This window comes from Clostridium sp. AM29-11AC, assembly GCF_003480545.1.
Taxonomy (GTDB): Bacteria; Bacillota; Clostridia; order Lachnospirales; family Lachnospiraceae; genus Otoolea; species Otoolea saccharolyticum_A.
The window spans coordinates 1-115343 of record NZ_QUJI01000009.1 but is presented as its reverse complement, the minus strand read 5'-3'; the positions used below and the strand labels follow the sequence as shown (position 1 = coordinate 115343).

Below are 115343 nucleotides of genomic sequence, written 5' to 3'. Positions count from 1 at the left end.
TTTCGATGCCGAAGTATCACGTGCATCTGAATGCTCCGACCAGAAATTTATTTTAACACTCTTTCCGCTGCGGCAGCGTGCCAAACACTAATTCCTGTTCCTCGCAAACAATCTTAACAGATATAAAAACAGGTTGATGAAATCAAGGTAGAGCTGAAGGGCTGAGAATATCGACGCCTTGGCAAGCAGCTCGCTGTTGCTGGAAAAATACTCATAGTTTCTGCGGATCATCCCCACATCGTAAGCGGTGAGAGCCAGGAATATGATAATCCCCAGGTAGCAGATGCCTGTCTCCATAGCAGTCAAATTTAAAAACATGGAGAGCAGATTAAACACAATCAGAAACAGAAGACCTCCTATTAAAAGGGGGCGGATTCTGGACAGATCGATCTTTGCCACATAAGATACCGCAGCCATCAGTCCAAAAAATACCGACGTTGCTCCGAAAATAAAAATCAGCATTCCTGAGCCGATAAGCAGAAAATAGGCGGAAAATACGATCCCGTTTAACGCTGCGTAAAAGAGAAACATGGCTCTGGCCGCTGACACAGAAATCTTGTGAATTCTGGCAGACATACTGATAACCACAAAAAGCTCAATTCCCGTGATCACAAAAATACCATAGGGATTTGAGAATACCAGCATCGTAATCCCTGTTGCATATCCCGTGTATGCCATCGCAAAGGTGACGAGAAGCCCTGCAAACATCCACAGAAATGTTTTAGCCGTGTATGTAGAAAGACTTTCCCCGGCGAAACCTTCAGCCTGGCCGTACTGGTTCATAGAATTGTACTCCATATGCATCCTTCCTTTCTTAAAAAACGCTTCAGATACCCATAGATTAGCACAACAGCCGGAATGTGTCTACTGTTTTCTCACATTTTCGGCTGTTTTTCTGCAGCAGTCCAGCCCCTGCTCTCTGCCGGCAGCTTGAACTGTCCCGTTTTCCGGTATTTTACAGCGTCCCGGAAGAAACTGGGGAGCAGGATTCTATGCTCTCCTGCGGCGTTTTCTCCGCAGTCCAGGCAGCTTTACATTAAATTTTTTCAGTGAACTGAAACAATAAAAATAAATCAGGAACAGGATACTTGTAATGCTCCATGTCAGCGGATAGCTGAAAATTACCGTCATGATATTGGGGCTGATCGGGACTGCAATTAAAATCCAGATCACACGGAGAGCGCATACGCCGAGAGCCGTCATTATCATGGGAATCCAGCAGTCGCCCGTTCCGCGCAGGGAACCGGAGAGAATCTCAATACAGACATAGGTCACAAAGGTGGGGACCAGGAAATGGAGAATCTGCATTCCCTTTTCAATTACTGCCGCATCTGTCGTAAACATGAGATAAATGTAGCCGCCTCCCAGATAGAGGGAAACGCTCAGTAAAATTGTGATGAGGAAGCTGAGCCCCAGGCAGACATAAATTCCTCTCTTCACCCGATCCATCTTCCCTGCACCGTAATTCTGTCCTACGAATGTGGTGACGGAAATTCCCAGGGCGCTGATAATCATCCAGTAAACACTGTCGATTTTGCTGTAGGCTGTCCAGGCAGCCACGGTATCTGTACCCAGGGAATTCACGCTGCTCTGAATGATGATGTTGGATGCAGAGTACATGACAGACTGAAGGCCGGCAGGAAGACCGATCCGCACAATCCTCATTACCATATAGAGGTTCAGGCGTATCTTTTTGATGATCAGCTTGTATGTATCCTCAGTCTTCAGGAGCCGCCTTGTAATCAGCACCGCGCTGACAAGCTGGGATGCAATCGTGGCTATCGCCGCTCCTCTCACATCCATCTTAAGTCCGACTACCAGCGCCAGGTCGAGAACAATGTTTGTCAGACAGCTGGCCATCAGGTAATAGAGCGGACGTTTGGAATCTCCCACTGCACGCAGGATTCCTGCACCCATATTGTAGATCAGGTTGGGGATAATTCCCAAAAAGTAGATTCTGATATAGGACAGAGAATAACTCATAATGTCCTCTGGTGTCCCCATAGCACGCAGAGCAATCGGTGAACAGAAAATACCGATCAGCATCAGTCCCACACCGCAGGCCAGGGAAAAGGCAATGGCCGTGTGAACCGCCTCGCTGACACGCTTCGCCCTTCCGCCGCCGTAAAACTGCGCGATGATTACTGTAGCTCCTGATGAGAGTCCCACGAAAAAGCCGACCAGAAGGTTGATCAGCGTTCCCGTGCTGCCTCCAACTGCCGCCAGGGCCTCCTTGCCGACAAAGCGTCCCACTATAACAGCGTCCACGGTATTGTAAAGCTGCTGAAAAAATGTACCGAACAGAATGGGGAAGAAGAAAATAAGGAGCTGCTGCCAGATAACCCCCTCTGTTATCCCGTTGCCGCGCCCTGATTTTTTCTCCTCCATCCTCTGACTTTCTGCCGTAGCTCTCATACTCTTCTCCTCTTTCAGTCTCAGGATTTTTCTCTTGTTTTGAATCGTTTCTCAATTTAAGTTTTTAAACTTTTTCTCTCTTTGGATTTCAGGCCTCCTCAGCCCTGCTCTGATTTCCTCCATGGGAAATCTTTATAAAACAGCTTCCGCAACCGTTTCCGGCTCACGTCCATTGGTTTCTCTGCCATCCGTCAGTTCAGCTCAGCAATCCTTGTAACTGCCACATAAATATGTGAAATCTTATACCAGGTAGCAAAATCCACTACTCCCGTCTGCGGGAGTCCGAAAATAGACTGGAAGGTTCTCACGGCCTCCGCTGTAGCCGGGCCGTAAATTCCATCGGGCTGTATTCTCGGAATGGCTGTATAGATTGTGGCGATCGCATCGAGCTGCTCCTGCATCTGGCGCACCTTGCTGCCGCGTGAGCCGATGGTAAGATCGGTTCCGGGAAAAGATGCAGGAATTCCCGATATCTGCTCTGCTGTATTGATATACATATCATTTCCGTAGAAGCTTCTCAGAATTTCAATCGGGCTGTAGCCCTGCTCCCCGAGGGCACAGGACCCCCACTGTGTCATCCAGTTAGGGCAGCTTACTCTTACTCCGTCACAGTACTGTGTCAGGATTGGCTGCTTCACATCCGGTCTGGACAGATAGCTGTCAAAAATATCATCTACCACCACAGAGATCGTGTCGAAAATGTCTCTTCCGTAAATCCACTTGTGGTCAAAGGCTGTGGAGGAAGTAATGGTAAAATCGTAGCCCTGATTTCGATACCATTCTGTGTATACACGGTTCAGGGTAAAGGACATTATTGCCAGCACGTTGGCCACGATTGTGGCCTGCGGCCAGGTGGCGTAAATCTCGCTGCAGGCCACATTCTTTATGTAGTCGCGGTAAGGCACGTAATAATCCTTTGCGCTCCTGTCGGTAGGCACTCCGTCGTGAACAACGATAGTCTGTGGGACCACCACCCGGCTCAGGACAATCTCGCCGCTCTCGGTCACTGGCTTAATCTCTGCTTCCGCAATCTTGGGCGGATAGGTCTCATACAGCGTATGCCCCGGAATATTGATATTGGCCATCTGATCGGTATTCACCACAATCGGCCGCATCCGCACCGGCTGTATGGCCGTAATGCCGGGCAGAATCTCCGTGCCCGTAATGTCCACCGCTTCATATCCTGGAGCTGAAATGTGAAGATTATAAACGCTGTATGGGCGCACTGTATTCTCGCTTTCAAGGCTCAGAGCAAGAGGAGGAGTATCCAGTTCCACGCTCTCCGTCTGCCCGGAGTTGTCTGTGGCCAGCTCTTCAAGAACTCTGCCGTCCTCCTCCTGAACAGTCACCACCGCATCCTGTATGGGAAAATTGTTCTCCTCATTGACTACATCCACCTGTAAATACCCGCGTCCTCCGGCTGCCGCCTCGCAGGCCCTAACTCCTGTCATATATCCGCGCATCGCAATAACCTCTCTTAAATATTCTTCTCTGGTTACTATATGATATAATCCGGTCCGCGAACATATGACTTCGCCTGATTTTTTGTTTTCTGTCCTACTCTACCGGTCTGGTGGCAGCCTCAAGCCACTTTCTGTCATCCTCCTCAAGATGAGGTGCCATCACCTCGTATACCTGTCTGTGGTAAGTGTTCAAAAGTTCAATATCACGTTTTTCCATCCACTTTGTGTCAATGGCGTCCCGATCAATCGGAACCCAGGTGAGGTTTTCAAACTGCATGAACTGGCCGTACTCGTTTTTCTCTGCCTTTACGCAGAGCATCAGATTCTCCGTCCTGATTCCGAATTTTCCCTCAAAATACAGGCCGGGCTCGTCAGAGGTCACCATTCCCTCCTCAAAAACGGCGTTGTCCTGGCGTTCCGGAACGACCCTCCAGCGCACTCCGTTGGGACGCTCGTGCACATTCAGAAGGTATCCTACTCCGTGGCCCGTTCCGTGGTTGAAATCAAGTCCCTCTCTCCAGAGAAGCTCCCTGGCAGCCAGATCGAAGTTATACCCATGGCAGCCATAGGGGAATTTCACATTCAGAAGCCTCAGCATGCAGGCCGCAACCAGAGTAAAGTACTTCTTTTCTTCCTCCGTCACCGGTCCTAAGGCGATCGTTCTCGTAATGTCTGTGGTTCCCTCATAGTACTGACCGCCGGAATCTACCAGATAAAGCCCCCTTGGCTCCAGCTTTTTATTAGTCTCCGGTGTCGCGGAATAGTGGCAGAGAGCCGCATTTTCCCCGTATGCGGAGATGGTGTTAAAGCTCAGGCCCAGGCAGCCCTCGGTCTCCATTCTCAGGCGATCCAGATGCGCCTCAGCAGACATCTCGTCCATCTCGATCTTGCCCACATTTTCCTTCATCCAGCGCAGGTGGCAAATCATGGCCACAGCGTCCTTGATATGGGCCTTTCTTATATTCTCCATCTCTGTCGGATTCTTTACGGCCTTGGCGGCTGATGTGGGATTCATCTGATTCAGAATCTCATTTGTCCCGTCCAGGCTCTGGCAGATGGAAAAGTTCACATGACTCTTTTCCAGAAGAATTCTCTCGTTCCGGAAAGCCTTCACCAGTACATAGATATCATTGTACGGCATAATTCTGACTCCCAGGCCCTCCAGGTACTCCCGTACTGCCTGGTCCATCGTCTTCTCATTGATAAACAGGAACAGCTTTTCCTCCGTAATGACCATATAGGAGAGTACAACCGGATTGCAGGGAACGTCGTTTCCGCGGATATTGAGGAGCCATACAATGTCGTCCAGAGTTGTCAGGATATGGACTGTGGCCCTCTTTTTCCTCATCTCTTCCCTGAGCTCTGCAATCTTCTGTGCTGCTGTTTTACCGGCATATTTCACATCCAGGACCCACACCTTTTCTGCCGGAAGCTCCGGGCGTTCCTTCCACAGAAGGCCGATCAGATCCTCCTCGCTGGAAGCCGTTACGGCTTTCTTTTTCAGGCGGCTGAGCAGTCCCTCTCCCATCTCGTCATTCACTACGCGGCCGTCAAAGCCCAGCACACCGTTTTCCGGCATCTTATCTGACAGGTACTCTTCGATGGTGGGCACGCCCTCCTGTCCCATCCTGAAGAGCTTCACCTCGCTGCCGTCAAGCTGTTTGCCCGCCTGGACAAAATAGCGGCCGTCTGTCCAGAGCCCTGCCTCGCTGCGGGTAATCACGGCTGTTCCTGCTGAGCCTGTGAAACCTGTAATAAACTCTCTGCACTTAAAATGATCCCCCACATACTCAGACTCATGGAAATCTGCTGTGGGTACCAGGTAGGCATCGATTCCGCGCTCCTCCATCAGCCCGCGGAGAGCCTCAATTCTTTCATTCACTGTATTCATCTGCAAAACCTCCTGTTCCTTACTGTAATGATGGGCCGAAGTCCACACTCTGCCTCTGCATTTTCTGTCTTCCTGCCCAGAAAACTGACAGGTTCCCCCTGCTTTTCAGGCGGAAGAACAATTCCCGGTGTAAGTAAACCTTCCGTTTTAGAGCAGAAAAATATTGTGCTTCTCTGCCTCTGCCCGGATTCCATCGGGCCAGACGGAAGACTGCACCTCTCCGATGTGAGCCTTTCTCAGATAAAACATGCAGATTCTGGACTGGCCAATACCGCCTCCTACTGTGCAGGGAAGCTTGCCCTCCAAAAGTTCCTTCTGGAAAGTGAGCTCTGCCCTCTCCTCGCAGCCTGCCTTCTTTAACTGTTCTCTGAGCGTCTTCTCATCCACGCGGATTCCCATGGAGGAGAGCTCCAGCGCGATATCAAGAACAGGATAGTACACGATAATATCACCGTTCAGCTTCCAGTCATCATAGTCCGGGGCCCGGCCGTCATGTCTCTCGCCGGAACGGAGCTTGTCACCTATCTGCTCAATAAACACTGCCTTGTGGAGCTTTGCAATCTTATATTCCCTCTCCTTGGGCGTGCAGTCCGGATACATGTCCTCCAGCTGCTGTGTTGTAACAAATTCGATGTGATCGGGAAGATATCTTCCTATATATTCATATTCATACGCCATGTAGTCCTCTGTCACCTTGAGAGCCTTGTACACAGCCTTTACGATAAGCTCCAGGGTCTCCCTGGTGCGCTCCTCTCTGGCAATGATCTTTTCCCAGTCCCACTGATCCACATAGATCGAGTGGATATTGTCGGTGTCCTCATCGCGTCGGATCGCGCTCATATCTGTGTAGAGTCCCTCACCGACTCCAAACCCGTACTGCTTCAGCGCCATTCTCTTCCATTTGGCAAGGGAATGGACAATCTCAGCCGGTCTGTCGCTTTGTTCCTTGATTCCAAAGGAAACGGGGCGTTCCACACCATTCAGGTTGTCGTTGAGTCCCGACTCAGGCAGCACGAACAGCGGCGCAGACACGCGCGTTAAATTTAGCTGCTTCGCAAGCTCCCTCTGAAAAAAATCCTTGATAATCTTGATAGCCACCTGTGTTTCCCGAAGGCCGATGGCAGGTTCGTAGTTCTCTGGTACTATTAAGTGCTCCATGCTGCATTCCCCTTATGTCTTTTATTTTCCCAGACAGCTCTGCTGTATGGGGGTCAGCGCTCTCGGTGTCCTTCATGATGCCTGCTGATTCTCTTCTGAGCCGCATCCTGACCTCCGTAAGCCGGAAATCTGACCTGTTTGACAATCAATTATATCACTGGTCCTTTGTTTTGGGAATACACTACTTTTCCTAATTTTCTGCTGAAATCTTTCGTCTTTTTTACATCCCTGCAGCCCGTCCTCCGGCACCTGCCATCGGCCTTCTATTCCTCAAAAAGGCCAAGCCTGATGCATGCATTCCAGATTCCGTCCTGCTCAATTGGATCTGTCACCAGATCCGCACACTTCTTCAGCTCCTCTATGGCATTTCCCATGGCTACCCCTGTGCCGGCCTCCTGGATTACCTCCATATCATTCATGCTGTCGCCGAAAGCCACTGTATCCCTGAGATCTGTGTCCTCTCCGAAATATTCTGCCAGGCATCTGAGTCCGTCTGCTTTGGAGTATCCCTTTTCAATCACATCTGCCCCATGCTTTCCTGCAAACAGAGGAAGCCGAAGCTGATGAAATCTGTGTTCGATCTGGGCCGCCTGCTCTTCATTTCCAACAAAGGCCAGAGTCCTCACCTTCATCTCCAGAAGCTTCCAGGGATCACAGAATCTTCTTCCCGTGATTCCCCACAGTCTTCTGTCGCTCTCCTCCACTACCTCCGGATGAATATAGTAGTCCTCGTCGCCCACTGTCACTCCCACGGCAAATCCGCAGGCATCGCAGTAGGTGAGAAGCTCCCTCAAAAGTTCTTTGTCAAACTCATGCTCATAGAGGAGCTTTTCTCCCACTGTCACCTTTGTGCCGTTTAAATGTACGATCGCATCCGGCTTTACTATATCCCTGAATTTTGAGCTGTAGTAATTGTCCATGTCCCTGCCTGTGGCCAGCACTATTTTGTGTTTTTCCCTGAGCCGTCTGATCGCCTGCAGGGCGCTGGGTGTTATCTCCCCGGTCTTATGATCTAAAAGTGTCATGTCCAAATCGAAGCTAATCATACTGCGCCTTCCTCCTGAGGTAATTCTTATCTTTTGATACTTTCATTATAGCATAGACAGACTTTCCGGTATATTTTTATTTGCGCTGCATTTTGCCGGCTCTTTCACGGCGCCATCCCTCCTTCCTGAGGCGGAAAGGACAGGAATTGTTTAAATTTACCATGTTTTTCAAAAAAATTAAAATTAGGGCTTCCCTTTTTTTTATTTTGTGGTATAATGAATTAGGATTTCCAATCGGGGTATGGCGTAGCTTGGTAGCGCGCTCGGCTGGGGGCCGAGAGGTCGCAGGTTCAAATCCTGTTGCCCCGATTAATTATGAGGGAAGAGTTTCCAGCGGCTTTTGCCGCGGGAAGCTCTTTTTTTAACTGTATCCGTTGATTTCCGGCAGCGGCTGCTGTCTGGTACTGTTTTTCTGTACCTGTTCATTTTCCATACTTTCACGGTTTTAACTTTTTATAGCCAAGGCACTGTACTGTCTTATTTTAGAAATTATTTTATCAGCGAAAAAGGAGGAATTTGTTATGACTGAAAAAAGAACGGAGGAACTTGTGGAGAGGGCTGTCAGGCTCCACCGGATGGGCTATAACTGCGCCCAGTCCGTTGCCTGCGCTCTCAGCGAAGAGGTGGGAGTTGATGAAAATATCTGTTTCAGGCTGATGGAAGGCTTCGGTCTCGGCATGGGACAGATGCAGGAAACCTGCGGAGCCGTGTCAGGAGCAGTGGCTGCTCTGGGCTTTTCAAACAGCATCGGAACCCAGAGCCCTTCCACAAAGGCTTCCACCTACGGTCTTGTACGGCAGGTGAGGGAACAGTTTCTTCAGAAGAACGGTTCTACAGTCTGCAGTGAACTCAAGGGGCTGACAGGAGGCAGCATGCTGAGAAGCTGTCCCGGCTGCATTGAAGATGCCGTAAGAATCGCCTGCAGCCTGATGAAGGATGCAGACGGCCAGCCGTAAGATTCTCTTTAAAGCAGAAGGTTCTTTCTCATCACACCTTCAGAAACCGGCGAAGCACACACAGAAAGAGTCCCCAAACAGATACCTTTAAGATTGTCTCTGCTTCCGGAAGCATGATGTCAAGAAAGCGCTCCGTTCCTGCAAGCAGTGCCTGTCCTTCCAGAAACAGTTCTGCCCTGGGCGCTGCCCAGGAAATGGCAGCCAGCAAAAGGAAAGCGGTGAACCCTCTTCCCAGATCCGCGCTGACTACTTTATCTCCTGATGCAAAATGGCGTTTGGTCATAATCCAAAGTGCTGAAATGCAGGTAAAGAACAGATAGCCTCCCGACAGCGCCAGATAGCTTGCCAGACTGACATTCCTTTCTGTGATCAGCACTCTTATGGAGCCAAGCCCCTCTCTTCCTGTCCAGAACCCGGGGAGGGCATGGAAGGCAAGCCAGAGCATGAGCAGAGCGCAAAACAGCTGCGAAGCCCTGGAACAGAACTTAGCAAGCCCTCCCGGCAGATGAAGCCTTGGAAGTGAGAGGGAGGGCAGTTTCGCCTTCTTCTTTTTCGCCTTTTCAGACGCCTTCCCGGATTTTTTCAGGCTCTTATAGCTTTCACGCTTCTCCTGCGTGTCCGGTTCTTTTCTCGCCCTGCTCCTTCCTCTTTCCCGTCCGGCACTGCTCTCAGACTGCCGCTCTCTTTTCACCGAACGGCGGTATTCCCAATCCCGGCCGGAATGCCGGCTAAGCTCCCGGGCACTCTCCTCTCTCTGCTCCCTTTCCTTTTCAGTTATTTCAGCCCTCTCCTGTCTGCCGTGGAAGCTGTCATCTGCGAGGGCGCCGTCTCTCCAGCCGCTTTCTCTCTGCTTTGGTTCAGCTCTCCGGATTTCTTCTGTTCTTTCTCCTGAGACCAGGTATATTCTGCACTCGCTGCAGTAATTTCCCTTTATTTTTCTTCCGCACTTTGGACAAATCATACTCTTCTCCCGTATTTTTCTATCCTCTTCGGATTTCACTCGTCTTTTATCTGTCTGAAAATCCATTTGCCATATTTTTACAGTTTCTGCTTACAGGATTTTCAGTTATACCTTATCACAGAATTGTGAAAATTCAGAGTCCTTTCCCTTATTTTTTCCTTACAGCTCACCTACCGCTCATCCTGCAGCGGACTGTTCAGAATCTCCACCAGCTCTCCCGGCGTCATGTTTCTCTCCTCCATAATTTCCACAATCTGGCGAAGCTCCTCCTCTTTCTTCTGCCTCAAAAGCTCCTTTTCCTGCTGCCTCAGCTCCCTGAGCTGCGCCTCCTGAGAAGAGATGGCCGTCCTGAGCTCTTCCAGCTTTTCTGTACATGTTTTTTTTCTTCCTCTGGGCATGTTTCTTTCTCCTTTTCCATTACAATCTATTGACGGCAATATGCCTGTCGCCTGTCAGTCCCCTGTCCGTCTTATGCTTTTCTTTTCAGCAGTCATTTTGAACAGTGAAATGGCGGATCATGATTATGAATATAATTAATTTATATGTACAAGGAGGCTGGAATAGAACAAAGGACGGCTCTGAATACTCCCTGAAGCCTTTTCCAGGCTCTCTCAGCGCAGCACCGGTGCAGCATTGTAAAAAGCCTGGTTTTTCTCTCCGCCTGTGACCAGCTCCACGAAGCCCTTCATGGGGGCAGAAAGGTATCTTCCCCTGGGAATCGCCAGATGGTTTTCATTTCGCAGCTCAACTCCCTCTATTTCAAAGGTGACCAGGCTGCCGTTTTTCAAAAACTCCTCCGCCATTATATCCGGAAGGAAGGTAATCCCAAGACCCGATACAGCAGCACTGATAAGCGACTGGGAATTGACGCTGACCCAGGATGCCGGAAGCTCCAAATCCTGCTGGAGCATTGCACCGTCCAATACATCACGTATCGCGCTCCCCTTTTCCCGAAGAAGCAGGCTTTCCCCTGACAAGGCTTTCGCGGGCAGCACCAGCTTTCCCGCCATTTCCCCCGTCTTCTCCCTGTCTCCGTCTGCCCTTTCGGCTGCAGCCGGCCTTAACCGTTCCTCCATATATTTTCTGGAACAGAGAGGAATCACCCGGTAGGAAGAAAAGGGGATACTTTCAAACTTCTCCTGATAGGAAGCCCCCTCAATCAGAGCCAGATCGATTTCACTGTCCTCCAGGCACCTGGCAATAGAACGGGCGCTGTCTACCGTCACCCTGACCTGAATACTCCCAAAAGCATCCGTAAACTTCCGGATCAGCCCTGGCAGCCAGAAATTGGCGATGGTTATACTGGAACCAATCCGAAGAGCCAGGCGGTGTTCCAGATCCTTCATGCTCTTTTGCAGGTCCCCATACACCTCCAGCACAGTGCAGGCCTTTTCGTAGATCAGCTCTCCTCTCCTGTTCAGTCTGATTTTTCTGCCGACACGGTCAAAAAGCGGCGTGCCGGCCTCCCCTTCCAGCTCGGCAACCGCGTGAGATACAGCCGGCTGTGTCATAAACAGCTTTCCCGCTGCCCCTGTGATGCTTTCTTCCTCACAGACGGTCTTGAATATAAAGAGATGACGGATCGTCATGGAAATATCCTCCTTTTGCATTCCGGTCATATATTACTATTTAGTTATTAATATGATAAAATTATATAATTTTACTTATATATTTTCAAGCATTATAATAGGCAGGTCTGACAATGAGTCCCGAAACCGGACAAAAAACGGCTCCGGCAGACGGAATTTTCAATTTCTCTGAGACAGCACATGAGATATAGGAGGTGCTTTTGTGGCTGACGGAAAGCTGAAGCGGCTTGCATGGCTGTTTTTCATAAACCTGTTCATCAGTTCATTTACCTTTGGCGGCGGATATGTGGTGATTCCCATGATCCGCAAATATTTTGTCCAGAAAAAGAAATATCTCTCCGAGGAGGAGGTGATGGAGCTGGCCGCCATCTCTCAGTCCTCCCCCGGCGCGATTGCCGTAAATCTCTCCACCCTGGCCGGGTACAAGACAGCCGGAATGGCGGGAGCCGCAGTGAGCTGTATCGCCTCTGTCATTCCGGCCCTGCTCATCCTGTCTGTGATCTCCGCCTGGTATGCGGCATTTTCCCAAAATCAGCTGGTGGGGGCAGTGTTAAAGGGAATGGAAGCCGGGGTGGCCGCTCTGATTGTAGATTTGATTATCGACATGGTGCGGATGGTTATGCAGGAAAAGTCACTGCTTCTCACTGCCATGATTCCAGCTGCCTTCATCAGCAGCTTTTTTCTGAACATCAATGTGGCCGTTATTCTGATTTTCTGCTGTGTCATCTGCATCGGAACTGTATGGCTCAAAAACCACAGAAGCAGCAGACAGGAAAGCGGCACAGGGGCTTAATTTGGGAGGATGAAATGAATACTATTTTAGAACTTCTCACAGATTTTCTTCAGATAGGACTGTTCAGCATCGGCGGAGGATACGCAGTTATCCCTCTTATCCAGGAACATGTCGTCGATCTGAGAGGGTGGCTTTCCATTCAGGAATTCACAGACATTATCACGATTTCACAGATGACGCCCGGCCCTCTGGCTGTCAATACCTCCACCTTCGTGGGACTGCAGATAGGCGGCATCCCCGGAGCCGTCGCGGCGACTCTGGGATGCGTGTTTTCCGGCTTCGTGATATCTCTTATACTCTGCCGCGTCTTTGACCGCTATAAAAAATCAGAGTATGGGCTGAAACTGTTAAAGGGGCTGAAGGCGGCATCTGCGGGACTTATCGTCTCAGCCGCCATGACGATTATCGTTATGGCCTTTTCCTGGAGCGGTGAAAACATGGCGGGAAGCACAGACCCACTTGCTAAAATTTCAAATATGATGCAAAATCTGAACTGGATTGCAGCCGCCATTTTTTTATCTGCTCTGATTCTTGTCAGAAAAGTGCATCTGAATCCCATACTCGTCATGGGAATCTGCGGCCTTGTGGGCGCAGCGGTTTACCGGTAGGGTACTCCCCGGCACAGGCAGGATGCCGGCAGAAGCCAGGCGGCCGGTGCATTTACAGATACAGCCCGCCATCTAGTCTAAAAAGGTTCCGAGAAACTCTTCCCTGACGTTTGCCGGCACCAGACTTCCACCTGTCGCCCACACGATATGAACCGCGCTCTCTCTGTTTTTTCTGTACGCCCGAAGAAAGGCCGGAAGCTCCTTCTCCTGTTTTTCTCTGCAGGCCTCCAGCATGGCATCTAAAAGCTGAGGCCCCAGAAATCCTGCACAGGCGCTGGGTTCTGCAAAAATGCCCTCCGTCCTCATAAGTGCCCTCATGTAGTGATACAGTCTAAAATCTTTGACTGTAAAAATCCCATCCAGCATTGGCTCCATCACAGTTCCCACAAAGCCGGACGGGCGTCCCACAGCCAGCCCATCGGCGTGGGTTTTCCCCGTAAGTCCGATGTCCTGCACGCTTATTCTGCTGTGAAGTCCTGTGGCCATGCCTGCCAGCATACAGGGTGACTGCACTGGTTCTGCAAAAAAACAGTGCACAGAATCGCCGAAAATCATTTTCAGTCCAAAGGCAATTCCCCCCGGCGCGCCGCCTACTCCGCACGGAAGATAGACAAAAAGCGGTCTCTCCCTGTCCGGCTCCACTCCCTCGTCTAAGAGCTGGCGCTTCAGCCGGACAGCCGCGGCTGCGTACCCCAGGAACAGATTTCTGGAGTTTTCATCATCTACAAAGTAGCTGGACGGATCGAGAGCGGAAAGCCTCCTGCCCTCCCTGACAGCCCCGCTGTAGTCTGAACTGTATTCTCTTACTGTTACTCCATGTTTTCTCAAAAGCTCTTTTTTCCATTCCCTGGCATCGGATGACATATGAATTACTGTTTTATATCCCAGGGCAGCGCTCATAATCCCGATACTCAGCCCCAGATTTCCCGTTGAACCGGCCTGAACTGTGTGGCTGCCGAGAAACTCCCGGCACCTTTCTGACAGAAGTATCTCGCTGGAGTCCCCTTTTCTGAGAAGTCCTGCCTTCCCGGCAATTTCCTCCGTATGTTTCAGAATTTCATAGATGCCTCCCCGCGCTTTTACAGAACCTGCGATGGGAAGATGGCTGTCCTCCTTCAGAAAGAGCCTGCCCCCAAAGCCTCCAAAAGGCAGATCCATCTCCTCTTTTGGCAGAAAGCAGGAAAATCCATCTCCATCTTTCCTGTTATCCGACTTCAGGAACTGCTCCATCCCCCGAATGGGAACAAGGGGGGACTCAATGATCCCTCCCTCCTTCGCCGTTTCCGGAAAACAGCGGGCAATCAGCGGCCCAAAATAAGACAGCCTTCTCTCTGCGTCCTCTATATCTTCATATCCCAGTGTCCTTCCCTGTCCATCCTTAAATTCCCGGCCCATCTCATCTGCCGGCTTCTTTTTGGGATTTGCCCAGAAAAGTTCCCCAGCCTGCGACGCCCTGCGGATCACCGGAATTCTGAATGCGGTTGTCTCAAATGCTCTGTCCATATAGGTTCTCCTTTTTCCTTCTTTCCTGTGTATTGAATCCTTCGTTCCCTGCTGTATCTGTCCGAAGTCTCCGCTTCTTCCTGTACTCCGCCATTTTATCATACAGCCTACAGGGGTTCAACAGGAAAGACCTCTGAATACACCGGGAGGATTGGCCTTGGAGCTTTCCAGATTGTAATTCCGGAATGGGCTCGCAGCTTCTCTAATCTATTTTATCTGAGGAAAAAGGGAAAAGGACTTGAAATCTCTGCCGGAAGCGTATAAAAAACACATGAAGATCTTAAAGCGTCAGTGACAGTGCCGGCGGTAAAATGCCCTGAAATGAGGAGGAGCCGGGCAGCTATGGCCGCCCGGCTTATTATGAAAAAAATATTACTCTCTTGTCGAGATGTATCTGTTCTTTACAGTTATAGTATAGGTATCATTTATGTACCTGATTTGTAGAAAATGTAAACAAAATTTGAACGAATGGTAAGGAATCTATGAATAACTGTGAAGTCCGCCCCTTCATTTTTGTTCCCACCCTTTTTGTAAAAATTCTGTTTTGCGGGAGAGAAAAAAGTATTTTGCCCTCCCGCCAGAAAAAAATCAGCTGGAACTGTCCGCCCCTGAGTTTATAGAGGCGGGGCCGTGAGCGATGGCAGCCTCGACAGTGCAATTTTTTTGTTTCTCTGTTTTCATCTATTTTGTTTCTTTGATTTCAATTATTTCTGTATTTTTCCTCACATCTTTCTTCCGGCATTCTTTTCCTTCGTGGCTCACTCAGGATTTTCCTTCTGGAGCAGAGAAAAAACGGGTCGCCTAGTAAAAGCCGCCTGACGCGGAAGCGTCAAAAAAAGAGGAAGCGGTTGTGCCGGAGCTGCACCCGCAGCCGCCTGCAGAGGCGGAACCGCTAAGAGGCATCACGCAGTTGGCAATTCCTGCGTCAAAGCCGCTCTGGTAGCCTGCTGAAAAACCGTCATTGAAGCCATTTCTGTAATCAGAATTTCCGCAGCGGCAGGAGTTAGAGTTTCCGCAGCAGGTATTGGAATTTCCACAGCAGGAATTAGAGTTTCCGCCGTCATCGCAGCATACTGTACAGCAGCGGCAGCACCTTCTTCTGCATCCGGAATTGCATCCACAGTTATTACATCTTCTAAAACAACACATATTTAATATCTCCTTGATTAATTTCCATTTATAATATATGGTATGTACAGAGGGACAATAGGTTCCTTGATTTTGGAAATGCTTTAAGGAGGCTGTCCATGGGATTTAAAATAATTTCAGGTGATATTACAAAGTGCTGCACAGATGCCATTGTCAATGCGGCCAACACCTCTCTGCTCGGCGGCGGCGGGGTAGATGGAGCCATTCACCGGGCGGCAGGGCCTGAACTCCTCGCCGAGTGCCGGACGCTTCACGGCTGCCGGACGGGTATGGCCAAAATCACAAAGGGCTACCGGCTTCCTGCCAGGTATGTCATTCACACTCCGGGCCCCGTCTGGAACGGGGGCTCCCACGGAGAGGAAGAGCTTCTGGCTTCCTGCTACAGAAGCAGTCTTAAACTGGCTGTATCCTACGGCCTTTCTTCCATAGCTTTTCCTTCCATCAGCACCGGGATCTACCGTTTTCCCGTCGACCGGGCCGCGCGGATTGCCGTCTCCGTCATTCTGGGCTTTCTCGGGGAAAACCCATCTCTCAGAGAGGTCTTTATGGTCTGCTTTGATGCGCATACCCGCCAGGCATATGAACAGGCCCTGTGTGAACTGGAAAATTAAAATATCTAAGGAGAAAAATCTATGTTTAATACGGAAGCTATCATATGCTCTGAAAACGACGTCTGGACTGCCCGCGCCTGCTGTCCGACCGTTCAGAAAGCTGAATCTGTCCGTGCAGGCTTTATAGGTCCTGTGCGCCAGATCAATATGTTCGCCGATCTCTATCGGGAGGGAAAAGATCTCGTGATAGAAGGGCCTGACAGAGAAACAGTAGAAAAAATAGCAGATATCTTAAATCATGCTGCCTGGGATCAGAAAGATTAACAGACGAGATTTAAAAAGGGGCTGGAAGATTTCTTCCGCCCCTTTCCGGGAATTCTCCAGAAGTTTTGCGACAGCGGACTTGAGATGCGCACTTCCGGCCGTCCGGTTGTCTTCGGGTTTTCTTCCAATGGATAAACGGTATACAAATCTCAAAAAGAACATTGAAAAAAGAAAAATTGATTTAATTTGGAAAAGTTTTTATAAATTTCTTGCTTTTTTTGATATTAATGCTATAATAATAGACATGGAAGCATAGCTCAGCCGGGATGAGCGTTCGCCTCACACGCGAGAGGTCATGGGTTCGAGCCCCATTGCTTCCATTTTTTTGCGCCCTTTTATTGGCAGGTAAAATGGGAGTTTTGCTTGTAAATACAAGGGGATTGCTCATTTCTGGTGATTAATTCATATTATACTATGATGCTAAAATATCACACAAAACTTTCCGAAGATGATACAGTCCGGGCGGCTAACGGTCCTCTTTTCAATTACATCACAGTTCCCAGCAGCTCTCTTCCCTTGTTTTAATGATTTTCTTATATTCTGTCCATACTATTCCTGAATATGCAGCAGCATAGGGTTTCACAGACACAGAAAAACACACAGAAAAAGGAGAATATTTATGAGACAGGCTAGAAGTACAAAGGCTGTGAGGACCATTCCCAAAGGAGCCTATGAATGCGGAACCACCTCTGATGAGCTTATGAACGGAGATTACAGGGACAGCCTGCATCCGGGATTGGATTTGCAGGGCAACGGCTATTACAGCGGCAGTGAATCAGCAAGGACTGACTCTGCTGCCTTAAAAAATTCTGATTTTCCCGGCTGCGTGAAAGGAAAGCCTCAGGCTGGAGGCCCTGTTTAGGAACCGGCTCCCCGACTCAATCTGGCTGCCGCCCGCTTTTTAACCAGATGCTCTGCACTGACACGGAGAGCTGCATGGCCGGCGGCAGCCTTTTTGAATCCTTCCTGTTCCTTCTGGCCTCCTTTGCCTGATTCTTCTCTGTCACCGGCTTCCTGCCGTTTTCCTGTTTCTGCCCTGCTCTGTTGTATTACTAATTTTTGTCAAATTCAGGATTAAATGCGTAGAAGTTCTTGCTGTCCAGATGATCCTGCAGAATTCTCAGAGCTTCGCCGAAGCGCTGGAAGTGAACGATTTCCCTCTCTCTCAGGTAGCGGATGGGATCACATACCTCCGGGTCTCTTACCACCCGCAGGATATTGTCATAGGTGGTGCGGGCTTTCTGCTCTGCTGCCATATTCTCATGCAAATCTGTAATGGCGTCCCCTTTGCTCTGGAACTCACAGGCGTTAAACGGAATGCCTCCCGCAGCCTGAGGCCAGATTCCGGTTGTGTGATCGATGTAATACGGGCCAAAGCCGGACTCCTCAATCTGCTCTGGTGTCAGGTTCTTTGTGAGCTGATGGATAATCGCCGCCACAATTTCCATATGGGCCAGCTCCTCCGTACCGATATCCGTAAGAAGGCCCTTTGCCTCTGCATAGGGCATGGTGTAGCGCTGGGAGAGATAACGCATGGACGCGCCGATCTCGCCGTCCGGCCCGCCATACTGGCTCATAATAAACTGCGCCATCTTAGGATTCGTCTGAGTAATTTTTACAGGATACTGAAGTCTTTTCTCGTATCTCCACATACTCTACACCTCCCCTTCCCACGGCCATTTTTCTGCTATCCACGTCCAGCGGTCTGTACTCTGTACGGCATCTACCATCAGCGGTCCGTACTGACGCTGCCAGGCATCCATAGCCTCATCCCGGAGTCCGACTACATAATGGTAATAGCTGAGAGCCTCCTGATCCTCCGGGTGAGTGTCCAGGTATAAGAGCACGTCATCCATGGCAAAGCTGGCCTGGCAAAGCCTCTGTCTCAGGGCCTCTTTCGTCCACTCTCCCATATTTCTTTCCATTCCACTGTTTCCCACAGCCATTACCTGCACCTCCCCTTTAAAAATGGCAGATCGAGTTCAGGGAAAATCGTTCCTCTTGCAAATCCTGTCTCCATCTCATATGGTCTGCTCCATTTCTGCATTGGAACATAGGACATTCCCACTGGAAAATCAGCTGGGTTGAACGGAAGGCTGCATTCAGAGCGGTCTCTCATTCTTCCTGCCTCCTCCTTGCTTCCCGGCATGAATACCTGGACAGAAGCGGATGACCCGTCTCTTCCGTCTGACCTCATACTGCCGCCGCAGGGTGCCGCGTAAGAGGAGGACTGAAAGCTCTGAAACCCCCAGTTCATATCGTCATAGCCTCCCATGCCGCACAGCTCCTGATGCTGCATTTCCTGCTGCCCGGCAGCTCCGTTTATGGAAGCATCCGAGTCAAATACCACGCGCCCTGCCTGACGCCAGTCCGCCTGAACGCTGTCTTCAAGCTGACGGCGCACGGATCTTGGGCTTTCTTCCCGAAATCCGTCAGAATACTGCTGCTCATAGCAATTCATACTTTATATGCCCTTTCCTGATTCGCTTACAATTTTATGATATGCCAGACTGCCTGTTTGCTGTTCCCTGCAGGCCGGCTGAGATTTTTAGAGTCTCCATCCCGCCGTCCCCTTATCATTCTTTACCCTGCCCTTCTGATTTTCCCTATATTCCTTCTTTCTTAACTTCCTTTTCCTCTCCTACTTTGCTATAATAGCTTACGTGCAGCAGGCTTTTCTTAACTTGTTTTATCGCAGTAACTGTTTTCCTGGCTGCCCTGACAAAAGGGCCGGAGGCAGAGCCGCTGTATCTTCATTACTGCAGATAAATCTGACATACGAGGTGTATTATGAAAATTATCATTATCGGCTGCGGCAAGGTCGGGCGAACTCTGACGGAGCAGCTTGCCACTGAGGCGCATAACATCACAGTTATTGACACAAATCCCAAAAAAATTCAGGAAGTGACGGAGGATCTGGACGTTCTCGGCATCACGGGCAACGGTGCCAGCATCAGCACACTTCAGGAAGCAGGCGTAGAGCAGGCGGACATTCTGATCTCTGTCACCGGTTCTGATGAGCTGAACCTGCTCTGCTGCCTGATCGCCAAAAAGGCCAGCCGGTGCCAGACAGTGGCCAGAGTGAGAAACCCCATGTACAGCCAGGAGATCGATTTTATCAAAGCGCAGATGGGCGTTTCCATGATCATCAATCCCGAGCTTGCGACTGCCCTTGAAATTTCAAGGCTTCTGCGTTTCCCGGCCGCTATCAAGGTAGATAACTTTTCAGGCGGCAGAATCCAGCTCGTCAAGCTGAAGCTGGACAGACGCATTCCTGTAGGCGGGATGAAGGTAATGGATCTTCCAAAGCGCTCAGGAAGTGATATTCTGGTCTGTGCAGTGGAACGCGATGATACAGTCTATATTCCAGACGGCAGCTTCGTCCTCCGTGAAAACGACACCATCTCCTTTGTTGCGGCAGGGGACAATGTCGTTCGTTTTCTCAAGGCCTTCTCCCTTCCGGCAGCTCCTGTGAAAAGCGTTATCATTGTCGGCGGAGGCACCATCGGCTATTATCTGGCCAAACAGCTCTCCAAAACCGGCATGAGAATCCGCATCGTGGAAAACAATCTGGAGAGATGTGAATTTCTGAGCGAAATGCTTCCGGAGGATGTGACCGTTATCCACGGAGACGGAACCGATCGGCACCTTCTGATGGAGGAAGGCCTCGGCCAGGCGGAGGCTTTTGTGACGCTGACTAATCTGGACGAGGAGAATATCCTTTTAGCCCTGTTTGCAAAAAAGAATTCCGGCGCAAAGCTGATTTCCAAGGTGAACCGCCTGGCCTTTGATGATATTATTGAGGAGCTGGACATCGGAAGCGTGATCTATCCCAAGTATCTGACCGCCGACTATATTATCCAGCATATACGCACCATGCGCCATTCTGCAGCCAATACGATTGAAACCCTTTACCGGCTTCTGGACAACCGGGTGGAGGCCCTTGAATTTTCCATTCTGGAGTCCTGTCCCGTGACAAATATTCCGCTGTCTGAACTCAGACTGAAGCCGGGATACCTGATCTGCTGTATCCGCCGCGGGGAACAGGCCTTTATTCCTGGAGGCAGCGACTCCATCCAGGTAGGGGATTCCGTTATCGTGGTTACTCTCGAGAGAGGCCGCCACGATATTCTGGACATTCTGGAAGGCAGGAGGTGATGGTATGAATTATTCCATGATTTCCTATATTGTGGGATGGATTCTGAACTTCGAAGGGCTTTTTATGCTTCTGCCCTGCCTGACAGCTGTGATCTACGGGGAGAAAGCCGGTTTTGCTTTTGTTGTCACAATGGCTCTCTGCTTTGTGATTGGAGTTCCTCTCACCATCCGAAAGCCTAAAAACATGGTTTTCTACACAAAAGAGGGATTTATCTCTGTTTCTCTGAGCTGGATTGTGATGAGCGTGATGGGTTCTCTGCCTTTCCTGTTCAGCGGCGCAACATCCAATCCCGTTGATGCTCTGTTTGAAACAGTCTCCGGCTTTACCACCACGGGAGCCAGCATATTCAGCGATGTGGAGAGCCTGCCCTACTGCATTCTGTTCTGGCGAAGCTTTACTCACTGGATCGGCGGAATGGGCGTTCTCGTCTTTATCCTGAGCCTGCTTCCTCTTACAGGAGGCTATCACATGAATCTGATGAAGGCAGAAAGCCCGGGTCCCTCTGTGGAAAAGCTGGTTCCTAAGCTGCAGTCCACTGCCAAAATCCTGTATTCTATCTATATCGCGCTGACGCTGCTTGAGATCCTGCTTCTTCTGGCAGGAGGGATGCCTCTGTTTGACACTCTGACCCTCTCCTTCGGAACAGCAGGAACAGGAGGCTTCGGAATCAAAAACGACAGTATGGCAGGGTATTCGCCCTATCTTCAGAATGTCGTAACCGTGTTTATGATCCTGTTTGGCGTAAACTTCAGCTTTTATTTCCTTCTTCTGCTGCGAAAGCCCAAAAAAGCCTTCCGCATGGAAGAGGTTCGCTGCTACCTGGGAATTATCGCCGCCGCGATTGTTATTATCACCATTAATATTAAAGACTTTTATCCTTCCGTCGCACAGGCCTTCCAGCAGGCAGCCTTCCAGGTCGGTTCCATCATCACCACAACCGGATACGCCACTACCGATTTCAACACATGGCCTCAGGTGTCCAAGACCATCCTGGTGATGCTGATGTTTGTCGGTGCCTGCGCCGGAAGTACCGGCGGCGGAATCAAGGTTTCCCGCTTTGTTATCCTTCTTAAGACAATTAACAAGGAGCTTCACCATTTCCTCCATCCAAAGGCAGTGCGCAAAATTTCCATGGACGGGAAGGTTGTAGAGCACGAGGTGGTCCGCTCCATCAATGTTTTTATGATTGCCTATGTCCTCATATTTTCTTTTTCTGTCCTTCTTGTGGGCTTTGACAATCAGGATCTTGTGACAAATTTTACAGCTGTAGCGGCCACCCTGAACAATATCGGACCCGGCCTTGAGATGGTAGGCCCCGCCCAGAATTTCGGCCTGTTTTCTAACGGCGCAAAATGTGTACTGATATTTGATATGCTGGCCGGAAGGCTTGAAATTTTTCCTCTTCTGATTCTGTTTGTGAGGGATACCTGGAAAAAATTTTAACGTCAGAAATTTTCTGCTTTCTGACAGAGAGGGGCAGTCAGCTTTTATGCTGACTGCCCCTCTCTGTTTATTATTCCGTCTCCTCCGAATACATATCTCTCCGGGGGATGCACACTCGCCGCAGGAGTGTCTTGGCTCCCTTCGGCCCCCGTCAGGCTTTCAGGCCTCGGCTCTCTTTGACTGTCTGCTCAGATATTTGATAATCTCTTTTCTGGTGACAATGCCGATGAAATTTTTCTGATCGTCCAGTACAGGAACAAAGTTCTGATTCATTGCCTTGCCCAGCAAATCCTCCATGGCACATCCCGCCAGTACTGGCTGATTGTCCAGCCTTCTCGGTACCTCTGTCACCTGGACCCGATCCAGTCCCTTAAAAGTAAAGTCAAATTTATTTTTAATCCCCCACAGCAGATCCCCCTCTGTGATCGTTCCCACATATCTGCCCTGACGGGTGATAATCGGCATGGCCGCATACTGGTAACGCTCCATTTTATCAAGGGCCTCCTTCAGAGTTTCATCCTCGTAAATAAAAGCTACATCGCTCTTGGGTGTTAAAAAAAATAAAATATTCATTGTCTTATTCTCTCCTTGTTGTCTAATACCATGCAGTGCTTCCGAATACTTTCGTTTCCGCCTGCTCTCAGCTGTCTGATCTTCTAATATCCCAGAGGCTCATTGACAAATACCACCTCTGCCTCCATCCCATTAACCGGGCGCTCCAGAATTACCGTGGCGCGGCAAAGTCTTGAGGGGCTCAAACATTCATAGCAGCAGTCTCCCGCCGCGCAGGGCGTATCTGCCTGAAGGCGCTTCGCATTCAGAGGAGCCGCCACATTCCTGGCCCTCTGCCATGCACTGTTCAGGTCGGGAGTGATCTTGTTTGAACCCACCACAAAAAACACTTTTTTAGGGCCGAACAGTGTTTCTGACACCCGGTTTCCATTTCCGTCAATATTTACAAGTTCCCCTGTCTCCGAAACTCCATTCGCACTGGTTATGTAAATATCGGCAGCTCTCGCCCGCAGGAGTGTATCCATCCCCGGTGTCAGCCAGTGCCAGATCACCTCATTTTCCTCAGCCAGCACACGGTCAAGCCCCATCTCCTTAAGCGTCATGGAACCTCCAAAGGCAACACGGCATCCGCGGATCTCCCTCTTCAGATAATTGGCTGCCTCCTCTTTTGTCTGGAAAAAAGAAGTCTGAAACTCGTGTCTTTCAAAATTTTTCCTGAGAACTTCTATATTCATGTCTGTCTCCCCATATACAGGCCGCGGCCTCTCTGCTTTCTCCTTCTGCCCTGCTTCTGCAGACGCCCCAGCCTTATCCTCTCCTGTCGATTTTCAGGGCAGAACCTTCTCCTTTTATGATCTTAACTTTTTCCTGAGAATATGTCAACCGGATTTGACACGGAACTTATTACCCGGAGCCCTCTCGTTCATTCCAGTATCTCTGGATTTATGACGCAGAGCTTTGCAGCCTTTTTTCCTTCTCCTTTCACAGACTGAACAAACCTCTGTTTTCCTCCTTGACGTTCTTTTGTCCCAGAAAAAAACGCTCCGAGCGGAATCTGCAATTACTTCCGTTCAGAGCGCATTTTTTCTTTCACTCTGGCTAAGCCAGCTCACAGCCTGCCGCTTCCTACTCCAGGTAATCCAGGGCATCAACAGGCTGTCCGCCCTGCCTGAGCTCGAAGAATACATTATTCCCCTCAATGGAATAATATTTTGTGGGTTCCGCCACATATCCGATGGTATCGCCCTTATAGAGGTATTCCCCCTCCACAGCCTTCACATCCTTAAGCTGGCCGCAGATCGCAGTGTACTCGTTGCCCAGATCCATGACGACATAGTTGCCGATCTCCTCATTAGAGCCGCATTCTGTAACCCGGGCATTGGCGGGCGCCAGGACAGGGCTGCTCACATCGCTCTGGATAATCAGAGCCGGATTGCATTTGTACTGATCCAGAGTCGGAAAATAGATTGTCGTATCCATGCTGTAATCGAGGATAATATTTCCCATTACAGGCCAGGCCAGCTTGTCAGTCTCCTTGAAATCAAGGGTCAGTGCTTTGGCGCTGGTGCCTGAGGCTTCTGCTCCTGCATCGGCCTCTCTGTCTGCAGCTTCTCCACCGGTATCCTTTTTGTCTTCCTTTGAATACTCTGCATTGGAGCTTCCTGCCACCTTTGTGTCCTCGTCTGTAGCCTCGGCGGCATTTTCTGCTGATTTTTCCTCAGCCTGCGGCTGCGGGTTCTGCTCCACAATGTACCCGCCCGTTTCCGGGACCTCCAGATATGGATTTTCCTCCACTCTATCGCTTCCCTGTCTGAATTTCACTGTCCCTGCTGCGGCAACAATAGTCAGCAGGCCTAATACCATCATTCCCAGAAGAACTTTGTCCCTGAGCAGCTGGTTCATCTTTTTTTTCACGCTTATCACCTCGGTAATATTCTTACCAAACCGAGGCGACTTATTCAGAAATCAAAACAATATTTTTATAGTAAAATTTCAGCAGTTCCTCCGCCGTATACCCCTCCTTCGCCTTCTCATTTGCCCCCCACTGGTCAAAGCCGTAGCCGTGTCCACTTCCCTCAGTTACGCAGCGGATTCCCGATTCCATCTTTTCAAAGGAGAAGGCGCAGGATTTGAGGCCCAGAGCGTACTGGATCTCCTCCCCTGTGTACAGCTTCTCTCCCGCCTTCACCTGGCTGACGTACCCGGCGCCGTCCTTTTCCACAATCTGTATACTTTCAAAAGCAGTGTCCGCAGACAGCTCAGGCGAATTTTCCATCCCGTTTAATCGTTTACAGAACTCCTCCGGCGTAAACGTCTCCACTGTCAGATACCCCGGCGAATTCACATCCCCCGGACAGTCGACAGAGACCAGGTATGGATGCAGCTCATCCCCCTCTCTCGTCTTTCCCGCGCTGATCCCGTGGAATAGCGGATCAATAGGGCTGCCGTCAAAGGTAAGGATCTGCCCCTCTGTTTCTTTCGCCGCATCTGCAAACTTGTTGTAATACCGGAGGAAATAATCCTTTCCCCAGAGCTCCTGCATGCCGCTCTCAGTCAGAATATCCAGATCCAGAGCCGATTCCGGTATTGAATGCTCCTCCCCCATAACCCCGTACAGGTACGTCCTGGCAATGATCATCTGGGCCTTGATTGTCTCCAGCTCATACTCTGCCGGAATCTGCTCAGCAACAATGCCGATCAGATATTCCTCAAGAAGAACTGGCTGCTCTGCCCCTTCCCGATCCAGGACAATCACCCGCTCTCCCTCTCCTATCTGCGAGGATGACACAACACCTGCCATTGCCGTTCCCCCCTGACGGCCTGTCCACGCCATCGTTAGGACATAGGGAAAGATCAGTGACGCCACACACACTGCTGCGATACGCTTCATAGGAAAACCACTCCATTTCTGAAAATTATTTTCTGTACGTTTCAAATGTGTTCTGGACATTCTGAGGTAAATAAAAGATCTGGCGTGCATATCAGCTGAAGAAAAGAGGACAGAAAAAGGTTCCAGCTGTTTTTACAGTTTATGTGTCTCTGTGCAGATTTATGACTGGCTGACTTTCCATCATATCCTTCGGATATGCTATTCTCTCCGAGGGATGCACACTCGCCGCAGTTGTGTTTTGGCTCCCTTCGGGTGCCGGCGGCGAATGACGATCACAATTGAAATTTAGTAAAAATTATGGTAAAATCCAATTAAATTTCAGAACTGGAAAGGAGATTTTCATTATGGAAAAAGAATTGCTGAACTATGTAAGTGAAAAGTCCCACGAACTTATGAATTCTGCCAGCTGCTGCGCGGAGGCAAAGGCTGCGGCAAAGGCATGGCTGGAGGCAGCGGGAACTGACCGGGAGGCCGAGGCTACAAGACAGTACCTGAAAGAGCTGGAAGCCGATATTGTGACCGCCGAAGGGCTGGAAGCCTTTGCCGAGTCTGAGGCAGGAATCAAAGTGTTTGGCGACAAGGCTGGCCAGATAGCTGCCCACGCCAGAGAAATCAGGGCTGCCGGAGCGAAATACTGCGACTGCCCGGCCTGCACAGCCGTAGCGGCCATTCTCGAGAAAAAAGATGAGATGCTGAGATAAGGAAAAAGCTGGCAGAATCCCTGTCAGCTTTTTCCTTATCTGCTATGATTACAGCTCCACCTTCACCTTGTCAAGGTGCCAGATGTCCTTTACATACTCCTCAATGGTTCTGTCAGAGGAGAACTTGCCTGAGCAGGCAGTATTTAAGAGCGCCGCCTTTGCCCACCACTCCTGATTCTTGTAGGCCTCCTCCACGCGCTTCTGAGCCTCGGCGTAGGAGCGGAAGTCCTTGAGAATAAAGTAGGTGTCCGCCTTTGCGCTGTTCTTTGTATTTAACAGGGAGTTATAGATATCCCTGAACAGCTCCGGATCCTCCGGTGCATAGTAGCCGTTGATCAGCTGCATCAGCACCCGTCTGATCTCCTGGTCTGTGTTGAAGATTTCAACCGGATTGTAGCCGCCGTTGTTCTCGTAATTGATCACCTCGTCGGAGGAAAGTCCGAAGATGAATGCATTCTCCTTTCCAACCTCCTCCACAATCTCCACATTGGCTCCGTCCATGGTTCCAAGAGTCAGCGCTCCGTTCAGCATGAACTTCATATTTCCCGTGCCGGAAGCCTCCTTGCTGGCTGTGGAGATCTGCTCGCTCACATCGGCTGCCGCAAAGATGATCTCTGCGTTGGACACGCGGTAGTCTTCGATAAATACCACCTTGATCTTTCCGTTAATCGACTTATCGTGGTTGATCACATCTGCCACGGAATTGATGAGCTTGATGGTCTTTTTGGCAATCTGATAGCCTGCCGCTGCCTTTGCTCCGAAGATGAAGGTTCTCGGAACCATCTCCATATTCGGATTATCCTTCAGCTGATTGTACAGATACATTACATGGAGGATGTTTAACAGCTGCCTCTTGTACTCGTGAAGTCTCTTCACCTGCACGTCAAAAATCGATCTCGGATCTACATCAATGCCGTTGTGCTCCTTGATGTATTTTGCAAGGCGCAGCTTGTTGTGGTACTTGATATTCATAAATTCCTGCTGGCACTTCTTGTCGTCTGCATAGACCTTCAGCTTTGCAATCTGAGGCAGGTCTGTGATCCACTCGTCCCCGATCTTGTCTGTCACCCAGGCTGCCAGCTCCGGATTTCCGTGAAGCAGGAATCTTCTCTGGGTAATGCCGTTCGTCTTGTTGTTGAACTTCTCCGGCATCATCTCGTAGAAATCCTTTAATTCCTGATGCTTTAAGATCTCCGTGTGCAGCTTCGCAACGCCGTTTACAGAGAAGCCGGCTACAATGGCCAGATGCGCCATCTTCACCTGTCCGTCAAAGATAATGGCCATCTTTCTGACTTTCTCATAGTTGCCTGGATACTTCTTTTCCACCTCGATTAAGAAGCGGCGGTTGATCTCCTCCACGATCTGGTAAATACGCGGAAGCAGGCGGGAGAACAGCTCGATCGGCCATTTCTCGAGAGCCTCGGACATAATCGTGTGGTTTGTGTAGGCACAGCACTTGGTGGTGATGGCCCAGGCCTCATCCCACTCAAGTCCCTCCACATCCAGAAGGATTCTCATAAGCTCGGCGATAGCCACAGTCGGATGGGTATCATTTAACTGGAAAATCACCTTCTCTGGCAGCTTATGGATATCGCTGTGTGTTTCCTTGTACTTGGCAACGGCTCTCTGCACGCTGGCGGAGATGAAGAAGTACTGCTGCTTTAAGCGCAGCTCCTTGCCGGAATAGTGATTGTCGTTGGGATAGAGTACCTCTACCAGATTCTTGGCCAGATTTTCCTCTTCCACCGCCTTCTGGTAATCTCCCTTGTCGAAAGCCTGAAGGCTGAAGGAGTTGAGAGGCTGTGCGTCCCAGATACGCAGAGTGTTTACCACGTTGTTGCCGTAGCCCACAATCGGCATGTCGTAGGGGATGGCCATAACGGAGCGGTATCCCTCCTGCACAAAATGGTTTCTGCCGTTTTCCCAGACCGTCTTTACATAGCCGCCGAATTTAACCTCTGTGGCGTACTCTGCCCGGCGAAGCTCAAAGGGATAGCCGTTCTTCAGCCACTCGTCCGGCACCTCCAGCTGGTAACCGTTTTCAATCTTCTGTTTGAACATGCCGTAGTGGTAGCGGATGCCGCAGCCGTAGGCCGGATAACCCAGAGTCGCCAGGGAATCCAAAAAGCAGGCGGCGAGCCTTCCGAGGCCCCCGTTTCCAAGTGCCGGATCCGGCTCCTGATCCTCAATGGCATTTAAATCAAAGCCCAGCTCCTCGAGAGCCTCCTTGATTTCCTTCTGTGCTCCGATGTTGATAATGTTGTTTCCCAGCGCACGTCCCATTAAAAACTCCATGGACAGATAGTATACGATCTTCGCATCATCGCGGTCGTAGGCCTTGTGCGTTGCAATCCATTCGTCTATAATCACATCCTTAACGGCATAAGCGACAGCCTGATAAACCTGCTGCGGGGTAGCCTCGTCAATGGTTTTCCTGTACTGGTTCTTTACATTGTCAATTATGCTCTTTTTAAATGTTTCCTTGTCAAATGTCTGCATCTTCTATCCTCCTGATAAGCGGTTTTCACTCTCCGGCGTCCGGAAAGCCGCTGGCGGTTCCATACCGCCGCGGCCCTGCCTTCCGCCTGCCCGGAAGCTGCCCTCACTGCCTAAAAACTGCCCCCTGCCTGGTCTGCAACGCCGGATTTTGGCTGACGAAATCAGCCAATCTTTTCAACGCCGAGCATTACCTTTTCCCCGTTGATGTTCCACTCTTTTGCGTATCCGCCTGTCTGTCCCGGTAAAATCTCGTCTGCCAGCACTTCGCTTCTGATCTCTTCCCCGTGCTCTGCAAAGATCTCTGCAATCTTCTCATTGCCGTTTACAAAGACGCGGATGTGGTTCATCACCTCGAAGCCTGCTTCCTTCCTCATGGTCTGAATCTTGCTGATGATCTCTCTCACAAAGCCTTCCTCGAGAAGCTCCGGCGTCAGGTTGGTGTCAAGCACCACCATCACCGTATTGTCTCCCTCGGAGACATATCCCTCAACCTGGGCTGCGTCGATCAGCAGATCCTCCTTCGTGAGAACCACCTCTGCTCCGTCAAAGTCAAAGGTCAGTGCGCCCTTTTCATTCAGCGTATCCATGGCAGCATTGCCGTCGATCTCAGAGAGAGCCTTCCTGATATTGCCCAGCTGCTTTCCGTATTTCGGGCCTACTGTCTTAAGCTGCGGCTTGAAGCTGTAGGAGGTGAAGGCGCGCACATCGTCTGTAAACTCCACTGTCTTAACATTCAGCTCATCTTCGATGATCTCCTGATAGAACTCAGGAAGCGCTCTCTCTGCCTTCACAAACATCTTTCCAATCGGCTGACGGTTCTTGATATTTGCCGTATTTCTGGCAGCACGGCCAAAGACTACAATCTTTAAGACCTCATCCATGTAGGCCTCCAGCTCCTTGTCAATATGGCTCTCGTCGGCAGCCGGGAAGTCACACAGATGCACGCTCTCAGGAGCCGTCTTATCAATATTTCTGACCAGATTCTGGTAGATATCCTCGCACATGAACGGAATCATGGGAGCAGCCACCTTCGACACAGTCACGAGAGCTGTGTAAAGCGTCATGTAGGCATTGATTTTGTCCTGCTCCATTCCCTTGGCCCAGAAGCGCTCACGGCTTCTTCTCACGTACCAGTTGCTCATATCATCCACAAAGTCCTGAAGGGCTCTCGCAGCCTCCGGGATCCTGTAGTTTCCGAGATTGCTGTCCACTTCCTTGATCAGGGTGTTTAACTTGGACAGCAGCCACTTATCCATAACCGGCAGCTTATCGTACTCCAGTGTATATTTTGTGGCGTCAAAGTTATCTATATTCGCATAGAGCACGAAGAATGCATAGGTATTCCAGAGAGTGCCCATGAACTTTCTCTGTCCCTCCATCACGGCCTTTCCGTGGAAGCGGTTGGGCAGCCACGGCGCGCTGTTGATGTAGAAATACCAGCGGATGGCGTCTGCACCGTAGGTAGCCAGGGCGTCAAACGGATCCACCGCATTTCCCTTGGACTTACTCATCTTCTGTCCATTCTCATCCTGGACATGGCCGAGGACAATTACGTTTTTGTACGGAGCCTTGTTGAAGAGAAGCGTGGAGATGGCCAGCAGAGAATAGAACCAGCCTCTCGTCTGATCCACGGCCTCGGAGATAAAGTCGGCCGGGAACTGCTGCTCAAACAGCTCCTTGTTCTCAAAGGGATAATGGTGCTGAGCAAACGGCATGGAGCCAGAGTCAAACCAGCAGTCAATCACCTCCGGAACGCGGTGCATCTCCTTTCCGCACTTCGGGCAGCGGATGGTCACTGCGTCGATAAACGGACGGTGAAGCTCAATGTCGTCCGGACAGTTGTCGGACATGCTCTTTAACTCCTCGATGCTTCCCACAGAATGCTGGCATCCGCACTCACACTCCCAGATATTGAGAGGTGTTCCCCAGTAGCGGTTTCTGGATACGCCCCAGTCCTGTACGTTCTCCAGCCAGTCGCCGAAACGGCCCTTGCCGATGCTCTCAGGAATCCAGTTGATGGTATTGTTGTTGCGGATCAGGTCGTCCTTCACCGCTGTCATCTTGATAAACCAGGACTCTCTCGCATAGTAGATGAGAGGAGTATCACAGCGCCAGCAGTGGGGATAGCTGTGCTCAAAGTTCGGCGCGGAGAATAAAAGTCCTCTCTCCTCCAGATCCTTCAACACCAGCGGATCTGCCTTTTTGCAGAAGGTTCCTGCCCAGGGAGTTTCCTTTGTCATCTCACCCTTGGCATCCACCAGCTGCACAAACGGAAGATCATAGTTTCTTCCCACCTTGCTGTCGTCCTCACCGAAGGCAGGGGCAATGTGAACCACTCCGGTACCGTCTGTCAGCGTTACATACGTATCGCAGGTTACAAAGTATGCCTTCTTGTGCTGTTTTTCACAGATGCTGGAAGCGCAGTCAAACAGCGGCTCATATTCCTTGTACTCCAGATCCTTTCCCACGTAGGTCTCCTTCACCTCATAGCTTCCCTCTCCGAGAACGGTGTCGCAGAGTGCCTGAGCCAGGTAGTAGACGGTTCCGTCTTCCTTCATCTGGACCTTCACATAGGTTTCATCCGGGTTCACGCAGAGTGCCACGTTGGAGGGCAGTGTCCAGGGCGTTGTGGTCCAGGCCAGGATATAGGCATCCTCGCCCTTTACCTTAAATTTGGCGATAGCGGATTTCTCTTTTACATCCTTGTAGCCCTGAGCCACCTCATGGCTGGAAAGAGGTGTTCCGCAGCGCGGACAGTAAGGCACAATCTTGAATCCCTTATAGAGCAGCCCCTTCTCCCAGATCTGCTTTAAGGCCCACCACTCAGACTCGATGAAATCATTGTGATAAGTTACGTAAGGGTGATCCATGTCAGCCCAGAAGCCCACTGTGGCGGAGAAATCCTCCCACATCCCCTTATACTTCCAGACGCTCTCCTTGCAGTGGCCGATGAACGGCTCCAGGCCGTACTGCTCGATCTGCTCCTTGCCGTCAAGGCCCAGCATCTTCTCCACTTCCAGCTCTACCGGAAGTCCATGGGTATCCCATCCTGCCTTCCTGGGAACCATGTAGCCCTTCATGGTGCGGTATCTGGGGATCATATCCTTGATAACACGTGTCAGAACGTGGCCGATATGAGGCTTTCCGTTTGCCGTAGGCGGACCGTCGTAAAAGGTGTAGGTCGGGCCCTCCTTGCGGCTCTCGATACTTTTCTCGAAAATCTTGTTGTCAGCCCAGAATTTCTCTGTCTTTTTTTCTCTCTCCACGAAATTCATGTCGGTAGAGACCTTGTCATACATGCTTTTTTCCTCCTGTCTGGTGAAATTTCGTGTATGCAGAAGCAGTAAATATTAAAATAGAATCCTGCCCCGCAGGATTCTCCGCCTGCGGCGGATCCCATCAGCGGCATGTTCTTTTCCGCGCAGTGCGATCCTCGCGGAGCGTTTTTGTTTCATAGGAATGCAGTTTCCTATGAAATAAAAAAACCTTCGTCCTGTAAAAGGACGAAGGCATACACTTACCTCGTTTAACCACCTGTTACTGCATACTTCATATGCGCTCCCTCTAACGGCGGACACCGGCTCAGCTTAATGAGATGGGAAAACGCAGCTTCCTTCACTGAAATTCTGCCCTTCTCTTCTGTTCAGCCTGCAACTCAGGAGTGATCTTCACGCCTTCCTACTTGCGGCGGGCTCACACCGTCCCCGCCTCGCTGCGCCTTTCGGCAAAGCACTACTGTCTCCGTCACAGTTTTTATGGTCTGATTGTTGTTCCAGTATACATCTGACAGTATACCGCTATTATTGTAAACAGTTTCCATTAAAAAGTCAAGGCTTGCTTAAAAAGCGCTTAAAGACGGTGCAGAGCAGACAGGCGCTTGTCAGTCAAACAGAAACAGAATCTTCTGGTACTCATCCAGGAACATGTTTTCCCTCGTCACAAGGGTGGTTTCCGTGTCGAGCTTATCGCCCTCCACGCCTCTTCTGCTTAAAATTTCCCAGGCCTTCTCCACTCCCAGATAGCCCATGGCGTAGGGATTCTGCACGATCAGCGCATCCACCTCCCCCGTTTCAAGCATTCCCACAGAAACAGCATTGCTGTCAAAGGCCACCACGCTTATGTCATCCTTCTTATTCAGATCCCGGATAGCCCAGCCCACGCCAAGGCTTGTCCACTCGTTGAACGTGGTAATCACATTGATTTCCGGATGGGTCGAGAGCAGGCCCTTCGTGGCAGCCCTCGTGTCATCTATGGCAGAGGGCACATTGATCGTTACAATTTCTTTTACCCTGCTGTCCTTTTTTGCCTCCTCCCGGAAGCCCTGCTCCCGCTGCTGGCCGTTGGCCGTGTTCTCGTCAAAGTTTACAATCCCGATAAAAAGCTCCCCGTCCGTTCCGTCAAGGGCGGCCCGGGCGGCCATTCTCCCAGCCTCCTCATTGTCCGTTCCGATGCGGAACTTAACTGCGCTGCTGTTCACATCGCTGTCTATAACTACCACAGGAATCCCCTTGGCTGCAGCCCAGTCTACAGCCTCGGCATTTTTATTGAAATCGACGGCAGAAATCACCAGGGCGTCGGCTCCGTTTTCCACAGCCTTATAGATCATCTCGTTCTGTGTTGCGTAATCCTCCTCCGATTCCGGTCCCTCGGTAATAAGTGAAACATTGTATTCCGTTGCAGCCGCGCCTGCCCCCGCAAACACAGACTGAAAGAATGCGGACTCTGTGGATTTCACAATCATTGCCACCTGGTATCTCTCCTGCCTGCGGCTCATATGGGCGGCCGTTCCTCCAAGCAGAGCAATCACAGCCGCAAGCAGGAGAAGAAAGACTGTTTTTATCCTTCTAGCGTGTTTCATAAATCTCCTCCTTCACCTTCGGCATGCGGATGGAAACTTTGGTTCCCTCATCCAGCTCGCTCTCTATGGTTATTCCATACTGCTCGCCAAAGTATATTTTCACCCGGTCATTGACGTTTTTGATTCCGATGCCTCCCGTCTGTCCCTTTACCTCCCGGTGGAGAATCCTGTCGCACTGTTCCTTTGTCATGCCGACTCCATTGTCCTCCACAGTAAAGACCACATCATCCCCGTCCTCATAAATGCGGATTTCAATGAATCCTTCATCGATCATCCGGTTCAGACCGTGATAGATGGCATTTTCAATGATCGGCTGGAGAGTGATCTTATTGCAGTAATAGCACAGACAGCTCTCCTGTACATCAAAGCTGTACTGAAACTGGTTTTTATAGCGGAATTTCTGAATCTGCAGGTAGCTTTTGGCGTGTTCTACCTCCTTCTCCACCGGAATCAGCTCGTGCCCCTTGCTGATGCTGATGCGGAACAGCCTGGCCAGGGCGTTCACCATTTCCACAGCATCCCCGTTTCTCCCCTCCTCGCACATCCAGGCAATGGAATCCAGGGTATTGTACAGGAAATGAGGGTTAATCTGGGCCTGGAGCGCGCGAAGCTCTGTTTTTCTCAGAGCAATCTCCTCCTTCCTCACCTGGTTCATCAGCTCCTGAATCCGTATAACGAGATGGCCGAAGGCGTGTGAGAGAGACGTGACCTCTCTGCTTCCGTAGGCGGGCACATAGGAAAAGCCCTCCGCATTGGCCTCAAACTCTCCCATGGCTTTATTCAGGCTCAGAAGCGGCCTGGAAATATAGCGGGAGAGCACAATGCTGCTGATAATGGTGGCCGTCAGCACTGCCATGAGCAGGGCAGCCAGCAGAAGCACGCAGCTCTTTAGCCGCTCCTCTATCAGCTCATCCACGAAGCTGACTGCCACGATGCGCCAGTCGCTCCCTTCCTTTGTATGTATGGTGTAAATGACCCCGCTCTCCTCATAGGTACCGTCAGGACGCCGGGCCATGTCCGCCGTATTCTCCTCCTTCAGTCCGGCAAAGATAAGCTGCTGCTGAGGATGATAGACGATGTTTCCCTGCCTGTCTATGATAAAGCAGTATCCGTGGTTTCCTACTCCCACATTGTCCACGTAGCTGGCTATCTGGGAGAAGCGGGAGTCCAGAACTACAATCTGCTCCCCTTTATCCCTCGTTTCCACCAGGCTTGAGATAGAGACCACCCACGGATACTCATTGAGAAGAAGGCTTTCCACATGGGGCTTTGATATTACGATTTCCCCAGGTCCCGGTACTGTCTGAGGGTCAAAGGACAGATTTTTCAGCGGGTGATCCTTGAACGTTTTCCTCCCTGTCCACGCGCCTGTCAGCTCTCCTGCATCGGGATCATAGGTGGTGACTGCCGCCACGTCTGTGCGCATGTCAACCATGCTGTTTAAGCTCTCGTCCATCTTTACCCCGCCCTCTGCGAAGAGATTTTTGATCAGTTCCAGAGAGCTGTTGATGTCGTCCATATAATTGTCCACGATATTGACAACCTGAACAGCCGCCTGATCGCTGAATGTCTTCACATTCTGGATCATCGAGTGCCGGTAGGTGGTGACGAAGATGATCATTCCCGCCAGCAGGCACACAAACACCATGGACACCACCAGGGCGGCCATCATGCCGGCGCTGCTGAAACTGCTTCCGGCCCGCTTTTTCTTGCTTTTCTCCCCTTTTTTCATGCCTGCCTCTCCTCCTGGGTAAGCTGACGCCTCAGCATGTTCGGCGAAACTCCCTCATATTTTTTAAAGCAGTAGCTGAAATAGTGCTGGTCATTGTAGCCGCAGGCCTCCGACACCTCGCGGATTTTCATTGCCGTATTTAAGAGCAGGATTTTGGCCGTCTCCATCCTCTTTTTTGTCAGATAATCCACAAAGCTGTTTCCCGTACGCTTCTTTATCAGGGCGCTTAAATAATTGGGGCTCACGCCAATCTCCGTGCTGGCTGACATTAAAGACAGGTCTGCGTTAGAATAATTATCCTCAATATAGCGAATCGCCCTGTCGCATATATCCATGCTGCTCTTCGTCTTATGCTCAGCGATCCGATCCCTGGCCGCCATGCAGAAATGAACAAAATGTTCTGAAGCATCCTTCAGGGAGCTGTCGAGAAAGGCCATCTGCTGCATAAACGGATCTGCCTTCAGAGCCGCTGCATCAGATTCGGCTGACATGGAATACATGATCCGGCAGACGCAGGACAGAATTTCCACCAGCATAAAGTTGACCTTTTCCCTGGAATTGTTCTCGTCCTTCAGGCAGCCAAACACCTCCCACAGATAGCTTTCCAGCTCCTCCCTGGCTCCTCCCCTTATCTTCTCTTCGATGTTTGCTACCACCTTCATCACATAGTCCATGTCCACGCCGGAAAACGGCTCCTCATCTATAATGTACCTGACTCCGCCCTGGCCGCTCCTGCCTGCGTAGCGCATGGCATTGACCGCATCCCTGTAGGCCTCAGACAGATCCGTAAAACCCTGGACTACACGGCTGGCGCCCAGGCTGCACCTCAGATTCAGAATACGGGCAGAGCTCTGGACAATGTCGTCTGCCAGGATGTGCAGATACTTGTCAAAGGATGCCGGTGTGCTCCACAGCACGGATACAATCTTGTCCTCCAGAAAGAAGCTCTCATATTTGATATACTTTTTCAAAATGGTATCTACTGCATGAACATGGCTGTGCTCTGTGCAGTTGTTTCCATTTTCGTCGCGAAAAGTAACTGCCGTCACCAGATACCGGATACTCTCGCTCTCCGGCTTTATCATGCCGCAGGCCTGTGCCTGAGCTTTCAGCATCTGCTCCCTCTCCGGCGTGCTGGCCATCTGAAAGCTGTCTAACAGAAGTGGAAGAAGAAATTCCGAAATATTGATCTCATTTTTTCTGCGCTCGGCAAACTCGGAGAACAGCCGGTCGATCTTCTGCTTAATCTGAATGAGATTTTCTGTCAAATCCGCCATGGAGATCGGCTTGAGCATGTAGCTGATAATATTGTACTGAATCGCCTGCTGGGCATAAGAGAAATCGTCAAAACCGCTGAGGAATGCGATCTGTGTAGCTGGACGGATCTCTCTGACCTGCCTGGCCAGCTCCACGCCGGAAATAAACGGCATCCGTATATCCGTGAGAAGAAGATCCGGCTCCTTCTCCCCCACCAGCTCCAGGGCTTCAATCCCGTTTTCAGCCTCTCCCACCACCTGAAATCCAATTTCCTCCCAGTTAATCCTGCGGATAATGGCTCTCCTCAATTCCTCCTCATCATCTGCAACTACTACTGTATACATAAATCCCTGTGCCCTCCGTTGATTTTCTCTTTGCATTTTCCTGTTATTTTATCACAAAAGGCGGGGAATGTATAGAAAAATACCTGGAGCCGGCAAATAAGGAGAGCGGAGGCAGAGGAAGAAGGGCAAGCGTTCTGAGACTGACAAAGCCGCGTCTGCCTCTCTTCTTTTCTGTTTTGTTATTTTTTTGTCAATTCATTTTGCATTTTTTACATTTTATGATATACTTTTACGCAATTAACACATACTATTCTACAAATTTTTACAAGGAGAACGCTATGGAGCCACGAAACCTTACTTTATTGACAGACCTGTACGAGCTTACCATGATGCAGGGCTATTTTCACGAGAAGGATGCCAACGAGATGGTCATCTTTGACGCCTTCTACAGAAATAATCCCGACGGAAACGGATTTGCCATCTGTGCGGGACTGGAGCAGGTGATCGAATATATAAAAAATCTCCACTTTGAAAAGGAGGATGTGGACTACCTCAGAAGCACAGGCCTGTTCACGGAGGATTTTCTTGACTATCTGCGCAACTTTAAGTTTACAGGGGATATTTATGCCATCCCGGAGGGAACCGTGATCTTTCCCAGGGAGCCCCTTATCAAGGTAATCGCGCCGATTATGCAGGCCCAGCTTGTGGAAACGGCTATCCTGAATATTGTAAACCACCAGAGCCTGATCGCCACCAAGACTTCCCGCATCATCCATGCAGCCCGCGGGGACGGCATCATGGAATTTGGACTGCGCCGCGCCCAGGGGCCGGATGCCGGAATTTACGGAGCCAGAGCTGCCATGATTGCCGGCTGCATCGGAACCTCCAACGTGCTGGCCGGACAGATGTTTGACGTTCCGGTGAAGGGAACTCACGCTCACAGCTGGATCATGAGCTTCCCGGATGAGCTGACCGCCTTTCGCACCTACGCCAAGCTCTACCCCTCCGCCTGCATCCTCTTAGTCGACACCTACGATACGCTGAATTCCGGCGTGCCCAATGCGATCCGCGTGTTTACGGAGATGAGGGAGGCCGGCATTCCGTTAAAGGGATACGGCATCCGTCTGGACAGCGGCGATCTGGCCTATCTGTCCAAAAAGGCCAAGGCCATGCTGGACGCAGCAGGCTTTACCGATGCGATTATCTCCGCCTCCAATGATCTGGACGAGTATCTCATTGACAGCCTGAAAATGCAGGGAGCCACCATCAACTCCTGGGGCGTCGGGACAAACCTGATTACCTCCAAGGACTGCCCTTCCTTCGGCGGCGTCTACAAGCTGGCTGCTATCAGAGACAGAGACACCGGAAAGTTTATACCGAAGATCAAACTGTCGGAGAATACGGAGAAGGTGACAAATCCCGGCAATAAGGCAATCTACCGCATCTACGGAAAGAACGACGGCAAGATAATCGCCGACCTGATCTGTCTGGCAGATGAGGTTTACGACGAAAACAAGTCCCTGCTGCTGTTTGATCCCATCGAGACCTGGAAAAAGACTCACCTGGCTCCGGGCACCTATACGATGCGCGAGCTGCTTGTTCCTGTCTTCCAGTCCGGCGAATGCGTGTACCATTCACCGAAGGTCATGGAGATCCGCGATTACTGTCAGAGAGAGCTGAATACTCTCTGGGATGAGTCCAGACGTCTGATCAATCCTCATGAGGTTCATGTGGATCTGTCCAATGAGCTGTGGCACATGAAAAACCAGCTCCTTGACAGCTATCACTATAATGACTGATCAGCAAGCCGTATAAAATAGAATCCTGCTTCGCAGGATTCTCCGCCTGCGGCGGGTCGCGAAAGAGGCCGGATGCCCTCATTTTCCCCCGGGCATCCGGCCTCTTTTTTGAAGCAGTTTCGCCTCCCGTCTTCAGGTATCGGCCAAAACCACTTCCTTTTTCTGTTTTAGAGCATGGCTCCGCTGGCGTCAAACTGGTACATCTGCCCGTCAATCTCCTTCCAGCAGTCAGATACCATTCTGCCTCCATCCTCCGGATCGAGATAATACCAGACTCCGTTTGCCTGCACCCATCCGTCAGTCTTTGCATAATCCTTAAAATAGTACCAGCTTCCGTCAATTTTCTTAAAGCCCTCCGGCGAAATCACCTGGCTGTAGTCGGTAAATGCCAGCTCCAGACATACGGGGCCTTCAATCCCGTCTACTGTCCCGCTGTCCGTACACTGCCAGATGGTGCGGTTCGGATACGTATTGACAGTTCCGTATCTGGCATACCAGATATCATAGGGAATCTGGCTCGTATCCATCTTATTGACCAGCCAGTCATTATAGCCGAATACCACCGGATGGTAGCCGGCCTCCTCCACAGTCCGGCAGAAAGCGTTGACTATATCTGTCAGTTCCTGCCTGGAAAGGCCGGAGATATAGGCAGATTCCACATCCATGGCGATCGGATAGGATACCCTGTAGTCTTTTGCCGTCCGGACCGCAAACTGAGCCTCCTTCACTGCCCGGTCCACATCCAGGGCCTGGGAGTAGAGATACACTCCTGTCTGGATTCCGGATGCCGCCGCCTCCCTCATATTGGCGTCAAAGGTCGGATCCAGGCTGTCCAGATACCCCATGCGGATCATGGCAAAGCTCACATCATCTGCGGCAGCGGCTGCCCAGTCAATCTCTCCCTGATACTTTGAAACGCTGACTCCGCGGAAAAGCGCTCCCTCCACAGCGGTTCCCTCAGCATTTACATACTGGCCGTTTTCCTTCTCAAAGGCCGCCGCCTGGACTGTCATCGGCGCTGACGCACAAAAGACTGCCGCGGAAACGGCCGCCCACAGGGTGCGCATTCTCTTTCTGTACTGCATCTTTTCCTCTCCTCTCATCTGCCTTCCCCCAGGCAAAAAGCCTGTGTCCGGCTGCTTTTCAGACTGTTCTCATCTAAGTATAGCACATGCACTTGCGGAATCAATTCCCGTCTTTTTACAATTTTCTTACTTTTTTGCTGTTTTCAACGAGAGGCTTCCTCGTTTCGCCCTTTACTTCTATTGTTCTGTTTCAGCTCATTTCTCCTGCTGTTCCCACTGTTCTCTCCTCTGGAGGCTGTAGATCGACTGTCCCCCATTGCACAGCCGCGCTGCCGCACAGACAATGAAAAAGCAGGGAAGCAGCTCACAGCCAAAGACCTCTGCCCCGATGAATACCGGAGCCAGAAAGGTATTGGTAGCTCCGCCGAAGACAGCGGCATATCCCAGAGCCGCCAAAAGCGGAAGCGGCAGGGGGAGGATAAGGGAAAGAGCGGCTCCCAGGCTGGCTCCGATGGAAAACAGAGGGGTGACCTCTCCTCCCTGAAAGCCTGCTGCAATCGTAACTGCAGTAAAGAAAAATTTCAGTATCCAGTCGAACACCTTCACATCCTCTCCGCTCAGGCTTCCCTCGATCAGGTTTGTCCCAAGCCCGCAGTAGCGTCCGCCGTAAAATAAGAGAAGCAGAATGCTGAGTCCCGCGCTGCAGACCGCAATCCGCACAACAGGGTTTTTCACCGCTTCCCCCAGCCCTTTCTTAAGTCTCCCCAGCGTCCAGGCAAAGGCGCCCCCTACTGTGCCGAAAATCAGCCCTGCCCCGAGAAGCAGAAACACGGTGGAAAAGGAAAGGCCGCCGCCGTTAAGGCTCTCCACCGGAAAGACAAACTTTTCAAGTCCCAGAGCGCCAGACACGGCGCTGGCAGTAAACGAGGCTGTCAGCGCCGGAACAAGGGCCCTGTATTCCAGCCTGCCGGCCCACAGCACCTCGGCAGCAAAGAGGACGGCTGCGAGAGGTGTTCTGAACAGCCCTGCAAATCCGGCAGCCATCCCTGTTACCAGAAATATCCGCGAGCTGTTTTTAAAAGGAAGACGGCCAAACATCCCATGAGATACGGCAGCTCCTATCTGTACCGCCACTCCCTCCCGCCCGGCACTTCCTCCGAACAGATGGGTGAGCCAGGTGCTCCCTGTCACAAGGGGGATCAGCCGCAGCGGAATCTCCTTCTCCGTCCCGAAGCCCACCTCAAATACAAGCCCCATGCCCCTGGCGCATTTTTCTCCAAAGGTTCTGTAGAGATATACGCTCAGCACGCCCGCCAGGGCAAGAAGCGGAATGAGAATGGTCCCGTATTCCATCCTGCAGGCTGTAACTGCCAGCAGAACGCGGCCAAACAGAGCATCCAGAGCCCCTGTGACTGCTCCCACCAGGATTCCGAGCACAGCCGCCAGAATCAGAACGGCCATATCCCTTATCCCCCGATCCTTTGCCTCCTTCGCCTCTTCTTGGCCTGCCTTTGTCTCCTTTCCTGCGCTCTCTTCCCGCTCATTTGTTCCTCCCGTCTGCCGCCCTTCTGCCTGCATTTTTTATGGCCTGTATTTTATCTCTTTGCGGCGTGTATTTTATCTCCTGCACCGTCACACAAAAAGCTGCGGCAAAGTGGGAAATCCTCTTCCCTTTGCCGCAGCCTGATTTCTTCCGTCTTCTCCGCCCCTGCTTTGACAGCCGGGGTCTCTTCTCCGCCCTCCGGCGCTTTCACAGAGTTCTGATGCAGCCCTCTGCAGGGGACACCGGCAGTCCGCCTTACTCGTCCCAGTTGTGGTAGGTCGCCTGCACATCGTCATCTGCATCCAAGAGATCCAGCAGACGGTTCATCTTCTTGATGGACTCCTCGTCAGTCAGCTCCACCCATGTCTGAGGAATCATGGTGACCTCAGCCTCCATCATGGGGATTCCCTTTGCCTCGAGAGCTTCCCTGACTGCGCTGAAATCATCCGGATCCGTCACGATCTCGTAGCTGTCCGCCTCCTCTGCGAAGTCCTCCGCTCCTGCGTCGAGAGCCTCCATCATCAGAGTGTCGGCATCCATGTCGCACTCTTCCTTGTCAATGATAATCTGTCCCTTCTTGTCAAACATAAAGGAAACGCTGCCCTGTGCGCCGATGTTTCCGCCGCCCTTTGTGAAGGCGCTTCTCACATTGGCTGCTGTACGGTTCTTGTTGTCAGTCAGAGCTGTGACAATAATTGCCACTCCGTTCGGGCCATATCCCTCATATGTAAGCTCCTCATAGTTGACAGAGTTCGCATCGCCGGCAGCCTTCTTGATTCCTCTCTCGATCGTGTCGTTCGGCATATTGTTGGCCTTCGCCTTGGCAATGACATCGCGCAGACGGCTGTTGTTGGCCGGATCAGCTCCGCCTTCCTTTACAGCAACCGCAATCTCACGCCCGATAACGGTAAAGATTTTTCCCTTCGCCGCATCGTTCTTCTCTTTCTTGTGCTTAATATTGGCGAACTTTGAATGTCCAGACATAATAACACTCCTCTTTTTATGAATTCTTTCCGTGACAATACATATTACTTTTCATCTGCCAGTGCGGTCCGGACAGGCCGCAGCAGCACAGAATTTTGCTCACAATCTTTTTTATTTTATCACTAAAATCAGGCCTTGACAAGCCGCAATCTCAAAAAACTGCCTCCCTATAAGGGAAGGTCCGCCCCCGGTTCCGGCTTTTCCCTCAGTCCGTTTTCCCCTTCGGGAATCACCGCTACAGAATGGATCACCTTGTTTTCCACAGAGATAGTCTGGAACAGATAGCCCCCGTAATGCACCTGCGGGGTTTCGCCCTCTCTGGGAACCCGGTTCAGACGGGAGATCAGAAAGCCGTTCAGGGTATCGAAATTTTCGCTGTCCTCCCCGTCAAAGGCAAGGCCCAGCTCCTTTGACACATCCTCCAGAGGCGTCAGGCCGTCAAAAACGAAGCTGCCGTCCTCTCTCCTGGAAATCATCTCCTCATCCTCGTCGTACTCGTCCAGAATGTTTCCCACGATCTCCTCCAGAATGTCCTCCATCGTGACAATCCCGGCTGTCTGCCCATACTCATCCACCACAATTTCCATATGAATTTTCTGGGACTGCATCTCCTTAAACAGCGGATTTATATTTCGTGTTTCCGGGATGAAATGGGCTGTCCGCAGAAGTCCCTCTACCTGGTCAATCTGCTTTCCCCTGTTTTCCTGGCTCTGGGCACAGGCCACGGCATCCCTCAGATGAAGGATTCCCCTGATGTCATCAATATCCTCCCCGTAGACAGGAAAGCGGGAATTGATTCCCTCCCTCAGAATAAAATCCACTGCCTCGCCCAGAGTCATGGAAGCGGGAAGCGCCGCCACATTTCTGCGCCTTGTCATAATATCTCCGGCCTGCTTGTCCCCCAGCTCCACAATGTTCGTGATCATCTCCGCCTCATCGGCTTCCAGGACGCCCTGCTCATGCCCTTCATTGACCATGAGCATAATATCCTCCTCTGTCACATTGTCGCTTTTATCGTGCAGCCCGACTCCCATAGGGTACAGAATCAGCCACGAAAGGCCTGAGACCAGCCCGGCAAATGGCTTAAAAATCAGCACAGCCAGCCCGGCTGCCCTCAGAAAGCGGTATGCCCACTTTTCCGGTTTCCGGCTGGCCAGACGCTTTGGAATGACAATTCCAAGGCTGATGAGCACAGCCAGAAGCACAACCGCTGCCGCCGCCGTCGCAAGGGCTGTCCAGGGTTCCTCCATCCTGAGTCCCGTTTTATGTATCATTGTTTCCAGAAAAGCGCCGGCTTGTCTAAGAATCACTGCTCCTGAAATCAGTCCTATCAGGTTCGTCACAATCTGAACTGTGTTCACAAACTCTGCCGGGCGCTCCAGCACGGCCAGAAGTCTTTCAGCCTTCTTATTGCCCTCCCCGGCCTCCTTTTCCAGCGTTCCTGAATTCAGATGCTGAATCGCCGCTCCAAATCCATAAAGCATCCCGTCCATCAGAATAAAGCCCAGAAAAATCAAAATACTCAGGGGCCAGTTCCCATCGTCCATAGCTCTTAATCCTCTCCTTTGTTATTGTCCTTCTGCCCATTCTTCCCTGGCGTTTTCTCCTTCGCATGAACAGGCAAAAGGCAGAATTTAAGCTCCTCTGCCCCCTCCCTGCGTGTCTGCAGTCCTGTAAAGCCCGGGCAGAAGAATGGCTTTCTGCCTCATTCTGCCAATATACACCTGCAGCCCCGGCCCGTCAACTGTATTCCTCAGTCTTTCATTGCGGCCTGGCTGTCGTTTCTTACAGAGCTCTCCGGATACATGCGCCTATGTATTCAGCTCAAGGCTGACCATCAGCGCCCGGTTCACCCTCTCCAGCAGTTCGTCATCAATATGGCAGATCCTCTCTCTGAGTCTCTGCTTGTCGATGGTTCTGAGCTGTTCCAAAAGAATTACAGAATCTTTCACCATATCACAGCGTCTGGTGTTTAGCTCTACATGCGTCGGCAGCTTCGCCTTATTCATCTTTGAAGTTATTGCCGCGCAGATCACCGTAGGGCTGTGCTTGTTTCCTACATCATTCTGTATGATCAGAACCGGCCTCACGCCTCCCTGCTCGGAGCCGACCACCGGCCTCAGATCCGCATAATAGATATCGCCTCTTCTTATAATCAAATAACTCACTCTCCGTCATTCCAGTTTATACCCTTAGTATTACCCTTTTTTTGGCGGGTATTCACATATCTGCGGAAAGATTGCTTCCTCTCCCTATCTATCATATGGCTCTTTGGCGTACTCTGTTCCTGGCTTTCTGCGTCAGTCCTCTCTTTTCTCTTCCGTGGGGCCTCCCCTATCCAAGGCGGCCTCTGCTTTTTTATCGTCCCTCACATAGATGCGGGGAACTCTTTTTCCAATCAGGCATGGGATCTCATAGTGAAAGCCCCCGCACTGTGCGGCCAGCTCCTCCATGGTGATCTCCTCTTTCCCGTCCCGGCCCACGAGTGTGACGGTGTCCCACTTTTCTGCCTCCGGAATTTCGGTCACATCAGCCATAAACTGATCCATACAGATGCGGCCCAGAATCTTCGCCCTCTTTCCACGGATCAGAACCTCTCCCCGGCCCGACAGGCCTCTCGGGTAGCCGTCCCCGTAGCCTGCGCAGACAGTGGCAACCCGCATGGGGCGCCGGGCCACAAAGGTCCCGCCGTAGCTCACAGCCGTCCCCGGCTCAATCTCCTTGATATAGGTGATATAGCTTTTAAGCTCCATGGCAGGAAGCAGGCGGATCCTGTTTCTGTCCACCTCACCGGAGGGATAGAGGCCGTATATACAGATTCCCGCCCGCACGGCATCCATCTCCATTCCCTCCGGCATCCTGTGAGAATCAATAATTCCCGCGCTGTTCATGCAGTGGCAGATCAGTTTTTTCCTCCCCGGCTCTTTCTTCGTCAAAAGCTCCGAAACCTGAGCCGCGAAGTTGCGGAAATCCTCAAACTGCCGTTTCGTCACCGCCTTGTCTTCCTCGTCCGCTCTCGGAAAGTGCGTAAACAGCCCCTCGATAAAAAGTCCCGGAAGGCTGCTGATCCGGTCGATCATCTCCAGGGATTCCTCCGACGGCTTCAGGCCGATCCGGCTCATTCCCGCATCTACTGCCAGATGCACGCTGCCCCTGATTCCAGCCTCCCCGGCCAGCTTGGAAAAGGCCTCTGCCGTCTCCTCCTCGAAAATCACCGGCCGCACGTCCGCCGCCAGAAGCTCTCTGAACCGGCTGTCCCTGACGCTTCCCAGCACCAGGACAGGCAGGGATACACCGCTTTTTCTAAGCTCCAGAGCCTCGTCTGCCGTAGCCACCGCATATCCCGACACATAGGGCTCAATGGCCGCCGCTGTCTCCGCCGCCCCGTGACCATAGCCGTCCGCCTTGACTACTCCGATCACCGCTGTCCCTTCCGGAAGCCCTGCCGCTATTTCCTTCATATTCTGCTCAATCCGATCCAGATGGATCAGCGCACAGATCCGGTCGCTTCCGCCTTCCTCCGGTCTGTTTTCCCGGATCTTCATATTTTCAGTTTTCACTTTTGTCCCCTCTTTCCAGCTGTCATCTCCATTGGCCCCGGCCCTGCATCTGACGGCACGGGGCCTGTCTCTTTTCTGCAGATATTCTGCAGCACACCTCCCGTCAGCTCAGGCAGCCTGCAGTATCCAAAGCTCACTGCTCCCTTTTTCTTTTCTCCGGCTCCGACACCCTCATCAGACAGTCTGCCAGATTCTCCGCCAGCACGCTGTGCATGCCATATTCCGCTGCAGCAGCCTCTCCTGCCAGCCCGTGAAGGTAAACGCCCAGGGGCGCCGCCTCCCCTTCCTCCATTCCCATGGCAATCAGTCCGGCCAGCACCCCTGTCAGCACATCCCCGGAACCGGCCTTGGCCATAGCTGAACAGCCGCTTTTATTAATATAGACCGGCTCATCTTTTTTGACCACCACGGTGGCCGCATCCTTCAGAACCGTTATCACCCCATACTTTTCGCTGTAGGAAACGGCGGTCTCCACCAGATGTTCCCTCACCTCATCGATCTCCATCCCTGTCAGACGGGCCATCTCCCCCACATGAGGCGTGACAATGACATTCTCTGTAAAGTATTCCGACAGCGACGGATTCTCAGCCACAATGTTCAGTCCGTCAGCATCCAGCACAATCGGAACGAAGGCGGAAAGCAGAATCTGCTGCACCAGCCGCACTGCCCAGGGCTCTCTTCCAAGACCCGGCCCCAGAACCACAGCGTCCGCCCAGCCGCACTCCCGCTCAATCTGAAGGGCGAAGCTCTCCGGCTCCTCCATGGCCTCCTCCCTGTCGTAGGCAGACAGAATCGCTTCCGGCAGAAGTGTCTGCAGAATCTGGCAGTTCTCCCTGGGCGTCAGAATCTTTACAAGTCCGGCCCCTGTGCGGTAAGCGGCAAGGGCGCTCAGATAGGCGGCTCCTCCCATTCCCGGCGAACCTGCGGCAATCAGGACACGCCCATAGGTCCCCTTGTTGGAATAGGCGCGCCTTGCCGGAACCTTCTTAAGGTCCTCCCTGTCAAAGGTAACGAATCTGGTTTCCCCAAGGCAGACGTCCGGGCAGGGAGGAAATCCAATATCCTTCACGGCCACCCTTCCGCAGTAATCCCTTCCCGGAAACAGAACGAGTCCCAGCTTTTCAAACCCAAAGGTTACTGTCAAATCTGCTCTCACAGCCCGGCCCATCACTCTTCCCGTGTCGGAATGAATTCCTGACGGAATATCCACTGCCACCGTAAGGCGCGGCGCCATCCCGCAGATCATCTCTATGACATTCCGGTACGGCCCCTCCACATTTCTGGAAAGTCCCACTCCAAACAGCGCGTCCACTGCTACCTCGTAGCTGCCTGGGATGAAATCCTCTGCCTCCATGACGGAAATTCCGATCCTCTCATCGATGGCAAGCTGCAGTTTCAGCTCCTCTGTCCGGCTCTCCTGCCTTCCGGCCGTCAGAACTGTCACATTGTACCCCCTCAGAAAAAGCATACGGGCGATGGCCGCCCCGTCTGCTCCGTTATTCCCCGTTCCGCAGGCCACAAAAATCCGATCTTCCCTGAAAAGTTCAGGCTCCATCTCCTCAACCACAGAGAGAGCCGCACGCTCCATTAAAACAAGGGACGGGATTCCCACTGTCTCAATGGCGTGCCTGTCAATCTCTTTCATCTGAGCACCTGTCACCAGCCTCTTCATGCTGCTCCTCCTTCTCCACGGCATTCATTCTATTCTGCCGTTTTTTTCTCTGCCCCCTCGCCCACGGCAAAGGCTACGGCGTAATCCTTCGTATTGGTAATCGATACATGGATTTCTTTTATGGAAAGCCTGTCCGCCAGCTCCCTGGCCCCTCCATAGAGCCTTACATACGGCTTTCCGAGGCTGTCCCTGAGCACCTCGATCTCCGCCGGTCCAAAGCTCCTGAACCCGGTGGCGAGCACCTTGGCCACTGCCTCCTTAACGGCAAAAGTGCCGGCTAACCGGGCATAATTTCCCCCGGCCTGCTGGCACTCTTCCTGCGTGTATACACGCGTCAGGAAGGCCTCCTTCTCACAGGCCCTCCTGATACGTCCTATTTCAATCATGTCTGTCCCAACACCTGCTATCATTTCCCGTCTTTCCCTCTCGCGAAATTCTTTTCCCTTTCCTTCTGGTCCTGCATCCTGCATACACGGTAAGACAGGCGCATCAGGCTTTCTGACAGGTGAACATTTTCCACCACCACGTCATCGGGAACAGCCAGATCTGTGTGGGTAAAATTCCAGATTGCCTTAATTCCGGCTTTTACCAGGCGGTCGGCAATCTCAGCCGCCTTTGACTTCGGGATCGTAAGGACGGCAATCTGAACATCGTTATCTGCAATAAACTGCTCCAGATCCTCAATGCCGCGGATTTCCACTCCGCGCACCACCAGCCCTACCAGCCTCGGGTTCACATCAAACATTCCCTTAATCAGGAAACCACGGCGTTCAAAGTTGGTATAATTGGCAATCGCCTGTCCCAGATTTCCCGCTCCGATGATAATCAGGTTGTGCTGCCTGTCAATCCCAAGGATTCTGGCGATTTCTGAATAGAGATACTTTACATTATAGCCATACCCCTGCTGTCCGAATCCCCCGAAATTGTTAAGATCCTGACGAATCTGGGAGGCAGTTACCTTCATCCTCACGCTCAGCTCGTTTGAAGAAATCCGCTCCACTCCCTCTTCCAGCAATTCACCTAAATATCTGTAATACCTCGGCAGCCTTGAGATCACTGCCTTGGAAATCTGTTTCTGTTCCACGGCTTTTCTTCACCTTCCTTTTCTCAGACACGCCGCTTTTATTCCATATTCGTCATTTTCCAGAAAGCGGCATTATCTACTATTATATCATATGATAAATTATTGTCAAATAAAACAGGGGATTTTCGTGCTTTCTGCCGGAAATTTTTCTGCCGGCCTCTGTCTCTTTCCCCTCCAGCTTCTTGCAAAACTTTCCTTCTTATATTATACTTGTCACAGATTTTGCAGCCGCATACTGCATGCCTCTGCTGTCCCGGTCCGCTCTCTAGGAACACCTGGACGCCGGCCGCTTCCTGCGCTGTGAGACAGGCCCTCAGACTTTTTCGGGCAGGTTTCCTGAGGCATCCATCTGCGCTGCTTAACAGCAATACTATTTACTACATCAGGAGGCAGGACATGATTTTATCATGCAGCAATATCACAAAATCCTTCGGGACAGACTCTGTCTTAGAGCAGGTGTCCTTTCATATAGAGGAACGGGAAAAGGCCGCCATCGTTGGAATCAACGGCGCCGGAAAATCCACACTCTTAAAGATCATAATCGGGGAGCTTGCCCCGGACGACGGAACCGTGGTTGTGACAAAGGGAAAAACCCTGGGCTATCTGGCCCAGCATCAGGATCTGGACAGCAGCCGCACCATCTACGACGAACTTTTGGAGGTCAAGCGCCCTGTCATTGAGATGGAGGAGCGCATCCGGCAGCTGGAAATTGAGATGAAGCACTCCGCCGGTGAGGAGCTGGAAACACTCTACCAGACTTACAGCCGCCTGAGCCACGAGTTTGAGCTTGCAAACGGCTACGCCTGGAAAAGCGAGATTAACGGCGTTCTAAAAGGACTGGGCTTTGAGGAGGAGGAATTTTCAAAGCCTGTCTGTACCCTGTCCGGAGGCCAGAAAACCAGAGTTTCCCTTGGAAAGCTCCTTCTCTCGCGGCCCGACATCATCCTGCTGGACGAGCCCACCAACCATCTGGACATGGAATCCATCGCCTGGCTGGAAAACTATCTGCTGAATTATCAGGGAACGGTCATCATCGTGGCCCACGACCGCTATTTTCTCGATCGGGTGGTGACAAAGATTGTGGAGCTGGACAACGGAAAGGCCACTGTATTCCAGGGCAATTACTCTGCCTACAGTGAGAAAAAGGCCATGCTGAGGGCCAATATTTTAAAGGCCTATTTAAACCAGCAGCAGGAGATCCGCCACCAGGAGGAGGTCATCACCAAGCTGCGCTCCTTCAACCGGGAGAAATCTATCAAGCGGGCAGAAAGCCGCGAAAAGCTCCTGAACAAAATGGAGCGAATCGAGAAGCCCACAGAGGTCAACGATGCCATGAACATCACCTTAGAGCCTGACATCCAGAGCGGCAACGATGTGCTGACTGTCCGCGGCCTTTCAAAAGGCTTTGACGGGCAGCAGCTCTTCTCTGGTGTGGACTTTGACATCAAGCGGGGAGAGCGGATCGCCATTATCGGAAACAACGGAACGGGAAAGACCACGATCTTAAAGATCATAAACGGCATTGTCCCGGCGGATTCCGGCGAAATCCGCCTCGGTTCCCGCGTCCACATCGGCTACTACGATCAGGAACACCACGTCCTCCACAATGAGAAGACCCTGTTTCAGGAGCTGTCGGACACTTATCCTGGCATGAACAATACCCAGATCCGAAATGTCCTGGCTGCCTTTCTCTTCACAGGAGAAGACGTGTTCAAACTCATCGGAGATCTGAGCGGCGGCGAGAAGGGAAGGGTATCCCTGGCTAAACTCATGCTCTCTGAGGCCAATTTTCTGATCCTGGATGAGCCCACCAACCACCTGGATATTACCTCCAAGGAAATTCTGGAAAATGCCCTGAACCACTACACAGGAACTGTCCTCTACGTGTCTCACGACCGCTATTTCATCAACCGGACCGCCACCAGAATCCTGGACCTGACCCATAACACCCTTGTCAACTACATTGGAAATTATGACTATTACCTGGAAAAGCGCGACACCATGGAACAGCTTCTCACCGGCAGCGCCGGAAATGGCGCTGCAAAAAATGCAGGTTCTGGCACTGCCGGACAGAAGGATGCCGGCAGTTTGCCTCTCCAGGGAAGCGCCAAAAGCACGGCGGCCGGTTCCGTATCCTTCACCGCAGACGGAGCCGTCAATGCCGCCTCCCTGCCATGGGCAGGCGCTGCAAAAGCAGCTCCACTTCCTTCCTCTGCCGGAAAGACAGACTGGAAACAGCAGAAGGAAGAGCAGGCCCGCCTTCGCAAACGCCAGAACGAGCTGAAAAAGACAGAGGATGCCATCCATGAGCTGGAAACCAGGGACGCACAGATCGATGCCCTCCTCTGCGAGGAGGAGATCTTCTCCGATGTGGCAAAGCTCATGGAATTAAACTCGGAAAAGCAGTCTATCTCCGAAAAACTGGAGGAGCTGTATGAGCGTTGGGAAGAGCTGGCAGAGGACTGATTTTCAGCTTTATAACCGGAGGAACTTTTATCTTTGAGTCTGCAGCTGCCCCTCAGCTAAGCGGATACCGCCGGCATGATCTCCCGGAAGGGAGAATTGCCGGCGGTATCCGCTGTTTCTTTTACTTTTATTTATTTCTTTTATCTATTTTTTATTTCTCTTTCCTGTCTCCCCCCATCCCGTCTTTCACCATGGGGCCTACCGTGAATTCTGTAGTTCCCATATAACCGGGCGCGATAGAGTATTCCGGAAATACGAGAACCACCTCCCCGGTTCCGCTGATGTAGAAATCTGTATTCTCATCTACTGTGGTAAAGCCCTCTGCCATATCTCCCGCTCTGCCGAATCCGAAAAAGATCTGATTTTCATCAGCCGCCATGCGCTCCTCTATCTGCCGCACCACTTCTTTATTGCAGAGCTCCACATAGCCGCTTCCAAGTACATCCTGAAGGGTCAGCTCCCTGTCCTCTGAAAGATCCAGGTTGTAATAGTGGCGTTCCTCGCTGGCATTGATCCACCCCTTGAAGGCCGTGAGCTCCAGGGAGAGCACGGCCTCGTCCTGATACTTCACTTCATAGTCGATGGAAATATTCATCTGTCGGTTATTCCACTCCTCTTCTGTGCCTCCGGCGGCGAAAAAGGCTTCCTTGTACTCCTCGAATTCCGCTTTTGCCTCTGCCATGTAGCTGTCTGCAATCCGTTCAATCTCCTCGTTCACTTTATCTGCCTGTAAAGAGCGGTTCCCTGTTTCCTCCTGGCTCTGCATGATTCCCGGTACCTCTGCGTGAATATTGTAATCTCCCTCAGACTCATGGTAAGAGCGCACAGTCAGAACACTGGCCAAAAAGCCCAGTCCTGGAACTCGGCTCATGTTTTCTGCGAAAGCCTGGTTCGTGTTGAGCCCTACGGTAAACGCGATCAGCACTCCCGCTGCGGCTGCGGCAGTGCGCCGGAGCAGACGGTAGATCGGACTGCGTGCCCCATTTTTCCTCTGTCTCTGCCGTCCCTGTTTTTCCTCCTGCTTTTCTGTCAGCGGATCCTTCTCTGTACTTTCCATCTCCAGACCTGTCCTCTCCGGACCTCTCTTCTCCAGATCTTTCTCCTCCCGTCTGTCTCTTTCAGCGGAATTCTCCGCCTCTTCCTTCCGGCGTGCCTCTCTCCTTCTGGCTGCCTCCTCTACAGAGCGCCTGACTGTCAGCTCAAGCTCCTTCGGTATCTCAATCTGATCATATACTTTCTTTCCATCCTCGGGTCTCACGGCCTTCCCTCCTTTAATCCTTTTTTCAGACGTTCCAGCGATGAGTACAGCCTGTACTTGACTGTATTCAGATTCGCATCTGTGATCTCTGCAATCTGCTTTAAGGTCAGTTCCTCGTAGTAGTGAAGAACTACCACTGTTCTTCCCGGCTCCGGCAGTTTTTTTACCGCTTCATAGACCTCTCTCTCCCGATCGTAGGCCGGCTCCGTATAGGGCCGGTCGAACACGCCGCCGTCCGTGGAAGGCAATTCCCGTTTTCTGTCCCTCAGAAGCTGAAGAGATTCATTCACTACGATCCTGTAAAACCATGTTTTCAGCGCATCTGTGCTCCTCAGGGTTTCACACTTTTCAAGCCCCTTCAGAATCGCGTTCTGCACCACATCAAGCGCCGCCTCTCTGTCACCCACATAGCTGTACGCCAGTCTGTAAAACCGGTTCTGGTTTTCCAGAATGTAGGCAACTGTACTGTCATATATGCTCTGTCCCATATTCTCTGCCTTTCCAATTTTATTTTCCCCGGCCGCCAAAGACCTGTCTGCTCTTCTCCCTTATTGAATAGATGCAAAAACCCGTTAAAAAGTTGGGAAAACAGGGATTTTTATGATATTAGAAAGAATCCTGCTTCGCAGGATTCTCCGCCTGCGGCGGGGCTGCAAAGCAGCCGTATTCCTCTCCGCCGCAGTGCGATCCCCGCGGAGCGTTTTTATATAACAGGGAACGAAGTTTCCTGGTATAGAACAAAGAATCCTGCTTTGCAGGATTCTCCGCCTGCGGCGGGCCGCAAAAGCGGCAATTTCCTTTCCGCCGCAGTGCGATCCCCGCGGAGCGTTTTTATATAACAGGGAACGAAGTTTCCTGGTATATAAGAAGCCCTCTGCAGAATCAGAACATCTCTCGTTCCCTTTCTGCAGAGGGCCTGCCTTACAATATCTGATTTTGTTTTCAAAAAGGCTGCATCTGCCATAGCCCTTCCCCAGTTCCTAACGGCCTTCCTCGTTTTCCTCCCGGCTCTCCTTTCCGGCCGCCTCCTGTGCCCTCTTAACAGCCGGATTCAGATCCGGATCATAGGCCGGTCCTCTTCCTCCGATATCCCGGTACTCTTCTGTCCCTTCCTCTGTCATCTCCCAGACAGAGGGTCTCTGCCCCTCTAAGCTGACATTCAGCGTCTGAGCCATAAAACTGCACAGCTGAGGATCGAAAATCTTCATCTCGCTTCGGATCTCCGGATTCACATAATTCTCAAACAGAATTCCAAACCAGGCTCCGGAGTCGTCGTCAAAATAGGATGGCAGCCGTGATGCCGATGGGATGTTGTCCAGCAAAAGGTAGAGATCCGCCAGAAATACATTTTTCTCTCCGTCGTTTCCCGTTTCATGGGCTACATATTCCCCGAAGGCCCTGGTCAGAGAGGAAGGTTCTGTAAACTTGAGCTTTTTGTAGTTGGCATCTGTCTTGTGATGCACATAGTAGATGCCCTCGTCCGTCATGGGAGCTTCAAAATATTTCCGGTCCGTGTAGTACATCAGCTCCCAGCCGGATTCCACGAACCGCTCCATCCACTGACGCGGCACATTCTCCATCGCCTCTGTGATCTGCTGCCGCTCCTCCTGTGTAGGCTTTCTCTTTCCCTGGATTATGATATCATACCTTGCATCTCTCAGTCCGTCTGCCCCGTAGTAGTTCATCTCAATGTACTGGCTGGCTGCCATCTGGCCGTTCTTGTTAAAATAATATTTATGGCCGTCTACCATCCTCCAGCCCTCGTCATACATAATTCCGTCGGAGTCAAACCAGTACCACTCGCCTCCTGCTTCCAGCCAGCCGGTCTTTCTCGTCCCATCCTCGTTCAGGTAATACCATTCATCTTCTTCGCTGCTGTAGGCCCAGCCCACAGCCATCTTCCCAGTTTCCTCGCCGAAATAATACCAGTCGCCCCGAATCTTCTTCCACCCCAAAGCGGGATAGCCATCCTCATCGAGGTAGTACCAGTCTCCCCTGTAAAGCAGCCAGCTCTTCTCGAGAAAGCTGCCGTCTTCCAGCCTGTAGCGGCTGTCTGCCTCCTCTCCTGTCCATGTTCCCGCTATGCTTGGAGGAGTCTCCTCTGTCTGCTGGCTCCCGTCCTCTGCACCTTCATCGGAGTCAGCCTGTTTTTCCGCTTCCAGCTCTTCTTGTTCGTCTTTTACCTCATTGTCATGTGCTGCGCTCTCCTCCTGCCCTGCCGGCATTCCCATGGCGCTGCCTGAAAAGCCGGCTGCCATCAGGCAGGCCAGATACACAGCCATCACCGCTCTTCTCAAGATGCCACTCCTCCTCTTCTGATGCCAAAACAAGTCCGCTCTGCAAAAATCCGTTCATCCTCCGAATCAGGCATACGGCAGTTAATACGAAAAATCCCTCACTGCACGCAGACAGATTTTTTGCGGAATTTGGGAAACAGGGCCCTCTCAGGCCCTGTACAAACGCTTAGTCTCTGCTTTTATTTTAAATGAATCCGTCGGAAAAGTATAGCGAAAAATTCTTACATCATTTATAATAAATATTACAATTTTGGCATCTGCCGGCAGCCTGCTGGAGAAATCTTCGGCAGCGGCTGAAAAGATGTTCAGAACTCACCAGATGAAAGGAACGGTTTTTATGAATCTGCGGCGCATACTGGCCCTGGCCGGTGTCTTTATTATCCTGTTTCTCTACGGGGCATCTCTCGTCCTGGCAGTTATCGGAAGCCCCGGATCCCTGGATCTGCTGATGGCTGCCCTGTTCTGCACCATCGTAGTTCCTGCTGTAATCTATGGCTATGAAATCCTTCTGAAAAACGGAGGCTCTCCCGGAGTCTCCTGGAAAAATTCCGCCGACAGGCCCTCAGAGAATGAGAAGGATGCAGAGAATGCCGGAGCAGAACATCCGGAGCAGCGGCAGTCCGGGCAGAAGAAATCTGTCTGAAAAGAGAACTCAGATAAATAGACAAAAGGATGCCTGGGAGCATATATGCAGTCCCGGGAATCCTTTTTCTCTTCCTGTTCTTTTATCCAGACTTTCTTTTATCCAGACTTTTACGAACAAATTAAGCCTTCCTTATTTTCTCACAATGATCTCATCCCTGCCAGGGCCGTTTGACACCATGGTGATCGGAACCTCAATTTCCTTTTCAATAGCCTCAATATACGCGCGGCAGTTCTCCGGAAGCTCTTCATAGCTCTTAATTCCGCGGATGTCGCACTTCCAGCCGGGCAGAGTCTTGTAAACCGGCTTTGCCTTCTCCAGCTTGAGGGTGGTCGGGAAGTCTCTTGTAACCTTTCCGTCGATCTCATATCCAACACAGATCTTCAGCTCATCCAGGTATCCCAGCACATCCACAACTGTCAGAACTGCCTCAGTAGTTCCCTGGATGCGGCAGCCGTAGCGGGTAGCCACTGCATCAAACCAGCCCACACGTCTTGGACGGCCTGTAGTAGCTCCAAATTCTCCCTTATCTCCGCCGCGGCGTCTCAGCTCGTCTGCCTCCTCACCGAACAGCTCGCTGACAAAGGCTCCCGCTCCCACGGCGCTGGAATATGCCTTGACAACTGTTGTAATATTTTTGATCTCGTAAGGCGGAATGCCTGCTCCGATGGCGCCGTAGGCTGCCAGAGTGGAGGAGGAGGTAACCATCGGGTAAATACCGTGATCCGGATCCTTCAGGGAGCCTAACTGTCCCTCTAAAAGGATATTCTTTCCTTCCTTGATCGCCTCGTGCAGATAGGAGGAAACGTCGCATACATAAGGCTCAACCATCCTTCTGTACTCTTTCATCTCCTCAAACAGCTCATCAGGATTTAACAGCGGCTTGTGATATAAGTGCTCTAACAGCACATTCTTCATCTCGCAGACGCGCTTTAACTTATCGTAGAGATACTCCTCGTCAAACAGCTCGCTGACCTGGAATCCAATCTTTGCATACTTGTCAGAATAGAACGGGGCAATTCCGGACTTTGTGGAGCCGAAGGACTTTCCTCCCAGTCTCTCCTCCTCGTACGCATCGAACAGAACGTGGTACGGCATCAGAATCTGAGCGCGGTCAGAAACCAGAATTTTCGGCTGCGGCACGCCCTTCTGCTTGATGTCCTCAATCTCGTTAAATAAAAACGGAATATTTAAAGCAACTCCGTTGCCGATAATGCTTGTCGTATGATCATAAAATACGCCGGACGGAAGCAGATGAAGCGCGAATCTGCCATAGTTGTTGATAATTGTATGGCCCGCATTGCTTCCACCCTGAAAACGGATGATAATATCGGATTCCTTGGCAAGCATGTCTGTGATCTTGCCCTTTCCTTCATCTCCCCAGTTTGCTCCAACGATTGCTCTTACCATGTGCTTTCTCCTCTCCGGGCGTCATCTTCCTCATGTAGACGACTATTTTTATACCCCCTGGCGCGGGGGATCTGCTGCGTAGCCCGCTGCTTCCGAAAAACAGAAGCAAACCATACTACCTCGATATTATATATAATTTTTCCATATAAGTAAAATCAATATTAATTATATTCTTTATAATTTCTATTTATGTTGTTTCTCTTCTTTTTCAGTACCCTCCCGCAGGGCCTTCAAAAGCTTCTGGGCTGCCGGTGAGAGAGGATTTTTAGAGGAGGTAATCAGGCAGAAGCTGCGCTTCTCCATCTTTTTTCTGAAGCGCAGGGCAAACACATCTCCCTGCCTTAAGGCCTCCCCGGCGAATTCTGACATCAGGCAGCCGATTCCCAGGTTGCGCTTTACAAACTGCACAATCATATCGCTGGTGGCGAGCTCAAACTCCGGCTCCAGGCAGATGCCCTCTCTCTCCAGGCAGCTGTCCATAAACCGGCGGGTGCTGGTTTTCTTTTCCAAAAAAATGCAGGGATAGTGCTGCAGCTCCCCATATTCCAGTTCCCTGCCCTCAAGCTCTCCCCGGAAGCGGTTTCCGGCAATGAAAATATTTTCTATCTCCTTGACCGGAGTGGAGCAGAGCCCATTCCTCTCGTCAAAAGGCGTGCTGACAATTCCGAAGTCAATTCCCCCATTTTCCAGCGCATCGATGGTTTCCGGAGTCGGCCCGTTGGAAACCATCACCTTGATTTTAGGATACTGCTCATGAAACTGTTCCAGGTAAGGAAGGAGGTAAAACTGCAGCGTCATGTCGCTGGCGCCGATCCGGATCACTCCCGTATCAAGGCATTTCAGCTGCTTGAGCATCTCCTCCCCGTCCCGGATACTCTCAATTCCCCTCTTTACGTAGACGTACAGCATCTCCCCCTCTCTCGTCAGCCTCACGCCCTTGGGGGTGCGCAAAAACAGCTTTGTTCCAAGCTCCCCCTCCAGGTGCCTGACCGCCTGACTCACAGCCGGCTGGGAGATGCAAAGATGCTCTGCCGCCAGCGTAATGCTGCCGGTCACGGCAGCCTGGTAAAATACCCTGTAATATTCAAGATTTACGTTCAACAGCCCCTCCTTTTGTTTCTCAGAATCTGCTTTATATGAAACAGAATTCTTGCTTTCTTCTGCTCTCTTCCTGTCTCTCTTTTCTCCTGATGCCTGCAGTGTAGTAAGCCGGAAACTCTGAAAGCCTGCCGTATGTCCTACGGCAGGCTCCTGCAGTCCCTCTTTTATGATTCTGATTCCGTCAATCAGTCTCTGTTTTCATCTTCTCCTGTCCGGACGGCCGCCTAGACGTTGATCTGCGCCTTCACTCCCAGGATTTCCCGGTTTTCATCGAGAATCGGGCGGATTACCTCACTTAAGAACTCCTCCACCTGCTCCTTTGCCCTTCCTGTGTATCTGGACGGATCCATGGTCTCCTTCAGTTCCTCCAGTGTCAGGTTGAAGGCAGGATCTGCTGCAATCAGCTCCAGCAGATTGTTGTCCAGACCCTTTTCCTTTACGTTTCTTCCGGCCTCCATAGAGAGAGTGCGGATCTTCTCATGAAGCTCCTGTCTGTCTCCCCCGGCCTTCACAGCGTCCATCATGATATTCTCTGTCGCCATAAACGGAAGCTCGGCCATGAGGCGCTTCTCGATTACCTTTGGATATACCACAAGACCGTCCACTACATTTAAGTAGAGATCCAGGATTCCGTCAACTGCCAGGAAGCCTTCCGGAATGCTCAGACGCTTATTGGCAGAATCGTCCAGGGTTCTCTCAAACCACTGGGTGGAAGCAACGAGCATTGGATTCATCATGTCTGACATCACGTAGTTTGCCAGAGACGCCATTCTCTCGCTTCTCATGGGGTTTCTCTTATAAGCCATGGCAGAGGAACCGATCTGAGTTTTCTCAAAGGGCTCTTCCACTTCTTTTAAGTGCTGAAGCAGACGGATATCGTTGGAGAACTTGTGGGCGCTCTGGGCAATTCCCGCTAACACGCTCAGCACGCGGCTGTCTACCTTTCTGGAATAGGTCTGGCCTGAAACAGGGTAGCAGCCCTCAAAGCCCATCTTCTCGGCAATTCTTCTATCCAGCTCACGGCATTTTTCATGATCGCCGTCGAACAGCTCCAGGAAGCTGGCCTGAGTTCCTGTCGTTCCCTTGGAACCCAGAAGGCGCATAGAGCCGATCAGATAATCCAGATCGTCCAGATCCAGCTTCAGATCCATCAGCCAGAGCGTTGCCCTCTTTCCCACAGTCGTCGGCTGCGCCGGCTGGAAATGGGTAAAGGCCAGAGTAGGCTGCGCCTTGTATCTGTCCGCAAATTTTGCCAGCTCGTCCATCACATTGATGAGCTTTTTTCTCACCAGCTTCAGAGCCTCTGTCATAATGATAATGTCTGTATTGTCGCCCACATAGCAGGAGGTTGCTCCCAGATGGATAATTCCCTTTGCCTTCGGGCACTGCACTCCGTATGCATATACATGGGACATTACATCGTGGCGCACTGCCTTCTCTCTCTCCTTTGCAACCTCGAAGTTGATATCCTCCATATGCTCCCTGAGCTCACCAATCTGCTCCTCTGTCACCGGAAGTCCCAGCTCATGCTCCGCCTCAGCCAGAGCCACCCAAAGGCGCCTCCATGTGCAAAACTTTTTCTCCGGGGAGAAAATATACTGCATTTCCCTGCTTGCATAGCGCTCCGAAAGAGGGCTCACATATCTGTCATACATAGATTTTACCTCATTCTTCCTTTTATTTGCACGGCTCCGGATCTGACAGTCCCTTTTCATCTCCTGTCATCCGCTTCTGCCGCAGTGTTTTACAAAACGCGCAGTGCGCGTTCAGATTTCACAGCTTTAAAACCGCCGGCCGCCCTTCACGGCAGCCTTTACACAGTGATCGGATAATATGTAAAAGCCTTTTTATAAGCTGTGCCTATAAAACAGTTTTAATTCAGTAGAAATTATAATGCAATCCTCTCATAAAATCAACCCGATGTTTTATTAAAATAATTAATAACCGCTGACCGCTCTGAAAGAGGCAGCCCCGAGTCTGCGTTCTCACTCTGCCTCCTGCCTTTCGCGGTAGAGGATAAGTTCTCCATCCTCCAGCCGGAAGACAATGCCGAAGCGCGTTCTGGTTCTTCCTTTTTCCTGCTCCTCCTCTTCCCCCCGCCCGTCTGCTCTCTCTTTTTCTCTCTCCTCCCTCTGTCCGTTTTTTTCACCGGTTCCGTCTTCCCGTTCCAGGCAGAATTCCACCTTCCGCTCCCGTGACAGAGACAAAATCTGCTCTCTGCTGTCCAAAGCAAGGAACAGACAGGCTGATGCCAGACCTGCGCAGGCCAGGATTGCAAGATATTTCCCCCGGAGGGCTCTTTCTCTCCTCCTTTTCATGTACCTGTGCCGAAGCCTTCTAAGTTCCCGTTTCCCTTTTTTCAAGCCGTCTCACCCCGCGCTGCCTCTCCAGGTACGGCGTGCGGTGTATTTCAGCTGTCAGCATACAGTGCCTTTAATCCTACTATACAGAATCTCACAGGGATTGTAAAGAGAAATCCGGAAAGCTCCTGTAAACAGAATAAGACTGCCCGAAAGATATTCTCCCTATCTTCCGGGCAGTCCTTTGAATGTTTCTGCCTCTGCGGTGTCCAGGCACTCCCTGTTCTCTGCCCGCAGGCAAAACTCAGGCATCTGTCTCTCACTGGGCAGTGCGGCTCTCCATGTGCTCTCCGGCCTCTGTCATATCCTCTCTGGCGCGATCCACAGCTGTCTCCGCGCCGTTTTTCAGATCGTCTGCGACTCCCTCGAGCACCCCTGTGCTCTCCCTCGCGCCGTCTGTCTCCCTGTCAGCTGCCGAATCAGTGCCGGAAACCATTCCGTCTGTGGACTCTCTGGCGGTAGTTTCCATACCAGAGGTAGTTCCTGACGCATTTGTGGTATTCTTTACATCCTCCTTGCTTCCGCAGGCAGTCAGAAATACGAAAGCGAATGTCAGACACACTGCCAAAAGAATCTGCTTACATTTTTTCATAATGACAACTCCTTTCTAAGCCTATTATGCACGGCTTGGAAAGGAATTATACTCTTTATCCGATGACATCTGCCATCGTATACATACCGGCATCCCTGCCCTTTAAAAATTTGGCAGCCTGGATCGCCCCTTTGGCAAAAATTGCCTTTGAATAAGCAGTATGGGAAAAGGTCACAACCTCATCGGTTCCCGCAAAAATCACGTCGTGCTCTCCCACAATTGTTCCGCCGCGCACAGACTGGATTCCAATCTCCTTCGCATCTCTCGGCACCCTCTCGCTGGAACGATCATATTTGTAGTGACAGGTGTTCCCCAGGGCTTCGTTTACAGAGTCAGCCATAGCGATGGCCGTACCGCTTGGAGCATCAATCTTCCTGTTGTGGTGCTTCTCCACAATCTCAATATCAAAGCCTGCAGGTGCCAGAACCCTGGCCGCATCTTTTAAAAGCTTCAGCAGGGTATTGACTCCCAGTGACATGTTGGCTGAACGCAGCACCGGCGCCTTTCCGGAAACCTCTTCCGCCCTTAAAATCTGGGCTTCAGACAGGCCCGTCGTGCATAAAACCACTGCCCGCCCAGTCCTCTCGCAGTAATCCAGCAGTCCGTCCACTGCCCTGGCAGATGAGAAGTCGATAATCACATCAGCCTCCTCCTTTACCTCGTCCAGATTTTTATAGACTGGGTACGGGTTCTTCCCGCTGTCTGTAATGTCAACGCCTGCCACGATGCAAAGCTCGCTGTCGTCTTTCACCAGATTCGTAATTACCTGCCCCATAGCTCCGCTGCAGCCGTGCATAATCGCCCTTACCATGATGATCTTCCTCCCGTTTTGTCTTTTTATGCCTGTCAGTTTCTTCTTATTCCCGCTGTTTTCACAGACCAGCCGTTCTCAGCCTGGTTTTATCTTAAAGCAGACCGTAATCCTTCATCGCCTTAATGAGCTTCTCCCTGTTTTCCGGTTCCATCTCAACTAGCGGCTTCCTGTAGGGCCCTACATTTTTTCCCATCAGATTCATGGCTTCCTTCACCGGAATCGGGTTGACCTCGCTAAACAGCGCATCAATCAGCGGAATAGCCTCCAGCTGCATCTTCGTGCTCTGCTCTGTCTTTCCCTTGAAATACAGGTCGCACATCTCATGCACCTGCCTTGGCGCAATATTAGAGAGAACGGAGATCACTCCCTTAGCGCCCAGCGCCAGCATGGGAACAGTCTGATCGTCATTGCCGGAGTAGATATCCACCCATCCGTTTGAAAGGCTTGCAATCTTTGCAATCGCAGAAAAGTTTCCGCTTGCCTCCTTAACTCCCACGATATTCTCCACATTTTTGCAGAGCCATACGATCATCTCCGGCGTCAGGTTCACGCCTGTGCGGCTCGGAATATTGTAGAGAATTGCCGGAATCTTCACAGAACCCGCAATGTCAGAAAAATGGATTTTCAGACCCTTCTGAGTGGATTTGTTGTAATAAGGAGTCACCAGAAGAATACCGTCCGCTCCTGCAGCCTCCGCTGCCTGTGAAAGATAGATGGATGTTTCCGTACAGTTGGAACCTGTGCCGGCCACCACCGGAATCCTGCCGTCCGTGATGTCACAGACAAACTGAATTGTCCGGATGTGCTCATCGTGGGTCATGGTGGCAGATTCTCCTGTGGTTCCGCAGACAATGATGCAGTCTGTCCCCCCTGCAATCTGCTCTTCCACCAGCTCCTCCAGCTTTGAATAATTGATCTCTCCTGTTTCCTTAAACGGTGTGACAAGAGCCACACCTGCTCCTTCAAAAATAGCCATGTCTCTTCCTCCTTCTCATAAAGGCTCACCATACATTCCGCTGGGTTTCTGCCGCATAGGAGACTGCCGGGCGATTTCCTATGTACTACAAAAGGGCCGGCACAACGGCCAGCCCAAAGATTTTGCTTTCTTTCGTAGCTCCCCATCCTGCACAGATGACAGTCATATGGTTCTTCACCATATGCCCAGAAGCACGCAGGCAGTTCTGCATGAATCTTCGGCGTCTCTCCCTTTCATCGGCCTTCCTCTGTTCCTGCAACATCCGGCCGGCTACTGATGATCGACGCAACCTCTACTTTGTATTTATGCTTATACTATCATTACTTTTATTTATTGTCAATCTCAACATTTTCTATTTTGGAAATAGAATCCACACATCTCATAAGCTGCTTCGGAAAATTTTTCCCTGTGAGAATCAGACTCACCTCTTCATCTCTCAGCGAAAGGAGATTTTCAAATTCCTCAAGGGTAAGAATATCCTGATCAAGGATCCCCAGTATCTCGTCGAGGATCAGCAGGTCGCACTCTCTGGTGGTAAGCACCTTCCTTGCAAAATTCAGTCCGTTCTGAATGTTGATTCTCTCCTCCCGTTTCTGCTCCTCCGAAAGTTTTTCAAAATAATCTCCCTGTTTTTCAAACCGGAATACCTTCATCTGCGGTTCCAGACATTTGAGTCCCTCTGCCACATCTGCGGACAGGTTTCCCTTCAGAAACTGAATCATGATTACCTTCTTATGTTTGGTCACTGCCACAACACCTTTTCCCAGGGCCATCGTTGTCTTTCCAAACCCCGGACCGCATATGACCTGAACACTTCCTTTATCCATATCCTGCACCTCTTTGCGAAATGTTAATCTCAACTGAAACAGTCGCGTTATTTTACCACATTTTCCAAAGTTTTGCAAGTTTGCGATTCAGGGTCCTTCCCTTAAGCTCCCTCTGTTTCGCATTCCATCTTGCTTACGGATACCTCGTAAGCCACTCGCTTCTCGCACTCCGTCTCATTCAGTTTTTTCGTGTACTCTCTGCTCTGAACGCGTCCCCACACCTTCACTCTGGCTCCCACGGCAAAGCCGGACGCGTAGCGGGCATTTCTGCCCCAGGCAATACACGGTATGTAATCTGATTTCCCATAGGGACGGTTGACCGCCAGAAGAATGTCGGCGATTTCACGTCCAAGGGGCGTTTTCCTGTAAATAGCCTCCTTGCATATATAACCGTCTAAATAAATCTGATTAGTCTTTGTGCAGTCGGTAAACTCCTCCAGAAAGTTTAATTCCCTCACAAAAACGGAGAGTACAAGACGGTTTTTCACTCCCTCGTGACAGTTATAGGAGCGGAACTGGCCGATCGCCTCCACGGTTCTGCCCCTGTAATCCTGCGTCACATCCAGAAGACGCTCTGAGATCATGAGCGGTATAATGTCCACCTGATCACTTAAACGGCTGACTGCCAGGCTTACCAGATAAAAGCCTTCTCCAAATACTTCATGGCTGAATGTAAATTCAGAGATTACTTCTCCGATCACGCTTACCTTGTTGTTTTCAATCACTTTTTCTGACATTGTACTTCTCCTCTTCCTAATTCAAATTTCATATTCAGCTTGGCTGCTAATATAATATGTATGTGATGGGTTCCAAAGAAATACTTAAAAGTGATACAAAGATTTCTACAGAAAATGACAAAGACAGGAAAAACCTGAGCATTATCCTGGCTTTTCCTGTCTCTTCCTCTGCATCAAGTATCTTTTGTTTTATCTTTTGTGTAAGCCTGTACGAAATTAACCTCTGTTCTTCTCTGCCTCTTTTCTGCTGATCATAGCCCTCTTTCTGAGGGTCGGATCCAGGATCTTCTTACGAATTCTGAGGCTTGTGGGAGTCACCTCAAGAAGTTCGTCGGTGTCAATGAAATCCAGGCACTGCTCCAGGCTCATCTCCTTAGGCGGTGTCAGTCTTAACGCCTCATCGGAGCTGGATGAACGGGTATTCGTAAGTTTTTTTGTTTTGCAGACATTGAGTTCGATGTCCTCCGGCTTTGCACTCTGTCCTACAATCATGCCGGAGTAAACCTTTACACCAGGTCCGATAAACAGGGTTCCTCTCTCCTGTGCATTGAACAGTCCATAGGTAATAGACTCACCTGCCTCGAAGGCAATGAGAGAACCCTGTTTTCTGTATGACAGCTCTCCCTTAAACGGGCCATAGCCGTCAAAGCTTGTATTAAGTATACCATTTCCCTTCGTATCTGTCAAAAATTCTCCTCTGTAGCCAATCAGACCCCGGGAAGGGATGGAGAATTCCAGCCTTGTATAACCGCCTCCGATGGGGCTCATGCCCTGGAGCTCTCCCTTTCTGCTGGTGAGCTTCTGAATAACCGCTCCCGTAAACTCCTCCGGCACATCGACGTAGGCAATCTCCATAGGCTCTAACTTTCTGTTTCTCTCATCGTAGTGGTAAAGCACCTCCGCCTTGCTGACGGCAAACTCAAAGCCCTCTCTCCTCATATTTTCAATAAGGACAGACAGGTGCAGCTCGCCGCGGCCGGACACCTTAAAGCAGTCCGGAGAATCCGTCTCCTCCACCCTGAGGCTTACGTCTGTGTTGAGCTCCCTGAACAGTCTCTCCCTCAGATGGCGGGATGTCACATATTTTCCCTCCAGTCCTGCAAGCGGGCTGTCATTGACCATGAAATCCATGGAGATAGTCGGCTCGGAGATCTTCTGGAACGGAATGGCCTCCGGCTTTTCCGGAGAGCAGAGCGTATCTCCGATATGGATGTCCGAGATTCCCGAAATGGCCACGATGGAGCCGATCTGCGCCTCAGCCACCTCTACCTTGTTTAATCCGTCAAATTCATAGAGCTTTCCGATCTTTACCCTGCGGAATTTGTCGGGCTCGTGGTGGTTTACAATGACGCACTCCTGGTTTACCTTAAGAGAGCCGTTGTCAATTTTTCCGACTCCGATACGCCCTACATACTCATTGTAGTCAATGGTACTGATAAGCACCTGAGTCTCCGCATCCGGATCTCCCTCGGGAGCCGGGATATAGTCAAGGATGGTCTCAAACAGAGGCGTCATATCCACCTCAGGATCATCCATGTTCTTCTTTGCAAAGCCTGCCCTGGCAGAAGCATACAGAAACGGGCAGTCCAGCTGCTCGTCGGAGGCATCCAGATCCATGAAAAGCTCCAGAATTTCATCGATCACATCGTCCGGCCTTGCCTCAGGGCGGTCAATTTTGTTCAGGCAGACGATTACCGGAAGGTCCAGATCCAGCGCCTTCCTCAGCACGAACTTCGTCTGGGGCATGGCTCCCTCATAGGCATCTACTACCAGGACAACTCCATTCACCATCTTGAGCACGCGCTCCACCTCGCCGCCGAAATCAGCGTGGCCTGGTGTGTCGATAATGTTGATCTTGACTCCCTTGTAAAATACTGCCGTATTTTTGGAGAGGATGGTAATTCCCCTCTCCCTCTCAATATCGTTAGAGTCCATAACGCGATCCACTACCTCCTGGTTAGCCCTGAACACCCCGCTCTGGCGCAGGAGCTGATCGACCAGAGTTGTCTTGCCATGGTCTACGTGGGCAATAATCGCAATATTTCTGACATCTTCACGCTTTGTCTTCATAATTATTTATCTCTCTCTTTCTGTAACGCCCGGCGCTTCCGCGGCTTTACGCCTATTCCGGGCTGCGGCCTCTTCTGCCGCTTCTCTCAGCTTGAATTTACACAATTTGTTATTTTAACATTATCCTTGCACAAGTTCAAGGTTATTTGGGGGAAAAATAGCGGAAAGTTACAGTTTTTCTCCAAAGGACCGGCTTTGCCCGGCCCGGGAACGTCTGCGTCTGTCCTAGAAAAAAACAATCTCTTTTCCGAGCAGGCCGTAATAGAGCTTTTCCGCCCTCTCTATAACGCATCTGCCGTTTGTCCCCTCCGTGAGCTTTGCCATAAGCGGCTCCACCGCGTCCACCGGCACCAGCAGAGTCAAAACTACCTGATCCGTATACTCGCTGTCGAGAACCGTGATATTCTCCTCCCCCAGAATGTACTGGATTTTGCCGAGGCCCGTGTAGTCCGTCTGGACGGTCAGCTTCTCCGCCAGACGCTTCTCCACGATCACACTGTTTTTAAGCCCCTCCTTGACTGCGCCTGAGTAGGCCCTCACCAGGCCTCCCGTCCCCAGAAGAGTTCCGCCGAAATACCTGGTCACCACGGCACAGCAGTTGTGGACGTCCTCCCCCAGAAGCACGTCCAGCATGGGCCTTCCCGCCGTCTGGGACGGCTCCCCGTCGTCATTGCACCGCATCAGTTCATGGTTTTCCCCAATGACAAAGGCGGTGCAGTTATGGGTGGCATCCCAGTATTTCTTTCTCATCTCGGCAATAAAGGCAAGGGCTTCCTCCTCGGATTCAACAGGGCGGACAGTGGCAATAAAGCGCGATTTTTTTTCAACGATTGTGCCCTCCCCTTCTTTATACAGAATTTTATAATTTTTTTTCATGGCTGTTTTCTCCCCGGGAACTGATTCTTTCATATTTTTTTGAGTATATTATTAAATTGGAAAGATTGCAACCTGCTTTTTCAGTGTTCACAATATCGTAAAAATTCCGGTATTTATTTATCAGAAAACTTTTGATATAATGGTAGACTGAAGGAGGCTTTCTATGAATTATGGCAGAAAAGAGACCAGACGGCAGATTATGGCCGCCGGCTCCCGAAAGAAGAAGTACGCTAATCGGCTCTTCCTCTCCTTTTTCAAGGTGTTTCTCGTGCTGTGCCTGTTTGTCTTCGTGACCGGCTTCAGCGCAGGAATCGGAATGTTCAAGGGCATTATTGATACCGCGCCCGATTTCAATGCTGAGAGCTTTGCCCCCAGCGGTTTTTTCTCAACCATTTACGACTCTGAGGGCAATGTCGTGGACACTCTGGTAGGAACGAATGCCAACCGTATTGAAGCTACCTATGATGAATTTCCAGAGGATCTGATCAACGCTTTCGTAGCAATCGAGGACTCCCGCTTCTGGCAGCACAGCGGTATTGACCTTCGCTCTATCACAAGGGCGGCCGTCGGTGTGCTGACAAACAATTACCAGGGCGGAGCCAGCACTCTGACCCAGCAGCTCATCAAAAACACTGTGTTCGGCGGCGGTATGGAAACCAGTACCGGCGCAAGGATTGAGCGAAAAATCCAGGAGCAGTATCTGGCCCTTCAGCTCACGAAAAACGTGGACAGGAAGATCATCATCACGAATTACCTGAATACCATTAACCTGGGAAGTAATACCCTGGGCGTCAAAGCCGCGGCTCTCCGGTATTTTAACAAGGACGTTTCAGACCTGACGCTCTCTGAGTGCGCAGTCATCGCTGCCATCACGAAAAATCCCTCCCGCCTGAGTCCAATTACCGGAGCTGAGGACAATGCGCAGCGGCGGTCCACGATTCTTCAGGAGATGTACAATCAGGGATATATCACGAAGGAGGAACAGGAGGAGGCTCTGGCAGACGATGTGTACTCCCGCATCCAGAATGTAGATCTGGCTGCAAAGGAGAACGATACCCCCTACTCCTACTACACAGACGAGCTTATTGATCAGGTGACAGAGGCCCTGAAGGAGGAGCTGGGCTACACGGATACCCAGGCCAGCAATCTGCTGTTCAGCGGCGGACTCAGCATCTACACGCCTCAGGATCCCCGTATGCAGGCCATTGTAGATGAGGAGATCAGCAATCCGGAAAACTATGCTCTGGCTCAGTACTCCATCGAATACAGGCTTTCCGTGACCCACGGGGACGGTACAACGGAACACTTTTCAGAGGGGCACGTAAAGAATTATTATATGGATACCTTAGGACAGAGCGGGTATACGGGGCTGTTTAAAAGCGAGGCAGAAGCCCAGGAGGCAGTTGACCAGTATAAGTCATGGCTTCTGAAGGAGGATGACAAGGTCATCGGAGAATCCCTCACAGTCACTCTCCAGCCACAGGCTTCCTTTGTCCTGATTGAGCAGTCCACCGGATATGTAAAGGCCATCAGCGGAGGCCGGGGAGAAAAGACAGCCAACCGTACCCTGAACAGGGCAACGAATGTCAAGCGGCAGCCAGGCTCCGCCTTCAAGGTCATCACATCCTTCCTGCCGGCTGTGGACACCTGCGGCGCGACGCTGGCCAGCGTATACTATGACGCGCCCTACTCCATCGGCACCAAGACCTTCCGGAACTGGTACGCCAACCGCGGCTACATGGGCTACCACAATATCCGTGAAGGAATCGCCTATTCCATGAATATCCTGGCCCTGAAGTGCCTGGTAGACACTGTGACCCCCCAGCTGGGCGTGGAATATGCGGAAAAGCTGGGAATCACCACCCTCGTGTCAGAGGACATTACCCCCTCCCTGGCTCTGGGCGGACTGACCGTGGGCGTGACGAACCTGGAACTGACAAATGCCTTTGCAACCATCGCCAATGAGGGCATTTACACAGAGCCTGTCTTCTTTACGAAGATTCTCGACCACAACGGCAAGGTTCTCATTGACAATGAGCCGGAAAAGAGGCAGGTGATCAAGGATTCCACAGCCTTCCTTGTGACAGACGCCATGGCTGACTCTGTTGTAAGCCAGAGTCTCTACGCTACGCCTGGCTCACAGCCCAGCACCACCAGCGCCGCAGCAGCCATTCCCGGCATGTCTACCTCCGGAAAGAGCGGCACGACTACGGGAAACAACGACCTTTGGTTTGTGGGCTTTACACCTTACTATACAGCAGGAATCTGGACAGGCTTTGACAACAATGGAAGCATTACGGGAGGCACCTCCTACCACAAGGTTATCTGGCGCAAGATTATGACGCGCATACACGAGGGGCTCTCTGATCCCGGTTTTAAGGTGCCTGACAGCGTAGAGCAGGTGGAGGTATGCAGGAAATCAGGCAAGCTCCCCATTGCAGGCGTATGCAGCTCCGATCCGAGAGGCAGCGCTGTCTATACGGAGTATTTCGCCAAGGGTACGGCTCCGACTGAAACCTGTGATCACCATGTGAGAGTGTCTGTCTGCGGCGTATCCGGCGGAACTCCTACCGCATACTGCCCTGCAGATCAGATTGTGTCAAAAACATTCATGTCTGTCCCTGACGAAGGCTACACAGACGATTCCAAATACGCTATGCCAGGTCCCTGTACCGTTCACACTGGTTCATCAACCATTATCGATCCGTCCGGCGGAAACGGAACAGACGTTCCCTTCGGACCCGGGTATATCCCGAGCTCCGGAAACAGCTCGCCGCCACAGGACGGAAGCGATATTCCCATCGTGCCGGCGGCTCCCAATTAGCTTTGATTCTACTCTTAGGTTCACTGACTGCAGGCTGCTTTCTGAAGATTCCGAAAGCAACACTTCCCCTGTCCGGTGAGCCGGCATAAAAAATGTCCTGGGGCGTAAGTCCCAGGACATTTTTTATGTTCTTTCTTTTGTGGTTTTCCTGTATCTATCCTGCCTGAGAGGAACCATATCCAATCATCTGAGCAGCCACCAGAAGGCAGCTTCCCACAAGCACCCACAGCAGAAACAGCTTCCACATAAATTTCATCCATTTCTCATATGGAATATTGACTGCTCCCAGATTTCCCATCAAAGCAGTCGACATGGGGATAATGTAATTGCAGAAACCATCTCCAAAATTAAAGGCCAGAATCGTTGTCTGCCTGGTGATCCCCACAAGATCTGCCACAGGAATAAAGACCGGCATGACGACTGCAGCCTGTCCGCTTCCGGAGACAATAAACACATTCACTATAATATTGGCGAGGAACATGACAGGCCCCTGAAGGTATTTTGGCACATGGTACATCATACTGCTCAGTTCATATACGATGGTATCCAGGATGCCTCCCGATGAAAGTACGACGGATATGCTTCTGGCCATGCCAAGAATCAAAGCTGCCCCTATCATCTTCCTGGCCCCTGCTGTAAAGCATCCTGCTATCTGGTTCGGAGAAAATCCTGCCAGGATCCCGCCGATGATTCCCAGCCAGATAAAAACGGCCGTATTGTCATTCAAATTCCACCCCCACTCCGTACCGCCATAGACAATGACAGCCAGAGCTCCAAAAAGAGCCAGGATCACCATGATCCGTCTCCACCCGATTTTTTCGTCTTTCTCCTCCGCCACTTCCTCCCGTCGTACCTTCTGATCTTCCAGGTACATGGGACTCAGCCGGGGATTTTGTTTCACCTTCTTGGCGTACCGAACCAAATAGGCTGCCGTAACCGTCAGATAGACGACAAAACACACTGCCCTGTAGCCAATTCCCGAATAGAGTGGGAGTTCCGCAATTCTCTGAGATACAATCGTCGTATTAAGATTCAGCATTCCTGTGGAAAAGCCTACTGCCCCTCCCAGGAGGATGAGGGCTACTCCCACGATGGAGTCATACCCCATTGAAAGAGAAAACAGGACCATGACAGGAGCAAATCCGATAAACGTATTCACTCCGATGGTCGTGCAGATGAGGGCAAAGAAAACCATTACCCCCACCAGGAACAGCTCCTCCTTTCTCGCAAAAAAGTGGGACATGCGCTTTATCACACCCTGAAGAGTCCCTGATGCCGTTATCACCTCAAAGGCAGCTCCTGAAAACAGGATCATGAGAATCAGATCCACCGACTCCGTGTACCCCTGCACCATGTATCGGGGAATACTCAGCAGGCTTTCATGTGAGGCCTCCGTAAAGTGAAAGGATTCCGGTATGATCACGGTGACTCCCCTGCTGTTTTCTGTCCTCTCAAACGTGCCTGCCGGGATAACCCATGTGAGAGCTACTGCGGCGGCCATAATAATCAGTATAATAACCAACGAGTGCGGCATAGTTAATTGTCTTTTTTCTCTCTCCATAAATCGGCGCCTCCTGATAAAAACCGCCGCAGGGCCATCTCCTATTCTGTGGTGTATCCTAATTCTTTTCTCGAATAGAAGGGAACCTTCGCTTTAAATTCTTCCTTTATCTTCCTTTGCAGTTCCTCTGAACTGAGGATGTCGTAAGCTGTCATGGCAAGTGCTTTCGCTCCTTTAATGGCCTGGTTCATGGCATGCTCCGACTTGGTGGCCTCCGCAAATTCATGGGTGTGGGTATCACAGTCACAGATTTTCAGGTAGGGCTGTATCGTCGGCACTTCCAGGCTTACATTTCCTATATCAGAAGAGCCATATTTCATATTAGGCTCCGGGTATTCCACAATCTCTCCCAGACTTTCCATATGTGACTTATATGTTTCGTCCATCAGCCTGTTGGAATAACGCTCTGTGTACATCAGGTCTGCTTCTGTCTTGGAGGTGGTGCCGAAAAGCAGATTTGCCGTGTCGATGGCTCTGTAGAGCGCTCTTTCTACTACCAGCAGATCTTTCACAATATCTCCTCTGATGCAAAATTCGCAGGAGGCATATTCCGGGATTACATTGCTGGCCTTGCCGCCCTCTATAATATATCCATTAACATTTGACTTGAACGGCAGCAGAGCTCTCTGGGCATCCATGAAATGAAAGGTGTGGATGACGGAGCTCAGCGCATTGATTCCCTCCTCCGGCCTGGTTCCATGAGCAGGTTTTCCGAAATACTCAATTTTCAGGTGCTTGACTGCCAGCCCTCCTCTCTGGATCAGGTTTCTCTTGTGGGGATGAATCATCATCGCAAAATCGACCTTCTGGAAGATCCCCTCCCGGCACATAATCACTTTTCCGCCTCCGCCTTCCTCTGCCGGCGTTCCGATGACGAGGACACGGCCGCACAGCTCCTTCAGAACCTCTCCGATCCCGATTGCCGCCCCGATCGACATGGCTGCAATGAGGTTGTGCCCGCAGGCGTGTCCCATGGGAAGGGCATCGTACTCTGCCAGGATGGCCACCACAGGTCCCCCTTCTCTTCCCTTTGCTTCTCCGATAAAAGCCGTATCCATCCCCGCAATATTCTTCCTTGTTTTATATCCGTATTTCTCCAGAATCTCTGTCAGAGCTTCACAGGCAAAATGCTCCTGAAAGGCCAGCTCCGGATGCTCGTGAAGAGACAGCGCAAGTGCCTTGATCTCTTCTGACGCCGAATCAATTTTTTTCGATATTCTTTCATACATTATTTCTGACATACCTTTTCTCCTTCACTCTGTTTTTGAAAGTCTGTCTGTGCTTACCGAATCTCTTCTTCCCCCGCCCGAAACAAAAGAGCTGCCACGTGCTTCACTGCCTCCTTGTAATCGGCAAGACGGATATTCTCATTGGGCGCGTGCTGGACCGAGCCTGCGTGGCCGCACCCGATCCCTGCGATAGGCATTCCCGACCAGTCAAATACATCCCTGGGTCCTGTCCCTGCTGCCGTGGGCAGAACTACCATCGGTTTCTCATAGACATCCTGGGCGGCTCTCGTGACCACCTGGACAAATTTTTCAGTCACCGGCGTTTTCGCAGGCGCTGCCTGACTGAACACGCAGATCTCGATGTCCTCAAAACCGTGTCTGTCCAGGTGTTCTCTCAGGAGACGGACAATTTTCTCAGGCTTCTGGGCCACCACCAGCCTGAAATCCAGCTTTGCCGACGCCTCGCACGGGGTGACAGTTTTCTGGCCCTCCCCGGTATATCCGGACACAATGCCGCAGATGTTGCAGGAAGGCTTGGTGTAGAGAGCCAGATTTACCTCCTCTCCCTTTACATCATTGACAAAACGATCAATCCCCAGCCGTTTTTTCAGTCCTTTCTCAGGAGAGGGAACCTGCTTCCACGCCTCTTTTTCCTCGCTGCACACCGGCAGAATATCATCGTAGAATCCTTCTATCAGAACATTCCCTTCCCTGTCCCTGAGGGTGTTCAGCGCCTCCACCAGTCTCCATGCAGCGTTGGGGACGATTGTTGCATTCATGGAATGGACGTCTGTCTGACCTGTTTTCACACAGAGCTGGCAGTAAAGCATACCCTTGTTTCCCAGTTTTACAACCGGATTGTCGTCCTCATCCTTGGCCGAATTCTCCCAGAGGCACGCATCGGCTTTTAAAAGCTCTCTGTGGCTGTCCACAAAGGCCTGGAAGCTGGGACTTCCAATCTCCTCCTCCCCCTCCACCAGGAACTTGACATTGACTGGAAGAGTGTGACCGCTTTTCAGGATGGCTTCTATTCCGTGGACTCTGGACAGAAGCGTTCCCTTATCATCCGAGCATCCTCTGGCATACAGGATTCCATCGTGGATCTCACTTCCAAACGGAGGATAGTTCCACTTTTCAATGGGCTCCGGCGGCTGTACATCATAGTGGTTATAGAACAGAAGGGTCTTTTCGGAGTCTCCCTTTACCTCCCCGTATACAACCGGGAATCCATTTTCATTTTCAAGGATCTGTGCCTGAATCCCTGCTTCCCTCATCTTTTCGGCCAGCATTTCGGCCGTCTCTTTCATGCCCTTGTTCTGTGCCGCGATGCTTGGCTGGGCACAGAATTTCTGGAGTTCCTCCACCATTGTGTCAAAATTCCTGTCAATATAGTCGAATGTTTTCTGCATCGCATGTACCTCCTCTAAGAAAACAGCGGGAAGATCAGCCTTGCCACCCACAGGGAGAGGAAAGCAATCACCCATGTCATCAGTATGATATACTTCTGCCTGGAAGCTCTCGTTCCGCATACGGAGATCACTCGAACCCACTGGTTAATGGTTCCTCCGATTAAAAACATCGTGGGCAGAAGGACGGTAGCCTGCATGGCGGTCAGAGAACCGTCTGCCACAAAGGAGGCGGCCAGGGCACACCCTCCGGCCCTGCTGAAAAAGACGGTTGCCAGGCAGACAATAGCGATAGGCGGCATCCCGAAAATGCCCATCACCGGGGCAAAAATCCTTGAAAACAAATCCATAAGTCCTGTAGTTTCCAGTATGTAGATAAAGGTATATGCCATGACAATGCTCGGAAGCATACTCTTTACAAATATCCCCCATCCCTTCCTCACTCCATCCTGAAAGCTATCAAATAAATTTTTTTTAGCTGTGTCCTGTCCCATGCTCCCCCTCCTCTTTCATCTGCGTCTTTCCGCCCTTTTTTCTCTCCAGGCGAATGATCAGCCTCATGAGATTCGCCTCAATAATTTTAATCACAAACAGGTAGACAAAGGGGATTCCCGCCCCCACCGTGATAGAGCCAAAAATGGAGCTGGCACCGCCGAAGTAATTGACGATAATCCCCGATGAGGAATACTGGAAGGCTGTAAACACATCCCTCTCATCCTCCGTAATTCTGCCGGATTCATAGAGTTCCCTCGTCATGGCAGAGCCTGCATCAGAGCTGCTGAGACTTCCCACCAGCGCCAGAGAGGCCTGTCCCGGCACTCCCATAATTGGTTTCATGATCGGTGTCAGAAGTTTCTCTGCTGCCTTTAAGGCCCCGAAATTTTCAAAAATCTGTATCAGCCCCATGGCCACCATGACTGTGGGCGCTAACGTGAGGGCAAACATAAATCCCTCTCTTGCGCTGTCCCCTCCTTTCCCACGGAAATCCAGGTTATCTGCTATTTTTCCGAAAGAGCCCAGCAGGTTTGAGAAATCCAGTACCTTTAACGGCCCCTGTGCATTGGTAAACGCCCCGGAGAAAATCAGAATCGCCACAATCAGCATCGCCACCCCCAGCGGAGACAGTCTGTTCGTTTCCTTCTTGCCATCCATACTTATTCTCCCTTCTCTTTTTTATTGAAGCTTCAATAAAATACTACTCCTTTTTTATTGAACTGTCAATAATTTTATTTGAAAGTTCAATAATTTTACATAATCTTAACCAGGGTTGATCCCCACCGATTCGTCTGCTTATTCTGTTTTATACTGATATTTCCCAAACATCCTCTCTCCTTCACATATTGGTCAGGGCTGGAGTCTATTATTGACGATTCAATTATTTTATCCATTGATTTTTAGTCCTATTTCCGATATGATAATAATGTAGACAGCTCTCTTGAGCTCTTGTTTTTCCGGGATAAACGCAGCAAGGACAGGCTTTTGCTTGAGCTGACCGGCTCCTTGCCTTTCCCCGGCATTCTGCACGAAAACAGTGCACAGACCCTGGAGAGGGTCTATAAACACTACTACTAAAATACACAGGGAGAATGTCATGATATGGATGTATATGAATTAAGAAATATCACACGGTGTATGCTGGATATTTGCAGATGCCTTGATGCAATCCGCGAAGGGCAGTTTGCCAAATTCGGCCTTACCAGAGGACAGCATTCATTTTTAACCAGGATATCTGAAAACCCGGGAATCAACCAGGAAAATCTTTCCTATCTGTTAAAGGTTGATCGATCCACCACAGCAAAAGCATTAAAAAAACTGATTGAGAAGGGATACATTAAAAAAATTCATCCTGAAAACAATAAGAAAGAATGGATCCTCTTCGTCACAGAGGAGGGGGCATCTCTGAATGAAAAGATGGAAGATCTGGTAATCAACCCTCTGATCCAGCTTTACCAGGGCGTATCTGATCGGGAGATTACCCGCCTCTATAAGACCATGTCGCTGATGGACACGAATATTGTGGCAGCATATCTCAATTACAAGAATTCCAGCTTCTTAGAGTAAGCCTGAAGCCACCTTCACAGTAAATACCGCTGCATCTCTGTCCTATATGGCTGCCGCAGCGGTATTTTCCTGTCTTTTTTATTCTTTCATTTTGGGCTTAAAGATCAGTGCCGCCAGGTATCCGAACACCAGCGCTCCGGCGATTCCTGCTGCCGAAGCAGTGAAACCTCCTTTGAAGATCCCGAGAACTCCTTCCTCTCCGAAGCCCTCAAGCACTCCCTTCCAGAGCGTATTTCCAAAGCCCAGAAGGGGCACCGATGCGCCTGCTCCGGCCCAGTCGGCAAAGGGGCCGTAGATTCCGAGACAGCCGAGAACCGCCCCGGTCACCACCAGGAGTACCATAATCCTTCCCGGCAGCATCTTTGTCTTTTCCATCAGAATCTGAGCGGCGGTACAGATCAGTCCGCCGACTATAAATGCGCGCAAATATTCCAACTTTTATCTCTCCTTTCCGCCCTTTTCATATCCCCTTCCTGAAGGTCTTCTCTTTGCTGCATTTTCTTCTGCCCCGCAGCTTGCGCTTTCCACATGCTCCAAAATCACTCCATGGGAGATTCCCGGCACGCTCTGCCCCTCGTTAAAACTGATCTGGGACAGCAGAGCCCCTGTCGGCAGAAACAGCACCCTCTTCCAGGTTCCATCCTGAATTTTAGGCAGGATATAGGAGCACAGCGTTACGGCAGCGCAGCCGCAGCCGCTTCCTCCGGAGTGGGTGTCCTGGGTGGACGCGTCGAAAATCTTCATGCCGCAGTCCATGTGAATGCCTCTGACATCATATCCGGCCCGCTCCATGAATTCAAACACAATTTTCTGCCCCACAATCCCCAGATCTCCTGTGATTATCTTATCGTAGTAGCTCTGATCCACCTGAAGATCCCTGAAATTTCTGAGAATCGTGTCCACGGCAGCCATGGCCATGGCTGCTCCCATATTCATGGAGTCGTGAATCTGCATGTCCACGATTTTTCCGGGAGTAAACCCGGCAATCTTCGCTTTGGGAGCTGTTTTTTTCTGCGCTTTCCCCCATTCCCCGCTTCCAACCAGGGCACAGCCGCATCCTGTCACTGTCCAGGTGGTTGAAAACGGCCTCTGGTTCCCATAGGCAAGCGGAAAACGGAATTGGCGTTCCGCGCTGGCAAAATGGCTGGATGCCAAAGCCATGGCGCTGTCTGCAAATCCTCCGCTGACTGTCATAGCCGCCAGACCCAGCGCCTCTCCCATGGTGGAGCAGGCTCCATACAGGCCAAACAGCGGAATTTCCAGCTCCATCACCCCGAATGAAGTAGCCACACTCTGTCCCAGCAGATCCCCTGCAAACAGGTACCTTACGTCTTCCCGCCTGTATCCTCCCTTTTCCAGATTAAGGAGCGCCGTCCTGCGCTGCAGTTCGCTCTCCGCCGCCTCCCAGTTTTTCTGGCCGAACATGGGATCTGCCTCTATCTGATCAAAGCAGCTTCCCAGAGGTCCCTCTCCCTCCTTCTGTCCCACAATGGAAGCGGCAGAAAAGATGTACGGGGCCCTGTCAAATATAATACTTGCTTTTCCCTTCTGCATATTGCCCTCCGTATCAGTCATTCTGGCAGGATATTTCCTGCTTTTCTTATTCTCCCCAGAGGGCAGAATTATATTCTGCATCAGGATACGGCCGCAGCGCCTGAAGCCGCAGCTTTTATGAGCATACGTCCCGGGAACAGAGAGCGGCCTTCACTTTTATTCCTGATTCGATTCCAGATTCTATTCCGGAATTCTCCCATGACTTTTGAATTCCCTCGGAGAGCAGCCGAAATATCTTCTGAAATTCTGAAAAAAATAGGAATAATCGTAATATCCAAGCTGTTTGGCAATCTCATTGGCCCTGTTTCTCGGATCTTCCATCAGCGTTCTCGCCCTCTCCATCTTCGCCATTGTCACATAGGTTACGTATCCTGTCCCTGTTTCGCGCTTAAATTTCTTGCTGAAGTAGGAATGTGACAGGGAGAGTTCCTCACACAGTACTGTGAGGGAGAGCTCCTGTTCCAGATGGCTGTCAATGAACCGGAGCGCCTCTCTGATAAAGGGAGAGTAATTCTGCATGCCCGAGCGGATGCGCTGAAGCTCAGAAAGCGTGCGATCGGAGACAGCCCTGGCATCCTTTCTCTCTGCCCGCTTTGTCCCCGGCTCTTTGCCTCTGTCATCTGTTTCAGGCCGTTCGCCCTGATTTTCAGCTCCTGTCCGCTCCGGCAGGCTGCTGTTTCCAGACAGTCTCTTCTGCTTTGTCAGCCCGCCTGATTCAGAACGCATAATTTCTTCCCTGCCGTCTCTTCGTTCCTGTTTTTCCTGTGCCAGACGGACTATCTGCCGCCTCTTTATTTCCAGCCGGTCCAGAACCCAGAGGATTCCCTCCTCCAGTTCATCCATCCTGGGCGGCTTTGTCAGATAGAGCGCTGCCTCATACCGGATGGCCCGGCAGGCCTCCTCAAAATCCCGGCAGGCGCTTAAAATAATAACGAGCGGCCGCTTTTCCTGCTGTCTTTCATAGAGAATCCTGAGGAAATCATTCTCTTTTTCTCTGCCGATCCTCATGTCAGTAATGACAAGATCCGGTTTTTCTGTCTGCACAAGAAAAAGGCCCTCTTTTATACTGAGGGCCGTTCCGGCCAGCCTGCACCCCAGGCGGTTCCACTCCACCCCGGTTTTCAAAAGCTCAACCGTCTCTGTATCGCCGTCTACTACAATCACTGAGTACATAATCTTATCAAGTCCTTTATGCTGTTTTCTGTCTGTTTTCTGTCCTCTCGTGTCTTTTGCATCATCCCGGCATTATCTGCTGCCGTCGGGGAACCATGCAGGAATACCCCTGTCATCTATTATCTCCTCTATCATAGTTCCCCCAACAGCTGCATCCTATGTGAAATTGTCAAACCTTCTGCCTGCTTCAAACCTTCTGCCTGCTTTACTCCTCCTCTCGCACCTGATCCGGTGACAGAATAATCTGCTTCCACTCGTCAGGTTTCTTTTTCTGCATATGCTTTGCATACAGCATAAATGGAACCCCCAGAGCAAAGTAAAGTCCCACAGCCATCCAGCCGCCCAGATCCATGCTTTTCGCGCAGGTGTAAATGACCCAGATTGTAAAGACTACGGAAATACACCCGAGAACTTTTCCGTGCTTTACCTTATACGGACGCTCCCAGTGGGGCTTTGTCTTTCTGAGTTTTAAGAAAGATACAGATACACCGAAATAAATAATTCCGGCAGAAAGCCCTGTTATCGTGAAAATGTAATTGATCCACGCTTCCGGTGCGAACACAGTAAAGTAAAGAGAAAGAATTCCGATTACGATATTGGCCTTCCATGGCTGTCCATAGCGGTTAATGGAAGCAAAGGTCTTTGAAAACTGTCCCTGCTTCGCCCCTCCATAGAGAGTTCTGGAGGCGCTGAGCCAGAATCCCGACAGGGTTGTAATACAGGTACCGATTCCCATCACCACAATCACAAGCCCCAGCCAGTGCATTCCCAGCATATCGGCCACTCTCGGATCGACGATATCGGTCTGCTGCATCCACTCATCTGTGACAATTCCGCCCACTGCGATAATGGCCAGTCCATAGATCAGGAAGGTCAGGAACATACTGGATATGAACGCAATCAGCAGCTTTTTCTTCGGAATTTTCGACTCCTCCACAAGCTGAGGAATCATATCAAATCCCTGAAACTTCATAATCAGAAGTCCTACGCCCATCGTATACCCCGTAAACCCGGACGGAAACCATGGTCTGAGATTATCGAAGCTCCACTGATCGCTGAAAATGAAGATGAATGACGCACAGATGGAAATAGCCAGAGTGCTCCAAAACAAAATATTCTGTATTTTGGCCAGAAACTTAATTTCCAGATTTGTAAGCAAAAACCATATGACTATGATCGAGGCTGCGATGATCTTAATCTGGATAAAGGTTACCGGAAACAGATAGGACAGCATGCTGGAAATTCCGAATGCCACGGAGGGCATTGCCACAATGTATAAAAGCACCAGCGCCCAGCAGGAAAACCATCCCACATTCCATCCAAATGCATTGGAGATCCACACATTTTCTCCGCCTGCATAGGGCAGCATACTCGTCATCTCTGAATAAATCAAGCACAGCGGAAGTACCAGAATACAGCATGTCAGAAGAGAAAATACTGCCCCCGTGCCTGATATTTCAAACCAGTACTTAATTTCTACCATCCAGGCGGCAATCATTCCCCCGGCCGCCATCGCTATAATCTGTGAAAGGCTCAATTCTTTTTTTAATTTTTCTTTCATAGGCATCTCCCCCCGGATTTCCCGTGCCTCGGCCCTTCGGCCTTCCTGCAGCAGCTTTTAAACTGCTGCTCTTCTACTTCGCTGTTTTCAATACCTCCAGCGTCTCATCTGTACTCAGTACATTGCAGTAAAGAATGTTCATGATTTTCAGCTCCATGTCATGCAGCTCCATATCAGGCGCTGCACAGCAGTCCTCCACGCAGATAATCTGAAATCCCTGATCTGCCAGAACGCGAACGCTGGAAGCCACGCACTGATCCGTCACAATACCTGTGACAACAACTGTATCAATCCCCATATTGTGCAGAAGCTGCGTATAGTTCGTTCCCAGAGAAACACTGTCCGTAGTTTTATTCACCACGATCTCATCCGGCAGAGGGGCCAGCTCATCCACCATCTCTGCCTCTCTCGAATTAATTGGAAGATAGATATTATTCCAGCCGTAGGTGCTCTGTACCCTGGAGCGGTCTCTTCCGTTTTCTTTCAGGCAGGCAATTCTGCCGTATGTAACCTCCATGTCATTTTCCCTGAAATAGTCAATCAGGCGCCGGATATTTGGCACCACTACCTGATCCAGCCGATCGTGGTAGGGAATCCAGCGCTCCTCATCTCCCGCCTCCTTCGCTTTCAGATAATCCCCGCAATCCCTGTTAACAAACTCCTTCTGCATGTCGATCACGAGAAGCGCCGTTTTTTTCTTGTCGAGTTCCATATCAGGCACTTCTTCCATCCCCTGGTAGTAAAAGGACACATATTTGGGATTAATTTTCATACATTTACCTCCTCCTATTTTACTTTTACTTTTAATAAAAGCATATTTTATGTTATTTTTTGTATTTTGTCTATAAATTAAAAAATACAACTAATAAATAGCAAGATATTACATGCAGTCAATTTATTTATCCTTTGTTTCTTTTAGATATTATCATTTTATTGACAATATTTGCCATTTATTGGCAATATATTTATGTCAAACGTGACAAAAATTTTGAATTATTCATATAATGCTGCTGTTCATATTTTGTTTGCACTTTATTCTGATATATCTATGACTTGAAATTTGTTTTTAGAATATTTCATATCAAGACTATTAAGAAAAGATGCATCTGCCCCGCAAAAGTCTTTTCCCTGATGCATCTTCAGCAGATATGCTTCCTGATTCAATAGATAAAAAAATATGGAGCAAAGCGGACCAGTCCCCCACTCACGAGGGCTGTCCGCTCTGCAGGCCGGGCGCGGCTGCGAAGCAGCCGTTTCCATAGGGACGAGTAATCATCGGCAGCGAGGCTTTTGATTCTTTTACAGGAGCCCTGCCAGTGTCCCGAGCCAGTAGGCCATGCCTAAAAGCCACGATACAAATATCCCATACAGAATCACAGGGCCTGCGATTGTAAAGATCTTGCATCCAATTCCAAACACCTGACCTTCTGCCTTATATTCGATTGCCGGAGCGGCCACTGAATTGGCAAAGCCGGTAATGGGGACCAGCGCCCCGGCTCCGGCGAATTTGACAAGTTTTGGATAGATATTCAGGCCTGTCAGGAGGACACTGGCGCCGATGAGGCTTAGAAGTGTCCAGGCAGAGGCTGTTTCCTGATCCATTCCTCTCCCCATAAACAGATTGGTCAGAAGCTGACCGGCTGTGCAGATTGCCCCTCCTACCAGGAAAGCTCTGACCATATTGAGGGGGAGACTGTGGGTCGGAGTTATCTCTTTTACATATTTTCCATATTCCTTCTTATCTATTTCCATTTTTCCGCCTTTCTCTGATTCCTCTTTCTTTTATTCCGCCGTCATTTTAGGAGCCTCCGCCTCCGAAGCCCTTGTAAAAGTAGAGCAGGGAACCTGTCATCTTGCCCAGTGCGATGGACAGTGTCATGTACTGGATTCCCACTGACAGCCGGAGACGCCGGTTCAGAACGGGAACCGCCTTCACCGTTTCCGCCAGGGACATGACCAGGCAGCCGATGAAAGCGCCGAAGCTCAGCCCGGCAAGTCCAAGAAGGGTAAGCCCCAGAACATGGCCGGCTGCCGGAATGCTCCCGATGGGAATGGGAAATTCCAGCAGATCCAGGGCGTTTCCGATGGAGCCTCCCAGGATCAGAAGTGTTTCATAGAGCATAATGTGGCGCCTTGTCTTTGTCTTATCGATTACTCTCGGAAATACCCCTATGATTGCCAGAAAGGCGAAGATTCCGGCCGCTATGACTCCGCCTGCCGTAATCCCTGCAAAGGCCAGAAAAAGCTGCTTAAGTAACGTCATTTCGCGACTCCTTTCTGCTGTCATTCTGTATCAGGGTTTTGTTTACATTGTCCTCATAGAGCCGCATCTCTACCTCAAGAGGCGTGGGATCTGTGTTGATCTTCTTTTTCGCAAAGTGATTGAAAAACACAGTGATTCCAAGGGCAAGCCCCAGGGAGTAGGACAGCTCCAGAACCGTCACTCCCTCCGGCTGTCTTCCCATCACCAGCGTATAGACCTCACGAAACACATCTGTAACGCTGGCGTCATTGTTAAAGGTCATGATGGCGAACATGGCTCCGAAAAAGCAGATCAGACAGGCCGCTCCCGTTTTTGTCCATTCCCATGCATAGACAGGCGCCTTCGGAGGCACATAGGATATGATAAAATCCGTTTCTCCCACGCTGGACACGGAGAGGGAGGGATCTAACTCCTCAATCTTTTTTATGACATCCAGCACATTCCCCATATAGCGGCGGGCCTCATGGGACTTTATGGTCCGGATCTTCAGCGCCTTCACTCTGTTTAATGTGGCCTCGTCGCTGCAGTATACGCCGGCAATGTCATCGAGAAATACGTCCTTTTTGTGAACCTGGGTGATCTGGCTCAGGCAGATAAATACATTCTGTCCCATCAGGCGCCCATCTCCCTGTCTGTCTGTCCGGCCTCCACGAAGGTGCCATGCATCTGCGACTGGTAATTCATATCAAACAGGCAGAACCAAATCACACCCAGGATCAGTACCAGGCAAATCAATGCCAGGACAGCCCCGGCCTTTCCTTTAATAAAATTCATATTCCCACTTCCTTTTTGTATGATTTCAGTTTCTTTAACCGTTAGTATGGAGGCAAAGCCATTTTTTTATTCAAACTTTCTTTTTGAGACTGACGGGGCTTTTGTTCTGCCTGAAACGGATGAACAAAAAAACGGCAGCTCCCCAATAAGAAAGAATCCAGTGCGATCCCCGCGGAGCGTTTTCATATAACAGGGAACGAAGTTTCCTGTTATATGAAAAAGGGCCGGATAGTCAGTCCAGCCCAAATTCCTCTCTCATTTTTTTCAGTATTCTCTTTTCCATCCTTGACACCTGCACCTGGGAAATGCCCATCTGTCCGGCGATTTTTGTCTGGGTCTGCCCGTAAAAATACCGCCGCACAATCAGTTCCCTCTCCTTCTCTCCCAGGGAGCCCAGCAGTTTTTTTAATACCATCCGGTCCAGCACCTCTTCGTTTTCCCGGCTCTCCTGGGAAAGCCGGTCCAGGAGGGACAGATTTGTGTCATCCCCGCCTGCCGGGGCGTAAAGTGATTCCACCTGGGCGCCTGCCTCCAGCGACGCTGCCACCTCCTCGCGGCTTGCCCCCACGCTTCCGGCAATCTCCTCCAGCGTCGGTTCCCGTCCCAGGGTTCCTGCCAGCTTTTCCCTGGCAGCACTCACCTTGATCCCCATCTCCTTTACAGAGCGGCTCACCTTGATCATTCCGTCATCTCTCAGGAAACGCCTTATCTCCCCGGCAATCATGGGCACCGCATAGGTGGAAAACCGCACATCGTAGGAGGTGTCAAATTTATCGATAGCCTTGATAAGGCCGATGCTTCCAATCTGAAAGAGATCCTCCGTCTCACATCCTCTGCCGGCGAACCTCCGCACTATGCTCCAGACCAGCCCCATATTCTCTTCTACCAGCCGATCTCTGGCTGCTTTATCCCCACCGTGAGCCAGCATAATCAGACGGATGGTTCCGTCTGCCTTTCCTGTCCCCTCCATAGCCTCACCTGCCGACTGTCTTTTTTAATGTTACAGTGGTTCCCTTGCCAGGCTCCGATTCCACCTTCACCTCATCCATAAAAGCCTCCATAAAGGAAAAGCCCATGCCGGAGCGTTCTCCTGAAAGGTCTGTAGTGTACATGGGCTCCATGGCCTTCTCTATGTCCGGAATTCCCACTCCCAAATCCCGCACGATGACGGTAGCTTCCTGTCCGGCAATCCCTGTTTCTATGTAGATCGTTCCTTCTCCTCCCTGGTACCCGTGTATCACTGCATTGGTGACAGCCTCGGAAACAGCCGTCTTTATATCGTCCATCTCCTCCACGGTCGGATCCAGACGGCTTAAAAACACTGCCACTGCCACCCTGGCAAACTCCTCGTTTTCCGAACGGCTCTCAATCTCCATTTTCATCCACTCAGGCTCTCTCCTCTTTTCTTCCATTACTTTCTGCATGGCTCTCTCCTTTCCGGGCGCCCTTCCATGGCTGCCTCCTTCGTATCATATCCCTTCACAATCCCCGCAATTCCTCCTATGGCGAGAATTCTCTTTACCTGCCTTCCGGCTCCATAGTAGGCCACCGTCCCGGCGCTCCCCTTCATCTGCTTGTAGCGTCCCAGAAGCACCCCGATTCCGGAGCTGTCCATAAACTCCGTCCTGGTAAAATCAAAAACCAGCCGCGTAATATAATTTTCTGCCAGCAGCAGATCCGTCTCGTTTTTCAAAATTGTGCAGTTATGGTGATCGATCTCCCTTGGCAGATGGATCACCAGCGTCTGCCCTGCTGCCTCGTATGTAAAAGCCTGTCCCACCTTGTTCTCCCCTTTCTGTTTTCTTTCCTGTTCTGACGTATCTCTCTTCATATCTCTCTTCGTTTCCCGCCCGGCCGATTGACCCATCATTGACGCATCAGCAGCCTCCCTCCCGGATCCAGTATGCCCTTTTTTCCTTCATTTATTCACCAGGATCTCAGAAATCTCTCCTGCTTTTGCGCCGCAGTGCGATCCTCGCGGAGCTTTTTTATATAACAGGGAACAAAGGTTCCTGTTATTCAAGAAGAATCCTGCTTCGCAGGATTCTCCGCCTGCGGCGGGTCGCGAAAGCGACATTTCCTTTCCGCCGCAGTGCGATCCTCGCGGAGCTTTTTTATATAACAGGGAACAAAGGTTCCTGTTATTCAAGAAGAATCCTGCTTCGCAGGATTCGCCGCCTGCGGCGGGTCGCGAAAGCGACATTTCCTTTCCGCCGCAGTGCGATCCTCGCGGAGCTTTTTTATATAACAGGGAACAAAGGTTCCTGTTATATAAAAAAAGACACTGCAAAAGAAACAGTTTCTCTTACAGTGTCTTAATTTCCGATTATCTGTGGGTATCTGCCCCTCTCCCAGGAGACAGTCCAGACTATTCAGCCGCTGTCTGTGCTTCGCTTTCCCCGGCAGCCTGGGTCTCCCCTGCCGCCGGCTGCTGCCCTGCGGCAGACTGAACATACGGCGCCAGCTCTGTCAGCTGGTTTCTGGCTTTTTCTGCGTACTCAGAATCTCCGTACTGGGTGCTCACCTGGGTGAAAAGCTCTACTGCCTTTGCAAAATCCTGCTTGGAACGGTAAATCATTCCCATGTTGAACAGCACGTTCGGATTGTCCGGCCGGATAGTCAGACAGGTGTTGTAATAGTTCAGCGCATCGTCCATCCTTCCGGCTGACCACATGGTGTAGGCCAGATCCTCCAGGGTCTGATAGCCGTTGGTCTCAATGTCCTGCTTGATTCCATTGGCGATAGCCAGCACCTCCTCGTCCGTAAAGATAGACGGGTTAAAGCCCGGATACAGGGTGACGGCTCCCGTCAGGTCATTGTTCCGGTAGGCCTGAAGCATCTTTACGAGAATCGCATACTGATTTACCTGGCTGTCGTTGCTGTTTAAGGCCTCATCCAGCTTCTGCTCTGCTGTCTCCTTGTCGCTCTGCGCCTGGGCCATCTGGCCGTTTAAGCTGTCGATCTCCTCATTGCGCTGGTTCAGCTTCTCCTCATAGCGCAGGATTTCCTGATTGTGCTCATTGTTCAGAGCCTTAATCCTGGTAGGCATGACGAGGAAAAAGATAACCATGGCACCCAGGGCAAGGCCGGCCACAATATTCAGAATCGACTGCCAGCCCGTATTTTCCTTGTAGGACGGCGGGATAATTACATCGTCATCCTGCATCTTTTTGTGGGAAAATGCATTTTTCAGCTTTCTGCGCTCCACATCCGCCCTTCCCGTCCTGGCCTTCACAATGGACATGTACCAGGAGGCCTTAGGGTTGTTTTTGTCAATCTTTAAAACCCTCATCAGGGATTTTCCCGCTTTTGTGTACGTTCCTCTGCTCATGTAGAGCACCGCCAGGAGCAGATGAGCTTTTATAAAGTTCGGATTGACCTCCACCACCTTTGTGAGCTGCAGCACAGCCAGATCGTCGTCTCCGGCCTGCGCCTGAAGAAGAGCCTGGTTATACCGTTTTACATTCTGGCTCACCACATCCAGGCGCTCCGGCTTTCTCTGAATCTGATCCAGATAATAGTCGGCCCTGTTGTCCTGCTCCTTGAAATTCATGCTGATGACCCACTGCACCAGAGCGTCTGATACCTCGCCCATCTCATAGTAAATGAGTCCCAGAAGATTCCTGGCATCAATATGGTACTTATTTAACATCAGACATTTTTTTAAGGCCTCTGCGGCCCCCGTAAGGTCACGTATTTTGGCCCGCTCCAGCCCCACATTGTAAAAACCGTTGGCAGCCAGGCGGATTTTCTTTAACTGATCCATGCTTCTTACCGCTCTTTCACCTGTTTAAGTACTTCCATCACAATATCTGACATATCTGTCAGATCGCTCTTTACAATCGCCTCCCCGATGTCCTCCACCTCAAGGCTCGGCTGAAAGCGGCTGATTTCCTCATCGAAATCAATCATGGTCTCTCTATCTTTCGCCATAATGGTTCCTCCTTATCACATCTTTCATTTCCCCGATCAGATACAGGGAGCCGGCACAGAATACGGTGTCCTCCTCCCCCTTCTCATCAAGGGCTGTCAAAAGCGCCTCTTCTGCAGACGGCCTGACAAACAGCCTGGGCCCATGGCCGCCGGCCTTTGCCATGGCTTCCCTGGAAGCCTCCTCCAGCCTGTGGATGTCAAGTCCGCGTCCATAGGCGATCTGAGTCAGAATCAGCACATCCGGGGCAAACTCCCTCAGGAGTATCTCGGCCATCTCCCTGTACTCCTTGTCAGACGAGACGGCAAAAAGAAGAATTTTCCTCTTTCCGGAAAGCGACGCAGCCGCACGGGCAAAGGCGCGGATTCCTCCCTCATTGTGAGCTCCGTCCAGATATACCCCGGGCATAATCTCCTCCATCCGTCCGGGCCACACGGTTTTCTGAAGCCCCTCGCGGACAGCCCTTTCGGGAATGCCGAGAATTTCTGCCGCCTGCACTGCCAGCATTGCGTTGACCGCCTGGTACTGGGCGGCGAAGGGAATTTCCAGGGGCTCCTCTCCGTTTTTCCTGATAAACAGATGCCCGTCTTTTAAGACAGACTCAGAAAAGCTGTCTGTGCCCACGGCCCTAGCCGGGCTTTTCAGCTCCCTTGCCCTGTCCCGGATCACCGCCGCTGCCGCAGGATCGGTACTGTCGTAGACAACCGGCACGCCAGGCTTTATAATTCCTGCCTTCTCCCCTGCGATCAGCTCCACCGTATTCCCCAGATATTCCATGTGGTCAAGGCTTATGGAGGTGATCACGCAGAGAGTGGGCCTGTCCACCGCATTCGTAGCATCCAGGCGCCCTCCAAGGCCTGTTTCCACCACAGCCGTAAATCCTTTCCTGCTCTGCATCATAGCCGCAAACATCAGGAACAGGAATTCAAAATAGGTTGGATGGGTAAGCCCCAGACTCTGAAGCCTGCAGAGACCTTCCCTCACCCTGTAAAAGGCCTGCAGAAACTCCTTCTCCCCTGCCTGCTCCCCGTCAAAGCAGAACCGTTCTCTGACACTGACCAGGTGGGGCGAGGTGAATACCGCCGTATGCTCTCCCGCCTCTCTCAGGATGGAGGAGAGGAAGGCGCAGACTGAGCCCTTTCCGTTTGTCCCGGCCACATGGATCAGCCGGATTTTGTCGAGAGAAAGCCCCATAGCTTTCATCATAGCGCGTATATCATCAAGGCTGTGCTTTTCTCTGGAGAATTTCGGGATCCCGTCCAGATACTGCTCTGCCTCTCTGCAGGCATCCGGGCTGTACTCCTCTCCCCTGCCTGCGCCTGTCTTATTGTTCTCTGTCATCTTATCATCATTTTTCATTTTGTCCGATTCTGTCCTCCTTTGGCCAGGCAAGGCCATGCTGAAACAGAATGCGCCGGAAGCGGACCGTACAGAAAGCCGTCTCCTGCGATTTTACTCTTTTGTCCATCTCTCTATTATAATATAAGCCTGTCATTATGCAAGGAGTTTATTTCGGTAAATTTTCCTGTTTCTCGACAGGAGGGCAGGAAATAATCCCGCAAACCCTTTTTTCTGTCTGCGCCTGGCCGTCCTGGCGGCAAATGTTTTCCTGCCCCGGCCCATTCCTGCCAGTCTCTTTTTTCTCTGCTGCAAGGCAGACAGGGCGCCTGCATCCATCTGCAGGCGCCCTGTTCTTTTTTGGAGCAGCTCCTTCTTTCTTCTATTGCTATCTGTCTTTAAATATGTCTGCCACAGCCTGCACAATTTTCACAAACACATTCCAGATCCGCTGCAGGGGACCCTCCTCCTTCTGGGAAGCAGCCTCCAGATCCGCTGTGTCATCCCCCAGGGCTTCCTCATCGATCTCGTCCGTCCTCAGCACAATCTGGATACTGTGAGGCGACGGGTTCTTTCCGGATGTGAAGGATACCAGAGGCGCCTCCGGATCCATGTTGAGAAAATTATTTTCCTCCTCATATTTGTCGAGCTGTTCGTCCAGCGTGTTCTTCATATTTCGGCTGGCCGACCTGACGTTTTTCAGATTTTCGATTGCCGTCAGGCTGTTTCCCAGGAGGCTCTGCATCCCAGAGAGCGTCTGCCTTGTGCCGTTGTCCAGAGAATCTCCCGCTGCCGTCAGCGTGTCATTGACAATCCTGAGAACCCTCTCCGTACTCCCCATGGTTCTGGACAGCCGGTTCAGAAACTCCTCTGTGGCTCCCAGGGCGTCAAGCATGGAGGGAACATAGCTGTCCACGGTATCGATGAGCACTCTCGAATCATCCAGAAGGTTCACCAGCTGATCCGTGCAGCTTCTCAGCTCATTGACCGTTTTTGCGGTATCCTCTCCTGCCTCTCCCACCAGACTGCACAGACCGCCTATCCTTTGCATCAGGGCCCCGGCCTTCGCGATTGTCTCGTCTGAACTTCCCAGAATCTCCTTTATCTTCTGCAAAAGAGCAGCCACATCGGCGCTGTAGGCAGTTCCAGGAAGTGTCTCCAGGTCTGCCTCCACCTCGTCTGCGTACTCCGAAAGTTCGTCCTGCCACTCCTCAAAGCTCGCGTCATTATCGCCTCCGGACCCGGGTTCTCCCGACGGTCCGGTCTTTTCCTCCTCAAAGAGAACCCCATCCTCTTCCAGGGAAAACGCCTGAACTTCCCTCTCATTTGAAGCCGCATTTCCCGGCGTAGCCTTTCCCGGCACATCGCCCTTATGGCCTGTATTGCCCTCTTCTGTTTCATCGTCCCTTTGGCCGCCGCTTTCCCTGTCATACCGGAAGGAATCTGCATGCTCAAGGGCCTCCTCAAGTTCCTCCCAGTCATCAGCGGCAGCTTCCCGGCTGGCGCCTGCCCCGGCACTCATCTGGGCAAGGATTGTCAAAAGTTCCTCAATCTGGGCGGATTTTCTGGCTATCTCCCCTGCAATCTGCCTCTGCTCCTCCTGGGTGATCCCTGCCCCAATCTGCTCTGACGCGGTTTCCAGGGAATTTCTGAGGGACTTCAGCCGGTCGTAGAGATCGTCCAGCTCATCCTGCATATCCCCCATTGTATTGTAAATGGAGCGGACGTTGTCATTGATGTCCGTCACGGCATTCTGCGCTGTTTCCAAATAGGGAATCAGGCTGGTAGTCTGCTCGGTGAGGGATGCCAGATCATTCAGCGCCTGGACGGACCCCTCTTCCAGGGCTTTCCGGCTGGCGGAGAGCACCTTGCGTCCCTGCTCCAGACTGCCCATTCCGCCCTGCAGCTCCTTCACGCCGCTCTCCATCGCCTCAAAGGCGCCTAACAGCTCATCGAAGCTCTCATACAGCTCATCCCCGCTTTCCCGCCATGTATCCTTGGCCTCCTTCAGATCGGCGATATGGTCAAAGGCATCGGCCGTCCCCGGCACCATCATCATGACAATTCCCGCGCTCTCAAAGCTGTCCGTGCCGAGCCTTACCGTGTAGTCCCCCTCCTCTCCCGGCAGGGCCAGAAACACAGCTGCGGAAGAATTTCCCACAGACTGAAGCTGGGCGCCGGGAGCGTCGACGCTGTAGCATTTCGACAGGTCGGCCGGAACGGCAACCATCAGCATCAGGTTATTTCTGAAGTAGGCCGCAGCCTTCTTGTTGGGCGTGGCCTTCACATGAATCTCCACCAGACCGGACGCTCCGTTCAGCGTTTTCGGTTCCGCCTCCAGGCCATTCAGTTTATAGGATACGTCAAATTTCCACGGAAGCTCCATCTGCCCCTCCGGCAGGGTGCACTGGTAATAGAACCTCTGATTCCTGTCGGGAAAGGTCCACGTTACACTGCCGTCTTTTAGAACCGGCTGGGCGCCGTCCGTCATGTTGATTACCTTTTCGTATGTACCATAGTCTGTATAATCCGTCACTCCGTTTGTGGTGCAGCCCTTGACTACGTTCATCTGCGTCTCTTTTCCATAGTAGTCCAGGTTCACATACATGGTTTCGTCCACCTGTACCCGCGGAGCAGCTCCGTAAGCTGAAAAGGGTATAGCTGTCACAAGCATGACGGCCGCCATGCACGACGCGAGCAGGCGTTTTCCTGCACGGGAGCTGCCCTTAAAAAGCAGCCGGATTCTGAATCTTGTGAATCTATTTTTCATGGCTGAAAGGCCTCCTTCTCTGTTTCCTGCATTTTTCTTCCTGGCCGCTTTCTTCCGTCTCTGCCTCTCTCCCTTTCCTTCTTCTCAGAAGTCTTCGGAGTCTGTCAAACTCATTATCCATTAAGATGTCATCGAACAGGACCAGAAACGCCGGCATCAACGTCAGCACCAGAAGCATGCTGAGGACTGCTCCCCTTCCGATCAGATGGCCCAGATCCCCGATGGCCGCCACAGTGGAAATGAAATGTACCGTATAGCCCACAATCGTCAGGATGGAGCCGGAGGTGAGGACAGCCGGAATACTGCGGTTCAAAGCCATTATGGCCGCCTGTTTCTTGTCGGCCTCCTTCCTGCAGTCCAGATAGTTGCTGGTAGTGAGAATCGCGTAGTCCACCGTCGCCCCCAGCTGGATGCAGCTCACGATAATATATCCCATGAATATCATGGTGTCCCCTGCGATATAGGGGACAGCCATATTAATGAAAATGGCGATCTCAATGGGTATCATGATAATCACCGGTATAATCAGTGATTTAAAGCTGAACATTACCACCAGAAACACGCCGATCAGCGACAGTACATTGACTCTGTCATAGTCCTTTGTGATGGTAGCTTCAATATCCTGGGTGGACGGCGTCGTGCCCACCAGGTAGGAGTCCTTCGGATAATACTTCTTCATAATAGCCTGGATCTCGTCGGAGCATCGATATGCCAGCTCACTCTCCCCCTTTGTTCTCACATAGATCAGGATTCTCGAATACCCGTTTTTGTGGAGCAGCTCTGTCATGGAGCGGGGCAGAAATTCCTCCGGCACCCCGGCCGGCAGAGTCCCCGCCATGGAAGTCACGGACTTGGTGTAGGGAAGTGCTTCCACCTCGTCTGAAAACGCCTTTTCCGTCACCAGGGAGGAATCTGGAACCAGGGCAATCATCATATTGCTGCGGCCGAATTTTCCATTGATAAGCTGCTCATCCTCATAGACCTTCGTCCCCTCGCTGTTGCCCACTGCCTCGTTTCCAAAGAGGAAGGAGTTCATGCCCTGAGCCGTGTAGGCCGGGACTGTGACAATGGCCACAAAGATAAGAACGCCCTTTCTCATGCTGTAAATTCTCCGGCTCAGGCGGTCAAATTCCGGCAGGAACGGACGATGGGCCGTCCTCTCTATGAGAACCGTTGTCCTCAGAATCATGGCGGGCATGAAGAGCACCACCGTCAGAAGGCTTAAGACAATTCCCTTGGCCAGTACAATTCCCATGTCAAAACCGATGCTGAATTTCATAAAGGTCAGCACAATGAATCCCACAATCGTCGTCAGGCTGCTGGCAAAGATGGATCGGAGGGCCTCGTCGATGGCATTTCTGAGGGCCTCTGTCTGAGAAAGCCCCTTCTTCTTCTCCCTGGTGAAGGCATGGATCAGAAAGATGGAATAGTCCATGGAAACAGCCAGCTGCAGAACTGCCGACACGCTGTCCGTCAGAAAAGAAACCTCCCCCAGAAAAATATTCGTCCCCTTATTGATGACAATGGCAACCCCCATGATGGTGAGATAGAGCACAGGCTCAAACCAAGAATTGGTGGTTATGCACAGGATCACGAAGATCATGATCACTCCCAGCGTCAGGATCATGGCCATCTCTCTCGTTACATTCTCCTCCAGGGACTTGTTCTGAACAGCCATTCCGGTGAAGTATCCCTTGTCCCCCAGGATTTTCTCCATCTCATCGATGGCCCTGGACGTCCTCTTGTCCGTATCCCCCTCCACGAAGGTCACGTCCATGACGGCAGAGCCGTCCTTGTAGTAGTCGGCAATGTCGTCTCCGTCGATAAAACTGTCCGCTGAAAATACATCGGTTTCCGTATCCAGCCACAGAATCTGGTCCACACCGTCCACTGCCTCCAGCTGATCCTTGTACTGCTTCGCCTGGTAGAGGGTAACCCCGTCAATCATGATCCGCGCCGTGCCGGGATAACCAAATTTCTCCTCCATCAGATCCAGTCCCTGCTTGGACTGTACCGTGTCGGGCAGATACTCTGTCAGGTCATAATTTACCTCCACAAAAGGAGCTGCTGCCGCTGATATGAGGACAGCGATCAGGAACAGCTTTTCAATAATCCGGTTCTTTTCAATAATAAAGTCAGGAAGGCTGAATTTTTTTCTCTCTCCCCCCGGTATCCCCGCAAACTGCAAACCCTTTCTTTTTATTGCGCGTATAAATCTCAGTATCATAGTCAGAATCTCCTGTCCGTCATGTTTCGGCCTGTCTTATGCAGACCGGACGCGCCTCCGTCTCCCATCTGTTTCTGTATGAACCGCATCTTCTTGGCAGCCCTCGTCTACTTCATGAAAATGACCATATAGTAATCGCGCCCGCCGTCCTCCCTGTGGGCAATGCCCATTTCGCTGTAGTAATCGGGTCTGTCCTTCCTCTTTTTGGCATCCTCCTGCAGGTCGAGGATCTTTTCCTCCGCCTCGTCCGCCCCGTCTGCATTCCGGATGTATACTTCCATGGAGCGGCGGCCGCTGTTGTATCCGATCGCCTTCAGATAGTCAGAAAGCTCACCCTCACCGGGAATGTTCCCGTTTCCATAGCCCTTGTCTCTGGCGGCCTCCAGGCGGTGCTCTGCGATTTCTGTGAGCTTTCCGCTGATAACGTAACTGGCATCCTTATCGTAATTGCGTTTTTCATCCTCGTAATAGTCCTCATCCTCGTCGCCGTCGAAGCTGTCCAGCTTCATCTCATTTAAGTTTGACGCCAGATTCTGGCAGGCCTCGTCATAAAAGCCGATCTCAAAGCTTCCGCCGCCTGAATTCTTCGTCTTTCTGGCGCTCTCCACTCTCCCGCTGTCTGCAAAGGCATAGACTGTCTCTCCCTGGGTCATATGGCCGGTCTGCATTGCACCGCTCTCCCTGAAATAGTAGCTGGCGCCGTCAATGGTTCTCCATCCCACAGCCATAGCCCCCGAGGGGTCCAGATAATACCAGTATCCCTCTGTATTCAGCCACCCTGTTTTCATCAGGCCGTCCTCGCCAAACCAGTACCACTTTCCGTCAATCAGCTGCCACCCGGGAGAAACACTCTGTCCCTGCTGGTTCACGTACCGTACCCCCGACGCGTCTGATATCCAGCTGTAGCCTTCCGCCGCCAGAGCCGTGCCGGCACCTAAGACCGCCAGAGCCGACACTGCCGCAGTGAACCAGACTGAACCCCATCTGAACTTCCTGTATGTTTCTGCCCCTGTTTTTCTCTTCCTTTTGCCCCTTTTCATAGGCCGCCTCCTCACTTTCGCCGTGCTGTTAAAGTCTCTCCTCCCCTGGCACTCCAGTGGGTGGAGGTAATTTCAACACAGTATATGTTATCAGACATTATTCTATTAATTGACATGTGTTGATTTATGAGCTATAATAAATTATACTCACATCGGTAATTTTTGACAATAGTCAGTTTTTAACACTAAGATTATTAATATACATTTTTTATTCTTATGTCTATTAATAAATTTTATTTCCTGATTTTTCTAATAAAAGGCAATGCAGAATCCCGCAGGAGACGTCCGGGCCGTACGCCGGTGTCAGACGCGAAGAGCAGACGGCAGGCGGCTGTCCAGGATGATAATAGATAAGGCAAGACTAACGGAGCGGACAGGGAGGAACTGCAGAGTCGGGCAGAATCAAAAAATAAAAAAGGAGCGTTTGCCATGAAGGAAGAAAATCTTGATCGCAGAATACGGAAAACGAGAAAGGTGATTCGGGAGTGTCTCACCGAACTTCTGAAGGAAAAGCGGATTCAGGATATCACAGTCCGCGAGATTGCGGAGAAGGCAGACATTAACAGGGGAACCTTTTACCTCCATTATAAGGATATCTTTGATCTGATGGAACAGATTGAAAACGAACTGCTGGAGGAGTTAGAGGAGGTTTTAAGGCGGTACCGTGCTTCTGACCTTCTGACCAATCCGGCCGTGGTTTTCACGGAGGTTTTTCATCTTGTAAAGGAAAACAGCGGCATGGTCAGTATTCTCATCGGTGAAAATGGCGATATTAATTTTGTAAACCGGCTTAAGGATATTGTGCGCGAGAAATGTCTGAGGGACTGGATGGAGCTGTTCCGTCCGGAAGTTGCTAAGGAAGAGGGCGTCTGCCAGGGCAGCTCTGCCTTTGAGGCCTACTATGCCTTCACTGTCACCGGCTGTATCGGGCTCGTTCAGTACTGGCTGGATTCCGGGCTCAAAGAATCCCCGGAGGAGCTGGCCTCACTGACAGAGCAGATTATCCTGAAAGGGATCCGGATGTTTGAAAAGGAGCCTGACGCCTAATAGACGCCGGCTCCTCTTCCTGTGAGGGCCGCATCTGCAGCCGGGCTTCGCCTTTTTCTGCCAGCCCTATGGATCTTCTTTTATATCTGCCTCTTTTATATCTTCTTTTATATCTGCTTCCGTTATTGCTGCGTCTCTGCTCTCTGGCTCCTCTTCCTCCACGAATCGGGCCAGCATATCAATAAATTCCCGGTTATTCGGTTTTTCCTTCAGCTCTCTGCCTGCAACTAGGTTCAGCAGTTCTCTGTCTCCATATTTCCATATAACCTCTATCACAGTCCTTATATCTCTTTCCACACATTTGACTGTCGTATTATTTTCCAGGGCCACCTCAAGATAAACGCCCTTCGTGATATAGAGCAGCAGCCTTCTGTCTTTTATACTTTTTGTCACCGCAGCTACGGTAAAATGAAATCCTATATAAGATCCGTTAGCCCCAAGCCGTCTGATAAGATGTTCTACTTTTTTTGCTGTTTTCATCACCATTCTCCCTATTTCTTTATTCCACAGCAAAATATACCCTGATAACGTATGGGAACACAAGAAAATAGCTTCTACATTTTCCGACAGGCAGCGTCGGATTTTGTAGAACAAATCTGCTTGACATGTCTGTAATCTTTGATTTTAAGAAATGGACTTCTGAATTTTCAAAATATGATCCAAATTTGGCTAATATAATTATACTGGATTTCCCGCAAAAATCAATCCTGTTTTTTCATCCCTCCTGTTCTTTTTTTCATTCATCCCTGCACAGCAGCAGACAGCCTTCCGCCGGAAGGCTGTCTGTCTCTTCTGACCGGGCTTTGGCATGCCTCTCCCTACTTTGCAAGCTGGGAAAGACGCTCCTTCACCTGTTCCATCATCTGTGTGTACTTCTCGAGCTTCGCTCTCTCCTCGGCTATCTTTGCCTCAGGCGCGCGGCTGACAAATTTTTCATTGTTCAGCATTCCGTTTACACGGGCAAGCTCCTTCGTAAGTCTCTCTTCCTCCTTTGTGAGCCTCTCGATCTCCTTTTCAATGTCTACCAGCTCCGCAAAGGGCATATAAATTGCAGCGTTGGGGATGACTGCTGAAACTGCATCGTCTGCAATTCCTTCTTTATCCTTCTGAAGATATACTTCGCTTGCATATCCCAGGGTTGCAAAGAATACCTTGCTGTGTTCAAAAATTCCAAGAAGGGCCTCGTCGTTGGAAACCACATAGACCTTTGCCTTCTTGCTCGGCGGCACATTCATGGATGTGCGGACATTTCGGATGGCGCGCACAGCCTCCTTGATGGTCTCCACTGCATGCTCCTCCTCGGCGAAGCTCCACTCCTCCTTAAATACCGGCCAGGAGGAAATCATAATGGAAGGCTCCTCGTCCTGAAGATTGCAGAAGATCTCCTCTGTAATAAACGGCATATAGGGGTGCAGAAGCTTTAAGGACTGGATGAGAACCGTCTTTAAGGTCCAGATGGCCGCTGCCTTCGTGGTGTCCTCGTCACTGTAAAGGCGGGGCTTCACCATCTCAATATACCAGTCGCAGAACTCCTCCCAGATAAAGTCGTAAACCTTCTGGAGGGCAATTCCCAGCTCATATTTGTCCATATTTTCGGTAACATCCTTTGCCAGGGTGTTTACCTTGGAGAGAATCCAGCGGTCTGCCATGGTCAGCTCAGACAGGGATGCCAGAGCTTTCGGCGCCTTCTCAATGTTCATCATAATAAAGCGGGAGGCATTCCATACCTTGTTTGCGAAGTTCCTGCTGGCCTCCACTCTCTCCCAGTAGAAGCGCATGTCATTTCCCGGAGCATTTCCTGTCATCAGGGTCATCCTGAGGGCGTCTGCACCGTACTTGTCAATGACCTCCAGCGGATCGATTCCGTTTCCCAAGGACTTGCTCATCTTGCGGCCCTGGGAGTCTCTTACAAGGCCGTGGATCAGAACGGTGTGGAACGGCTCCTTTCCTGTCTGCTCAAGGCCTGAGAATACCATACGGATAACCCAGAAGAAAATAATATCATAGCCTGTCACCAGCACATCCGTCGGGTAGAAGTACTCGTACTCCGGCGTGGACTCAGGCCAGCCCAGTGTGGAGAACGGCCAGAGGGCGGAGGAGAACCAGGTGTCCAGCGTATCCTCGTCCTGGGTCAGATGGGTGCAGCCGCATTTCGGACACTTCTCCGGCATCTTTTTGGCTACCGTCATCTCACCGCACTCGTCACAGTAGTATGCAGGAATCCTGTGTCCCCACCAGAGCTGTCTGGAGATACACCAGTCGCGGATTCCCTCCAGCCAGTGGAGATACGTCTTTCCGAAGCTCTCCGGAACGAATTTCAGTCTGCCGGATTTCAGCGCCTCCACAGCCGGCTTTGCCATCTCGTCCATCTTCACAAACCACTGGGGCTTTACCATAGGCTCCACCGTTGTCTTGCAGCGGTCGTGGGTGCCTACGTTGTGGGAATGGGGAACGGTCTTCACCAGCAGCCCCTGTTCTTTTAAATCCTCCACCATGGCCTTTCTGGCCTCATAGCGATCCATGCCGAAATATTTTCCGGGCACATTGATGGTGGCATCGTCGTTCATAATGCAGATCTCCGGCAGGTTGTGGCGCTTTCCAACCTCGAAGTCGTTGGGGTCGTGGGCCGGGGTGATCTTCACGCAGCCGGTTCCGAATTCCTTGTCTACATATTCATCGGCAATTACAGGAATCTCCCTGTCTGTCAGCGGGAGCTTCAGCATCTTTCCGATCAGATCTTTGTAGCGCTCGTCCTCCGGGTTTACGGCAACGGCCGTATCTCCAAGCAGGGTCTCCGGACGAGTGGTGGCAATCTCCACAAAGCGGCCTTCCTCCCCCACAATCGGGTAGTTGATATGCCAGAAGAAGCCGTCCTGCTCCTCATGCTCCACCTCTGCGTCGGAGATTGAGGTCTGACATACGGGACACCAGTTGATAATGCGGGAGCCCTTGTAAATATATCCCTTTTCATAGAGCTTTGTGAATACCTCCAGAACTGCGTCGGAGCATCCCTCGTCCATGGTAAACCGCTCTCTGTCCCAGTCTGCGGAGGAGCCTAACTTGTGGAGCTGCTTTACGATGCGGTTTCCATACTCCTCCTTCCACTCCCAGGCCTTTTCGAGGAATCCCTCGCGGCCCAGATCATGCTTGTCAATCCCCTCGCTCTTCAGCTTGTCGATTACCTTCACCTCTGTGGCAATGGCCGCATGATCGGTTCCCGGCTGCCAGAGGGCCTCGTATCCCTGCATCCTCTTATAACGGATTAAAATATCCTGCATGGTGTTGTCCAGGGCGTGTCCCATATGGAGCTGTCCTGTGATGTTTGGCGGCGGCATTACGATGGTGAAGGGCTTCTTTCCCTCCCTCTTTCCGCGCTCTGCATCTGCGTGGAAATATTTGCTGTCCAGCCACTTCTGGTACAGGCGATCCTCAATGTCCGCCGGGTTGTAGTTCTTTTCCAGTTCTTTCATTGTATTCTCCTTGTTTTCTTATTTTGCAGCCTCTGCCTGCTGCCTGTGCGGCCTTGCCCGCCTCTCCGGCGCCGGCCGCCCTGCATACCTGTTACATCTGTTTTCTGACAATCAGGTATTCGTCATTCATATGATAGTAAGGACACTCGAATTTCCGGCTGCCCAGGAAGGCTGCCATCTCGTCCTCATCCAGATCCGCCTCGCAGACATAATAGCCGTAATCCTCATCATAAACGTAATTGCTGCAGGTTTCGCAGCTCACCGCCTGTGTCCTCCTGCCTGCGCCCTTCCCTGAATGAAACGGCATTTTATCACCTCCCCGGACTTCCTAAATTAAAAAGAGCAGTCAGTGTACAGCTCCTGAGTTTTTCCTCTGCAGAGCCCGCTTAAAAACTCCTGCAAAGAAAAAGCCCTCTGCATGTCTCCATGCAAAGGGCGAATCATCGCGGTACCACCTTTGTTCTGCCGCAGTTATCCTGCAGCAATCTCCTTTTCCGGTAACGGCGGAATTCCCGTGAACCTCTACTCCTCTGTCTTCCGCATTCTGCAGAAAACCGTTCAAGGTTCCGGCTCAAAAGCTACCTTCAGCAGCCGCTTCCCGGAACAGTCTTTCAGCCGGTGAACCGTTCTCTCTGGCGGGGCATCTCTCTGCCTACTCCTCTTTTTCTCAGCCTTTTTCCTATATCCTGCACTCCTGCCCTCTTTCAGAGGGCCTGTGACAGGCTATAGGTAATAATATAGTTGTTTTAGAAAAAATTGTCAAGCAGGGGCTGACACTTTTTTATCTACCCGGCTGTCCGGCCGTCCCTCTCTGTCTTTCTAGCGGATCCAGACTCCGTTCTCATCCACTCGGTAGCCGTCCGGCGTCGTCCCTCCGGTAAACAGGGCACCATTTTCGTCCACATAGTACCACATTCCATTTGTCTCCACCCAGCGGCTTGTGGCCAGCCCGCCGCTTGACCGAAAGTAGTACCAGATTCCGTCAATCTGATACCAGCCGCTGCTGACCATATAGGTATCCTGCTTAAAGCAGTAGATTTCCCCGTTGATTTTCAGGCACTCACCGGCGGCATAGGAGCCGTCCGTCTTCACGAAGCGCCATCCGGAAGCGTCCTGTACCCAGCGGCAGTGTCCCGATGTACCTGCAGGGCCTGAGGTGCTTCCTGAACCTCCGGGGCCTGACGTTCCCCCGGTCTGTGTTCCAGAAGTTCCGGTTTCTCCGGCCTGTGAGAGGGAAAAGCCATAGTCAAGGAGAGCTTTTGTATCTGCGTAATGGGTCTGCCTGCTCTTTAAGATAACGGCAATGAGTCTGGTGCCGTTTCTCTCAACGCAGGTCACCAGCGTGTTTCCCGCAAGAGAGGTATAGCCCGTCTTTCCTCCCACAATTCCCTCATAGTAATACTCCTTATTGTTGGGGTTTACCATCTTGTGTCCCATGGTGAGCTTTCTCACAGAGGGGACGCTTGCAGTGGCAGGGAAATCATAGTTCACGGTAGATGCAATCCTGCAGAGGGTGGGATTTTCAAAGGCCGCCTCTGCGATCAGAGCCATATCCCTGGCAGTTGTGTAGTGGTTGGGATCATTGAGTCCGTTGGGATTGACAAAATGCGTCCCCGTGCAGCCCAGGGATGCGGCTTTCTGGTTCATCAGGTCTGCAAAAGAGCTCACACTTCCGGACACATGCTCTGCCAGCCCGTTGGCAATCTCATTGGCCGATTTCAGAAGGAGGCCGTAGAGGCACTGCTCAACGGTAAACTGATCTCCCGCCTTGACGCCGAGGGTCACGGCCCCGGACTCCAGGTTGGTGACAGCGCTCTGGGAAAAGGTTACCGTATCGCTCAGACTGCAGTGCTCCAGAACCAGAAGGGCCGTCATCAGCTTGGTGATGCTGGCCGGATAATGCTGGGCATCTGCATTTTTTTCATACAGAACCCTGTCATGGGTGGCATCGTAGAGAACTGCTGCGTCTGATTTTATCTGGGGAACTGCTGTCTGCCCCGCTTCCTGAGTATTCTGGGCCGTTCCCTGGCCGTTCAGATACTCATTGCTCCCCTCCTCTGTAGAAAACTCCGCGGTCAGAGCCGGAAGCCTGGAGGGACTGCCGCCTGTCTGCGCCTGCACAGAGCCTGAGCCGTCCGGCGGAATGGTCACCGCCCCCAGCGAAACGCCTGAAGTCATCAGACAGAGCGCCATGGCAAGTCCCGCCGCCCTCATTCTGCAATTTCTGTATTTTTTAAATCTCATGGTCTCTTCTCCTTGCCGCCAGGCAAAATTTCAATCATCCTGTGCCGGTCAACCCCGCCGCCTCTCTGCCTTATGCTCTGTCTGTGCCGCCTTTTTACGGCCCTGAAAGCGCACTTAATTCTGCCCTGGAGTTCAGAAAGTCAAACTGTAATGATTCTGCCATCTCCACTGACGTCACGATGGGACCGCTCGCCAAATACCTGCTCTGCAGCCATTCTACCTTATTTTCCCTCTCAATGCAATCGGCTCACGCCTGCAAATTATTACAATTTTATTACAGCAGATTTGCACACATCCACCCATCCCCGGCTCCCGGACAGGCTCACAAGCTCCTCCGGAGACAGCCTGACTGCACTGTTTGCACTCCCGGCTGCCGGATAGACAGTGTCAAACCGCTTTAAAGACTCGTCCAGATAGACCGATGTTCCGTCCGTCACGGCGAAGGGGCAGACACCGCCGGCCCCATGGCCGATAAGCTCCTCCACCTGCTCAGGCGGAATCATTTTGGCCTTGGTGTGAAACTGAGCCTTAAACTTTGGATTGTCAATCTTCATATCTCCCGCCGTCACCACCAGAACAGGCCCGTCTCCTGTCAGGAAAGACATGGTCTTTGCAATTCTGGCCGGCTCGCAGCCTACCGCCTGTGCCGCCAGCTCCACAGTAGCGCTGGATACGTCAAATTCCAGAACCCTGTCCTCCATGCCCCTCTCTCTCATAAATTCTCTCACCCGGTTAATGGACATTTTCTTTTCCTCCCTTGTTCGCTCTCAGCAAAATCTTTCCGCCCTGTCCCAGTCCCCGGACATATTGGCAGAAGATGCGCTCTCTTTTCTCCCAGCTTCCTCGGAAATTCCTGCTGTACAGCCCAAGCGCCGGATACCGGATAGCTTCCTCCCTGCAGGCGGTCGGCAGCCATCCGGTGTCCGGCGCTGTTATAGAGGCTGCTTTGGCATTCTGTTTTTGCAGCTACAGATATTTCTTTCTCAGATCAGCTGCGCTCTCCGGGGAGAGGTATGCAGGCGCAATGTCAAAGACTGTCCTGCAGCCCTTCTGGCCCTCCCTGCTCAGCCTGTATGCAGCTCTCGCATAAGCTACGATCACGGAGGAGGTGAATTCCGGATTAGAATCCAGCTTTAAGCTGTACTCAATCACATGGCTGTTTTCCTCATTCCATCCTGTCTTTCCGCTTCTGAGCACAAAGCCTCCGTGAGGAAGACCCTTGTGGTCGCGCAGAAGCTCCTCCTCCGTAATAAAGTGAACCGTCGTGTCATACTCGTCAAAATAGTTCTTCATCGTCTTGATCTCGTGCTCGATTCTGGCCAGATCAGCGCCCTCCTCAGCTACGACGAAGCACTCTCTGGTGTGCTTTTCTCTGGTAGTAAGCTCAGGATTTTTTCCTGCGCGCACTGCCTCAAGAGCGCTGTCCACAGGAATTGTATACTGTCTGGCATCCTTCACGCCCTCAATTCTTCTGACAGCGTCTGAATGGCCCTGGCTGACTCCCCTTCCCCAGAAGGTATAGTTGCTTCCCTGGGGAAGAATGGCTGTGGCATACAGCCGGTTTAATGAGAACATTCCCGGATCCCAGCCCACTGAGATAATTCCCACATGACCGCTCTCAGAGGCAGCCCTGTCCACTGCATCGAAATGCTGCGGAATATTGGCGTGTGTGTCAAAGCTGTCTACCACGTTGAACCATCTGGCAAATTCCGGAGTCTGAACCGGCAGATCCGTAGCGCTTCCGCCGCAGAGGATCAGGACATCGATCTCATCCTTTAATTTCTCTGCCTCATCCACATGGCAGACCTTTACTCCCTCTGTCAGCACCTTCACGCTCTCCGGAGGACGGCGTGTGATGACAGCTCTAAGCTCCATATCAGGGTTCTGCTTCACTGCGCACTCCACTCCCCGTCCCAGATTTCCATAGCCAAGAATTCCAATTCGAATGCTCATATGTATCTCCTCTCCTAAAACAAACAAAATAGCATGGCGCGGCAAATTTTCCGCAAAAATGCAAAAAGGGAGTGCTGTAACTCACTCCCTTGTAAGATGTGGATTATTATACACTAACTGGCCTGTGTTTTCAAGCACTTTTTCCATACAGGCTGCGGTTTCTTATGCCTTCACATCTGCAAACACTTCATCCTCCCGTCATCCGATTCCTCCAAACAGGATTCCCAGGACATATACGCCAAAGGTCAGTCCCACAAACAGGTATCTGGTCACAGGTTCAAACCACGCTCCCAGCTTTTTTTCTCTGCCTTTCTGCACCTGTTCCCTGGCAAACCCCTTGGGGCATAGCCAGAAGAACATAATGGCGGCAAGCAGCGCCCCCAGAGGAATCACATAAATGGAGACGGCGTCCATCCACACACTGACCGCATCTGCGCTCTCAATAAAAATCCCAACGGCCGCCGCGCAGAACGCCACCACGGCCACGGCCGCCTTTCTGGAGAGCCCGAGCTGGTCCTGAAGAGCCTCTATAGGCGTTTCAAAGAGGTTCATCAGGGAGGTGACTGCGGCAAACAGCACAGCCACAAAGAAGATCACCGAGAACAGCCGCCCCGCCGGCATCTGGTTGAACACAGCCGGCAGCGTGATGAACATGAGAGGCGGCCCTGCGGCCACATCCAGCCCAAAGGCAAACACGGCCGGAATTACCACCATGCCTGCCAAAAGAGCAGCACAGGTATCAAAAAAGGCCACGTTTCTCGCACAGCTCACCACATCCACATCGTCCTTCAGATAGCTTCCGTACACAATGGTCCCGGAGCCTGCCAGCGACAGGGAGAAGAAGGCCTGCCCCAGCGCGTACACCCATGTCTGTACATTTCCCAAAAGCTCCCAGCGGGGTATAAACAGGTAGCGGTAGCCCTCAGCTGCCCCCGGAAGCGTGGCTACACGAAACAGGAGAATCAGGAAAAACACAAAAAACAGAGGCATCATGAGCTTATTCATCTTTTCTATGCCCCCTGATACGCCGCAGAGCATGATGAGAAAGGTCAGGGCAAGACCCAGAAGATGCCATCCCACACTTCCAAAATTTCCCGACAGGGCACTGAAATAGGCGCCCATATCCTCCACCTGCCCAAGGCTCCCGGAAACTGCGGCAAACAGGTATTTTAAAAACCATCCCACGACCACAGAATAGCCGATGGCAATTCCAAGGGAGCCGAGTACCGGAATCAGGCCGATCAGGCGTCCTCCCCGCTTTCCCCGCATGGCCATAGCCCTGTCAAACGCTCCCGTAGGCCCTGTCTTCATCACGCGGCCAAAAGCCATCTCCCCGATGACTCCTGAAAATCCCAGCAAAATGACAAAAATAAAATACGGAATCAGGAAGGCTGCTCCTCCGTATTTTCCTGCCCGATAGGGAAACATCCAGATATTCCCCATTCCCACTGCCGAACCGACGCAGGCCACGATAAACCCCATTCTGGTTCGGAACTGATCTCTTGATTTATTCTCCTTCATTTCCATACTCTGTATCCTTTCAGAACACTTTCTTTTGTCCGGGAATTATTATACCCCAAAACAGATGGAATGGGAAGGGTACAGCGGGCTAGTCCTCCTGCTCCAGGTCGTCGAACAGATCACTGTCATAGAACTCACGGATGGTCATATTAAAGCCTTCGGCAATTTTTTTAATATTCACAATACCCGGATTCTTGCTTCTGCCATTGATGATGCATTTCAGTGTAGACGGAGGCATCCCGGTCTTATATGCCAGGGCATAAAGCGTCAGACGGTCCCGTTTACGAAGTTCCTCAATTCTCTTTACAGTTGCTTCACAAATCTGCATAAATTCAGCCTCCTTTTTTTACTGGCATTAGTTTATACAATATTCGCGCTCAACTAGGGTGATATATCATCCTTTTGTCAAAGAAGAAAAAATTTTACATGTTTACCGGTAGGTTTCCCAAAATTTGGAAATAAATACTCGATATATTAACCGTTTTTTGTTAATAAGTCAGACTATTTTATAAATTTTTTATATTTATTTTTTCTGAAATTTGTCATCTTCCAGCTGTATCCGCTGTTTTTCTTCTTAACAGCTGCAAAGAGAATCATTTCTTTGAATATTTTTATGTCTGGAAACTTTTCCTGCTTTTTTCAAGACGTCATTCTGCATTGATTCTGAAATAACTGGAAAAAATTGGTAAAACATATGGACTGCTTGCATGTTACCTTCTTTTGGGTTATATTGGATTTATAGGAGGTGATCGTGTGAAAAAATTAATGGGAGCATTGATCTATATCGTCTGTTTTTTTGTGCTATTCACAGTGATATATCGCCTTGCGTTCTGTGAACCTGTGCTTCCCAGAGAAAAAGGATATGCGGCCTTCTGTGCAATGGCTGCCTGCCTGGCAGCTGTGATTTCCGGTCTGGCAGTGGGCTCTGCTGCAGGGATGGAATTTATGTGCAGAAAGTATTTTAAACTGAAAGCAGAAATGAAAAAGAAGATGGAGATGAAAAAAAGTCTGGAGGAACGAAAAAAGAGCGGCAGTGATGATTGACTGTCGCTCTTTTTTCAGCCTATATATGCGCTGTTATACACGGCTTTTTCTGCCCTCTTCTGTTTTTCCAAACAGCAATTCCAGAATTTCCTCTGCCTGAGATTCCCCGTACACACACGCACCCCTCTTCTTCAAGAGGCCGGCGGCAATGCCGTCTGCGGCTGTCACGCTTCCAGAAAAACTTCCATCGTAGATCTCACCGCTTCCGCAGGAAGGGCTTCTCTCCTTAAGAATGGCCAGACAGCAGCCATATTTCTCGAAAAGCCTCAGAGCCTCCCCGGCCCCTCTTACATATTCCTCCGTAACGTCCCGGCCGTCTTTTGTCAAAACTTGACTGCCGCAGATCTCTGCCGGAGTCCGGGGTGTGGGAAGGCCTCCCATCACCTCCGGGCAGACGGGAACGAAAACTGCCCGTTCTTCTCTCAGAAGCCTTTCCCTCCATTTTAAAATGGTTTCATTCCGGTTGGACCCGCCGCTGTACTTACAGTTTTCTCCCAGCAGGCAGGCGCTTACAAGGATATAGTCCATTTTCTCCTCCTTTTTCAGCCCTTCAATGCAAGCCGGCTCTCGTCAGACTTGCAGGCGGCCCGGTTTTTGAAAAGCTGCGCTGTCTTATGACGCTGCAAACTGGCTGTTGTAAAGCTCCCAGTAGAAGCCTTTCTTTTCCAGCAGTTCCTCATGCCGCCCCTGTTCGATCACCCTGCCGTCTTTCATCACAAGGATCCGATCGGCAGTCCGGATGGTGGAGAGGCGGTGGGCTACAATAAAGCTGGTGCGTCCTTCCATCATCCGCTCAAAGGCCTCCTGTACCATCAGCTCCGTTCTCGTATCGATGGAGGAGGTGGCCTCGTCCAGTATGAGCATAGGCGGGCGGCAGAGCATCACGCGGGCAATGCACAGAAGCTGCTTCTGGCCCTGGGACAGGTTTCCTCCGTCCTCTGAGATACCTGTGTCATAGCCATCCTTCATCTTTTCAATAAAGCTGTGAGCGTGGGCCTTTTTCGCCGCCTCCACAATCTCCTCCATAGATGCATCGGGACGCCCGTAGGCGATATTTTCCCGGATAGTGGCTGATTTCAGCCATGTTTCCTGGAGCACCATTCCATAGGACGCGCGAAGGCTTTTTCTGGTCAGGCCTCTTATGTCGCAGCCGTCCACCTGAATGCTCCCTCCGTCCACATCGTAAAAGCGCATCAGAAGATTAATTACAGTGCTCTTTCCGCAGCCTGTGGGCCCTACAATAGCGATCCTGCTGCCAGGCTCCACCGACAGATTCAGCTCTTCAATCAGCTTCACCTCCTGATTGTATGAGAAGGAAACATCGGAAAGCTCCACCCGCCCCTCTGCGTGTGCCAGCTCCTTTGCCTCTTCCGGCTCCGGTGTCTGAGGTCTTTCATCCATCAGGTCAAAAACCCGGGCCGAAGACGCCAGCGCATTCTGAAGCTCTGTGGCCACGCCGGAAATCTCGTTAAACGGCTTTGTATACTGGTTGGCATAGTTCAGAAAGGAGGTGAGCTGGCCCACGCTCAGGTACCCGTGAATGGCAGCTGCCGCCCCCGTGATTCCCACGCTTGCATAGACAAGGCCGTTGACAAAACGGGTAGCCGGGTTGGTGATGGAGGAAAAGAAGGTAGCCTTCAGGCTGCACGCCTCCAGCCTTTTGTTGATCCGATCAAATCTCTCCTGCGCCCTGGCCTCGTAGGAAAAAGCCTGAACCACCTTCTCATTTTCCACAATCTCATTAATCAGGGACGTCATCTCACCTCTGGCCTCTGACTGATCCTTAAACATGTGGAAGGTCTTTTTCGCAATATAGCTGGCCACAAACAGAGATAAGGGCGTTACCAGGACAACCACCAGTGCAATCACCGGATTGATGTAGAACATGAAAGCCAGCGTCCCCAGAATCGTGAGCACCCCTGAAAAAAGCTGGGTAAAGCCCATCAGCAGGCCGTCTGAGAACTGATCCACATCCGTAATAATCCGGCTCAGAATATCCCCGTACTGATGGCTGTCGATATAGCGCAGGGGAAGGGATTCCAGATGGTTGAAAGCCCTCGTCCTGATGTCCATGGCCACCCGGTAGGTGATATGGTTGTTGATGGCATTCATCAGCCACTGGGCCGCAGAGGTAGACGCAATCACCACAACCATTACCCGGAAAATCCGAAACAGTCCCGGAAAATCCACCTGTCCCTTTCCCACAATCAGATCCACCGCATCGCCGATGAGGATGGGGATGTAAAGAGTCAGAGCCACTGTCACTGCTGCCAGAACCAGGGAAAAGAGCACCAGCAGGCGGTATGCGCCGATGTAGGACAGCACTCTCTTTACCGTGTCCCTTTTATAGTTTCCCTCCGCTTCCCTCTTCTTTTTTCCTGTTTCCTTTTCCATCGCTTTCTCCTCTGCCGCCTCCGCTTTCACTGTCTGCCTTTCCGGCATCTGCTTTCCGGATGGCTGCTCTGCCGGCTGCCTCGCTGCCGCATGGTTTTCTGTAGCATGCTGTTTTGCCATATCTTTTTCCGTCATCAGCGGGCCTCCTCTCTCGAGAGCTGGGACAGACAAATTTCACGGTAAACGCTGCATCTCTCAAACAGCTCCTCGTGAGTTCCTTTTCCCGCCAGCCTTCCGTCATCCAGCACCAGAATCTGATCTGCATGGCGGATGGCAGACGCCCTCTGGGAAACAATAAACACCGTCATCTTCTGCGTCTGCTCTCTCAGAGCCTTTCTGAGCCTTGCGTCCGTGGCAAAATCGAGAGCTGAAGCACTGTCGTCCAGGATCAGGATCTCCGGCTTTTTTACCAGAGCTCTGGCAATGGTCAGCCTCTGGCGCTGGCCTCCTGAGAAATTCTTTCCTCCCTGCAGCACCATGGCGTCAAGGCCGCCTTCCCTGCCCATGACCACATCGAGGGCCTGGGCCGTTTTAAGGGCCTCCCAGATCTCTTCATCTGAGGCGCCCTCTTTGCCCCAGCGCATATTGTCCCGGATCGTGCCCTTAAAGAGCACCGCCTTCTGAGGAACTACGCCGATTCTGTCTCTCAGCTCCCGGAGAGAATAAGACCTCACATCCTCTCCTGCCACCATCACCTGTCCCTTTGCAGCGTCATAAAACCTGGGGATCAGGTTTACAAGAGTAGATTTTCCGGCTCCTGTGCCTCCGATCACGCCGATAGTTTCTCCAAATGCAGCGTCAAAACTGATATCCGTGAGAGAGGCTGCCTTCGCTCCCTTGTAGGAAAAGCTCACATTTTTAAAGGATACGACCGGCTCACTGCCCGGTTTTCGTTTTCCCCCGGCCGTATCAGGGATACTGCTGTGAAGCTCAAACACACTGCTGATGCGTCCGGCGCAGGCAAAGGCTTTTGTCATGGAAATAATCAGATTCGCCAGCTTGATAAGCTCCACAAGGATCTGGGACATATAGTTTACCAGGGCAACCACCTCTCCCTGGGGAATTTCTCCCTTGTCTGCCTGCCCTGCACCTGTATAAATCAGAACTACTATGGCAAGGTTAATAATTACATAAGTGACGGGATTCAAAAGCGCGGAAATTCTCCCCACAAAGATCTGGAAGCGGATCAGCTGATCCCCCTCTTCCTTAAATTCCCGCATCTCATCCTGCTCTCTGTTAAAGGCCCGTATCACTCTCACGCCGGTCAGGTTCTCCCTTGTAATCTGCATAACCCGGTCCAGCTGATGCTGCACCTTCCGGTAGAGGGGCATACTGATCAGCATAATTCCAAAGACCACCAGAGAGAGCAGAGGAATGGTCACCACAAAGACAAGGGCAGACTTAAAGTCAATGGTGAAGGCCATAATCATCGCGCCAAACACAATAAACGGTGATCGCAGAAACAGGCGCAGCGTCAGGTTGACGCCTGACTGAACCTGATTGATGTCACTGGTCATCCTGGTGATCAGCGTGGCTGTCCCCTGGGTATCCAGCTCTGTGTAGGAGAGCTGATTGATATGGCGGAAGAGATCGCTTCTCACCCCTGTTCCGAAGCCGGCTGCAGCCTTGGCCGCGAAATACTGTGCAGTCAGGGAACAGGCCAGCCCGATCACGCCCAGGAGCACCAGCACGGCGCCCATCTTCAGAATATAGGCCAGATCCTGCTCCCTGATTCCCGTGTCTATGATCTTTGCCATGACAAGGGGCACAAACAGCTCGAAGCTGGCCTCCAGCATTTTAAATAGCGGGGCCAGCACAGCTTCCTTTTTATATTGCTTTAAATACTTAAGTAGTTTTTTCATCTCGTTCCTCTGTGCCAGCAGTCTGCCCTTCTCCCTGCAGAGTCCGGCATTCCTGCTGTCTGTTAACCTTGGGGCCGTCTGCATTTGAGTTGTTATTTTTCCGACCTCATGGTAATATTATGTTACAATATTTAGCGGATTCTCCCGGCTGTGCCTGAGGCAAAGAAGCTGCGCTCTGCCGCGCAGGTCTCTCTGTTTTTTCGCAGCCAAAGAATTTTCGCGGGGAGTGTTTATGATTTATTTTCTGGTACACTGCAAACAGATTTATGACAAGTTTGTGAAGGATGAGATTACCGTATACGCTGCGCAGGCGTCCTTTTTTATTGTCCTGTCATCCGTCCCGTTTATTATCCTGCTGCTGACTGTGCTTCAGTTCGTTCCGGCTGTGCAGCAGTCTGACTTTCTGTATCTGCTGTCACGGCTGCTGCCCATAGAGGTACAGCCCCTGGTCTATACCATTGTGGATGAGATTTACTCCAAATCCTCGGCAGCCCTCCTCTCCGTCTCCTCCATCACAACCCTGTGGTCCGCCTCCAGGGGGATGCTGGGAATTGAGAAGGGACTTAACAGGATTGCCGGCTCTCCCAGAAGGAGAGGCTACGTCATCAGCCGGATCATCAACTCAGGCTACACCATTGTGTTTATGGCGGTCTGCATTCTGTCCCTGGTCCTGCTGGTATTCGGTACAGTTATCCAGAATCTTATATTCAAGATTCTGCCCTTTCTTCAGGGACTGTCTCCTTACCTGATCAGCCTGCGTTCCATGCTGGCGCTGGTAATCCTGGTAGTCTTTTTTATGGGGCTGTACACCTTTCTTCCTTACGAGAGGCAGAGGCTCAGATGCCAGCTTCCGGGAGCCGTGTTTTCCACCCTCTGCTGGATCCTGTTTTCCTATGCCTCCTCCCTCTATTTTAAATATTTTTCCAGCTTTTCCACCATGTACGGAAGCCTCGCCAGCCTTGCCGTCCTGATGCTCTGGCTGTATTTCTGTATCTGCATCCTGTTCCTGGGGGCAGAGATCAACTGCCATCTGACAGCCCTTGGCCGATACCGCGTCTGCCGGCGTCCATAGTCTTTCTCCTGCCGGTTCTGGAAATGCTCTCAGAGCCGGCAATTTTTTACTGGTACCGTTCCCTCAGATATTCAATATAGTAATCAGGGTTAAAGTCCTCCCCGGTCACATCCTTTAAAATCTGGCGGCTGGTTTTCAGCTTTCCGTACTGGTGGATACTGCCGCGCAGGTACTCACGGATTACGCCGATATTTCCCTCTCTCAGCAGGCCGTCGAAATCCATAACCTTTTTCATATGGTGATAGAACTGAGCGCCAAAGGCATTGCCCAGGGCATAGGACGGGAAATAGCCGAAGGAACCCTGTGACCAGTGAATGTCCTGAAGAATCCCTTCTCCGTCATCCTCAGGGCGCACGCCCAGGTATTCCTCATACTTCTGGTTCCACAGCTCGGGAAGACTGTCGATGTCTGCATCTTCCTCTATCATCAGTTTCTCTATCTCATAGCGCACCATCACATGGAGACAGTAGGAAAGCTCATCGGCTTCTGTGCGGATCAGACCCGGAACTGTGCGGTTCACAGCCGCAAGGAATGCATCAAGGCTCACAGAGGCGAGGGGCTCCCCAAAAATCTCCTGAATTTTCCCATAGATCGGCTCCCAGAAATTTCTGTTTCTCCCGATAATGTTCTCAAAAAAGCGGGACTGGGACTCATGCATTCCCATGGAAGCCCCCTGGCCGACAGGCGTCTGTGTCAGGTCGTCGCGGATTCCCAGCTCATAGATTGCATGGCCCGACTCATGAATCACAGAGAAAATGGAAGAATCGATCCGATCGTTATAGTGGGTGGTAATCCTCACATCATGATTGTGGAGATTTGTGGTAAACGGATGGGCGCTGACTGCCATCACTCCGCGGCCAAAGTCAAAGCCCACATATTCTGCCAGAAAGCGTGCCGCTCTCTCCTGCTGCTCCTCTGTGTAGGGGCCTGTAAGAAAGCTGTCGTCAATCGTTTCCGAGCGCTTTGCGGACTCTTTTAAAAGCGGCACAACTCCCTCCTTCACCACAGCGAAAAATTCATCCAGCTCCTTCATTCCGAAATCTTTCTCGTAATTGTTTAACATCACATCATAGAGCTTCTGTCCCTTTTTCGCCCTGTAGGAGGCAAAACGCTTCTGATAGTCCACAATCTCCTTTAAAACGGGAGCAAACAGGTCAAAGCGCTTCTTCTTTCTGGCATCTGCCCAGATACCGGTTGCCCTGGCTGTCAGCTCTGCAAATTTTCTGTACTCGCCGGCCGGAATGCCCTGGAGCTTTTCAAGCTCCTCCTCCACCTCCCTTACAACAGCTCTCTGAGTCTGTGTGAGAAGCTCCTCCTCTTTACGGCACTGCTTCAGCAGCTTTTTCACCGTCTCCCCTGTGATGATGTCCAGGTACTGTCCGGACAGAGAACCTATCACCCTGGCAGTGCGCTCAGCGGCCTCCCTGGGAGCAAGCGTTTCATTGTCCCACTCAAACAGAATCATGGCAGTCTGCACTGCCATGGCCTTCTCAAGCTGTTCCTCCAGTTTTGCAAATGACTGGCTCATGGACTTGTTTATCGGTTCATTCATATATGTTCCTCCATTCTGTTTTATAGCTTTAAGCGCGGCCGTTATCCCTGCCAAACCCGGCTCTTTCCCGCGCCTTTATAGTATGGACAGCCCTGCTGCTTTTTTTATCTGAGTTTATCGGAAATCCAGATTTTTTCATTTATTTTGCTTTATGCCGTCTTATTACTATTAATAGTAATATAGAACGGAAAATTTTTCAATCATTACCGAAGTGGTTTGCTGTTGAGGGCAGCCGTATACCTGTTTTAATCTCTGCCGGAAGGGCTGCGGCGTTCTAAATGAAACAGGGGCAGACCGCCTGCTTTTCCTGCAGCTGATCTGCCCCTGTTTCATTTTCAAATTCAATCGTTCACCCTCGGTCTTTTCTTTCATTCCCTCCTGCATTCTGCAGAAGCTTTCGCTCTGCCCGTTTAGTGGCAGTCTAAAAATACTTCTTAGAACCCCAGAGATTACTCTTTTTTAAATCCAGGTATTCATTGTAGGCCTTCTCAAGGATCTGCTTTTCATTGGAAAACTTAAGCAGATGATAGGCTTCATAAAATTTGTAATAACCCGAATCCACAAAATACTCTTCCCGCTGTGGTTTACTGTAGTAGCTGTCCGCCATCATCAGATACCAGTGCACGTCCTTCTCCACGGTATCGTGAGGAGTGTTGAAGGTGTACTGACTTTTCCCGATATACTTGATGATCGAAGCGCTGACTCCCGTTTCCTCCCTGACTTCCCTGAGGGCCGTTTCCTTAAACTCCTCCCCCGGCTCTACAGTTCCCTTTGGCAAAACCCATCCCTCATACTTGTTTTTGTAGTTTTTATACAGAACAAGAATTTTACCTCGAAAAATAACCACACCGCCGCAGCTCGTTGCTTCAATCATTGCAATCCCTCCTGGTGTGTTTCTCTAACTGATTGTAGTATACCGCTTTTTCAGACAATGTGCAAGACGGAGGCTGAAATGTTACACAGGGCCTGTGACAAAATCATCTTTTTCTTGCCCGGCATCCTGTTTCATGGTATATTGACTGCGGAGCGGTCAATATACCTGCGCATACCGGTTTCAGCATTCACTGCTGAAAGCCGGGCGCTAAATTCCGCCGGAGACCCGGCGCCCGAAGGGAGCCAAAACACCACTGCGGCATGCATTTGACGAGCGGTCCCATCGAGACGTCAGTCGGGATGGGATATTGCACTGGTAATTTTCCCATAGGGATCATTTTTTAGTCTTATTTGATTTAATCTGATAAGTTTTTAGTCTTTTATCATACAAAATTGTTCCGTTTCTTGCTGGAGGTGCGTCCGGCATCTGCGCGGAAAATGGAATACGGCTCAGAAAGGATGGAAATTCTATGAAACATGAATCTTTATCTTACATACAGGAAGCAGTGAAAAAACATGAGAAAGAAGCGGCTGCCCTCAGCGATCATCTGGCCGCCAACCCGGAGGTGGCGTACGAGGAGTTCAATTCCAGCCGTGCGATGGCTGACCTTCTCAAACAGGCGGGCTTTCAGGTTACATACCCTTTCGCCGGATATGATACGGCCTTCTGCGGCGTTCTGGACAACGGGGACGGCCCCTCTGTGGCGATTTTAACCGAGTATGACGCACTTCCCGGCATCGGACATGGCTGCGGGCACAACCTCCACGGCTCTCTGTCTATTCTGACAGGCCTTACGCTGATGGAGCTGAAGGAGCATTTCAGGGGAAAGGTTTATGTAGTGGGGACCCCCGCCGAAGAGGCAAGCGGTGCAAAGATCACCATGGCTTCCGACGGCATCTTCGATGAGATGGATTTAGCCGTCATGATGCACAGCGGCCCGGGAGGAGTCTGCATGCCCAACACAGACTCCATGAGCCTTCGCGGCTGCATCATCGAATTTTTCGGACAGACCGCCCATGCGGCAGCCTGCCCCTGGCAGGGAAGAAGCGCTCTTGCGGCAGCCCGAAAATTTCTCGACCTCGTGGATGCTAGGCGGGAGTGCTTTACCCCCGATATACGTGTAAATGCAGTAATTCTTGACGGCGGCCTTGTCCCGAATGTCATTCCGGACTATGCGAAGGTTAAAATGGAATTTCGGACCTCCTCTATGAGGCGTCTGGAGGACGTGGACGATATCATCCGCAAATGCGCCAGAGGCGCGGCCATCGCTCTTGACTGTGAAGTGAAATTAGACTTCCCATATCCTGATTATGCTGATGTGGTAAGAAATACCCCACTGGAAAATGAAATATCGGAGCTGCTCTCAGAGCTTGGATTCAAGGTGGAGCCGGTAGGACCGGCCACAGGCTCATCCGATGTGGGAAATGTAAGTTACCGCTGCCCCACCATCCAGCCTCAGCTGGCTATCACCGATGAAAACTGCGCCCTGCATACTACAGAATTCTGCGCTACAACACAGACGCCTGCGGCTCACAAGGCTATGGCGAAGGGGGCAGCGGCCATGACGGCTCTCATTCTCAGGGTTTTCAATGACGAGACGTTCAGACGGGATGTCAGGAGAAGTTTTGAGGAGGAGTTGAGGGGGAAGTAGAGGGAAGTCCCTCTAGAAAAATACTGTCAATAGTCGAACCAGTTGAAAAAGGGTAAGCGCTCAATAAAATAATGGCTATCTTCCCATAAGGTATTCCGCTATAGTTGAAG

At 51.1% G+C, this 115343-nt stretch carries 100 protein-coding genes, 2 tRNA genes, 1 riboswitch and 1 other annotated feature; of the genes, 20 read left to right on the top strand and 82 right to left on the bottom strand.

Annotation, left to right across the window (positions count from 1 at the left end; genetic code table 11):
• Nucleotides 1-87 precede the first annotated feature (87 nt).
• The 6 genes from DW757_RS08855 to DW757_RS08830 form a co-directional block, all read right to left on the bottom strand.
• Nucleotides 88-798, bottom strand: a complete 711-nt coding sequence (locus tag DW757_RS08855; protein WP_044930684.1) for a Bax inhibitor-1/YccA family protein — start codon at nucleotides 796-798, stop codon at nucleotides 88-90.
• A 192-nt stretch (nucleotides 799-990) separates the two neighbouring features.
• Nucleotides 991-2415 (bottom strand): MATE family efflux transporter, encoded by a 1425-nt coding sequence (locus DW757_RS08850; RefSeq protein WP_118751506.1) that lies wholly within the window; start codon nucleotides 2413-2415, stop codon nucleotides 991-993.
• A gap of 191 nt (nucleotides 2416-2606) precedes the next feature.
• Nucleotides 2607-3878 (bottom strand): peptidoglycan-binding domain-containing protein, encoded by a 1272-nt coding sequence (locus tag DW757_RS08845; protein WP_118751505.1) that lies wholly within the window; start codon nucleotides 3876-3878, stop codon nucleotides 2607-2609.
• 94 nt (nucleotides 3879-3972) lie between these two features.
• The gene (locus tag DW757_RS08840) at nucleotides 3973-5769 is read right to left on the bottom strand and encodes an aminopeptidase P family protein (RefSeq protein ID WP_118751504.1); all 1797 of its coding nucleotides are present in this window, start codon (nucleotides 5767-5769) and stop codon (nucleotides 3973-3975) included.
• 147 nt (nucleotides 5770-5916) lie between these two features.
• Complete coding sequence (asnA, locus tag DW757_RS08835) at nucleotides 5917-6927, bottom strand: aspartate--ammonia ligase (protein ID WP_008396046.1); 1011 nt, start codon at nucleotides 6925-6927, stop codon at nucleotides 5917-5919.
• 263 nt (nucleotides 6928-7190) lie between these two features.
• Nucleotides 7191-7973 carry an HAD family hydrolase gene (locus DW757_RS08830; protein WP_118751503.1) on the bottom strand — a complete coding sequence of 261 codons (783 nt, stop codon included), beginning with the start codon at nucleotides 7971-7973 and terminating at the stop codon, nucleotides 7191-7193.
• 235 nt (nucleotides 7974-8208) lie between these two features.
• On the opposite strand from DW757_RS08830, the gene DW757_RS08825 reads away from it, so the two are divergent.
• Both DW757_RS08825 and DW757_RS08820 read left to right on the top strand, forming a co-directional pair.
• Nucleotides 8209-8282: transfer RNA gene (locus tag DW757_RS08825), tRNA-Pro, on the top strand.
• A gap of 212 nt (nucleotides 8283-8494) precedes the next feature.
• The gene (locus DW757_RS08820; protein ID WP_015573997.1) at nucleotides 8495-8929 is read left to right on the top strand and encodes a C-GCAxxG-C-C family protein; all 435 of its coding nucleotides are present in this window, start codon (nucleotides 8495-8497) and stop codon (nucleotides 8927-8929) included.
• A 31-nt stretch (nucleotides 8930-8960) separates the two neighbouring features.
• Here DW757_RS08820 and DW757_RS08815 read toward each other — a convergent pair whose 3' ends face one another.
• The 3 genes from DW757_RS08815 to DW757_RS08805 all read right to left on the bottom strand — a co-directional run bounded on the left by DW757_RS08815 (nucleotide 8961) and on the right by DW757_RS08805 (nucleotide 11479).
• Nucleotides 8961-9890, bottom strand: coding sequence for a hypothetical protein (locus DW757_RS08815; protein WP_243033540.1), 930 nt, complete (start codon nucleotides 9888-9890; stop codon nucleotides 8961-8963).
• A gap of 170 nt (nucleotides 9891-10060) precedes the next feature.
• Entirely contained in the window at nucleotides 10061-10288 is a 228-nt protein-coding gene (locus tag DW757_RS08810) for a hypothetical protein (protein ID WP_008396054.1), read from the bottom strand.
• A 213-nt stretch (nucleotides 10289-10501) separates the two neighbouring features.
• Nucleotides 10502-11479 carry a LysR family transcriptional regulator gene (locus tag DW757_RS08805; RefSeq protein WP_015573995.1) on the bottom strand — a complete coding sequence of 326 codons (978 nt, stop codon included), beginning with the start codon at nucleotides 11477-11479 and terminating at the stop codon, nucleotides 10502-10504.
• Nucleotides 11480-11681: 202 nt separating this feature from the next.
• Here DW757_RS08805 and DW757_RS08800 point away from each other — a divergent pair, with 202 nt between their 5' ends.
• Nucleotides 11682-12272 carry a chromate transporter gene (locus DW757_RS08800; RefSeq protein ID WP_008396058.1) on the top strand — a complete coding sequence of 197 codons (591 nt, stop codon included), beginning with the start codon at nucleotides 11682-11684 and terminating at the stop codon, nucleotides 12270-12272.
• Between the two features lie 14 nt (nucleotides 12273-12286).
• The gene (locus tag DW757_RS08795) at nucleotides 12287-12880 is read left to right on the top strand and encodes a chromate transporter (RefSeq protein WP_008396059.1); all 594 of its coding nucleotides are present in this window, start codon (nucleotides 12287-12289) and stop codon (nucleotides 12878-12880) included.
• A gap of 72 nt (nucleotides 12881-12952) precedes the next feature.
• Here DW757_RS08795 and DW757_RS08790 read toward each other — a convergent pair whose 3' ends face one another.
• Nucleotides 12953-14485, bottom strand: coding sequence for a D-serine ammonia-lyase (locus DW757_RS08790; RefSeq protein WP_118751501.1), 1533 nt, complete (start codon nucleotides 14483-14485; stop codon nucleotides 12953-12955).
• Nucleotides 14486-15184: 699 nt separating this feature from the next.
• The gene (locus DW757_RS08785; protein WP_118751500.1) at nucleotides 15185-15532 is read right to left on the bottom strand and encodes a hypothetical protein; all 348 of its coding nucleotides are present in this window, start codon (nucleotides 15530-15532) and stop codon (nucleotides 15185-15187) included.
• Nucleotides 15533-15630: 98 nt separating this feature from the next.
• Between DW757_RS08785 and DW757_RS08780 the strand changes: the two genes are divergently transcribed.
• The 4 genes from DW757_RS08780 (at nucleotide 15631) to DW757_RS08760 (ending at nucleotide 17269) form a co-directional block, all read left to right on the top strand.
• Nucleotides 15631-16143 (top strand): O-acetyl-ADP-ribose deacetylase, encoded by a 513-nt coding sequence (locus DW757_RS08780; RefSeq protein WP_021965584.1) that lies wholly within the window; start codon nucleotides 15631-15633, stop codon nucleotides 16141-16143.
• Nucleotides 16144-16164: 21 nt separating this feature from the next.
• On the top strand, nucleotides 16165-16407 hold the full coding sequence (locus tag DW757_RS08775) for a hypothetical protein (protein WP_118751499.1): 243 nt from the start codon (nucleotides 16165-16167) through the stop codon (nucleotides 16405-16407).
• A 246-nt stretch (nucleotides 16408-16653) separates the two neighbouring features.
• A tRNA-Val gene (locus tag DW757_RS08765) sits at nucleotides 16654-16727 on the top strand.
• A 299-nt stretch (nucleotides 16728-17026) separates the two neighbouring features.
• Nucleotides 17027-17269 carry a hypothetical protein gene (locus tag DW757_RS08760; RefSeq protein ID WP_015573989.1) on the top strand — a complete coding sequence of 81 codons (243 nt, stop codon included), beginning with the start codon at nucleotides 17027-17029 and terminating at the stop codon, nucleotides 17267-17269.
• A gap of 190 nt (nucleotides 17270-17459) precedes the next feature.
• Here the strand turns inward: DW757_RS08760 and DW757_RS08755 are convergent, their stop codons facing one another.
• The 3 genes from DW757_RS08755 to DW757_RS08745 are packed head-to-tail and all read right to left on the bottom strand — an operon-like array spanning nucleotide 17460 to nucleotide 18868.
• Nucleotides 17460-18059, bottom strand: coding sequence for a manganese catalase family protein (locus DW757_RS08755; protein WP_008396069.1), 600 nt, complete (start codon nucleotides 18057-18059; stop codon nucleotides 17460-17462).
• Between the two features lie 3 nt (nucleotides 18060-18062).
• Nucleotides 18063-18353: a spore coat protein CotJB gene (locus DW757_RS08750; RefSeq protein WP_118751498.1), complete on the bottom strand. Its 291-nt coding sequence runs from the start codon at nucleotides 18351-18353 to the stop codon at nucleotides 18063-18065.
• Nucleotides 18353-18868, bottom strand: a complete 516-nt coding sequence (locus DW757_RS08745) for a spore coat associated protein CotJA (RefSeq protein ID WP_118751497.1) — start codon at nucleotides 18866-18868, stop codon at nucleotides 18353-18355. The genes DW757_RS08750 and DW757_RS08745 overlap by 1 nt, the downstream gene beginning before the upstream one ends.
• Before the next feature lie 329 nt (nucleotides 18869-19197).
• Here DW757_RS08745 and trkA point away from each other — a divergent pair, with 329 nt between their 5' ends.
• Nucleotides 19198-20565, top strand: a complete 1368-nt coding sequence (trkA, locus tag DW757_RS08740) for a Trk system potassium transporter TrkA (RefSeq protein WP_015573903.1) — start codon at nucleotides 19198-19200, stop codon at nucleotides 20563-20565.
• Nucleotides 20566-20569: 4 nt separating this feature from the next.
• Nucleotides 20570-22009 carry a TrkH family potassium uptake protein gene (locus tag DW757_RS08735; protein ID WP_008396074.1) on the top strand — a complete coding sequence of 480 codons (1440 nt, stop codon included), beginning with the start codon at nucleotides 20570-20572 and terminating at the stop codon, nucleotides 22007-22009.
• Nucleotides 22010-22168: 159 nt separating this feature from the next.
• Here DW757_RS08735 and DW757_RS08730 read toward each other — a convergent pair whose 3' ends face one another.
• From DW757_RS08730 to DW757_RS08715, 4 genes are all read right to left on the bottom strand, one after another.
• Nucleotides 22169-22582, bottom strand: a complete 414-nt coding sequence (locus tag DW757_RS08730) for a CBS domain-containing protein (protein WP_008396075.1) — start codon at nucleotides 22580-22582, stop codon at nucleotides 22169-22171.
• An 83-nt stretch (nucleotides 22583-22665) separates the two neighbouring features.
• Entirely contained in the window at nucleotides 22666-23256 is a 591-nt protein-coding gene (locus DW757_RS08725) for a lactate utilization protein (RefSeq protein ID WP_015573902.1), read from the bottom strand.
• 391 nt (nucleotides 23257-23647) lie between these two features.
• Nucleotides 23648-24436 (bottom strand): M23 family metallopeptidase, encoded by a 789-nt coding sequence (locus tag DW757_RS08720; protein ID WP_021966069.1) that lies wholly within the window; start codon nucleotides 24434-24436, stop codon nucleotides 23648-23650.
• Between the two features lie 40 nt (nucleotides 24437-24476).
• The gene (locus DW757_RS08715) at nucleotides 24477-25412 is read right to left on the bottom strand and encodes a SpoIID/LytB domain-containing protein (RefSeq protein WP_118751496.1); all 936 of its coding nucleotides are present in this window, start codon (nucleotides 25410-25412) and stop codon (nucleotides 24477-24479) included.
• A gap of 344 nt (nucleotides 25413-25756) precedes the next feature.
• On the opposite strand from DW757_RS08715, the gene DW757_RS08710 reads away from it, so the two are divergent.
• Nucleotides 25757-26113: a hypothetical protein gene (locus DW757_RS08710; RefSeq protein WP_015545169.1), complete on the top strand. Its 357-nt coding sequence runs from the start codon at nucleotides 25757-25759 to the stop codon at nucleotides 26111-26113.
• Nucleotides 26114-26161: 48 nt separating this feature from the next.
• Here DW757_RS08710 and DW757_RS08705 read toward each other — a convergent pair whose 3' ends face one another.
• The 5 genes from DW757_RS08705 to DW757_RS08680 all read right to left on the bottom strand — a co-directional run bounded on the left by DW757_RS08705 (nucleotide 26162) and on the right by DW757_RS08680 (nucleotide 36803).
• Nucleotides 26162-28612: a glycogen/starch/alpha-glucan phosphorylase gene (locus DW757_RS08705; RefSeq protein ID WP_008396086.1), complete on the bottom strand. Its 2451-nt coding sequence runs from the start codon at nucleotides 28610-28612 to the stop codon at nucleotides 26162-26164.
• A 161-nt stretch (nucleotides 28613-28773) separates the two neighbouring features.
• On the bottom strand, nucleotides 28774-31911 hold the full coding sequence (ileS, locus tag DW757_RS08700) for an isoleucine--tRNA ligase (protein ID WP_118751495.1): 3138 nt from the start codon (nucleotides 31909-31911) through the stop codon (nucleotides 28774-28776).
• Nucleotides 31912-32492: 581 nt separating this feature from the next.
• Nucleotides 32493-33470 carry a substrate-binding domain-containing protein gene (locus DW757_RS08690; RefSeq protein WP_008396091.1) on the bottom strand — a complete coding sequence of 326 codons (978 nt, stop codon included), beginning with the start codon at nucleotides 33468-33470 and terminating at the stop codon, nucleotides 32493-32495.
• On the bottom strand, nucleotides 33457-35202 hold the full coding sequence (locus DW757_RS08685; RefSeq protein ID WP_118751494.1) for a sensor histidine kinase: 1746 nt from the start codon (nucleotides 35200-35202) through the stop codon (nucleotides 33457-33459). Before DW757_RS08685 ends, DW757_RS08690 begins: the two co-directional genes overlap by 14 nt.
• Nucleotides 35199-36803 (bottom strand): response regulator, encoded by a 1605-nt coding sequence (locus DW757_RS08680; protein WP_118751493.1) that lies wholly within the window; start codon nucleotides 36801-36803, stop codon nucleotides 35199-35201. Before DW757_RS08680 ends, DW757_RS08685 begins: the two co-directional genes overlap by 4 nt.
• Nucleotides 36804-37081: 278 nt before the next feature.
• Here DW757_RS08680 and DW757_RS08675 point away from each other — a divergent pair, with 278 nt between their 5' ends.
• Nucleotides 37082-38542, top strand: coding sequence for a nicotinate phosphoribosyltransferase (locus tag DW757_RS08675; protein WP_118751516.1), 1461 nt, complete (start codon nucleotides 37082-37084; stop codon nucleotides 38540-38542).
• Between the two features lie 167 nt (nucleotides 38543-38709).
• Here DW757_RS08675 and DW757_RS08670 read toward each other — a convergent pair whose 3' ends face one another.
• The 9 genes from DW757_RS08670 to DW757_RS08630 all read right to left on the bottom strand — a co-directional run bounded on the left by DW757_RS08670 (nucleotide 38710) and on the right by DW757_RS08630 (nucleotide 48410).
• Nucleotides 38710-39627: a GH25 family lysozyme gene (locus tag DW757_RS08670; protein ID WP_347559979.1), complete on the bottom strand. Its 918-nt coding sequence runs from the start codon at nucleotides 39625-39627 to the stop codon at nucleotides 38710-38712.
• Nucleotides 39628-39822: 195 nt separating this feature from the next.
• Nucleotides 39823-41145, bottom strand: coding sequence for a chloride channel protein (locus DW757_RS08665; protein WP_347559978.1), 1323 nt, complete (start codon nucleotides 41143-41145; stop codon nucleotides 39823-39825).
• A gap of 220 nt (nucleotides 41146-41365) precedes the next feature.
• Nucleotides 41366-42094, bottom strand: a complete 729-nt coding sequence (locus tag DW757_RS08660; RefSeq protein WP_008396103.1) for a YebC/PmpR family DNA-binding transcriptional regulator — start codon at nucleotides 42092-42094, stop codon at nucleotides 41366-41368.
• Between the two features lie 167 nt (nucleotides 42095-42261).
• Nucleotides 42262-43641 (bottom strand): hemolysin family protein, encoded by a 1380-nt coding sequence (locus DW757_RS08655; RefSeq protein ID WP_008396106.1) that lies wholly within the window; start codon nucleotides 43639-43641, stop codon nucleotides 42262-42264.
• Nucleotides 43642-43905: 264 nt separating this feature from the next.
• Nucleotides 43906-44253, bottom strand: coding sequence for a type II toxin-antitoxin system PemK/MazF family toxin (locus DW757_RS08650; RefSeq protein WP_021965372.1), 348 nt, complete (start codon nucleotides 44251-44253; stop codon nucleotides 43906-43908).
• Between the two features lie 141 nt (nucleotides 44254-44394).
• A complete protein-coding gene (gene alr / locus DW757_RS08645; RefSeq protein ID WP_021965373.1) occupies nucleotides 44395-45654 on the bottom strand; it encodes an alanine racemase in 1260 nt (419 codons plus the stop codon).
• A 133-nt stretch (nucleotides 45655-45787) separates the two neighbouring features.
• Nucleotides 45788-47326 carry a bifunctional ADP-dependent NAD(P)H-hydrate dehydratase/NAD(P)H-hydrate epimerase gene (locus DW757_RS08640; protein WP_008396112.1) on the bottom strand — a complete coding sequence of 513 codons (1539 nt, stop codon included), beginning with the start codon at nucleotides 47324-47326 and terminating at the stop codon, nucleotides 45788-45790.
• A gap of 29 nt (nucleotides 47327-47355) precedes the next feature.
• The gene (acpS, locus tag DW757_RS08635) at nucleotides 47356-47736 is read right to left on the bottom strand and encodes a holo-ACP synthase (RefSeq protein ID WP_008396114.1); all 381 of its coding nucleotides are present in this window, start codon (nucleotides 47734-47736) and stop codon (nucleotides 47356-47358) included.
• Nucleotides 47733-48410, bottom strand: coding sequence for a redox-sensing transcriptional repressor Rex (locus DW757_RS08630; RefSeq protein ID WP_008396117.1), 678 nt, complete (start codon nucleotides 48408-48410; stop codon nucleotides 47733-47735). The genes acpS and DW757_RS08630 overlap by 4 nt, the downstream gene beginning before the upstream one ends.
• Before the next feature lie 396 nt (nucleotides 48411-48806).
• Here DW757_RS08630 and abc-f point away from each other — a divergent pair, with 396 nt between their 5' ends.
• Nucleotides 48807-50876, top strand: a complete 2070-nt coding sequence (gene abc-f / locus DW757_RS08620) for a ribosomal protection-like ABC-F family protein (RefSeq protein ID WP_118751491.1) — start codon at nucleotides 48807-48809, stop codon at nucleotides 50874-50876.
• Between the two features lie 151 nt (nucleotides 50877-51027).
• Here the strand turns inward: abc-f and DW757_RS08615 are convergent, their stop codons facing one another.
• The 3 genes from DW757_RS08615 to DW757_RS08595 all read right to left on the bottom strand — a co-directional run bounded on the left by DW757_RS08615 (nucleotide 51028) and on the right by DW757_RS08595 (nucleotide 54431).
• A complete protein-coding gene (locus tag DW757_RS08615; protein WP_087383560.1) occupies nucleotides 51028-52134 on the bottom strand; it encodes a DUF3298 and DUF4163 domain-containing protein in 1107 nt (368 codons plus the stop codon).
• Nucleotides 52131-52622, bottom strand: coding sequence for a sigma-70 family RNA polymerase sigma factor (locus DW757_RS08610; RefSeq protein ID WP_008396124.1), 492 nt, complete (start codon nucleotides 52620-52622; stop codon nucleotides 52131-52133). The genes DW757_RS08615 and DW757_RS08610 overlap by 4 nt, the downstream gene beginning before the upstream one ends.
• 492 nt (nucleotides 52623-53114) lie before the next feature.
• On the bottom strand, nucleotides 53115-54431 hold the full coding sequence (locus DW757_RS08595) for an N-acetylmuramoyl-L-alanine amidase family protein (protein ID WP_243033538.1): 1317 nt from the start codon (nucleotides 54429-54431) through the stop codon (nucleotides 53115-53117).
• Between the two features lie 337 nt (nucleotides 54432-54768).
• Between DW757_RS08595 and DW757_RS08590 the strand changes: the two genes are divergently transcribed.
• Nucleotides 54769-55074, top strand: coding sequence for a hypothetical protein (locus DW757_RS08590; protein WP_021965733.1), 306 nt, complete (start codon nucleotides 54769-54771; stop codon nucleotides 55072-55074).
• Between the two features lie 132 nt (nucleotides 55075-55206).
• Here the strand turns inward: DW757_RS08590 and DW757_RS08585 are convergent, their stop codons facing one another.
• The 11 genes from DW757_RS08585 to DW757_RS08530 form a co-directional block, all read right to left on the bottom strand.
• Entirely contained in the window at nucleotides 55207-56484 is a 1278-nt protein-coding gene (locus DW757_RS08585; protein WP_015573893.1) for an adenylosuccinate synthase, read from the bottom strand.
• A gap of 183 nt (nucleotides 56485-56667) precedes the next feature.
• Nucleotides 56668-57585 carry a LysR family transcriptional regulator gene (locus tag DW757_RS08580; protein WP_087383551.1) on the bottom strand — a complete coding sequence of 306 codons (918 nt, stop codon included), beginning with the start codon at nucleotides 57583-57585 and terminating at the stop codon, nucleotides 56668-56670.
• Between the two features lie 224 nt (nucleotides 57586-57809).
• On the bottom strand, nucleotides 57810-59240 hold the full coding sequence (purB, locus tag DW757_RS08575; RefSeq protein WP_118751513.1) for an adenylosuccinate lyase: 1431 nt from the start codon (nucleotides 59238-59240) through the stop codon (nucleotides 57810-57812).
• Nucleotides 59241-59570: 330 nt separating this feature from the next.
• Entirely contained in the window at nucleotides 59571-59903 is a 333-nt protein-coding gene (locus DW757_RS08570) for a hypothetical protein (protein ID WP_008396134.1), read from the bottom strand.
• A 301-nt stretch (nucleotides 59904-60204) separates the two neighbouring features.
• A complete protein-coding gene (locus DW757_RS08560) occupies nucleotides 60205-60537 on the bottom strand; it encodes a hypothetical protein (protein WP_118751490.1) in 333 nt (110 codons plus the stop codon).
• A gap of 55 nt (nucleotides 60538-60592) precedes the next feature.
• Entirely contained in the window at nucleotides 60593-61348 is a 756-nt protein-coding gene (dapB, locus tag DW757_RS08555) for a 4-hydroxy-tetrahydrodipicolinate reductase (RefSeq protein ID WP_008396138.1), read from the bottom strand.
• Nucleotides 61349-61442: 94 nt separating this feature from the next.
• Complete coding sequence (gene dapA, locus DW757_RS08550) at nucleotides 61443-62327, bottom strand: 4-hydroxy-tetrahydrodipicolinate synthase (RefSeq protein WP_008396140.1); 885 nt, start codon at nucleotides 62325-62327, stop codon at nucleotides 61443-61445.
• Nucleotides 62328-62454: 127 nt separating this feature from the next.
• A riboswitch (Lysine riboswitch) is annotated at nucleotides 62455-62630 on the bottom strand.
• Between the two features lie 23 nt (nucleotides 62631-62653).
• On the bottom strand, nucleotides 62654-63154 hold the full coding sequence (locus tag DW757_RS08545) for an ATP--corrinoid adenosyltransferase (RefSeq protein ID WP_015573889.1): 501 nt from the start codon (nucleotides 63152-63154) through the stop codon (nucleotides 62654-62656).
• A gap of 101 nt (nucleotides 63155-63255) precedes the next feature.
• The gene (locus DW757_RS08540; protein WP_008396143.1) at nucleotides 63256-63891 is read right to left on the bottom strand and encodes a single-stranded DNA-binding protein; all 636 of its coding nucleotides are present in this window, start codon (nucleotides 63889-63891) and stop codon (nucleotides 63256-63258) included.
• A 216-nt stretch (nucleotides 63892-64107) separates the two neighbouring features.
• Nucleotides 64108-65961 carry a translational GTPase TypA gene (gene typA, locus DW757_RS08535; RefSeq protein ID WP_008396145.1) on the bottom strand — a complete coding sequence of 618 codons (1854 nt, stop codon included), beginning with the start codon at nucleotides 65959-65961 and terminating at the stop codon, nucleotides 64108-64110.
• 225 nt (nucleotides 65962-66186) lie between these two features.
• A complete protein-coding gene (locus DW757_RS08530) occupies nucleotides 66187-66837 on the bottom strand; it encodes a YigZ family protein (protein WP_044930687.1) in 651 nt (216 codons plus the stop codon).
• Nucleotides 66838-67000: 163 nt separating this feature from the next.
• Between DW757_RS08530 and DW757_RS08525 the strand changes: the two genes are divergently transcribed.
• Nucleotides 67001-69661 carry a transglycosylase domain-containing protein gene (locus tag DW757_RS08525; RefSeq protein ID WP_118751489.1) on the top strand — a complete coding sequence of 887 codons (2661 nt, stop codon included), beginning with the start codon at nucleotides 67001-67003 and terminating at the stop codon, nucleotides 69659-69661.
• Between the two features lie 154 nt (nucleotides 69662-69815).
• Here DW757_RS08525 and DW757_RS08520 read toward each other — a convergent pair whose 3' ends face one another.
• From DW757_RS08520 to DW757_RS08500, 5 genes are read right to left on the bottom strand one after another with little or no spacing between them, the layout of a single operon-like run.
• Nucleotides 69816-71222, bottom strand: a complete 1407-nt coding sequence (locus DW757_RS08520; protein WP_182433277.1) for a Na+/H+ antiporter NhaC family protein — start codon at nucleotides 71220-71222, stop codon at nucleotides 69816-69818.
• Nucleotides 71223-71263: 41 nt separating this feature from the next.
• Nucleotides 71264-72463, bottom strand: coding sequence for a M20 family metallopeptidase (locus DW757_RS08515; protein ID WP_207665905.1), 1200 nt, complete (start codon nucleotides 72461-72463; stop codon nucleotides 71264-71266).
• Nucleotides 72464-72504: 41 nt separating this feature from the next.
• Nucleotides 72505-73860 carry a M20/M25/M40 family metallo-hydrolase gene (locus DW757_RS08510; protein ID WP_015544106.1) on the bottom strand — a complete coding sequence of 452 codons (1356 nt, stop codon included), beginning with the start codon at nucleotides 73858-73860 and terminating at the stop codon, nucleotides 72505-72507.
• A gap of 14 nt (nucleotides 73861-73874) precedes the next feature.
• Entirely contained in the window at nucleotides 73875-74351 is a 477-nt protein-coding gene (locus DW757_RS08505; protein ID WP_015544107.1) for a nucleoside recognition domain-containing protein, read from the bottom strand.
• Nucleotides 74332-75009 (bottom strand): nucleoside recognition domain-containing protein, encoded by a 678-nt coding sequence (locus DW757_RS08500; RefSeq protein WP_015544108.1) that lies wholly within the window; start codon nucleotides 75007-75009, stop codon nucleotides 74332-74334. The genes DW757_RS08505 and DW757_RS08500 overlap by 20 nt, the downstream gene beginning before the upstream one ends.
• A gap of 444 nt (nucleotides 75010-75453) precedes the next feature.
• Here DW757_RS08500 and DW757_RS08495 point away from each other — a divergent pair, with 444 nt between their 5' ends.
• On the top strand, nucleotides 75454-75918 hold the full coding sequence (locus tag DW757_RS08495) for a MarR family transcriptional regulator (protein WP_015544109.1): 465 nt from the start codon (nucleotides 75454-75456) through the stop codon (nucleotides 75916-75918).
• Between the two features lie 78 nt (nucleotides 75919-75996).
• On the opposite strand, the gene spoVAE is transcribed toward DW757_RS08495, so the two are convergent.
• The 18 genes from spoVAE to DW757_RS08410 form a co-directional block, all read right to left on the bottom strand.
• On the bottom strand, nucleotides 75997-76353 hold the full coding sequence (gene spoVAE, locus DW757_RS08490; RefSeq protein ID WP_008396150.1) for a stage V sporulation protein AE: 357 nt from the start codon (nucleotides 76351-76353) through the stop codon (nucleotides 75997-75999).
• A gap of 3 nt (nucleotides 76354-76356) precedes the next feature.
• On the bottom strand, nucleotides 76357-77472 hold the full coding sequence (locus DW757_RS08485; protein ID WP_227910065.1) for a stage V sporulation protein AD: 1116 nt from the start codon (nucleotides 77470-77472) through the stop codon (nucleotides 76357-76359).
• A 180-nt stretch (nucleotides 77473-77652) separates the two neighbouring features.
• Nucleotides 77653-78645 carry a helix-turn-helix domain-containing protein gene (locus DW757_RS08480; protein WP_015544110.1) on the bottom strand — a complete coding sequence of 331 codons (993 nt, stop codon included), beginning with the start codon at nucleotides 78643-78645 and terminating at the stop codon, nucleotides 77653-77655.
• A 205-nt stretch (nucleotides 78646-78850) separates the two neighbouring features.
• Nucleotides 78851-80206 carry an APC family permease gene (locus DW757_RS08475; RefSeq protein ID WP_015573888.1) on the bottom strand — a complete coding sequence of 452 codons (1356 nt, stop codon included), beginning with the start codon at nucleotides 80204-80206 and terminating at the stop codon, nucleotides 78851-78853.
• 73 nt (nucleotides 80207-80279) lie between these two features.
• Entirely contained in the window at nucleotides 80280-80978 is a 699-nt protein-coding gene (locus DW757_RS08470; RefSeq protein ID WP_008396158.1) for an isochorismatase family cysteine hydrolase, read from the bottom strand.
• Between the two features lie 527 nt (nucleotides 80979-81505).
• A complete protein-coding gene (locus tag DW757_RS08465; protein ID WP_008396160.1) occupies nucleotides 81506-81958 on the bottom strand; it encodes a SpoVA/SpoVAEb family sporulation membrane protein in 453 nt (150 codons plus the stop codon).
• Nucleotides 81959-82004: 46 nt separating this feature from the next.
• Complete coding sequence (locus DW757_RS08460; RefSeq protein WP_008396161.1) at nucleotides 82005-82469, bottom strand: stage V sporulation protein AB; 465 nt, start codon at nucleotides 82467-82469, stop codon at nucleotides 82005-82007.
• Nucleotides 82456-83082, bottom strand: a complete 627-nt coding sequence (locus tag DW757_RS08455; RefSeq protein ID WP_008396162.1) for a stage V sporulation protein AA — start codon at nucleotides 83080-83082, stop codon at nucleotides 82456-82458. The genes DW757_RS08460 and DW757_RS08455 overlap by 14 nt, the downstream gene beginning before the upstream one ends.
• Complete coding sequence (locus DW757_RS17380) at nucleotides 83082-83243, bottom strand: hypothetical protein (protein ID WP_008396164.1); 162 nt, start codon at nucleotides 83241-83243, stop codon at nucleotides 83082-83084. The genes DW757_RS08455 and DW757_RS17380 overlap by 1 nt, the downstream gene beginning before the upstream one ends.
• Nucleotides 83244-83475: 232 nt before the next feature.
• Nucleotides 83476-84213 carry a SigB/SigF/SigG family RNA polymerase sigma factor gene (locus DW757_RS08450; protein ID WP_008396166.1) on the bottom strand — a complete coding sequence of 246 codons (738 nt, stop codon included), beginning with the start codon at nucleotides 84211-84213 and terminating at the stop codon, nucleotides 83476-83478.
• Between the two features lie 4 nt (nucleotides 84214-84217).
• The gene (gene spoIIAB, locus DW757_RS08445) at nucleotides 84218-84667 is read right to left on the bottom strand and encodes an anti-sigma F factor (protein ID WP_008396167.1); all 450 of its coding nucleotides are present in this window, start codon (nucleotides 84665-84667) and stop codon (nucleotides 84218-84220) included.
• Nucleotides 84655-85074: an anti-sigma factor antagonist gene (locus DW757_RS08440; RefSeq protein ID WP_227910222.1), complete on the bottom strand. Its 420-nt coding sequence runs from the start codon at nucleotides 85072-85074 to the stop codon at nucleotides 84655-84657. Before DW757_RS08440 ends, spoIIAB begins: the two co-directional genes overlap by 13 nt.
• Nucleotides 85075-85611: 537 nt before the next feature.
• Nucleotides 85612-87009, bottom strand: a complete 1398-nt coding sequence (locus DW757_RS08435) for a tetratricopeptide repeat protein (protein WP_015573886.1) — start codon at nucleotides 87007-87009, stop codon at nucleotides 85612-85614.
• Between the two features lie 5 nt (nucleotides 87010-87014).
• Nucleotides 87015-87176, bottom strand: a complete 162-nt coding sequence (locus tag DW757_RS17375) for a hypothetical protein (RefSeq protein WP_008396171.1) — start codon at nucleotides 87174-87176, stop codon at nucleotides 87015-87017.
• Nucleotides 87163-88533 (bottom strand): folylpolyglutamate synthase/dihydrofolate synthase family protein, encoded by a 1371-nt coding sequence (locus DW757_RS08430; protein ID WP_015573885.1) that lies wholly within the window; start codon nucleotides 88531-88533, stop codon nucleotides 87163-87165. Before DW757_RS08430 ends, DW757_RS17375 begins: the two co-directional genes overlap by 14 nt.
• Nucleotides 88534-88900: 367 nt before the next feature.
• Nucleotides 88901-91282, bottom strand: a complete 2382-nt coding sequence (locus DW757_RS08420; RefSeq protein WP_008396173.1) for a hypothetical protein — start codon at nucleotides 91280-91282, stop codon at nucleotides 88901-88903.
• Entirely contained in the window at nucleotides 91272-93509 is a 2238-nt protein-coding gene (locus DW757_RS08415; RefSeq protein ID WP_118751485.1) for an efflux RND transporter permease subunit, read from the bottom strand. The genes DW757_RS08420 and DW757_RS08415 overlap by 11 nt, the downstream gene beginning before the upstream one ends.
• A gap of 107 nt (nucleotides 93510-93616) precedes the next feature.
• The gene (locus tag DW757_RS08410; RefSeq protein WP_118751484.1) at nucleotides 93617-94549 is read right to left on the bottom strand and encodes a cell surface protein; all 933 of its coding nucleotides are present in this window, start codon (nucleotides 94547-94549) and stop codon (nucleotides 93617-93619) included.
• 429 nt (nucleotides 94550-94978) lie between these two features.
• Between DW757_RS08410 and DW757_RS08405 the strand changes: the two genes are divergently transcribed.
• On the top strand, nucleotides 94979-95596 hold the full coding sequence (locus tag DW757_RS08405) for a TetR/AcrR family transcriptional regulator (RefSeq protein WP_008396177.1): 618 nt from the start codon (nucleotides 94979-94981) through the stop codon (nucleotides 95594-95596).
• Between the two features lie 66 nt (nucleotides 95597-95662).
• Here DW757_RS08405 and DW757_RS08400 read toward each other — a convergent pair whose 3' ends face one another.
• From DW757_RS08400 to DW757_RS08360, 8 genes are all read right to left on the bottom strand, one after another.
• Entirely contained in the window at nucleotides 95663-96076 is a 414-nt protein-coding gene (locus tag DW757_RS08400; protein WP_015573879.1) for a sporulation initiation factor Spo0A C-terminal domain-containing protein, read from the bottom strand.
• Nucleotides 96077-96414: 338 nt separating this feature from the next.
• On the bottom strand, nucleotides 96415-99066 hold the full coding sequence (locus DW757_RS08395) for a valine--tRNA ligase (RefSeq protein ID WP_008396180.1): 2652 nt from the start codon (nucleotides 99064-99066) through the stop codon (nucleotides 96415-96417).
• A 91-nt stretch (nucleotides 99067-99157) separates the two neighbouring features.
• Nucleotides 99158-99373 carry a DUF6472 family protein gene (locus DW757_RS08390; protein WP_008396181.1) on the bottom strand — a complete coding sequence of 72 codons (216 nt, stop codon included), beginning with the start codon at nucleotides 99371-99373 and terminating at the stop codon, nucleotides 99158-99160.
• Between the two features lie 121 nt (nucleotides 99374-99494).
• Nucleotides 99495-99744, bottom strand: a binding site (T-box leader).
• Nucleotides 99745-99885: 141 nt separating this feature from the next.
• On the bottom strand, nucleotides 99886-101310 hold the full coding sequence (locus DW757_RS08380; protein WP_118751483.1) for a D-alanyl-D-alanine carboxypeptidase family protein: 1425 nt from the start codon (nucleotides 101308-101310) through the stop codon (nucleotides 99886-99888).
• A gap of 263 nt (nucleotides 101311-101573) precedes the next feature.
• Nucleotides 101574-102053, bottom strand: coding sequence for a YbaK/EbsC family protein (locus DW757_RS08375; protein WP_118751482.1), 480 nt, complete (start codon nucleotides 102051-102053; stop codon nucleotides 101574-101576).
• Nucleotides 102054-102276: 223 nt separating this feature from the next.
• Complete coding sequence (locus DW757_RS08370; protein ID WP_021965632.1) at nucleotides 102277-103263, bottom strand: diaminopimelate dehydrogenase; 987 nt, start codon at nucleotides 103261-103263, stop codon at nucleotides 102277-102279.
• Between the two features lie 198 nt (nucleotides 103264-103461).
• Nucleotides 103462-104790: a sodium-dependent transporter gene (locus tag DW757_RS08365; RefSeq protein WP_008396187.1), complete on the bottom strand. Its 1329-nt coding sequence runs from the start codon at nucleotides 104788-104790 to the stop codon at nucleotides 103462-103464.
• Nucleotides 104791-104872: 82 nt separating this feature from the next.
• Nucleotides 104873-105112: a helix-turn-helix transcriptional regulator gene (locus tag DW757_RS08360; protein WP_008396188.1), complete on the bottom strand. Its 240-nt coding sequence runs from the start codon at nucleotides 105110-105112 to the stop codon at nucleotides 104873-104875.
• 425 nt (nucleotides 105113-105537) lie between these two features.
• Here DW757_RS08360 and DW757_RS08355 point away from each other — a divergent pair, with 425 nt between their 5' ends.
• Nucleotides 105538-105828 carry a hypothetical protein gene (locus DW757_RS08355; RefSeq protein ID WP_021965629.1) on the top strand — a complete coding sequence of 97 codons (291 nt, stop codon included), beginning with the start codon at nucleotides 105538-105540 and terminating at the stop codon, nucleotides 105826-105828.
• A gap of 33 nt (nucleotides 105829-105861) precedes the next feature.
• Here the strand turns inward: DW757_RS08355 and DW757_RS08350 are convergent, their stop codons facing one another.
• The 3 genes from DW757_RS08350 to DW757_RS08340 form a co-directional block, all read right to left on the bottom strand.
• Nucleotides 105862-106356 carry a DUF523 domain-containing protein gene (locus DW757_RS08350; protein WP_008396192.1) on the bottom strand — a complete coding sequence of 165 codons (495 nt, stop codon included), beginning with the start codon at nucleotides 106354-106356 and terminating at the stop codon, nucleotides 105862-105864.
• An 84-nt stretch (nucleotides 106357-106440) separates the two neighbouring features.
• Nucleotides 106441-108222 carry an ABC transporter ATP-binding protein gene (locus DW757_RS08345; RefSeq protein WP_182433279.1) on the bottom strand — a complete coding sequence of 594 codons (1782 nt, stop codon included), beginning with the start codon at nucleotides 108220-108222 and terminating at the stop codon, nucleotides 106441-106443.
• A 134-nt stretch (nucleotides 108223-108356) separates the two neighbouring features.
• On the bottom strand, nucleotides 108357-110084 hold the full coding sequence (locus tag DW757_RS08340) for an ABC transporter ATP-binding protein (RefSeq protein ID WP_044930787.1): 1728 nt from the start codon (nucleotides 110082-110084) through the stop codon (nucleotides 108357-108359).
• A 232-nt stretch (nucleotides 110085-110316) separates the two neighbouring features.
• On the opposite strand from DW757_RS08340, the gene DW757_RS08335 reads away from it, so the two are divergent.
• A complete protein-coding gene (locus tag DW757_RS08335) occupies nucleotides 110317-111156 on the top strand; it encodes a YihY/virulence factor BrkB family protein (protein WP_118751480.1) in 840 nt (279 codons plus the stop codon).
• 46 nt (nucleotides 111157-111202) lie between these two features.
• Here the strand turns inward: DW757_RS08335 and DW757_RS08330 are convergent, their stop codons facing one another.
• Nucleotides 111203-112708, bottom strand: coding sequence for a carboxypeptidase M32 (locus DW757_RS08330; RefSeq protein WP_347559977.1), 1506 nt, complete (start codon nucleotides 112706-112708; stop codon nucleotides 111203-111205).
• Nucleotides 112709-113129: 421 nt separating this feature from the next.
• A complete protein-coding gene (locus DW757_RS08320; protein WP_008396199.1) occupies nucleotides 113130-113582 on the bottom strand; it encodes an NUDIX hydrolase in 453 nt (150 codons plus the stop codon).
• 469 nt (nucleotides 113583-114051) lie between these two features.
• Here DW757_RS08320 and DW757_RS08310 point away from each other — a divergent pair, with 469 nt between their 5' ends.
• On the top strand, nucleotides 114052-115233 hold the full coding sequence (locus DW757_RS08310) for an amidohydrolase (RefSeq protein WP_118751477.1): 1182 nt from the start codon (nucleotides 114052-114054) through the stop codon (nucleotides 115231-115233).
• Nucleotides 115234-115343: the final 110 nt, after the last annotated feature.

Excerpts from the sequence above, each read along its gene's own strand:
- DW757_RS08855 (WP_044930684.1), bottom strand. The coding sequence starts at position 798 with ATGGAGTACAATTCTATGAACCAGTACGGCCAGGCTGAAGGTTTCGCC.
- DW757_RS08850 (WP_118751506.1), bottom strand. The coding sequence starts at position 2,415 with ATGAGAGCTACGGCAGAAAGTCAGAGGATGGAGGAGAAAAAATCAGGG.
- DW757_RS08845 (WP_118751505.1), bottom strand. The coding sequence starts at position 3,878 with ATGCGCGGATATATGACAGGAGTTAGGGCCTGCGAGGCGGCAGCCGGA.
- DW757_RS08840 (WP_118751504.1), bottom strand. The coding sequence starts at position 5,769 with ATGAATACAGTGAATGAAAGAATTGAGGCTCTCCGCGGGCTGATGGAG.
- asnA (WP_008396046.1), bottom strand. The coding sequence starts at position 6,927 with ATGGAGCACTTAATAGTACCAGAGAACTACGAACCTGCCATCGGCCTT.
- DW757_RS08830 (WP_118751503.1), bottom strand. The coding sequence starts at position 7,973 with ATGATTAGCTTCGATTTGGACATGACACTTTTAGATCATAAGACCGGG.
- DW757_RS08820 (WP_015573997.1), top strand. The coding sequence starts at position 8,495 with ATGACTGAAAAAAGAACGGAGGAACTTGTGGAGAGGGCTGTCAGGCTC.
- DW757_RS08815 (WP_243033540.1), bottom strand. The coding sequence starts at position 9,890 with ATGATTTGTCCAAAGTGCGGAAGAAAAATAAAGGGAAATTACTGCAGC.
- DW757_RS08810 (WP_008396054.1), bottom strand. The coding sequence starts at position 10,288 with ATGCCCAGAGGAAGAAAAAAAACATGTACAGAAAAGCTGGAAGAGCTC.
- DW757_RS08805 (WP_015573995.1), bottom strand. The coding sequence starts at position 11,479 with ATGACGATCCGTCATCTCTTTATATTCAAGACCGTCTGTGAGGAAGAA.
- DW757_RS08795 (WP_008396059.1), top strand. The coding sequence starts at position 12,287 with ATGAATACTATTTTAGAACTTCTCACAGATTTTCTTCAGATAGGACTG.
- DW757_RS08790 (WP_118751501.1), bottom strand. The coding sequence starts at position 14,485 with ATGATAAAATGGCGGAGTACAGGAAGAAGCGGAGACTTCGGACAGATA.
- DW757_RS08785 (WP_118751500.1), bottom strand. The coding sequence starts at position 15,532 with ATGTGTTGTTTTAGAAGATGTAATAACTGTGGATGCAATTCCGGATGC.
- DW757_RS08780 (WP_021965584.1), top strand. The coding sequence starts at position 15,631 with ATGGGATTTAAAATAATTTCAGGTGATATTACAAAGTGCTGCACAGAT.
- DW757_RS08775 (WP_118751499.1), top strand. The coding sequence starts at position 16,165 with ATGTTTAATACGGAAGCTATCATATGCTCTGAAAACGACGTCTGGACT.
- DW757_RS08760 (WP_015573989.1), top strand. The coding sequence starts at position 17,027 with ATGAGACAGGCTAGAAGTACAAAGGCTGTGAGGACCATTCCCAAAGGA.
- DW757_RS08755 (WP_008396069.1), bottom strand. The coding sequence starts at position 18,059 with ATGTGGAGATACGAGAAAAGACTTCAGTATCCTGTAAAAATTACTCAG.
- DW757_RS08750 (WP_118751498.1), bottom strand. The coding sequence starts at position 18,353 with ATGGCTGTGGGAAACAGTGGAATGGAAAGAAATATGGGAGAGTGGACG.
- DW757_RS08745 (WP_118751497.1), bottom strand. The coding sequence starts at position 18,868 with ATGAATTGCTATGAGCAGCAGTATTCTGACGGATTTCGGGAAGAAAGC.
- trkA (WP_015573903.1), top strand. The coding sequence starts at position 19,198 with ATGAAAATTATCATTATCGGCTGCGGCAAGGTCGGGCGAACTCTGACG.
- DW757_RS08735 (WP_008396074.1), top strand. The coding sequence starts at position 20,570 with ATGAATTATTCCATGATTTCCTATATTGTGGGATGGATTCTGAACTTC.
- DW757_RS08730 (WP_008396075.1), bottom strand. The coding sequence starts at position 22,582 with ATGAATATTTTATTTTTTTTAACACCCAAGAGCGATGTAGCTTTTATT.
- DW757_RS08725 (WP_015573902.1), bottom strand. The coding sequence starts at position 23,256 with ATGAATATAGAAGTTCTCAGGAAAAATTTTGAAAGACACGAGTTTCAG.
- DW757_RS08715 (WP_118751496.1), bottom strand. The coding sequence starts at position 25,412 with ATGAAGCGTATCGCAGCAGTGTGTGTGGCGTCACTGATCTTTCCCTAT.
- DW757_RS08710 (WP_015545169.1), top strand. The coding sequence starts at position 25,757 with ATGGAAAAAGAATTGCTGAACTATGTAAGTGAAAAGTCCCACGAACTT.
- DW757_RS08705 (WP_008396086.1), bottom strand. The coding sequence starts at position 28,612 with ATGCAGACATTTGACAAGGAAACATTTAAAAAGAGCATAATTGACAAT.
- ileS (WP_118751495.1), bottom strand. The coding sequence starts at position 31,911 with ATGTATGACAAGGTCTCTACCGACATGAATTTCGTGGAGAGAGAAAAA.
- DW757_RS08690 (WP_008396091.1), bottom strand. The coding sequence starts at position 33,470 with ATGAAACACGCTAGAAGGATAAAAACAGTCTTTCTTCTCCTGCTTGCG.
- DW757_RS08685 (WP_118751494.1), bottom strand. The coding sequence starts at position 35,202 with ATGAAAAAAGGGGAGAAAAGCAAGAAAAAGCGGGCCGGAAGCAGTTTC.
- DW757_RS08680 (WP_118751493.1), bottom strand. The coding sequence starts at position 36,803 with ATGTATACAGTAGTAGTTGCAGATGATGAGGAGGAATTGAGGAGAGCC.
- DW757_RS08675 (WP_118751516.1), top strand. The coding sequence starts at position 37,082 with ATGGAGCCACGAAACCTTACTTTATTGACAGACCTGTACGAGCTTACC.
- DW757_RS08670 (WP_347559979.1), bottom strand. The coding sequence starts at position 39,627 with ATGCAGTACAGAAAGAGAATGCGCACCCTGTGGGCGGCCGTTTCCGCG.
- DW757_RS08665 (WP_347559978.1), bottom strand. The coding sequence starts at position 41,145 with ATGCAGGCAGAAGGGCGGCAGACGGGAGGAACAAATGAGCGGGAAGAG.
- DW757_RS08660 (WP_008396103.1), bottom strand. The coding sequence starts at position 42,094 with ATGTCTGGACATTCAAAGTTCGCCAATATTAAGCACAAGAAAGAGAAG.
- DW757_RS08655 (WP_008396106.1), bottom strand. The coding sequence starts at position 43,641 with ATGGACGATGGGAACTGGCCCCTGAGTATTTTGATTTTTCTGGGCTTT.
- DW757_RS08640 (WP_008396112.1), bottom strand. The coding sequence starts at position 47,326 with ATGAAGAGGCTGGTGACAGGTGCTCAGATGAAAGAGATTGACAGGCAC.
- acpS (WP_008396114.1), bottom strand. The coding sequence starts at position 47,736 with ATGATAGCAGGTGTTGGGACAGACATGATTGAAATAGGACGTATCAGG.
- abc-f (WP_118751491.1), top strand. The coding sequence starts at position 48,807 with ATGATTTTATCATGCAGCAATATCACAAAATCCTTCGGGACAGACTCT.
- DW757_RS08610 (WP_008396124.1), bottom strand. The coding sequence starts at position 52,622 with ATGGGACAGAGCATATATGACAGTACAGTTGCCTACATTCTGGAAAAC.
- DW757_RS08590 (WP_021965733.1), top strand. The coding sequence starts at position 54,769 with ATGAATCTGCGGCGCATACTGGCCCTGGCCGGTGTCTTTATTATCCTG.
- DW757_RS08585 (WP_015573893.1), bottom strand. The coding sequence starts at position 56,484 with ATGGTAAGAGCAATCGTTGGAGCAAACTGGGGAGATGAAGGAAAGGGC.
- purB (WP_118751513.1), bottom strand. The coding sequence starts at position 59,240 with ATGTATGACAGATATGTGAGCCCTCTTTCGGAGCGCTATGCAAGCAGG.
- DW757_RS08570 (WP_008396134.1), bottom strand. The coding sequence starts at position 59,903 with ATGAAAAGGAGGAGAGAAAGAGCCCTCCGGGGGAAATATCTTGCAATC.
- DW757_RS08560 (WP_118751490.1), bottom strand. The coding sequence starts at position 60,537 with ATGAAAAAATGTAAGCAGATTCTTTTGGCAGTGTGTCTGACATTCGCT.
- dapB (WP_008396138.1), bottom strand. The coding sequence starts at position 61,348 with ATGGTAAGGGCGATTATGCACGGCTGCAGCGGAGCTATGGGGCAGGTA.
- dapA (WP_008396140.1), bottom strand. The coding sequence starts at position 62,327 with ATGGCTATTTTTGAAGGAGCAGGTGTGGCTCTTGTCACACCGTTTAAG.
- DW757_RS08545 (WP_015573889.1), bottom strand. The coding sequence starts at position 63,154 with ATGGATAAAGGAAGTGTTCAGGTCATATGCGGTCCGGGGTTTGGAAAG.
- DW757_RS08540 (WP_008396143.1), bottom strand. The coding sequence starts at position 63,891 with ATGTCAGAAAAAGTGATTGAAAACAACAAGGTAAGCGTGATCGGAGAA.
- typA (WP_008396145.1), bottom strand. The coding sequence starts at position 65,961 with ATGAAGACAAAGCGTGAAGATGTCAGAAATATTGCGATTATTGCCCAC.
- DW757_RS08530 (WP_044930687.1), bottom strand. The coding sequence starts at position 66,837 with ATGAAAAAAAATTATAAAATTCTGTATAAAGAAGGGGAGGGCACAATC.
- DW757_RS08525 (WP_118751489.1), top strand. The coding sequence starts at position 67,001 with ATGAATTATGGCAGAAAAGAGACCAGACGGCAGATTATGGCCGCCGGC.
- DW757_RS08520 (WP_182433277.1), bottom strand. The coding sequence starts at position 71,222 with ATGGAGAGAGAAAAAAGACAATTAACTATGCCGCACTCGTTGGTTATT.
- DW757_RS08515 (WP_207665905.1), bottom strand. The coding sequence starts at position 72,463 with ATGTCAGAAATAATGTATGAAAGAATATCGAAAAAAATTGATTCGGCG.
- DW757_RS08510 (WP_015544106.1), bottom strand. The coding sequence starts at position 73,860 with ATGCAGAAAACATTCGACTATATTGACAGGAATTTTGACACAATGGTG.
- DW757_RS08505 (WP_015544107.1), bottom strand. The coding sequence starts at position 74,351 with ATGGGACAGGACACAGCTAAAAAAAATTTATTTGATAGCTTTCAGGAT.
- DW757_RS08500 (WP_015544108.1), bottom strand. The coding sequence starts at position 75,009 with ATGGATGGCAAGAAGGAAACGAACAGACTGTCTCCGCTGGGGGTGGCG.
- DW757_RS08495 (WP_015544109.1), top strand. The coding sequence starts at position 75,454 with ATGGATGTATATGAATTAAGAAATATCACACGGTGTATGCTGGATATT.
- DW757_RS08485 (WP_227910065.1), bottom strand. The coding sequence starts at position 77,472 with ATGCAGAAGGGAAAAGCAAGTATTATATTTGACAGGGCCCCGTACATC.
- DW757_RS08480 (WP_015544110.1), bottom strand. The coding sequence starts at position 78,645 with ATGTACTCAGTGATTGTAGTAGACGGCGATACAGAGACGGTTGAGCTT.
- DW757_RS08475 (WP_015573888.1), bottom strand. The coding sequence starts at position 80,206 with ATGAAAGAAAAATTAAAAAAAGAATTGAGCCTTTCACAGATTATAGCG.
- DW757_RS08470 (WP_008396158.1), bottom strand. The coding sequence starts at position 80,978 with ATGAAAATTAATCCCAAATATGTGTCCTTTTACTACCAGGGGATGGAA.
- DW757_RS08465 (WP_008396160.1), bottom strand. The coding sequence starts at position 81,958 with ATGGAAATAGATAAGAAGGAATATGGAAAATATGTAAAAGAGATAACT.
- DW757_RS08460 (WP_008396161.1), bottom strand. The coding sequence starts at position 82,469 with ATGACGTTACTTAAGCAGCTTTTTCTGGCCTTTGCAGGGATTACGGCA.
- DW757_RS08455 (WP_008396162.1), bottom strand. The coding sequence starts at position 83,082 with ATGGGACAGAATGTATTTATCTGCCTGAGCCAGATCACCCAGGTTCAC.
- DW757_RS17380 (WP_008396164.1), bottom strand. The coding sequence starts at position 83,243 with ATGAATTTTATTAAAGGAAAGGCCGGGGCTGTCCTGGCATTGATTTGC.
- DW757_RS08450 (WP_008396166.1), bottom strand. The coding sequence starts at position 84,213 with ATGGAGGGGACAGGAAAGGCAGACGGAACCATCCGTCTGATTATGCTG.
- spoIIAB (WP_008396167.1), bottom strand. The coding sequence starts at position 84,667 with ATGCAGAAAGTAATGGAAGAAAAGAGGAGAGAGCCTGAGTGGATGAAA.
- DW757_RS08440 (WP_227910222.1), bottom strand. The coding sequence starts at position 85,074 with ATGAAGAGAGATACGTCAGAACAGGAAAGAAAACAGAAAGGGGAGAAC.
- DW757_RS08435 (WP_015573886.1), bottom strand. The coding sequence starts at position 87,009 with ATGGATCAGTTAAAGAAAATCCGCCTGGCTGCCAACGGTTTTTACAAT.
- DW757_RS17375 (WP_008396171.1), bottom strand. The coding sequence starts at position 87,176 with ATGGCGAAAGATAGAGAGACCATGATTGATTTCGATGAGGAAATCAGC.
- DW757_RS08430 (WP_015573885.1), bottom strand. The coding sequence starts at position 88,533 with ATGAAAAATGATGATAAGATGACAGAGAACAATAAGACAGGCGCAGGC.
- DW757_RS08420 (WP_008396173.1), bottom strand. The coding sequence starts at position 91,282 with ATGAAAAATAGATTCACAAGATTCAGAATCCGGCTGCTTTTTAAGGGC.
- DW757_RS08415 (WP_118751485.1), bottom strand. The coding sequence starts at position 93,509 with ATGATACTGAGATTTATACGCGCAATAAAAAGAAAGGGTTTGCAGTTT.
- DW757_RS08410 (WP_118751484.1), bottom strand. The coding sequence starts at position 94,549 with ATGAAAAGGGGCAAAAGGAAGAGAAAAACAGGGGCAGAAACATACAGG.
- DW757_RS08405 (WP_008396177.1), top strand. The coding sequence starts at position 94,979 with ATGAAGGAAGAAAATCTTGATCGCAGAATACGGAAAACGAGAAAGGTG.
- DW757_RS08400 (WP_015573879.1), bottom strand. The coding sequence starts at position 96,076 with ATGAAAACAGCAAAAAAAGTAGAACATCTTATCAGACGGCTTGGGGCT.
- DW757_RS08395 (WP_008396180.1), bottom strand. The coding sequence starts at position 99,066 with ATGAAAGAACTGGAAAAGAACTACAACCCGGCGGACATTGAGGATCGC.
- DW757_RS08390 (WP_008396181.1), bottom strand. The coding sequence starts at position 99,373 with ATGCCGTTTCATTCAGGGAAGGGCGCAGGCAGGAGGACACAGGCGGTG.
- DW757_RS08380 (WP_118751483.1), bottom strand. The coding sequence starts at position 101,310 with ATGAGATTTAAAAAATACAGAAATTGCAGAATGAGGGCGGCGGGACTT.
- DW757_RS08375 (WP_118751482.1), bottom strand. The coding sequence starts at position 102,053 with ATGTCCATTAACCGGGTGAGAGAATTTATGAGAGAGAGGGGCATGGAG.
- DW757_RS08370 (WP_021965632.1), bottom strand. The coding sequence starts at position 103,263 with ATGAGCATTCGAATTGGAATTCTTGGCTATGGAAATCTGGGACGGGGA.
- DW757_RS08365 (WP_008396187.1), bottom strand. The coding sequence starts at position 104,790 with ATGGAAATGAAGGAGAATAAATCAAGAGATCAGTTCCGAACCAGAATG.
- DW757_RS08360 (WP_008396188.1), bottom strand. The coding sequence starts at position 105,112 with ATGCAGATTTGTGAAGCAACTGTAAAGAGAATTGAGGAACTTCGTAAA.
- DW757_RS08350 (WP_008396192.1), bottom strand. The coding sequence starts at position 106,356 with ATGGACTATATCCTTGTAAGCGCCTGCCTGCTGGGAGAAAACTGTAAG.
- DW757_RS08345 (WP_182433279.1), bottom strand. The coding sequence starts at position 108,222 with ATGGAAAAGGAAACAGGAAAAAAGAAGAGGGAAGCGGAGGGAAACTAT.
- DW757_RS08340 (WP_044930787.1), bottom strand. The coding sequence starts at position 110,084 with ATGAAAAAACTACTTAAGTATTTAAAGCAATATAAAAAGGAAGCTGTG.
- DW757_RS08335 (WP_118751480.1), top strand. The coding sequence starts at position 110,317 with ATGATTTATTTTCTGGTACACTGCAAACAGATTTATGACAAGTTTGTG.
- DW757_RS08330 (WP_347559977.1), bottom strand. The coding sequence starts at position 112,708 with ATGAATGAACCGATAAACAAGTCCATGAGCCAGTCATTTGCAAAACTG.
- DW757_RS08320 (WP_008396199.1), bottom strand. The coding sequence starts at position 113,582 with ATGATTGAAGCAACGAGCTGCGGCGGTGTGGTTATTTTTCGAGGTAAA.
- DW757_RS08310 (WP_118751477.1), top strand. The coding sequence starts at position 114,052 with ATGAAACATGAATCTTTATCTTACATACAGGAAGCAGTGAAAAAACAT.